The sequence below is a fragment of the Streptomyces sp. NPDC047028 genome (genome assembly GCF_040644095.1).
GTDB lineage: Bacteria > Actinomycetota > Actinomycetes > Streptomycetales > Streptomycetaceae > Streptomyces.
The window spans coordinates 1-112,525 of sequence record NZ_JBEYVS010000020.1 but is presented as its reverse complement, the minus strand read 5'-3'; the positions used below and the strand labels follow the sequence as shown (position 1 = coordinate 112,525).

The following is a 112,525-nucleotide window of genomic DNA, read 5'->3' as shown; positions in this document are numbered from 1 at the left end:
GGGCGCAAGGCGGCGGCGCAGAACCTCGCGGACATCGCCGCGATGGGCGCCGTACCGACCGCGCTGCTGCTCGGCCTGGTCGTCCCGGCCGAGCTCCCGGTCGCCTGGCCGAGCGAGCTGATGGACGGCATCCGCGACGAGTGCCAGGTCGCCGGCGCCTCCGTGGTCGGCGGGGACGTCGTACGCGGCGACACGATCACGGTGTCGATCACCGCGCTCGGCGACCTGCGCAACCAGGAGCCGGTGACCCGGGCGGGCGCCCAGCCCGGCGACGTCGTGGCCGTCACGGGCTGGCTGGGCTGGTCCGCGGCCGGGTACGCGGTGCTCTCCCGCGGGTTCCGCTCCCCGCGCGCCTTCGTCGAGGCCCACCGGCGCCCCGAACCGCCGTACCACGCCGGTCCGGCCGCGGCGGGGCTGGGCGCGACCGCGATGTGCGACGTGAGCGACGGGCTGATCGCCGACCTCGGACACATCGCCGAGGCCAGCAAGGTCCGCATCGACATCCGCTCGGCCGCGATCGACATCCCCTCGCAGATGAACGACATCGGGCAGGCCGTCGGCGTGGACGCGCTGCAGTGGGTGCTGACCGGGGGAGAGGACCACGCGATCGTGGCGACCTTCCCGCCCGACGCCAAGCTCCCGGCCCGCTGGAAGGTCATCGGCGAGGTCCTCAACCCCTCGGCGCTGCCCCAGGTGACGGTCGACGGGGCGCCCTGGACCAGCAAGGGCGGCTGGGACCACTTCGGGGACATCGAGTCATGAGCCTCGCCAGGGTGCTCACGGTCGCCGGCTCGGACTCCGGTGGCGGCGCCGGCATCCAGGCCGACCTGAAGACGATGCTGGCGCTCGGCGTGCACGGCATGAGCGTGATCACCGCCGTGACCGCGCAGAACTCCCTCGGCGTCCGGGGCGCCTGGGAACTGCCGGTGGAGGCGGTACGGGCGCAGTACCGCAGCGTCGTCGACGACATCGGCGTACAGGCCGTGAAGACCGGGATGCTCGCGTCGGCGGAACTCGTCGAGGCGGTCGCCGAGTTGATCTCCGGGACGGACGCGCCGGCGGTCGTGGACCCGGTGGGGGTGTCCAAGCACGGCGACCCGCTGCTGGCGGCCTCCGCGCTGGACTCCGTACGGTCCCGGCTGCTGCCCGCCGCCACCGTCGCCACCCCGAACCTCGACGAGGTGGCCCAGCTGACCGGGGTGCGGGTCGAGTCCGAGGACGATCTGCGGCGGGCCGCGGCGGCCGTGCTGGAGTACGGGCCGCGCTGGGTGTTGATCAAGGGCGGGCACCTGCCCGGGGAGGCCGTGGACCTGCTCACGGACGGCACCGAGGAGCACCTGCTGCGCGCCCCCCGGCACGACAACCGGCACACGCACGGCACAGGCTGCACCCTCGCCTCCGCCATCGCCTCGGGGCTGGCGAAGGGGCTCTCCGTCCCGGAGGCGGTGATCGAGGCCAAGGCGTACGTCACCGGGGCGATCGCGGCCGGGTTCGCGCTGGGCGCGGGCATCGGACCGGTGGACCACGGCTGGCGGTGGCGGAACACGTGAGCCGGGCCGCCGGCGGGCGTGACGTTCGCGGGACGGCTGTTTGAGCACGCAGGCGGCGTGCGCGGGTACGGCAAAAAGCCGGTCCACCAGAGGTGGACCGGCTCTGTGCAGCGGAACCAGCAGTGGCCGCGCGCTCAGCTGAGCGTCAGCGCGAGACCTTGCCGGCCTTGATGCAAGAGGTGCAGGCGTTCACGCGCTTCGGCGTCCCGCCGACCACGGTACGCACACGCTGGATGTTGGGGTTCCAGCGGCGAGACGTACGGCGGTGCGAAAACGAGATGTTGTTGCCGAAGCCCGGCCCCTTGCCGCAGACGTCGCAGTTGGCAGCCACGGGTCACTCCAAAGACTTCAGATGCACTTACGGTTGATCCCGGCAGGCCGGGATCGAGATCCTGAGATCCGAGATCTTGAGTGGCGTTGCCAGGGGGAATGGCCCGATCGGGATCGGGCAACCGGAGCAGCATACAACGACTGCGCCAGTGCAACGAAACTACCATGGCAGCTCAGGGCCTCGCTCCCGGCCCTCCACCGGCGGACCCCCGCCCGGGGTCTACGCTGCGTCCACGTCCGGCCGGCTCAGGGAGGCGCAGGTGGCGCAGGTGCCGCCCACATTCTTCGATGCTCTGGCGGTGCGCACCTGGTGCGGTCTCGCCCTCAAGGCACTGGGGCGGGCGCGCGAGGAGATCGACGCGATCAACGTCTACCCGGTCGCGGACGGCGACACCGGCACGAACCTCTACCTGACCGTGGAGTCCGCGGCGACCGCCGTGGAGGCCGTGTTCGCCGGGTACGAGACCGGGCCCGCCCTGCCGTCGCTGGCGGACGCGATGCGCGCGATGGCCCACGGCGCGCTCATCGGGGCCCGCGGCAACTCCGGGACGATCCTCGCGCAACTGCTGCGCGGGATGGCGCAGGTGCTCGCCGAGGGTGAGGAACCGCACACCGGCGGTACGGGTCTGCGGCTGGCGCTGCGGCAGGCGGCCGACTCCGCCCGGGACGCCGTGGCCCATCCCGTGGAGGGCACCGTGCTGACCGTCGCCTCGGCCGCCGCCGACGCCGCGGCCCTGGACGGCGCCGAGGACGACTGCGGGACGGTCACCCGGGCCGCGCACGACGGCGCGCGGGCGGCCCTGGCGGCGACCCCGGCCCGGCTCTCGGTGCTGCGACGCGCCGGAGTGGTCGACGCCGGGGGACTGGGGCTGGTGGCGGTGCTGGGGGCCCTCGTGGAGGCGGTGACGGGGGAGGCGCCCCCCGACCCGGCTCCGCACGCGCGCGTGGAGGCGAACGCAGTCTCCCAAGAGCCCTCCTTCGATGCCCCGTCCTCGCAGGCCCCGTCCTCCGAGGCCCCGTCCTCCGAGGCCCCGTCCTCGCAGGCCCCGTCCGAGGGCGCCCCCTGTGCCGACGGCCGTGAGGAGGGCGGCCCCGCCTTCGAGGTGATCTACCTCCTGGAGGCCGGCGACGAGGCCGTGGCCCGGTTGCGGCAGCGGCTCGACACGCTCGGCGACTCCCTCGTGGTGGTCGGCGGCGACGGGCTGTGGAACGTCCACGTCCACGTGGACGACGCCGGCGCGGCCGTGGAGGCGGGCGTGGAGGCCGGGCGGCCCTACCGGATCCGGATCACCCACTTCGGGCTCGGTGACCTGCACACCGGTGCCGAACGCCCGCCGCGCGAGCCCGCCCAGCGGGCCGTCGTGGCGGTGGTGCCGGGGGAGGGGCTGGCCGGGCTGTACGCGGAGGCCGGCGCGACGACGGTCCTGGCCCGCCCCGGGGAACCGCCCGCCAGCGGGGAACTGGTGCAGGCGGTACGGCGGGCCCACGCGCGCGAGGTCGTCCTGCTGCCCAACGACGCGGAGTTGCGGCACACCGCCGCGGCGGCGGCCGAGCAGGCCCGCAGGGAAGGTGTCCGCGTCGCGCTGATCCCGACCCGCTCGGCGGTGCAGGGCATCGCCGCGCTCGCCGTGCACGAGCCGGGGCGCCGCTTCGACGAGGACGTCGTCCAGATGACCTCGGCGGCCGGCGCCACCCGGCACGCTGAGGTCACCGTCGCCGAGCACGAGTCCTGGACGTCCGCCGGCATCTGCCAGGCCGGGGACGTCCTGGGACTGATCGACGGGGATGTGGCCGTCATCGGCTCCGACGTCACGGCCACCGCGGAGACGCTCCTGGACCGCATGCTCCGGGCGGGCGGCGAACTGGTCACCCTGGTCACCGCGGACGAGGTCCCGTCGGCCGTCACCGACCGCCTGGAGTCCCACGTCCGCGAGTCGTACCTGGCCGTGGACACCGTGGTCTACCGGGGCGGCCGCCAGGGCGCCCTGCTCCTGATCGGCGTCGAGTAGGAGCGTCCGCGCCACCGGGCATCCGCGCCACCGGGCGTCCGTGCCATTGTCAGTGCCGTGGTGTGCAATGGATCTCGTGCCCGCACTGGAAGAACCCCTGAAGCAGCCACTGAAGTCAGTGCTCGGCCCCGCCACCGCGAAGGTGATGGCCGAGCACCTCGGCCTGCACACCCTCGGTGACCTCCTGCACCACTACCCGCGCAGATACGAGGAGCGCGGGCAGCTCACCCACCTCGCCGACCTCCCCCTGGACGAGCACGTCACGGTGGTCGCCCAGGTCGCCGACGCCCGCCTGCACAGCTTCGCCTCGGCCAAGGCCCCGCGCGGCAAGGGGCAGCGGCTGGAGGTCACCATCACGGACGGCAGCGGCCGGCTCCAACTGGTCTTCTTCGGGCACGGTGTTCACAAGCCCCACAAGGAACTGCTGCCGGGCACCCGCGCGATGTTCGCCGGCAAGGTCTCCGTCTTCAACCGTCGTCTCCAACTCGCGCACCCCGCCTATGAGTTGCTGGGCGGTGAAGGTGACGGAGCGGAGGCGGCCGAGACCTGGGCCGGGGCGCTGATCCCGCTCTACCCCGCGACCGCCAAACTGGAGTCCTGGAAGATCGGCAAGGCCGTCCAGACGGTGCTGCCCAGCGCCCAGGAGGCCACCGACCCCCTGCCGCCCTCCCTCCGGGAGGGCCGCGGCCTGGTCTCCCTCCCCGAGGCCCTGCTCAAGATCCACCGACCGCACACCAAGGCCGACATCGCCGACGCCCGCGCCCGCCTGAAGTGGGACGAGGCCTTCGTCCTCCAGGTCGCCCTGGCCCGCCGCCGGCACGCCGACGCCGGTCTCCCGGCGGTGGCCCGCCGGCCCCGGCCGGACGGCCTGCTCACCGCCTTCGACGACCGCCTGCCCTTCACCCTCACCGAGGGCCAGCGCAAGGTCTCCGCGGAGATCTTCGACGACCTGGCCACCGAACACCCCATGCACCGCCTGCTCCAGGGCGAGGTCGGCTCCGGCAAGACCCTGGTGGCGCTGCGCGCCATGCTCGCCGTGGTCGACGCGGGCGGTCAGGCCGCCATGCTCGCGCCCACCGAGGTGCTCGCCCAGCAGCACCACCGCTCGATCACCGAGATGATGGGCGACCTCGCCGAGGGAGGCATGCTGGGCGGCACCGAGCACGCCACCAAGGTCGTGCTGCTCACCGGCTCCATGGGTGCCGCCGCCCGCCGCCAGGCCCTGCTCGACCTGGTCACCGGCGAGGCAGGCATCGTCATCGGCACCCACGCCCTGATCGAGGACAAGGTGCAGTTCCACGACCTCGGCCTGGTCGTGGTGGACGAGCAGCACCGCTTCGGTGTCGAGCAGCGGGACGCCCTGCGCGGCAAGGGCAAACAGCCCCCGCACCTCCTCGTCATGACGGCCACGCCCATCCCGCGCACGGTCGCCATGACGGTCTTCGGCGACCTGGAGACCTCCGTCCTGGACCAGCTCCCGGCCGGCCGCTCACCCATCGCCAGCCACGTCGTCCCGGCCGCCGACAAGCCCCACTTCCTGGCCCGCGCGTGGGAACGGGTCCGCGAGGAGGCGGAGAACGGACACCAGGCGTACGTCGTCTGCCCCCGCATCGGCGACGAGGAGGACACCAAGAAGCCCTCCGGCAAGTCCCCCGAGGACGAGGCCGAGAAGCGTCCGCCGCTCGCCGTCCTGGACGTGGCCGCCCAACTGGCCGGCGGGCCCCTGAAGGGCCTGAAGGTCGAGGTTCTGCACGGCCGTATGCACCCCGACGACAAGGACGCGGTCATGCGCCGCTTCGCCGCCGGTGAGACGGACGTCCTGGTCGCCACCACGGTCATCGAGGTCGGCGTCAACGTCCCCAACGCCACCGTCATGGTGATCATGGACGCCGACCGCTTCGGCGTCTCCCAGCTCCACCAGCTGCGCGGCCGCGTGGGCCGGGGCTCGGCCCCCGGCCTCTGCCTCCTCGTCACCGAGATGCCCGAGGCCACCCCCGCCCGGCAGCGCCTGACCGCGGTCGCCGCCACCCTCGACGGCTTCGAACTCTCCCGCATCGACCTCGAACAACGCCGCGAGGGCGACGTCCTGGGCCAGGCCCAGTCCGGCGCCCGCACCAGCCTCCGCGTCCTGGCGGTCATCGAGGACGAGGACCTCATCGCCGAGGCGAGGGAGGAGGCGACGGCCGTCGTCACCGCCGACCCGGAGCTGACCAGCCTGCCCGGCCTGCGAACGGCCCTGGACGCCCTCTTGGACGAGGAGAGGGAGCAGTACTTGGAAAAGGGGTGAAGGTGGTCAACCCAGGGGCGCGGGGCCGTGTCCATATGCGGCTGCGCCGCGCGGGCGCGACCAGCGACAATGAACGGAAAGCCACCCACGGAGAAGGACCCCACATGACCCGCGTGATCGCCGGTGCGGCCGGCGGACGTCGCCTGGCAGTCCCGCCAGGAACGGGCACCCGGCCCACCTCAGACCGCGCACGCGAAGCCCTCTTCTCCACCTGGCAGTCCCTCCTGGGCGCCCCCCTGGAAGGGACCTGCGTCCTCGACCTCTACGCCGGCTCGGGCGCCGTAGGCCTGGAAGCCCTCTCCCGCGGCGCGAGCCACACCCTGCTGGTCGAAGCCGACGCCCGGGCGGCGAAAACCGTGCGGGACAACGTGAAGAGCCTCGGCCTCCCCGGCGCCGAAGTACGCACGGGCAAAGCGGAACAAGTCATCAAGGCCCCGCCCCCCGGCGACCCGTACGACCTGGTCTTCCTGGACCCGCCCTACGCCGTCGCGGACAACGATCTTCGCGAGATCCTCCTCACACTCCGATCGGAAGGCTGGCTCACTGAGCAAGCGCTCGTCACCGTGGAGCGCAGCACCAGAGGCGGGGAATTCCGCTGGCCGGACGGCTTCGAGCCGATCCGGTCCCGTCGCTACGGCGAGGGAACGTTTTGGTACGGTCGCGCCGCCTCTACGTGCGAAGACGCACGATGACCGGACCGGAGAGCGAGGGATCACTAGTGCGCCGAGCCGTATGTCCCGGGTCGTTCGACCCGATCACCAACGGACACCTCGACATCATTGCCCGCGCCTCCCGGCTGTACGACGAGGTCTACGTCGCGGTGATGATCAACCAGTCCAAGAAGGGCCTGTTCGAGATCGACGAGCGGATCGACCTGATCCGCCAGGTCACCGCCGACTGCGCCAACGTCCGCGTCGAGGCCTTCCACGGCCTCCTCGTCGACTTCTGCAAGCAGCGCGACATCCCCGCCATCGTCAAGGGCCTGCGCGCCGTCAGCGACTTCGACTACGAACTGCAGATGGCGCAGATGAACAACGGGCTCACCGGTGTCGAAACGCTGTTCGTGCCCACCAACCCCACCTACAGCTTCCTCTCCTCCTCCCTGGTGAAGGAGGTCGCGGCCTGGGGCGGCGACGTCTCCCACCTGGTGCCCCCGGCCGTCTTCGAGGCCCTGTCCCAGCGGATGAAGAAGGACTGAGGTCCTGACAGCCCGTCACCCGGTGTCCGGCGGCCGGTCCGGGGTCGTACAGTCGTCCCGTCCGTCTCCAACCCGGCTGTAGAGAGTGGCGAGCACAGGTGGACGTGCAGAAGAAGCTCGACGAGATCGTCACCGCGGTCTCCAGCGCCCGGGCCATGCCCATGTCGGCCTCGTGCGTGATCAACCGCGCCGAGCTGCTCGCGCTGCTCGAAGAGGTGCGCCAGGCACTGCCCGGCTCCCTCGCCCAGGCACAGGAGCTGATCGGCGGCCGGGAGCAGATGGTCGAGCAGGCCCGCGCCGAGGCGGACCGGATCATCGAGACCGCGCACGCCGAGCGGGGCTCGCTGATCTCCGACACCGAGATCGCCCGCCGCTCGCAGGCCGAGGCCGACCGGATCCTCTCCGAGGCCCGCCAGGAGGCCGAGGAGGTCCGCGCCGAGGCCGATGACTACGTCGACTCCAAGCTCGCCAACTTCGAGGTCGTCCTCACCAAGACGCTCGGCTCGGTCGGCCGCGGCCGCGAGAAGCTCCTCGGCACCGGGCCCGGCCTGGACGAGGACGGCTACGAGGACGAGGACGCGCCCGAGCGCAGCCTGGACCCGCAGACCCTGCGCCAGAACGCCGACCAATACGTCGACACCAAGCTCGGCGCCTTCGAGGCGGTCCTCGCCAAGACCCTGGAGGCGGTCGGCCGCGGCCGGCAGAAGCTGCACGGCCGGATCGCCACCGACGACCTCGGCGCCCTCGCCGACGACACCACGACCTTCCAGCACTCCAGCGACGCCGACTACCTCGCCGACCTGGCCGCCCTCGCGGACACCCCGGCCGAGCCCCCGGCGCAGCACCAGCCGCAGCAGCCCCCACAGCCCCAGCAGCCGCCGCAGCAGCCGTCGTACGACCCGCAGCCGGCGTACGCCGCGTACGAGCAGCAGCAGGACCCGTACGCGGCCTTTCCGCAGCAGCCCGGCTACGGGCAGCAGACGGACCCCTACGGCTACCAGCAGGCCGATCCCTACGCCGTGGCCTACCAGGGCTACGACCAGCAGCAGACCGGCTACGACCCGAACGCGGTGCAGCAGCCCGTCCAGCAGCCCCAGCAGGGCTACGCCCTCGACGAGACCAGCCTCTTCGACACCGGCATGATCAGCGCGGAGCAGCTGCGGGCCTACGAACAGGGGCGCGGCCTCTAGGAGGGCCGGCCTCCGAGGGGGCCGGATTGGGCCGAGAGCGAAAGGTCCAGTATCCTGGCCCTTCGGTCGCGCGTACGTCCGCGACTCGCCGCTGCCCGGAGCACCGACGGGCGGTGTCTCCTTCGAGTTCGAAGACTGAAAGCAGGAATGGCCACCAACGCCCGCCTCGACCACCGCAACCCCCTCGTGATCGACACGCACGAGCTGGGCCGGCGTCCTGGTGCGCTGCAGCGCCTGACCCGCGAGGTCGACGCCCCCCGGGATCTCGGTCTCCAGGGAGTCATCGGAGTGCCGGAGGGCGCCCCGGTGGAACTCGACCTCCGCCTCGAGTCGGTCATGGAAGGGGTGCTCGTCACATGCACCGCCCGTGCACGGGCCGAGGGGGAGTGCGTAAGGTGTCTGGAGCCGGTCGGGCTGGAGCTCGAAGCGGACTTCCAGGAGATGTTCTCGTACCCTGACGCCGACGGCCGGGGCCGCGTGATCGCGGAACCGGGCGACGACGCCGAGGACGACGAGGACAGGCTCTTTGTCGAGGACGGTCTGATCGACCTCGAACCTCTGCTGCGCGATGCGGTGGTGCTCGCACTGCCGATGCAGCCGGTGTGCCGGGAAGACTGCCCGGGTCTGTGCTCCGAGTGCGGAGCGCGGCTCGCGGACGACCCGGACCACCACCACGACGCCGTCGACATCCGTTGGGCGGCTTTGCAGGGACTCGCCGGCACCATGTCGGACGGCGAGAAGGACGAGATGAGCGGCGCCGAACCTGGCGTCGACGAGAAGCAGGAGAAGTAGCCGTGGCTGTTCCGAAGCGGAAGATGTCGCGCAGCAACACGCGCCACCGCCGGTCGCAGTGGAAGGCTGCGGTCCCCACCCTGGTTGCGTGCGAGCGCTGCCACGAGCCCAAGCAGCAGCACATCGCGTGCCCGTCTTGCGGCACCTACAACAAGCGCCAGGTCCTCGAAGTCTGAGCGGGCTGGTGAGAGGCACTGTGTCCAGTCCCAAGAAGGCGGAAGACGCCAAAGCGGCTTCGTCCGCCAAGAAGAAGGACAACCAGGCCTCGTCCCACACGCTTCTGGAAGGGCGGCTCGGCTACCGGCTCGAGTCCGCCCTTCTGGTGCGTGCGCTGACCCACCGTTCCTACGCGTACGAGAACGGCGGTCTGCCGACGAACGAGCGGCTGGAGTTCCTAGGTGACTCCGTCCTCGGTCTCGTCGTCACGGACACGCTGTACCGTATCCACCCCGACCTGCCCGAGGGCCAGCTGGCCAAGCTGCGGGCCGCGGTGGTCAACTCGCGTGCGCTGGCGGAGGTGGGCCGAGGGCTCGACCTGGGCGCCTTCATCCGGCTCGGCCGCGGTGAAGAGGGCACGGGCGGCAGGGACAAGGCGTCCATTCTGGCCGACACCCTGGAAGCGGTGATCGGCGCGGTCTATCTCGACCAGGGTCTCGACGCGGCGTCCGAGCTGGTGCACCGGCTCTTCGACCCGCTGATCGAGAAGTCCTCCAACCTGGGCGCCGGCCTGGACTGGAAGACCTCCCTCCAGGAGCTGACCGCGACCGAGGGGCTCGGCGTGCCCGAGTACCTGGTCACGGAGACCGGCCCCGACCACGAGAAGACCTTCACTGCTGCCGCCCGCGTCGGGGGCGTCTCGTACGGCACCGGCACCGGCCGCAGCAAGAAAGAGGCGGAGCAGCAGGCCGCCGAGTCCGCCTGGCGCTCCATCCGGGCCGCGGCGGACGAGCGATCGAAGACGGCGACGGACGCGAAGGACGCGAAGGACGTTTTCCCGGACGACGCGTCGTCCGCCACCGCCTGACGCGAGCACCCGGCGCGCAGGCGCCCCAGCAGTACCGAGCAGTACAGCAGCGCCCGAGCGCCTGTCCCGAGCCCCCGGCTCCGGGGCGGGCGCTCGGCACGTCCCACGGGGGTACCGATGCCCGAGTTGCCCGAGGTCGAAGTCGTACGACGCGGTCTGGAGCGGTGGGTCGCCCAGCGCACCGTCGCCGACGTCGAGGTGCTGCACCCGCGCGCCGTGCGCCGGCACCTCGCGGGCGCCGACGACTTCGCGCACCGCCTGAAGGGCCGGCACATCGGCCTGCCCAGCCGGCGCGGCAAGTACCTGTGGCTGCCGCTGGAGGAGACGAACCAGTCCGTCCTTGCCCACCTCGGCATGAGCGGCCAGCTGCTGGTCCAGCCGCACGAGTCGGCGGACGAGAAGCACCTGCGCGTGAGGGTGCGGTTCGCCGACGCGTTCGGTACGGAACTCCGGTTCGTCGACCAACGCACCTTCGGCGGACTGTCGTTGCACGACAACACCCCCGACGGCCTGCCCGACGTCATCGCGCACATCGCCCGCGACCCCCTCGACCCGCTGTTCGACGACGACGCCTTCCACCGGGCGCTGCGCCGCAAGCGGACCACCATCAAGCGGGCCCTGCTGGACCAGTCGCTGATCAGCGGCGTCGGCAACATCTACGCGGACGAGGCGCTGTGGCGCGCCCGCCTCCACTACGAGCGGCCCACCGCGACCCTCACCCGTCCGGTGACGACGGAGCTGCTCGGCCACGTCCGGGACGTGATGAACGCGGCCCTCGCCGTCGGCGGCACCAGTTTCGACAGCCTGTACGTCAACGTCAACGGCGAGTCGGGCTACTTCGACCGTTCCCTGGACGCCTACGGGCGTGAGGGCCTGCCCTGCGGGCGCTGCGGGACACCCATGCGCCGGCGGCCCTGGATGAACCGGTCCAGCTACTTCTGCCCGAAGTGTCAGCGGGCTCCGCGCGTGTCGTCGTAACGCTCGCGGGCGGCCAGCACGTCGTCCATCGCGCCCTCCACGCACTGGATGAGCGAGAGCAGCCGGCCGGCGACCTCACGGCCCAGGGGAGTCAGCTCGTAGTCCACGCGGGGCGGGTTGGTCGGCTGTGCCTCGCGGTGCACCAAGCCGTCGCGCTCCAGCGCCTGCAGTGTCTGGGAGAGCATCTTCTCGCTCACCCCGTCGACCCGGCGGCGCAACTCGTTGAAGCGCAGCGACCCCTCGTACAGGGCGCCGAGCGTCAGCCCGCCCCAGCGGCCGGTGACGTGCTCCAGGGTGCCGCGCGAGGGGCAGGCCTTGGCGAACACGTCGTACGCGAGGTCGTCCGTGGGCCGCGTGTCCTGGTCGCTCATCCCTCCAGCCTACGCGAGGGCAGCGCTAACCAAGGGTTAGTGCACAGGCCGGTGCCCCCGCGCCGAAGCCCTGCCCGCCCGCGCAGCGCTCAGTACCCGAAGTCCTGTGTCCACCAGGGGCCGCCCGGGCCGAAGTGGACGCCGACGCCGAGGGTCTTGTAGTCGCAGTTCAGGATGTTGGCGCGGTGGTCCGGGCTGTTCATCCAGGCCTGCATCACCGCCGCCGCGTCCGCCTGGCCGCGGGCTATGTTCTCGCCGCCGAGGTCGGTGATCCCGGCCTTGGCCGCCCGGTCCCACGGCGTGGCGCCGTCCGGGTCCGTGTGGTCGAAGAAGCCCCGCGCGGCCATGTCGTTGCTGAACGACTCGGCCAGATCGGTCAGCGAGGAGTTCGCCGCCAGCGGGCTGCAGCCGACCTTCGCCCGCTCCTCGTTGACCAGCTTCAGCACCTCGGCCTCGGCGGCGGCCTGGGCCGAGACGGTCACCGGCGCCGGCGCCGTGGTCCGCGCGGGCGGCCTGGGCGCCGTACGCGACGGCGTGCTGCTCGGCCGGCCGGCGCTCGGCGTGGCCTTCGGGGTCGTCTTCGGAGCCGTCTTCCGGGAGGGCGCCTTGGAGGGGGCCGGGGAAGCGGAGTGCTTCGACGCGGACTTCGACGGGGACGCGGAGGGGGAAGGAGACGCGGACGGGGACGCCGTGGTCGTCGGGGAGGCCGCCGCGTGCCGGTTCTCGCCGCCGGCCGAGGGGGTGCCGCCCGGGGTGCGTGCGCTGCCGGAGGTGCCGCCCTGCTCGGACGCCGTGTTGCTGGGGGAGTCCGCCGCCTGTATTCGGTCGCCGCCGGTGGTGGTCGTACCGCCGCCGAGCTGGTAGTGCTGCAGGCCGGGCACCACGCCCGTGGCCACCGCGGCCGTGCCCAGGGCCACGGCGGCGGAGACGCCCAGCAACCCCGCGCGCACCGGCCGGCCGGGCCGCTTCCGGCGCCGGTGCTCGTGCGGGGGGCCGCCGGCCGGCGTGAACCCGGACGAGCCCGGCCCCGTGCTGGAGTCCGTGGCGAACAGGTAGGCCGTGCTCCGGGCGTTGGTCTCGGCGTACGCCTCGGGGTTCAGGTACGGCGCGATGCCCCGGGGCGCGCGCTCGCCGGCCCGGGGGCCGTGCGGCTCGGCGCCGCCCGCGGCGGAACCCTGTGTGTGCGTACTCCCCGCGGCGCGGCCGGTGGAGGCGCGCCCGGCGGCCGGGCGTCGGTGGCGGCCCATGTCCCTGCCCTCTTCCTCGTGCTCGCGGTCGACCGGGCCCCCTGGGGTGCGTCACTCCCCCTGGCCGACCGAACTCACTCGATCGAGTGAGTTTCATATGAGATGCATTGGGTGGGGACGGTACCGCATGCCACTCGGGGAGGAAGTGTCCTGAGCGACATCGGCCGGTTAGGTTGCACCCATGAGCGAGGATGTACGGCTGGTCGCCTGGGTGCGGGGACGCGTCCAGGGTGTGGGTTTCCGCTGGTTCACGCGGGCCAAGGCGCTGGAGATCGGCGGCCTGAGTGGTTTTGCTCTCAATTTGGGCGACGGCCGCGTCCAGGTCGTCGCCGAGGGCGCGCGCGAGGGCTGCGACCGACTGCTCGACTGGCTCGAGGGCGGCGACACGCCCGGACACGTGGACGGCGTCACCGAGATCTGGGACACACCGCGCGGGGGCTACGACGGCTTCGCCATCCGCTGAGTCGTTTCTGTAAAGCTCCGCAGGCCACAGCGGGGCGAGCTGCCCCCGGCATGTGCGCGGAGCAGGAACGACCTGGTGGTTGCCAAGAACGGCGTGGCGTGGCAGGCTCCGCAGATACAAGTGATCCACACGCTCCGCGGGCCCTCGCCCGGGTCGCAGCGCCGCCGCTCTTCGGCCGCGCGCGCCGGGTTCGCCCGCCAATACAGGGCGTGATCGTGTTGACCGTCAAACTTTTTGGTGAGACGCTGAAAGCCCCGCGCACCTTAGCTGTTTGGCATGTGGCAACACCAGAGCAACACTCGGATGTGTCAAGCACCACGGGTGCGAATCCCTCACGACCCACACCGCATCGGTCGGTCACTCATTGTGGAGGACCATCCATCATGGCAAAGGCGCTTCTCGGTTACGTCGGCGGCTCCGACCCTCGACTCCTCGCCGAGATGCGACGGCTTCAGCAGCGTGTCCAGGACCTGGAGTCGGAGCTGGTACGAATCCAGGCCGAGAACGACGCGCTCGCGGCTGCCGCCTCTCAGGACAGGATCATGGAGAGCATCGACGCACACCAGGCGGAGCCTGCGCTCACCTGAATCGCTGCATCGCTCCACGACAGCAGTCGCAGCGGCTGGGCTGCCCGTATCAACCGCACAGTTGTCGAGTTGCAAGGGACGCTTCGGCGTCCCTTCCTTCTTTCCCCCCGCGCATCCTTTCACCCTCTTCAACGTCTGATGTGCCCTGCATGTTCAATGGCGAAACCGCGCGGTTGCGAGCGTTCGTGGAGTGAGATAGCGGCGACCGGTAGAGTCCGGCGGCGTGCACCTCAAGGCCCTGACCCTCCGCGGGTTCAAGTCGTTCGCCTCGGCCACCACGCTCCGGTTCGAGCCGGGCATCACGTGCGTCGTCGGCCCGAACGGCTCGGGCAAGTCCAACGTGGTGGACGCGCTCAGCTGGGTCATGGGCGAACAGGGCGCCAAGTCGCTGCGCGGCGGCAAGATGGAGGACGTCATCTTCGCCGGCACCACCGGCCGCCCGCCGCTGGGCCGCGCCGAGGTGTCCCTGACCATCGACAACTCCGACGGGGCGCTGCCCATCGAGTACGCCGAGGTCACCATCACGCGGATCATGTTCCGCAACGGCGGCAGCGAGTACCAGATCAACGGCGACACCTGCCGGCTGCTCGACATCCAGGACCTCCTCTCCGATTCCGGCATCGGCCGCGAGATGCACGTCATCGTCGGCCAGGGGCAGCTCGACTCCGTGCTGCACGCCGACCCCATGGGCCGGCGCGCCTTCATCGAGGAGGCGGCCGGCGTCCTGAAGCACCGCAAGCGCAAGGAGAAGGCGCTGCGCAAACTGGACGCGATGCAGGCCAACCTCGCCCGCGTCCAGGACCTCACCGACGAACTGCGCCGCCAGCTCAAGCCGCTGGGCCGCCAGGCCGCCGTCGCCCGCCGGGCCGCCGTCATCCAGGCCGACCTCCGCGACACCCGCCTGCGCCTGCTCGCCGACGACCTCGTACGGCTCCGGGAGGCATTGCACGGGGAGATCGCCGACGAGGCGGCCCTGAAGGAGCGCAAGGAGGCCGCCGAGCAGGAGCTGCGCAAGGCCGTCCAGCGGGAGACCCGGCTGGAGGAGGAGGTACGGCAGCTCACGCCGCGCCTGCAGCGCGCCCAGCAGACCTGGTACGAGCTGTCCCAGCTGGCCGAACGCGTCCGTGGCACGATCTCCCTGGCCGACGCCCGGGTCAAGAGCGCCACCTCCGCACCCGCCGAGGAGCGGCGCGGCCGCGACCCCGAGGACCTGGAGCGCGAGGCGGCCCGGGTGCGGGAGCAGGAGGCCGAGCTGGAGGCGGCCCTGGAGGCGGCTCAGCACGCCCTGGACGACACGGTCGCGCACCGGGCGGAACTGGAGCGGGAGCTGGCCGTAGAGGAACGACGGCTCAAGGACCTGGCCCGCGCCATCGCTGACCGCAGAGAGGGCCTGGCCCGACTCTCCGGCCAGGTCAACGCGGCCCGCTCCCGCGCCGCCTCCGCCCAGGCCGAGATCGACCGCCTGGCCGCGGCCCGCGACGAGGCCGAGGAACGTGCGGTGCGCGCCCAGCAGGAGTACGAGAGCCTCAAGGCCGAGGTCGACGGCCTGGACGCCGACGACGCCGAGCTCGCCGAACGCCACGAGGCCGCCAAGCGGCAGCTCGCCGAAGCGGAAGCGGTCCTCACCGAGGCCCGCGAGGCGGCCACGACCGCCGAACGCTCCCGCGCCGCCACCCGGGCCCGCCACGAGGCCCTCGCTCTCGGCCTGCGCCGCAAGGACGGCACCGGCCTCCTGCTCGCCGCCCAGGACCGCCTCACCGGCATCCTCGGCCCGGCCGCCGAACTCCTGACCATCACCCCCGGCTACGAGGTGGCCCTGGCCGCCGCCTTCGGCCCAGCAGCCGACGCCCTCGCCATGACCACCCCCACAGCAGCCGCCAACGCCCTCCGCCTCCTCCACAAGGAAGAGGCAGGCCGAGCCACCCTCCTCCTGACGACCCCCTTTGAAACCCCCCCAGCGCAGGCACCCCAAAGGGGCGCGGGGAACTGCGCGACAAGCCCCCACACACCCGCACCGAACCACCCGGCCGAAGTCCCCGAAGGGGGCGCGGGGAACTGCGCGAGCAACCACGTCGAACCCGCACCCCACAACCAGACCGCACCACCCCAAAGGGGCGCGGGGAACTGCGCGACAAGCCACCACGCACCCGCACCCGACAACGACCCCCGAACCCCCCTCCCCGCAGCCACCCTCGTCCAAGCCCCCCCGGACCTCACCCCCACCATCCACCGCCTCCTCCACGACACCGTCATCGTCGACACCCTCGAAGCCGCCGAAGAAACAGTCCGCACCCACCCCCACCTCACCGCAGTGACCGCCGAAGGCGACATCCTCGCCGCCCACTACGCCCACGGCGGCTCCGCAGGCGCCCCCAGCCTCCTGGAGATCCAGGCCTCGGTGGACGAGGCCGCAGCGCAGCTGCAAGAACTGCAGGTCCGCTGCGAACAACTGGCCGAGGCCCAGCGCACCGCGCAGACCCGGAGGAGCACCGCCGCCACCCTCGTAGAGGACCTCGGCGAACGGCGCCGCGCAGCGGACCGCGAGAAGTCCGCCGTAGCCCAGCAGCTCGGCCGTCTCGCAGGCCAGGCCCGCGGAGCCGCCGGCGAGGCGGAACGCTCCGCCGCCGCGGCCTCCCGCGCCCAGGATGCCCTGGAACGGGCCGTACAGGAGGCCGAGGAGCTGGCCGAGCGCCTGGCCGTGGCCGAGGAGATGCCCGTCGAGGAGGAGCCCGACACCGCCGTACGGGACCGTCTCGCCGCCGACGGGGCCAACGCCCGGCAGACGGAGATGGAGGCCCGCCTCCAGGCCCGTACGCACGAGGAGCGCGTGAAGGGCCTGGCCGGCAGGGCCGACTCCCTCGACCGGGCCGCCCGCGCCGAACGCGAGGCACGCGCGCGTGCCGAGCAGCGCCGCGCCCGGCTGCGCCACGAGGCCGCCGTCGCCGAGGCCGTCGCGTCCGGCGCCCGGCAGCTCCTCGCGCACGTCGAGGTCTCCCTCGGCCGCGCCGAGCGGGAGCGTGCCGCGGCCGAGGAGGCGAAGGCCCTGCGCGAGCGGGACCTGGTCACCGCGCGCACCGCCGGCCGCGACCTGAAGGCCGAGCTGGACAAGTTGACGGATTCAGTGCACCGCGGCGAGGTACTCGGCGCCGAGAAGCGGCTGCGCATCGAGCAGCTGGAGACCAGGGCACTGGAGGAGCTGGGTGTCGAACCGGCCGGGCTGGAGGCGGAGTACGGGCCGCACCAGCCTGTGCCGCCCTCGCTCCCCGCCGAGGGAGAACAGCTTCCTGAAGAGCCGGATCACCCCCGCAACCGGCCGAGGCCCTTCGTCCGGGCGGAGCAGGAGAAGCGGCTCAAGGCCGCCGAGCGCGCCTACCAGCAGCTCGGCAAGGTCAACCCGCTCGCCCTGGAGGAGTTCGCGGCCCTGGAGGAGCGGCACAAGTTCCTCAGTGAGCAGCTGGAGGACCTGAAGAAGACCCGCGCCGACCTGCTCCAGGTGGTCAAGGAGGTCGACGAGCGCGTCGAGCAGGTCTTCACCGAGGCCTACCACGACACCGCACGCGAGTTCGAGGGAGTCTTCGGCCGGCTGTTCCCGGGCGGCGAGGGACGGCTCGTGCTGACCGACCCCGGCAACATGCTGACCTCGGGCGTGGACGTGGAGGCCCGCCCGCCGGGGAAGAAGGTCAAGCGGCTCTCCCTGCTCTCCGGCGGCGAGCGCTCGCTGACGGCCGTGGCCCTGCTGGTGTCGATCTTCAAGGCACGCCCCAGCCCGTTCTACGTCATGGACGAGGTCGAGGCGGCCCTGGACGACACCAACCTCCAGCGGCTGATCCGGATCATGCAGGAGCTGCAGGAGGCCTCGCAGCTGATCGTGATCACGCACCAGAAGCGCACGATGGAGGTCGCCGACGCGCTCTACGGCGTCTCCATGCAAGGCGACGGTGTCTCGAAGGTCATCTCGCAGCGCCTCCGCTAGGGCGCCCCTCCCTACAAGATCGAAGCCCGTACAAGAAACACTCTGTGTTCACTTTCTGAACACAGAGGCATGTGTCATCTGACTAAATTCACAGCAGCGGACCTATTGACTTCGAGACTTGAAGGAATAGTCTCTGCAACGTTGCTTTTACCTTCAGGTATGGATCTGACAGGGCTCACCCCCACCCGGCAGCGTTGCCGTGGCCCGAGGAGTTATTCGTGACCAGCACAGCGCAGGCACCCCAGCCAGGAGCCAGGACGGCTCACCCCGAACATCTCGGGCACGTCATCTTCATCGCGGCGGCGGCCGCCATGGGCGGCTTCCTGTTCGGTTACGACAGCTCCGTCATCAACGGCGCCGTCGAGGCCATCCGGGACCGCTACGGCATCGGCTCCGCGGCGCTGGCCCAGGTCATCGCCGTCGCCCTGATCGGCTGCGCCATCGGCGCCGCCACCGCCGGCCGCATAGCCGACCGGATCGGCCGCATCCGCTGCATGCAGATCGCCGCCGTCCTGTTCACGATCAGCGCCGTCGGCTCCGCCCTGCCGTTCGCCCTGTGGGACCTCGCCTTCTGGCGGATCGTCGGCGGCTTCGCCATCGGCATGGCCTCCGTCATCGGCCCCGCCTACATCGCCGAGGTCGCCCCGCCCGCCTACCGCGGCCGCCTCGGCTCCTTCCAGCAGGCCGCGATCGTCGTCGGCATCGCCATCTCCCAGCTGGTCAACTGGGGCATCCTCAACGCCGCCGACGGCAAGCAGCGCGGTCACCTGATGGGCCTGGAGGCCTGGCAGGTCATGCTCGGCGTCATGGTCGTCCCGGCCGTCCTCTACGGCCTGCTGTCCTTCGCGATCCCCGAGTCCCCGCGCTTCCTGATCTCCGTCGGCCGGCGCGACCGGGCCCGCGAGATCCTCGCCGAGGTCGAGGGTGACATCGACTTCGACGCCCGGATCAACGAGATCGAGCACGCCATGAAGCGCGAGGAGAAGTCCAGCTTCCGGGACCTGCTCGGCGGCTCCTTCTTCTTCAAGCCGATCGTCTGGGTCGGCATCGGCCTGTCCGTCTTCCAGCAGTTCGTCGGCATCAACGTCGCCTTCTACTACTCCTCGACGCTGTGGCAGTCCGTCGGCGTGAACCCGTCGGACTCGTTCTTCTACTCCTTCACGACGTCGATCATCAACATCGTCGGCACCGTGATCGCGATGATCTTCGTGGACCGCATCGGCCGCCGGCCGCTCGCCCTCATCGGCTCCGTCGGCATGGCCGTCGGCCTCGCCCTGGAGGCGTGGGCGTTCAGCCACCACCTGGTCGACGGCAAGCTGCCCGCCGCTCAGGGCTGGACCGCCCTGATCGCCGCCCACGTCTTCGTCCTCTTCTTCGCCCTCTCCTGGGGCGTGGTCGTCTGGGTCATGCTCGGCGAGATGTTCCCGAACAAGATCCGCGCCGCCGCGCTGGGCGTGGCCGCCTCCGCGCAGTGGATCGCCAACTGGGCCATCACCGCGAGCTTCCCGTCGCTGGCCGACTGGAACCTCTCCGTGACCTACGTGATCTACGCCGTCTTCGCGGCGCTCTCCATCCCGTTCGTCCTGAGGTTCGTCAGGGAGACGAAGGGCAAGGCCCTGGAAGAAATGGGCTGACCCGCCTCGGGCCCGGCGTCCTGGACACCGCGTCCCGGGCCCGGCCCCCGGACCCGAGGAGAAGGGCCAAGTCCCCGCTGCCCCTCTCCTCGTACCCCGCCGCCGCCCCCGCTCCGGCCACTGCCCGGACCGGGGGCGGCGGTGCGTCTCCGTCCTTCCCGGTGCATCCCGCGGGCCGTCCGGGAGGTCACCCCTCCAGCGCCGGCAGCACCTTCTCGGCGAACAGCCGCAGGCTGCGCCAGCCCTCCTCCAGGGGCATCCCGCCCGCCAGTGGGTGCAGGACCAGGCTGTCCAGGCCCAGCTCCACGCACTGGCCCGGCGTGAGGACGCGGTAGACGCCCTCGGCGCGCAGCTCGTCCACGGTCGTGGCCGCCGACCGCACGGCCGAGCGGATGTCGCCGGACTGCCAGGACGCGTATGTCCGTGCCTCGTGCAGGAAGTGCCGGCCGTACTCGGCCCACGTCCGGTCCGGGTCCTCGCAGAGGTGCAGCAGCGGGGTCTCGGCGGCGGGCATCATGGTCCAGCCCTCGGTGCCGTACGCGGTGAGCTGCTCCTTGTAGTACGCCTCAAGCTCCGGCAGGTGCGCGCTGGGAAAGAAGGGCAGGCCGAGCCGCGCGGCCCGGCGGGCGGCGGCCCTGGACGAACCGCCGACCAGCAGCAGCGGGTGCGGATCGGTGTACGGGCGGGGGGTGAGCCGTACCGTACGGCCCCGGTAGGTGAACTCCTCGCCGGTCCACGCCGTCAGCAGCGTCTCCAGCAGCTCGTCCTGCAGCCGGCCGCGCCGCTTCCAGTCCACGTCGAAGAGGGCGTACTCCTCGGGCCGGTAGCCGATCCCGGCCACCGTCACCAGCCGCCCGCCGCTGAGCAGGTCCAGTACGGCGATCTCCTCGGCCAGCCGCAGCGGGTCGTGCAGCGGGCCGATCACCGCCGACACCGTCACGGCGATCCGGCGGGTCGCCCCGAACACCGCGCCCGCGAAGGCGAACGGCGACGGGAGCCAGTTGTCGGCGACACCGTGGTGCTCCTCGGTCTGCACCGTGCTGACGCCGTGCTCGTCGGCGTACGCGGCCATCTCCAGCGCGGCGCGGTAACGGGCGGCGAGGGAGGCGGGAGTGGCGCCGGGTTCGACGAGGTTGAAGCGTACGACCGTGACGGGCATGAGACGTCCCCCTCCGGTACGGGTCGGTGGAGGGGAACGTTAGCTGACGTGGTGTCAGATGGCCATGGATGATACGGCGGTGGTCCCGGGCTCCGCGGACCCCTCGGCCGACTCGGTGTCCCGCCGCGCGGGGCGCACCACCGCCGGCTTCGGCAGGGCCAGGTACAGCAGGCCCGAGATCACGATCGTCGCGACCCAGCCGAGGCCGTACTCGCCGATCACGTTGTTCTTCGCCAGCGGGCCGGTGAACCAGTCCGAGGTGGTGAACAGCAGGCCGCCCACCAGGCCGATCGCCCAGGAGGCCACCGCGGCGGGGGAGAAGCCGCCCCGGTACCAGTAGGCGCTGCTGCGCGTGGTGTCCGCCATGGCCGCGCCGTCGTACTCGGTCCGGCGCAGCATGTCCGCGCCGAAGACGCCCACCCAGGCGGAGAAGGCGACCGCCAGCAGGGACAGGAAGGCGATGAACGAGCCCATGAAGCTCGTCGCCACCAGCATCAGCACGCCGCCGAAGACCAGCGAGATCACGGCGTTGACCGACACCGCCCAGTGCCGGGGCACCTTGAAGCCGAGGGTCTGCGCCGTGAAGCCCGCCGAGTACATCGACATCGAGTTGATCAGCAGCATGCCGATCAGCGCGATCAGCAGGTACGGCACCGCGATCCAGGTGGGCAGGATCTCGCCGAGGAAGGAGACCGGGTCGGTCGCCGAGGCCAGGTCGGGCGTGGAGACCGCCATCACCGCACCCATGAGGACCATCGGCAGGACGACGATGCCCGCGCCGCCCACCGACGTGCCCACGATCGCCTTCGAGGACGCCGTGCGCGGCAGGTAGCGGGTGAAGTCCGGGGCGGTCGGGATCCAGCTGACGCCGCCCGCCGCGATCATGCCGATCCCGGTGATCACCGCGGCCGTCGAGCCGGCGCCGTGGTCCAGTACCTTCGACCAGTCGGTGTGCACGGCCAGGTACGCCAGCACCAGGACCGAGAACACGCCGAAGACGTACGTCGCGTACTTGTTGCACTTCTGCACGGCCCCGATGCCGAGCCCGGAGATCGCGAAGGTCGCGACGACGAACGCCAGCAGCGTCACCATGTCGAGCACGCTGTTGCCGTGGATGCCGAACACGATGTCCAGGATGGTGAGCACCGCGTAGGCGCCGGTCACCGCGTTGATCGTCTCCCAGCCCCAGCGGGCGACCCAGATCAGCGAACCGGGCAGCAGGTTGCCGCGCTGCCCGAACACCGCCCGGGACAGCGCCATGCCCGGCGCCCCGCCCCGCTTGCCCGCGATCCCGATCAGCCCGACCAGGCCGTACGACACGACGGGCGCGACGGCCGCCACGACGAGCGCCTGCCAGATGTCCAGGTGGTACGCCACGACGAGGCTCGCGCCCATCGTCAGCAGCAGCACGCTGATGTTCGCGCCGACCCAGGTCGGGAACAGCTCGCGGGTCCGGGCGGTGCGCTCGTGGTCGGGCACCTGCTCGATGCCGCGGGTCTCCAGTGCGCCTTCGGACTGGGCGGTCTTGCTCATGGAAGAGGGACCTCGGAAGTGGGGGGAAGGGGACGACGGGACTCTACGCGCGTTGACGGAGTCCCTGCCATTGTACTTTGATCCGACTCCACACCTTAGGTGGCCTTTGTCGCTCGGAGGAAACGACAACGAGCGGCAAGCGGGGCCGCACGGAACCCATGGCCGATACTGGAGCCGTTATGGAAACCATCATCCTTGCTGTAGTCATCGCCGTGGTCGTGCTCGGTGCGCTCGGCGGGCTCGTCATCGGCAGCCGGCGCCGGAAGCCGCTGCCCCCGCCGCCGCCCGCCGCGCCCGACATCACCGCGCCCCCGGCCGAGCCGCACGTCGGCGACGAGGCCGAGACGCCGCGCGACGAACCGCGCCGGACGATCGAGGAGGTGGATCTCCCGGGTGGCCCCGCCCCGGTGGTCGTGGAGGAGCCTCCGTCCGCCGTCGAGGCCCCGGAGATCGAGATCCCGGAGCCCACCGCCGGCCGGCTGGTCCGCCTGCGCACCCGCCTGTCCCGCTCGCAGAACGCGCTCGGCAAGGGACTGCTCACCCTGCTGTCCCGCGAGCACCTCGACGACGACACCTGGGAGGAGATCGAGGACACGCTCCTCACCGCCGACGTCGGCGTGCAGCCCACCCAGGAGCTGGTCGAGGGGCTGCGCGAGCGCGTCAAGGTGCTCGGCACCCGGACCCCGGACGAGCTGCGCGGCCTGCTCCGCGAAGAGCTGCTCAAGCTGGTCGGCACCGACGTGGACCGCACGGTCCGCACCGAGCCCGAGGACCGCAAGCCCGGCATCGTGATGGTCGTCGGCGTCAACGGCACCGGCAAGACCACCACCACCGGCAAGCTCGCCCGCGTCCTGGTGGCCGACGGCCGCACGGTCGTCCTGGGCGCCGCCGACACCTTCCGCGCCGCCGCCGCGGACCAGCTCCAGACCTGGGGCGAGCGCGTCGGCGCCTACACCGTGCGCGGCCCCGAAGCCGGCGACCCCGCCTCCGTCGCCTTCGACGCGGTCAAGGAGGGCAAGGAGATGGGGGTCGACGTCGTCCTCATCGACACCGCCGGCCGCCTGCACACCAAGACCGGCCTCATGGACGAGCTGGGCAAGGTCAAGAGGGTCGTGGAGAAGCAGGCGCCGCTGGACGAGGTGCTGCTCGTCCTCGACGCCACCACCGGCCAGAACGGCCTGGTCCAGGCGCGCGTGTTCGCCGAGGTCGTCGACATCACCGGCATCGTGCTGACCAAGCTGGACGGCACCGCCAAGGGCGGCATCGTCGTCGCGGTCCAGCGCGAGCTGGGCGTGCCGGTCAAGCTGGTCGGACTCGGCGAGGGCGCGGACGACCTGGCGCCGTTCGAGCCGGAGGCGTTCGTGGACGCGCTGATCGGCGAGTGATCCCCGGGGGGGGACCTGGGAATGTTTCGAGGCCCCCGCACCGCGAAGCGCCCGCCCCACGAGGGGCGGGCGCTTCGCCGTCCGTAGGGGGCTGGGTTTCGTCGCGTACGGCCCCGGCCGGGGTGGGCGCTTCGCGGCGTAGGCCCCAGGTGGGTGGGCGCTTCGCGGCGTAGGCCCCAGGTGGGTGGGCGCTTCGGCGCGTATGGCGTCAGTGTGGTGGGTGTTTCGTTCCGCACGGTCTCGGTCTCGGGGCGTGCAGGTGGCTCGGCGCGTGCGGTCCCTGGTGGGGGTGGGTTCTTCGTCGTGTTGTGCGGCCGCGCTCCGGGCGTGACGCTCGCGTCAGTGAGCGGTGTGGGCCGCGGGGTGGGTGGGCGCTTCGTCGTGTGGAGAGCCCGCTCCGGGAACGCCCGTTGGGGCGTTACGCCCGTGCCCCCGACCGGTGGGCCACGTAGGCCAGGGTGCCCAGCAGGAGTCGGGCCGCCGGGGGGCGGGTCGCCGAGTCCAGTGCGGGTGGGCGCAGCCAGCGGACCGGGCCCAGGCCGCCCCGGTCCGAGGGCGGGGCGGTGATGTGGTCGCCCGGCCCGAGCCCGCGCAGGTCCAGCGCGGACGGGTCGTCCCAGCCCATGCGGTACAGCAGCCTGGGGAGTTCGGCGGCGGCGCCGGGGGCGACGAGGAAGTGCGCGCGGCCGTCCGGGGTGGCGGCGACCGGGCCGAGAGGCAGGCCCATGCGCTCCAGCCGGACCAGGGCCCGGCGCCCGGCCGGCTCGGCGACCTCGACGACGTCGAAGGCGCGGCCCACCGGCAGCATGATCGCGGCGCCGGGGAACTCCGCCCAGGCCTTGCTCACCTCGTCGAGCGTCGCGCCGGCCGGCACCGGGGCGGCGAAGCCGAGCGGATGCGCGCCCGGCGCCGTACAGTCGCCGCGCCCGCAGGAGCAGGCGCCCGCGGCGGCACGCGCACCCGGCACCACCTCCCAGCCCCACAGCCCGGTGAACTCGGCGACGGCGGTACTGCACTCCGACGCACGGCCGCGCCGACGCGTGCCGGAGCGGATCTCGCGAATGCCGCCGATCGTGAAGCCCATGCCCCCTCCAACGGGTCCAGCGCGCCGGTGGTTACGACCCGGAGCGGTCCGGAAGCGGAACGTGACGTCTCCGGGCTCCGCCTTCCCCTCGCTCCTGCGGGGCAAGGCGGCGCTTGGAAGCGCGTCGGGTGGTGCACCGGGATCCGTGCGCTCCGTCGTGCACCTCTCCGCCCACTTCCAGCCGTCCTATGTCAAGTGAATCGCGCCCCGCTGGTTGTGAGTTCATTCGAAGGGGTGGCGAATGGTGGCGTTTCCAGGATCGCCATGGCTGGAACGGTGATCGTAGGATTACTGTGAGTGTGCGAGTGGTGGAGGCACATGCGCTTGTGGGTATGCCGGAGGCAACTCGTCAACTCGTTCGAAGGGTGAGAACCGGCGGACGGGAGGCCGTATTTACCGGCATTCTGATAGGGCTTGGCGCACTCGGCGACAAGTGGTCTCAGGGATGGGGGCGTTCCAGTGAGCGGCAACGGCGGTAGTGGGTCGAGCGCTGACAAGCGCCCCAACGAGCTGCTCGGCTCGTGGTTCGTGCGCAGTGGCTGGTCCAAGGGTGAGCTGGCCCGCCAAGTGAACCGCCGGGCACGCCAGTTGGGCGCCAACCACATCTCCACGGACACCTCCCGGGTGCGCCGCTGGCTGGACGGGGAGAATCCGCGCGAGCCGATTCCGAAGATCCTCTCCGAGCTGTTCTCCGAGCGCTTCGGCTGCGTCGTCTCCGTCGAGGACCTCGGCCTGCGCGCCGCGCGGCAGTCACCCTCCGCTTCCGGCGTCGACCTGCCGTGGACCGCCCCCCAAGCCGTCGCCCTGCTCGGCGAGTTCTCCCGCAGCGACCTGATGCTGGCCCGGCGCGGCTTCCTCGGCACGTCGCTCGCCCTGTCCGCCGGGCCCTCCCTCATCGAGCCGATGCAGCGCTGGCTCGTCCCCGGCCCCTCCTCGCCCGCCCCCGCCGAGCCCGAGCCCCTCGTCGAGTCGAGCCGCCCGCACCGCCTGTCCAAGCCCGAGCTGGAACTGCTGGAGTCCACCACGGTGATGTTCCGCCAGTGGGACGCCCAGTGCGGCGGCGGCCTGCGCCGCAAGGCGGTCGTCGGCCAGCTGCACGAGGTCACCGACCTCCTCCAGGAACCCCAGCCCGAGGCCACCAACCGCAAGCTGTTCAAGGTCGCCGCCGAACTCGCCGAACTGGCGGGCTGGATGAGCTACGACGTCGGGCTCCAGCCGACCGCCCAGAAGTACTTCGTCCTCGCGCTGCACGCGGCCAAGGAGGCCGGCGACAAGCCCCTCGGGTCGTACGTGCTGTCCAGCATGAGCCGCCAGATGATCCACCTCGGCCGGCCCGACGACGCCCTGGAGCTGATCCACCTCGCGCAGTACGGCAGCCGCGACTGCGCCGGCCCGCGCACCCAGTCCATGCTGTATGCGATGGAGGCCCGCGCCTACGCCAACATGGGCCAGCCCGGGCGCTGCAAGCGGGCCGTGCGCATGGCCGAGGACACCTTCGCCGAGGCCGACGAGTGGGACGAGCCGGACCCCGACTGGATCCGCTTCTTCTCCGAGGCCGAACTGTTCGCGGAGAACTCGCACTCCTACCGCGACCTCGCCTACGTCGCCGGCCGCAGCCCCGCCTACGCATCCCTGGCCCAGCCGCTGATGGAGCGGGCCGTGGACCTCTTCGCCAAGGACCACGAGCACCAGCGGTCGTACGCACTCAACCTGATCGGCATGGCCACCGTGCACCTGCTGCGCGACCAGCCCGAACACAGCACGGAGTACGCCTCGCGGGCCATGCGGGTCGCCAGGAAGGTCCGCTCCGAGCGCGTGAACACCCGTATCCGGAAGACGGTCGACACGGCCGTCCGCGACTACGGCGACCTCAACGCCGTCACCGACCTCGCCGAGCAGCTCGCCGTCGACCTGCCCGAGTCCGCAGAAGCGGTCTGACCCGCGGGTCCTCCACACCCCGGCCGCGGCCGGTCCTCCCGAACTGCCCGACTCGGCTCCCCCATGCCAGGTCATCGAGAGGCCCCGACCGCGGCCGGTTTCGCTCCTTTTTTGGGCCTGAACCGGCGCCGCTCTCGCGGACCTGGTTGCTCGCCGTCGTGGTTCCTCAATGAGTGGTTGCGGTGTCCGTCGCGGTAGGCGTGTCACCGTGATCACCGGCGTTCCGGTCATCCCGCAGTTCATGAGCGCGTAACACGCCAGCTGCCTTCGTCACCCCGGCGAAACATCGAGGGGCTTCCACCGAAACCGCGCTGCGCCACGCTCATGGCGCATACCCGGTTCCCCCCGCCCCCCGACCGGGACCGCCCAGGCACCGCACGCACGGGGCCGTACCGACGACGAGGAGACGCCGATGGCACCAGCCATCACGCTTGCCGCCGAGGCACCCAGACTGTCCTCCGCGAACACAGGCTTCATGCTCATCTGTTCCGCCCTGGTGCTGCTCATGACCCCGGGACTCGCCTTCTTCTACGGAGGCATGGTCCGCGTCAAGAGCACCCTCAACATGCTCATGATGAGCTTCATCAGCATGGGCATCGTCACCATCCTCTGGGTGCTCTACGGCTTCTCCCTCGCCTTCGGCACGCACAACGGCCTCATCGGCTTCAACGCGGACTGGCTCGGCCTCAGCAACATCGGCCTGACGCAGCTCTGGGACGGCTACACCATCCCGATCTACGTCTTCATGGTCTTCCAGCTGATGTTCGCGATCATCACCCCGGCCCTGATCAGCGGCGCCCTCGCGGACCGCGTGAAGTTCTCCGCCTGGGCCCTGTTCATCGCCCTGTGGGTCACGATCGTCTACGTCCCGGTCGCCCACTGGGTCTGGGGCGCCGACGGCTGGGCCTACAAGCTCGGCGTGATCGACTTCGCCGGCGGTACGGCGGTGCACATCAACGCCGGTGCCGCCGCCCTCGGCGTGATCCTCGTCATCGGCAAGCGCGTCGGCTTCAAGAAGGACCCGATGCGCCCGCACAGCCTCCCGCTGGTCATGCTCGGCGCCGGACTGCTGTGGTTCGGCTGGTTCGGCTTCAACGCCGGCTCCTGGCTCGGCAACGACGACGGCGTCGGCGCGCTGATGTTCGTCAACACCCAGGTCGCCACCGCCGCCGCCATGCTCGCCTGGCTCGCCTACGAGAAGATCCGGCACGGCGCGTTCACCACGCTCGGCGCCGCCTCCGGCGCGGTCGCCGGACTGGTCGCGATCACCCCGTCCGGCGGAGCGGTCTCCCCGCTCGGCGCGATCGCCGTCGGCGCCGTCGCCGGTGTCGTCTGCGCGGCCGCCATCAACCTGAAGTTCCGCCTCGGCTACGACGACTCCCTCGACGTCGTCGGCGTCCACATGGTCGGCGGCATCCTCGGCTCCCTGCTCATCGGCTTCTTCGCCACCGGCAAGGGCCAGTCCACCGCCAAGGGCCTGTTCTACGGCGGCGGCCTGGACCAGTTCTGGAAGCAGTGCGCCGGTGTCTTCGCCGTCCTCGCCTACTCCCTGATCGCCTCCGCCGTCCTCGCCTTCCTCATCGACAGGACCCTCGGCATGCGGGTCACCGAGGACGACGAGGTCTCCGGCATCGACCAGGCCGAACACGCCGAGACCGCCTACGACTTCAGCGGCGCGGGCGGTGGCGTCACCGGCACCCTCGCCGCCGCCTCCGCGGCCCTGGCCGCCACGCACAGCAAGAAGGTGGACGCATGAAGCTCATCACCGCCGTCGTCAAGCCCCACCGGCTCGACGAGATCAAGGAAGCCCTCCAGGCCTTCGGGGTGCACGGCCTGACCGTCACCGAGGCCAGCGGCTACGGCCGGCAGCGGGGCCACACCGAGGTCTACCGCGGTGCCGAGTACACCGTCGACCTCGTCCCCAAGATCCGCATCGAGGTCCTCGCCGAGGACGACGACGCCGAACAGCTGATCGAGGTCGTCGTGAAGGCGGCCCGTACCGGCAAGATCGGAGACGGCAAGGTCTGGTCGCTGCCGGTCGACACGGCCGTACGGGTCCGCACGGGCGAGCGCGGCCCGGACGCGCTCTGACCCGGCCGGCCACGGCAGCACGGCAGAAGGACAGGAGTCACTGGGTGACGGGGACGGATGTGCGAAGCGAAAACGACGACTCGGGACCCGGCGGCTACGCGGCGGCCCGGCTGCGCCTCCTCACCGAGGGGGCGCGGTCCGGGCCGCCGCGCCGCGCCGCCCTCGCCGGGCTGACCGACGACTGGCTCGGCTCACTGTTCACGGCGGCCGCCGGCAGCCCCACCGGCGTCTCCCTCGTCGCCGTCGGCGGCTACGGCCGCGGCGAGCTGTCCCCGCGCAGCGACCTCGACCTCCTGCTGCTGCACGACGGCACCGACCCCGCCGCCGTAGCCGACCTCGCCGACCGCCTCTGGTACCCCGTCTGGGACCTCGGCCTCGCCCTCGACCACTCCGTCCGCACCCCCGCCGAGGCCCGAAAGACCGCCGGAGAGGACGTCAAGGTCCAGCTCGGCCTCCTCGACGCCCGCCACCTCGCCGGCGACCCCGCCCTCACCGCCGCCCTGCGCACCACCGCGCTCGCGGACTGGCGCAACCAGGCCCCGAAACGCCTCCCCGAACTCCAGGAGCTGTGCGCCGAGCGCGCCGAACGCCAGGGAGAACTGCGGTACCTGCTGGAACCCGACCTCAAGGAGGCCCGCGGCGGCCTGCGGGACGCCACCGCCCTGCGCGCCGTCGCCGCCTCCTGGCTCGCCGACGCCCCCCGCGAAGGCCTCGCGGACGCCCGCCGCAGCCTCCTCGACGTGCGGGACGCCCTGCACCTCGCCACCGGCCGCGCCACCGACCGGCTCGCCCTCCAGGAACAGGACCAGGTCGCCACCGAGCTGGACCTGCTCGACGCCGACGCCCTGCTGCGACAGGTCTACGAAGCGGCACGCGTCATCTCCTACGCCGGCGACGTCACCTGGCGTGAGGTGGGCCGCGTGCTGCGCTCCCGCGCCGTACGGCCGCGCCTGCGCGCCCTGCTCAAGGGCGGGGACAAACCGGCCCCCGAGCGCTCGCCGCTGGCCGAAGGAGTCGTCGAACAGGACGGCGAGGTGGTGCTCGCCCGCGCCGCGCGCCCCGAACGCGACCCCGTGCTCCCCCTGCGCGCCGCGGCCGCCGCCGCCCAGTCCGGGCTCCCGCTCTCCCCGCACGCCGTACGGCGCCTGGCCGCCACCGCGCGCCCCCTGCCCACCCCCTGGCCCGCCGAGGCCCGCGAACAACTCGTCACCCTCCTCGGCTCGGGCCGGCCCACGGTCGACGTCTGGGAAGCCCTGGAGGCGGAGGGCCTGGTCAGCAGCCTCCTGCCCGACTGGGAACGAGTGCGCTGCCGCCCCCAGCGCAACGCCGTCCACCTCTGGACGGTCGACCGCCACCTCATCGAAACGGCCGTCCGCGCCTCCGAACTGACCCGCCGCGTCGGCCGCCCCGACCTCCTCCTCGTCGCCGCGCTGCTCCACGACATCGGCAAGGGCTGGCCCGGCGACCACTCCGTGGCCGGCGAGGTCATCGCCCGGGACGTCGCCGTACGCATCGGCTTCGACCGCGCCGACGTCGCGGTGCTGGCCACCCTGGTCCGCCACCACCTGCTCCTCGTCGACACCGCCACCCGCCGCGACCTGGACGACCCCGCCACCGTCCAGTCCGTCGCCGAGGCAGTCGGCACCCAGAGCACCCTGGAACTGCTGCACGCCCTCACCGAGGCCGACGCGCTCGCCACCGGACCGGCCGCCTGGTCCCGCTGGCGCGGCTCCCTCGTCGCCGACCTGGTCCGGCGCGCCGCCGCCGTCCTCGCCGGCGACGCCCCCGACGAGCCCGAGCCCGCCGCCCCCACCGCCGAGCAGGAACGCCTCGCCGTCGAGGCGTTCCGCACCCGCGGCCCCGTCCTCGCCCTGCGCGCCCAGACCCCGCCCGCACCCGAGCCCTCCGGCGACCCCGAGCCGCTCGGCGTCGAACTGCTCATCGCCGTACCCGACCAGCGCGGCGTCCTGCCCGCCGTCGCCGGAGTCCTCGCCGTGCACCGGCTGACCGTTCGTACCGCCGAGCTGCGCACCCTGCGCCTGCCCGGCGCCGTCGACACCGACGGCACCGGCTCGGTCCTCCTCCTCGACTGGCGCGTCGCCGCCGAGTACGGCTCCCTGCCCCAGGCCACCCGGCTCCGCGCCGACCTCGTCCGCGCGCTCGACGGCTCCCTCGACACGGCCGCCCGCCTCGCCGAACGCGACGCGGCCTACCCCCGGCGCCGCGGCTGGACCGCCCCGCCCCCACGCGTGCGCGTCGCCCCGGCCGCCTCCCACCACGCCACGGTGATCGAGGTCCGCGCCCAGGACGCCCCGGGCCTGCTCTTCCGGATCGGCCGCGCCCTGGAGGGCGCCGGCGTACGCGTCCGCAGCGCCCACGTCAGCACCCTGGGCGCCAACGCCGTCGACGCCTTCTACGTCACCGGAACGGAAGGTTCCCCCCTGCCGGCCGAGGAGGCCGCGGCGGTGGCCCGCAAGCTGGAGGAGACCCTGCGGGGATGACCTGGCCCGGCGCACGCGGCGCCGGGATACCCTGGAGGGCGATTCCCACAAGCCATCCCCGACTCCGAGGACCGACGCCGCCGTGTTCGACACTCTCTCCGATCGCCTGTCAGCGACTTTCAAGAACCTGCGCGGCAAGGGGCGCTTGAGCGAGGCCGACATCGACGCCACGGCCCGCGAGATCCGCATCGCGCTCCTCGAGGCGGACGTGGCCCTGCCGGTCGTCCGGGCGTTCATCAAGAACGTCAAGGAGCGGTCCCTCGGCGCCGACGTCTCCAAGGCGCTGAACCCCGCCCAGCAGGTGCTGAAGATCGTCAACGAGGAACTGGTCACCATCCTCGGCGGCGAGACCCGGCGGCTCCGCTTCGCCAAGCAGCCCCCCACCGTGATCATGCTGGCGGGTCTGCAGGGTGCCGGTAAGACCACCCTCGCGGGCAAGCTCGGCCGGTACCTCAAGGAGCAGGGCCATTCGCCCCTGCTGGTCGCCTGCGACCTCCAGCGCCCGAACGCCGTCAACCAGCTCAGCGTCGTCGCCGAGCGCGCCGGCGTCGCCGTCTACGCGCCGGAGCCGGGCAACGGGGTGGGCGACCCGGTCAAGGTCGCCAAGGACTCCATCGAGTTCGCCAAGTCCAAGGTCCACGACATCGTGATCGTGGACACCGCCGGCCGCCTCGGCATCGACGCCGAGATGATGCAGCAGGCCGCGGACATCCGCGACGCCGTCTCCCCGGACGAGATCCTGTTCGTCGTCGACGCGATGATCGGTCAGGACGCGGTCAACACCGCCGAGGCCTTCCGCGACGGCGTGGGCTTCGACGGCGTCGTCCTCTCCAAGCTCGACGGCGACGCCCGCGGCGGTGCCGCCCTGTCGATCCGGCAGATCACCGGCAAGCCGATCATGTTCGCGTCCAACGGCGAGAAGCTGGAGGACTTCGACCAGTTCCACCCGGACCGGATGGCCTCCCGCATCCTCGACATGGGTGACCTGCTCACCCTGATCGAGCAGGCGGAGAAGACCTTCGACCAGGCCGAAGCCCAGAAGATGGCGGAGAAGCTGGCCTCCAAGAAGGGCCAGGACTTCACCCTCGACGACTTCCTGGCCCAGATGGAGCAGGTCCGGAAGATGGGCTCCATCTCCAAGCTGCTCGGCATGCTCCCCGGCATGGGCCAGATCAAGGACCAGATCAACAACCTGGACGAGCGGGACGTCGACCGCACCGCCGCGATCATCAAGTCGATGACCCCGGCCGAGCGCCAGGAGCCGACGATCATCAACGGCTCGCGCCGCGCCCGTATCGCCAAGGGCTCCGGTGTCGAGGTCAGCGCCGTGAAGAACCTGGTCGAGCGGTTCTTCGAGGCCCGCAAGATGATGTCCCGCATGGCGCAGGGCGGCGGCATGCCCGGCATGCCGGGGATCCCCGGTATGGGCGGCGGCCCGGGCCGCTCCAAGAAGCAGCCCAAGAAGGCCAAGGGCAAGCAGCGTTCCGGCAACCCGATGAAGCGCAAGCAGCAGGAGCTGGAGGAGGCCCAGCGCCGCGAGGCCGCGCAGAACGGCAACCCCTTCGGCGGGCTGCCGCAGCAGGGCGGTCAGGACTTCGAGCTGCCGGACGAGTTCAAGAAGTTCATGGGCTGACCGAGATCCCGGCCCCGGCCGTCGTCGCCCGCGTGTCCCCTCAGGGCACGCGGGCGATCAGGTAGCGGAAGACGTTCGGCATCCACACCGTGCCGTCCACGCGACGATACGGATGCAGCGCCTCCGCCAGCTCCTTGTCCACCTGCTTGCGGTCCGTCTCCGCGACCGCCGCGTCGAACAACCCCGTCGACAGCAGCCCCCGTACGGCACTGTCGGCATCGGCGTACCCGAACGGGCAGGCCACCCGCCCCGAGCCGTCCGGCCGCAGCCCGGCCCGCTGGGCGACCTCCTCCAGGTCGTCCCGCCCGGCCGGCCGCCAGCGGCCGGGGCTGCTCAGCGGATCGGCCAGTTTCGCCCCCACCCGCAGCACCGAGGAGGTGGCGCAGCGCTCCGGTGGACCCCAGCCGGCCAGCACCACCGCCGCCCCGCGTCCGGCGAGCGGCACGGCGGCCGCGAGCAGTTCGGTGAGCCCCTCGGCATCCCCCGCGAGACAGCCGATCGGCTCGAAAGCGGTCACCAGGGTGTACGGGGGAGTGTCCGCGCCCCGCGTGTGCGCGGCGACGTCGGCGGGGGAGCCCTCGACGAGCTCAACGGCCGTACGTCCGCCCGCACGCGCGCGTGTACGGCCGCGGGGACCGGGCGGCGCGTCCGGCAGCAGGCGCTCACGGGCGAGGGCGAGGCGCTCGGGGGAGGGGTCGGCACCGGTGACCTCGGCTCCCCTGGCGGCCGCCGTCAGCAGGGCCAGACCGGAACCGCACCGCAGGCCCAGCAGCCGGGTGGCCGGGCCCACGTCGAGACGGTCGTAGACCGCCTGGTGGAGCGGCACCAGCATCCGCTCCTGGATCTCGGACCAGTCACGCGCGCGTGCGTACGGGTTCACGCGCGGCGCGGAACCCGTGGAGGAGGACAGGTGTTCCCGCACGAGCGTAGGTGTCATAGGTAAGCGCCCCAATCCGCCGACAGTCCGGAGCCGGCCCGGACCGGACCGGCGTCGCGTTCGCCGCAGTAACCCGATGGCGTGGCCCCCGTGCCGTGCGCTCGCACCATCCACGTATGCCAGGTAACTCCCGCCTCGCCATGCCGTCCAGGGTCCGAGGGGCCCCGTTTGGGAGCTGTGGGTGTGAGTGGCGGGAATTCACCACCCCCCGGCCCCGCGCGGGCGAGCGGGCCGGGCCGGTGCGGGGCCGCCGGCAGGCACCCGGTAACGTCGCGGTCGTCACCGGCGCTGACGAAGGCAACGGCTCTGCGACGGCAGAGCGGCCGAAACGCCTCTTGCGCAGGCGGGCGGATCCGCGCCCATCGCTGGGGCGTACGTCAGACTACGCACCGGCTTGGTATGAGCTGTGCGGCTTCTCCGCAGATCAGCGCACCCGCCCTCGTCCGGACGCATGAGTGGCAACTGACGGGTACGTGCAAATTATTTGGGATGCCCCGGAATAGGAACACAGGGGCACCCCCGCTCGTTGTCATTACGTGAGCACGACACAGACACCACCTGTTCTCGCCGCAGAGCTGGCACAGGCGTGGGCCGACATTCAGCGGTACCACCCCGAGCTGCCCGACCTTGCCGCGCCAGAGTCCCTGATCGGAGAGTCGTCGTCCGCGTGCGGGCACGAGCTCTCCTTCGAGCGACTGCTTCATGAGGCAGTCCATGGCATCGCGGCCGCCCGTGGGGTCCGCGACACCTCCCGTGCCGGCCGCTACCACAACCGTCGTTTCCTCGCCATCGCCGAGGAGCTGGGCCTGGACCACCCCGAGGAACCGCACCCGAGCAGTGGTTTCTCCCTGGTCACGCTCAACCCCGAGGCGAAGCGGCGCTACCGCCCGACCATGGAGCGGCTGCAGCGCGCGCTGAAGGCCCATGTGGCAGCCACCTCGTCCGACACCTCCCGCACCTTCCGGGGTCCGGCCGCACGGCACGGCTCCTCGGGCGGCGGGGTCCGGGTCAAGGCGGTCTGCGACTGCGGGCGCAACGTCCGCGTGGTCCCCTCCGTCCTCGCCCAGGCCCCCATCGTCTGCGGCGGCTGCGGCAAACCCTTCCGCATCCCAGAACTGGCAGGAGCGGCAGCAGGCTGACGCTACGGCTGCTCGTGGCAGCCGTAGCACCGGCACGCCGCCGCCCCACGCGCCCACCCCCCCCGCCGGCCCGCGGGCAATCGTGCCGCAGGGCGATGGGGGTCCCCCGCTCGAGCGCAGCCGAGAGTGGGGGAGGGTGGGCGCGGCGGCACCCCGTCAGCGCCGGGCAGCGCACCCGACCTACTTCGCCATCACGCCGGGTGCCTCTCCGGCGTGCCCGCAGCACAGCTCACCCACCCGGCCAAAAGCGACCCGCAGGGTATGGCACAATGGCTAGCTGTACTCGACAGCCGCACAGGACCCCTCTCTCCTCCGGCTGACGCGTCCATCGGGCACTCGGGTACCGCAACCCCACGCGGCGTCTCGCCGTGCCCAACCACGTCAAATTCCAGGAGAATCCACTCCCGTGGCAGTCAAGATCAAGCTGAAGCGTCTGGGCAAGATCCGTTCGCCTCACTACCGCATCGTCGTCGCCGACTCCCGTACCCGCCGTGACGGCCGGGCCATCGAGGAGATCGGCAAGTACCACCCGACCTACAACCCGTCGGTCATGGAGGTGGACGCCGAGCGCGTGGCCTACTGGCTGGGTGTCGGCGCGCAGCCGACCGAGCCCGTGCTCGCCATCCTGAAGAAGACCGGCGACTGGCAGAAGTTCAAGGGCGAGCCGGCCCCCGCGCCGCTGCTCGTCGCCGAGCCGAAGGCCACGCGCCCGTCGTTCGAGGCTCTCGGCGGCGAGGACGAGGGCAAGGGTGAGGCGATCACCCAGAAGAAGAAGGCTGAGAAGAAGGACGAGGCCGCGGCCGAGTCCGAGTCGACCGAGGCCTGAGCAGCATGCTCGAAGAGGCGCTTGAGCACCTCGTGAAGGGCATCGTCGACAACCCCGACGATGTGCAGGTCGCCTCGCGCAACCTGCGCCGCGGGCGCGTGCTGGAGGTCCGGGTGCACCCCGACGACCTCGGCAAGGTGATCGGCCGCAACGGCCGTACCGCGCGTGCCCTGCGTACCGTCGTGGGCGCCATCGGCGGTCGCGGCGTCCGTGTCGACCTCGTCGACGTGGACCACGTCCGCTGACGCTTCAAAGCAACCGGCTCGGGCCGGGGAGGGCCACAGGCCGTCCCCGGCCCGCAGTCGTATGAGCGCAGCCGTATGAGCACACTTGAGCAGCCTGCGCAGGACACCGGGCAGCAGACGACAGGAGAATGGGACACGTGCAGCTCGTAGTCGCACGGATCGGCCGCGCCCACGGCATCAAGGGCGAGGTCACCGTCGAGGTACGCACCGACGAGCCGGAACTGCGGCTCGCCCCGGGCGCCGTCCTGGCCACCGACCCGGCCGCCACCGGACCGCTCACCATCGCCACCGGACGCGTCCACAGCGGCCGCCTCCTCCTGCGGTTTGAGGGCGTGAGTGACCGTACGGGCGCCGAGGCCCTCCGTAACACCCTGCTCATCGCCGACGTGGACCCGGACGAGCTGCCCGAGGACGAGGACGAGTACTACGACCACCAGCTCATGGACCTCGACGTGGTCACCGCGGACGGCACCGAGGTCGGCCGGATCACCGAGATCTCGCACCTGCCGTCCCAGGACCTGTTCATCGTGGAGCGCCCCGACGGCAGCGAGGTGATGATCCCCTTCGTCGAGGAGATCGTCACCGAGATCGACCTCGGCGAGCAGAAAGCCGTCATCAACCCGCCGCCCGGCCTGATCGACGACCAGGCAGCCCGCGACGCAGTCGCTGATGGGCACAGCGCCTCCTCCCGGGACGAGGCGTGATGCGGCTCGACGTCGTCACGATCTTCCCCGAGTACCTCGAACCGCTGAACGTCTCCCTCGTCGGCAAGGCACGCGCGCGTGGGCAGCTCAACGTCCACGTGCACGACCTGCGCGGATGGACGTACGACCGGCACAACACGGTCGACGACACCCCGTACGGCGGCGGCCCCGGCATGGTCATGAAGACCGAACCCTGGGGCGACGCCCTGGACACGGTCCTCGCCGACGGCTACGAGACCGGCGCCCAGGCACCCTCCCTGATCGTCCCCACCCCCAGCGGCCGTCCCTTCACCCAGGAACTGGCCGTCGAACTCTCCGAGCGGCCCTGGCTGATCTTCACACCGGCCCGCTACGAGGGCATCGACCGGCGCGTGATGGACGAGTACGCGAGCCGTATGCCCGTCTACGAGGTGTCCATCGGCGACTACGTCCTGGCCGGCGGCGAGGCGGCCGTCCTCGTCGTCACCGAGGCCGTGGCCCGGCTGCTGCCGGGCGTCCTAGGCAACGCCGAGTCCCACCGGGACGACTCCTTCGCGCCCGGAGCGATGGCGAACCTGCTGGAGGGCCCCGTCTACACCAAGCCCCCGCTCTGGCGCGGGCGGGACATCCCGGACGTGCTGCTCAGCGGCCACCACGGCAAGATCGCCCGCTGGCGCCGCGACGAGGCGCTGCGGCGTACGACCGCCAACCGGCCCGACCTGATCGAGCGCTGCGAGCCCGGCGTCTTCGACAAGAAGGACCGCGAGATGCTCTCCATCCTGGGCTGGGCGCCCGACCCGGAGGGGGAGCCGTACGGCCGATTTTGGCGCAGGCCCGAGGCCGTGGAAGAATAGGCCGCTGTTGTGCGTCCGTCCGGCGAGCGCCCCTGCCGCAGGGGGACACGACGCCCGTCCCGACCCGCACGGCAGACCCCTGATACACCTAGTTTCCGTTGATGACCTGTGGCATCAGCGAAGAAAGCAGACGAAATGTCTCACCTGCTCGACACCGTCGACTCCGCGTCGCTGCGCAGCGACGTCCCGGCCTTCCGCCCGGGTGACACCGTCAACGTCCACGTCCGCGTCATCGAGGGCAACCGCTCCCGTGTGCAGCAGTTCAAGGGCGTTGTGATCCGCCGCCAGGGCAGCGGTGTCCGCGAGACCTTCACGGTCCGCAAGGTCTCGTTCTCCGTCGGCGTCGAGCGCACCTTCCCGGTGCACACCCCGATCGTCGAGAAGATCGAGCTGGTCACCCGCGGTGACGTGCGCCGCGCCAAGCTGTACTACCTCCGTGAGCTGCGCGGCAAGGCCGCGAAGATCAAGGAGAAGCGCGAGAACTGATCTCGCGCGCGGGCGTGCACAGCGGGGCCGGATACCATCTGGCCTCGATGGACACCGAAGCGAAGCCGACAGAGCGCGACCGTTCCTCCCAGCCCGGTACTCCGGGCCCGGAGGGGCGGTCGCGTTTCGCGTTGGTGCCGCGGCTCGCCGAGTGGCTGCCCGGCGGCCGGATCACCCTCGGCCTCTTCGCCTGCCTGGCGTTTTTGCTGATCCTCAACTACGTCGTGGTGCAACCGTTCCAGATTCCGAGCGGATCCATGGAACAGGGATTGAGGATCGGGGACCGCGTTCTCGTAAACAAGTTGGCGTACCGTTTCGGTGCCCAGCCGCACCGCGGCGACGTCGTCGTCTTCGACGGCACCGAGTACTTCGGGCACGGCGACTACGTCAAGCGCGTGGTAGGGGTGGGTGGAGACCATGTGGTCTGCTGCGACAAGCAGGGGAGGGTCGAGGTGAACGGCCGGGCGGTCGACGAGACGGCGTTCCTCTATCCCGGGGACAGCCCGTCCGACGTCCCCTTCGACGTCGTCGTGCCCGAAGGGCGCCTGTTCGTCCTCGGTGACCACCGCAGCGACTCCAGCGACTCCCGCGACCACCTCGGCTCCCCCGGCGGCGGCATGATCCCCGTCGGCTCCGTCATCGGCCGCGCCGACTGGATCATCTGGCCCCATGACCACTGGACCCACCTGACCCGCCCCGGCGCCTACGCGCGCGTCCCCGCACCGGAGGGCGCACATGGGTAACCGCGGCAAGCCGCGCGGGGCGCCGAGCACGCCCGCCGAGGACCTGCTGCCCACGGGGGCCCGCCGTACGTCGGCCGCGGCACCCGCCGGCGGCCGTACGCGCGCGGAGCGGCGCAAACTGCAGCGCAAGGTCAAACGCAAGCGCAGACGATCGGTAGTTCGAGAGATCCCCCTTCTGGTGGGTGTCGCTGTCCTCATAGCGCTCGTGCTGAAGACGTTCCTCGTCCAGGCGTTCGTCATCCCCTCGGGCTCCATGGAGCAGACGATCCGGATCGGCGACCGGGTCCTGGTCGACAAGTTCACCCCGTGGTTCGGCTCCGAGCCGCACCGCGGGGACGTCGTCGTCTTCCACGACCCGGGTGGCTGGCTGGAGGGCGAGCAGACGCCCAAGAAGAACGACCCCATCGTCGTCAAGCAGATCAAGGAGGGCCTGACCTTCATCGGCCTGCTGCCCTCCGACAACGAGAAAGACCTGATCAAGCGGGTCATCGGGGTCGGCGGCGACCATGTGAAGTGCTGCGACGCACAGGGCCGGATCACCGTCAACGGCGTACCCCTCGACGAGAAGGACTACCTGTACCCCGGCAACGCGCCCTCCAACACGCCCTTCGACATCACCGTCCCGAAGGGGCGGCTGTGGGTGATGGGGGACCACCGGGGCAACTCTGCGGACTCCCGCGTCCACCAGAACACGAAGTACGGCGGCACCGTATCGTTGCACTCCGTAGTGGGCCGGGCCATGGTCATCGGCTGGCCGGTCGGTCACTGGACGGGTCTGGACGAACCTAAAACCTTCGCAAGCGTTTCCAACTCCGTGTCGGGTGCCACCGCCGCTCCCGCGCTGTCGCATAGGGTTGCTTCCGACGAACAGAACGGATTGACCCGGCTCCCGACCCCTGCGGAACTCCCGCTCGTTATGGGAGTGGTGGGCCTGCGCCGCGTGTGGGGCAGGCAGCGACGCAGAGTGAGGAGTTGGCGTGGGGGATGTGGCGGTTGGCGCACGGTCGGGACACGACGGCGAGGAGCACCGCGGGCACCCCGTGGAGGCGGACGTCCCCGCATCCGAAGGCGCCATGACCTCCGGGAATGACGCGGCGGGCGCCGACGGACCACCGGCGGACGGCCGGCCCCGGAGCAGGGACGAGAACACGGCGCACACGGAGTACACGCTGGACAGGGACCGTACGGACCACACGGACGACACCGAGGACGGGGACGAGGCCGCGGCGGCCCCGAAGAAGCCGCGCAGCTTCTGGAAGGAGCTGCCGATCCTGATCGGCATCGCCCTCGTGCTGGCCCTGCTGATCAAGACGTTCCTGGTACAGGCGTTCTCGATCCCGTCCGCCTCGATGGAGAACACCCTGCAGATCGGCGACCGGGTCCTCGTCGACAAGCTCACCCCGTGGTTCGGTTCGGAGCCCGAGCGCGGCGAGGTCGTCGTGTTCCACGACCCGGACAACTGGCTCGCGGGCGAGCCGACCCCGGCCCCGAACGCGGTGCAGCAGGTTCTCAGCTGGGTCGGACTGATGCCGTCCGCCGACGAGAAGGACCTGATCAAGCGCGTGATCGGCGTCGGCGGCGACACCATCCAGTGCAACGGCACCGGACCCCTCATGGTCAACGGCAAGGCGCTGAACGAGCAGTCGTACGTGTACGCGGGCAACACCCCGTGCTCCGACGACGACACGGGCGGCCGGTTCAAGGTGAAGGTCCCCAAGGGCTACATCTGGGTCATGGGCGACCACCGGCAGAACTCCCGCGACTCGCGGTACAACCAGAACGACAAGCACCACGGCATGGTCCCCGTGAAGGACGTCGTCGGCCGCGCCATCGTCCGTGCCTGGCCGATCAACCGCTGGGGCACCCTCCCGGTCCCCGACACCTTCAGCCAGCCGGGCCTGAGCGACCACTCCTCGGCGGCGCCGCTGCCGGCGGCCCCGGGAGGCGTGGCCGTCGCCCTGGTCGTGCCGGTGGTCGTCTGGCGCAAGCGGCGGCGTCCGGCGAAGCGGAAGCAGGACTGACCGACCCGGTTCCGTCCGGCCGGGCCGGACGGAACCGGGGCTGGGCGGGCACGGTACCGCCGGGTAGGGTGCCGCCCATGGGTGGCGAGAGCACAACACGTACGGCACCGCACGGCGCGGGCACAGGCACGGCACGGCCCGGCGGCAGCCGGACGGGGCAGCGGCTGTCCGGAGTGGCCGTGGCCCTGGGCCTGGTCCTGTTCCTGGGCGGCTTCGGCTGGGCCGCCTTCGCCTACCGGCCGTACACCGTGCCCACCAGTTCCATGACCCCGACCATCGGCGTCGGCGACCGCGTCCTCGCCCAGCGCGTCGACGGCTCCGACATCCGGCGTGGTGACGTGGTCGTCTTCCGGGACAGCGACTGGGTCACCGGCTCGGACGTGGTCAAGCGCGTGGTCGCGGTCGGCGGCGACACCGTCTCCTGCTGCACGGACGGCAAGCTCACCGTCAACGGCAAGCAGATCGAGGAACCGTATCTGCCCAAGGGCAGCCTGGCCGAGACCAAGAAGATCCCGGAGATCAAGGTCCCCGAGGGCCGTCTCTTCCTGCTCGGTGACGAACGCCAGGGCTCCCTGGACTCCACCGCCCACCTCACCGACGCCGCCAAGGGCACCGTGTCCCGCGACGCCGTCACCGCCCGCGTGGACGCGGTCATCTGGCCGATGAAGGGCATGCTCAAGCGCCCAACCGGCTTCGAGGCCCTGGGCACCCTGTCCCAGCCTGGCCCGCTGCGCACCATCGAGGTGATGATCGTCGCCGGGGCGGTCCTGGTCCTCGTGGGCGGCGCCTACGGCCCGATCGCGAACCGCATGGCCCGCTCCCGCACCCGCGCCCGCACGGAGGCCGCCGGTGCCCGCTGAGCCCACGGGGGCGGGCGAGGAGTCGTACGACGGGGCCTGCGAGGACGGGCTGCGCAAGGTGGCCCGGGTGGTCCTGCTCGACCCCGAGGACCGCATCCTCCTGCTGCACGGGCACGAGCCGGACGATCCGGCCGACGACTGGTGGTTCACCCCGGGCGGCGGACTGGAGGGCGCCGAGACGCGCGAGGAGGCCGCGCTGCGGGAACTCGCTGAGGAGACCGGCATCACCGAGGTGGAACTCGGCCCGGTGCTGTGGCGGCGCACCTGTTCCTTCCCGTTCGCGGGCCGCCGCTGGGACCAGGACGAGTGGTACTACGTGGCCCGTACGACCCGGACGGACACCGAGCCGGCGGCGCTGACGGAGCTGGAGCGGCGCAGCGTCTCCGGAGCGCGCTGGTGGACGTGTCAGGAACTGACCCGGACCCATGAGACGGTGTATCCGACCAGACTCGCCGGGCTGCTGCGCACGCTGCTCGACGAGGGTCCCCCGGCCGGACCCGTGACTCTCGACACGGAAATCGTCTGAGGGTCCGTCGGACTGGCGCACAATGGTGGGATCGCACGGCTGAAGGGGAACATGCCATGAGCGCCGAGGACCTCGAGAAGTACGAGACCGAGATGGAGCTGAAGCTCTACCGGGAGTACCGAGATGTCGTCGGTCTGTTCAAATACGTGATCGAGACCGAACGGCGCTTCTATCTCACCAACGACTACGAGATGCAGGTGCACTCGGTCCAGGGCGAGGTTTTCTTCGAGGTGTCCATGGCCGACGCCTGGGTCTGGGACATGTACCGGCCGGCCCGCTTCGTGAAGCAGGTGCGCGTCCTGACGTTCAAGGACGTGAACATCGAGGAGCTGAACAAGAGCGACCTGGAGCTTCCGGGCGGCTGATCCACACGTTCGGGTGACGAGGTTGTCCACAACTCGTGAGTAGTGCACCAAGATCCACTTCTGGGCGGCGGATGCGTGACGGTTGGCGCCGGAGGTGGTGCCGACATGAGCAAGGCACGCAGTGCACTCGGCAAGTACGGCGAGGGGCTGGCCGCCCGGCGGCTGACCGAGGCCGGTATGACGATCCTGGAGCGCAACTGGCGCTGCGGACGGACCGGTGAGATCGACATCGTGGCCCGGGACGGGAACACGCTGGTCGTCTGCGAGGTGAAGACCCGCAGGGGCGGCGGTTTCCAGCACCCGATGGCCGCGGTCACCCCGGAGAAGGCCGAGCGGCTCCTCGCCCTGGCGCACCGCTGGATCCACGCCCAGGGTGGCGCCCCACCGGGCGGCGTCCGCATCGACCTGGTCGGCGTCCTGCTGCCCCGCCGCGGCGCCCCGTCCGTCGAACACGCGCGGGGGGTGGCCTGATGGCATTCGCCCGCACCTGCTCCGTGGCCCTGGTCGGCGTCGAGGGCGTCGTCGTCGAGGTCCAGGCCGACCTCGAACCCGGCGTCGCGGCCTTCACCCTGGTGGGCCTCCCGGACAAAAGCCTGACAGAAAGCAAGGACCGCGTCCGCGCGGCCGTGGTGAACTCGGGCGGCGAGTGGCCGCCGAAGAAGCTCACCGTCGGGCTCAGCCCGGCATCGGTGCCCAAGGCCGGCTCGGGCTTCGATCTGGCCATCGCCTGCGCGGTCCTCGGCGCCGCCGAGCGGATCGACCCGAGGGTCCTCGCCGACATCGTCATGATCGGGGAGCTGGGGCTCGATGGCAGGGTGCGGCCGGTCCGGGGCATCCTGCCCGCTGTCCTGGCCGCGGCCGACGCCGGCTACGAACAAGTGGTCGTACCGGAGTGCGCCGCGGACGAGGCCTCGCTGGTCCCCGGGATCTCCGTGCTCGGCATCCGCAGCCTGCGGCAGCTGATCGCGGTACTGACCGACGAGCCGCTGCCCGACGAACCCGCGGACGAGGAGGGCCGCCCCGATCCGCTGCTGGCCGGCCTGCGCGTGCCGGGCACGAGCGCGGCCACGGGCATGCACAGCAGTGGCGCCACCCAGCACGGCCACGACCACGACCTGGCGGATGTCGTGGGCCAGACCTCGGCGCGTACGGCCGTGGAAGTGGCCGCCGCCGGTGGGCACCACCTCTTCCTGGAGGGGCCTCCGGGCGCCGGGAAGACGATGCTCGCCGAGCGCCTGCCCGCTGTGCTCCCCCTGCTCACGCGTGAGGAGTCGCTGGAGGTCACGGCCGTGCACTCGGTGGCCGGCCTGCTGCCCCCGGGCAAGCCGCTCATCGACATCGCCCCCTACTGCGCTCCCCACCACTCGGCCACCATGCAGTCCCTGGTCGGCGGCGGCCCGGGCATCGCCCGCCCCGGAGCCGTGTCCCTCGCCCACCGGGGTGTCCTCTTCCTCGACGAGGCCCCCGAGTTCCACACCCGCACCCTCGAGGCCCTGCGCCAGCCGCTGGAGTCGGGCCACGTCGTGATCGCGCGCAGCGCGGGCGTGGTGCGGTTCCCGGCCCGGTTCCTGATGGTGCTGGCGGCCAACCCCTGCCCGTGCGGACGCTTCTCGCAGCGGGACTCCCTCTGCGAGTGCCCGCCATCGGCCATCCGCCGCTACCAGGCACGGCTGTCCGGGCCGCTACTGGACCGGGTCGACCTGCGGGTCGAGGTCGACCCGGTCACCCGGGCACAGCTCACGGACCCGGGCGCCCGCGGTGAGTCCACCGCGACCGTGGCCGACCGGGTCGGACAGGCCAGGCAGCGCACGGCGGCACGCCTGACCGGCACGCCGTGGCGCACCAACAGCGAGGTGCCCGGCCGTGAACTGCGCAGCCGGTTCCACGCGGCCGCCGGCGCGATGGAGGACGCGGAACGCAACCTGGAACGCGGGGTGATCACCGCCCGCGGTATCGACCGGGTGCTACGGGTCGCGTGGACGGTCGCCGACCTGGTCGGCCATGACCGGCCCCACGCCACCGACGTCGCCCTCGCGCTGCAACTGCGTACCGGGGTGCCCCGCGGTGTGCCCATGGCCATCGGGGCGCTGACGTGAGCGCGGACGCCCGCGAACCCGACGCCGAGCTGCTCGGGCGGGTGCTTCTGGCTCGGGTCATCGAGCCTGGGGACGAGGTCGGGGGGCGGTGGGTCCGGGAGTTCGGGGTGGGGGAGGTGGTGCGGCGGTTGCGGCAGGGGCGGGACGCCTTGCCCGGGGTGAGCGGGCCGCGGTGGGGCGGGCTCGTGGCGCGGGCCGGCGCGGCGGAACCGGAACGGGACCTGGACGTCGCGCGGGCCGCCGGGGTGCGGTTCCTCCGGCCGGGTGACGCCGAGTGGCCGGGCCAGCTCGACGACCTGGGCGACGGACGGCCGCTCGGACTCTGGGTCCGCGGGACCGCCTCCCTGCGGATGTGGGCCCTTCGATCGGTCGCCGTCGTGGGCGCCCGCGCCTGCACGGAGTACGGCGCCCACGTCGCCGCCGACCTCGCCTCGGGCCTCGCCGAGCGCGGCTGGGTGGTGGTGTCCGGCGGCGCCTACGGCATCGACGGCGCCGCCCACCGCGGAGCGCTCGCGGCCGGCGGCGCCACCGTCGCCGTGCTGGCCTGCGGCGTCGACCGCCCCTACCCCCGCGGCCACGCCGCACTGATCGGCAGGATCGCGGAACAGGGACTGGTCATCGGCGAACTGCCACCCGGCGACCACCCGACCCCGAGCCGCTTCATCCTCCGCAACCGGGTGATCGCCGCGCTTACACGGGGCACCGTCGTCGTGGAGGCGGCCCGCCGCAGCGGCTCGCTGGTGACCGCGCGGGCGTCCCAGCGCCTCGGACGGATCACGATGGGCATCCCCGGCCCGGTCACCAGCGGACTCTCCGCCGGCGTCCACGAACTGCTGCGCGGCGAGGCCGCCCTGGTCACCGACGCCGCGGACGTCGTCGAACTCGTCGGGGAGATGGGAGAGCTGGCCCCGGCCCGGCACGGACCCGTCCTCCCGCGCGACCTGCTGGAACCCGCCGCCCGCGAGGTACTCGCCGCCCTGCCCGGACACCGCGCGGCCCCCGCCGAAGAGATCGCGCGGGGCGCGCGGACGACATGCGACGAGGCGATCGCGAGGTTGTACGAACTCCGAGCACTTGGCTACGTCGAACGACACGGCGACGGCTGGAAGTTGACACGCCAGGCGGTGATCTCGGTCCGGCGCGGCCGCAGCCCGTGCTGACCGAGCGTGTTCGGCCGTCCGGGGGAATCCCCGACCCCCTTGGGTTTTCCCGGAGTTGATGCCTCAACTCGGTGACGCTGAGCGACCTGCGCAGAGCGGTGTCGCGGCCCGTGGAGGCAGTCCGCGCAAGGGTGGTGCCGCACAGTTCGCACACCGCGACTCCTCAGTCACGCTACGCTCACGAAGGCCGTGGCGCAGACCGCGCCAACTCGACATCAGACCGACAGCTCACCCAGACAGCGCACCTCATCCCACCACCCCCCACGACACCGCAGCAGTAGCACTTCACGGCACTTCACAGCAGAACGGCACAAGGCGACGAATGCCCCAGCACACCTCCGGGTCCGACCGGGCGGCGATCCCCCCAGCCGCCCGCGACGGTGGCAGCGTGCGGCCGCCCGCTCCCTCGACGCTCGACGAGTTGTGGCGGTCGTACAAGGCGACGGGGGACGACCGGCTGCGGGAGCAGCTGATCCTGCACTACTCGCCGCTCGTCAAATACGTGGCGGGCCGGGTCAGCGTCGGACTGCCGCCCAACGTCGAGCAGGCCGACTTCGTCTCCTCCGGGGTCTTCGGGCTGATCGACGCGATCGAGAAGTTCGACATCGACCGGGAGATCAAGTTCGAGACGTACGCGATCACCCGGATCCGCGGTGCCATGATCGACGAGTTGCGGGCGCTGGACTGGATCCCGCGATCGGTGCGGCAGAAGGCACGGAACGTCGAGCGGGCGTACGCCACGCTGGAGGCCCGGCTGAGACGGACACCGACCGAGAGCGAGGTCGCCACCGAGCTGGGCATGGACGTCGACGACCTGCACGCCGTGTTCAGCCAGCTGTCCCTGGCGAACGTAGTGGCCCTGGAGGAACTGCTGCACGTCGGCGGTGAGGGCGGGGACCGGCTCAGCCTGATGGACACGCTCGAGGACACCGCCGCGGACAACCCGGTGGAAGTGGCCGAGGACCGGGAACTGCGGCGCTTCCTGGCGCGGGCGATCAACACGCTGCCCGACCGGGAGAAGACCGTGGTCACCCTCTACTACTACGAGGGACTCACACTCGCCGAGATCGGGAACGTGCTGGGGGTCACCGAGAGCAGGGTCAGCCAGATCCACACCAAGTCGGTTCTGCAACTGCGGGCGAAGCTGGCGAGCTTCGGACGCTGAGCGGCGCAGCGCCCGCGGTCGCCGGCCGGCGGTCCGTACAGTGGTCGACGTGCCAAGGATTCGAGCGGCCTCCGTGGCCGAGCACCGGTCGATGCAGCGAGCCGCCCTGCTGGACGCGGCTCGGTCCCTGCTGTCCGAGGGCGGTACGGAGGCGCTGACGTTTCCCGCGCTGGCCGAGCGGACGGGGCTGGCGCGGTCGTCCGTGTACGAGTACTTCCGGTCCCGGGCCGCGGTGGTCGAGGAGCTGTGCGCCGTCGACTTTCCCGTGTGGGCCGCGGAGGTGGCGGCGGCGATGGAGCGGGTGCCGTCGGCCGAGGGTAAGGTCGAGGCGTATGTGCGGCGGCAACTGGCGCTGGTCGGGGACCGGCGGCACCGGGCCGTGGTCGCTATTTCCGCGAGCGAGCTGGACGCCGGGGCGCGGGAGAAGATCCGGGGGGCGCACGGGGGGCTGGTGGCGATGATCGTGTCGGCGCTGGGAAAGATGGGGCAGCGGGAGCCTCGGCTGGCGGCGATGCTGGTGCAGGGCGTTGTCGATGCGGCGGTGCGGCGGATCGAGCTGGGCGTGGAGGATCCCTCAGTCGTGACCGAGGCCGCTGTCGCCATGGCGCTGCGGGGTGCACGGGGCTGAGCGGGGTCGGGCTGCATGCCCGCGGCTACGCGCTGAACACCGGCAGCAGTCTCGAGGGGCCGGTGTTCAGGAGCCAGGTGGGCAGCAGGGTGAGGGGGTTCAGGTAGGTCTCGCCTCGTAGGAGGCCCCAGTGCAGGCATGTCGTAGGGCCGCAGTGGGAGCCGGTGTCTTCCAGGGTCCCGACCACCTCGCCCGCCCCCACCGCGTCCCCCTCCTTCACCGAGGGGGTCACCGGCTCGTACGTCGTGCGCAGGTCCGTCCCCGTGAGGGCCACTGACACCACCCCCCGTCCCCCCACCCGGCCCGCGAAGGACACGCGGCCGGGGGCGACCGCTCGTACGGCGGAGCCAGGAGGCGCGGCCAGGTCGACTCCGCGGTGGCCGGGGCCGTAGACCGTGGCCGGTGGCTCCCAGCCCCGCAGGACCGGCGGCCGGACTCCCACCGGCCAGCCGCGGGCGACGGCCGGAACCGGTGCCCCACGGGCCGGCGGGGGCGACGGCGCAGGCGTGGCCGCCCGGGTCTTGGGAACCAAGGGCGCCGGCGTGCTCGCGCGGGCCGGGGGAGGCGGCAGGGCCACCGTCAGGGCGGGTAGCACGGCAAGGAACAACAGGCAGGTCCAGGGGATTCGGGGCAGTCGTCGCATGCCCGACACCGTCCCGCATTCCGTCGATCACCGCCGTGGCCTGTGGACAACTCCACGGTTGTGGACAGCGGCGTCACCCGCGGCCCCGTCGGTCCCGTACACTTCTTCTGGCGATCCGGGTCACCGGGTCGACTTCGCACGCCCCGGTACGGCACCTGACAAGGAGCCGTATCAGCGCCCCTCGGTCCTTCGCGGCAACGGCGCACCGCGGGCGTCAGGCGCGACGGCCGTCCCGGCTGCCGCGGCACAACCGAGAAATTCAAGGAGATACGGCCATGGCCGTCGTCACGATGCGGGAGCTGCTGGAGAGCGGCGTCCACTTCGGTCACCAGACCCGTCGCTGGAACCCGAAGATGAAGCGCTTCATCTTCACCGAGCGCAACGGCATCTACATCATCGACCTGCTCCAGTCGCTGTCGTACATCGACCGCGCCTACGAGTTCGTCAAGGAGACCGTCGCCCACGGCGGCACGGTCATGTTCGTCGGCACGAAGAAGCAGGCGCAGGAGGCCATCGCCGAGCAGGCCACCCGCGTCGGCATGCCCTTCGTCAACCAGCGCTGGCTGGGCGGCATGCTCACCAACTTCTCGACCGTCTACAAGCGTCTGCAGCGCCTCAAGGAGCTCGAGCAGATCGACTTCGAGGACGTCGCCGCGTCCGGTCTGACCAAGAAGGAGCTTCTCGTGCTCTCGCGCGAGAAGGCCAAGCTGGAGAAGACCCTCGGTGGTATCCGCGAGATGCAGAAGGTGCCCAGCGCCGTCTGGATCGTGGACACCAAGAAGGAGCACATCGCCGTTGGTGAGGCCCGGAAGCTGAACATCCCGGTCGTCGCGATCCTCGACACCAACTGTGACCCCGACGAGGTCGACTACAAGATCCCGGGCAACGACGACGCGATCCGTTCCGTCACCCTGCTCACCCGCGTGATCGCCGACGCGGTCGCCGAGGGCCTCATCTCCCGCTCCCGCGTCGCCACCGGTGACAAGGGCGAGAAGGCCGCCGCCGAGCCGCTCGCCGAGTGGGAGCGCGACCTGCTCGAGGGTGAGAAGAAGGCCGACGAGGCCCCCGCGGCCCCCGCCGCCGAGGCCGAGAAGCCGGCCGAGGCCGCTGCTGAGGCCCCGGCCGCCGAGGCGCCCGCCGCCGAGGCCGAGAAGCCCGCCGAGGCCCCGGCCGCCGAGGGCGAGCAGGCCTGACCGACGGTGCAGACGGCGGGGGCGGTACCGCAATCCACGGCGCCTCCGGCGCGGTGAAGTCCGCCCCCGCCGCTCACCCGTAGGTCGGCACCGGGTCCGCGATTCCGCCACCCATGCGGAGCGCGGACCGTACCGGATCTGAAGATCTCCCAAGACTTCCAGAAAGACTCACTGACTCATGGCGAACTACACCGCCGCCGACGTCAAGAAGCTCCGTGAGCTGACCGGCGCCGGCATGATGGACTGCAAGAAGGCGCTGGACGAGGCCGAGGGCAACGTCGACAAGGCCGTCGAGGAGCTGCGCATCAAGGGCCAGAAGGGCGTCGCCAAGCGCGAGGGCCGCTCCGCCGAGAACGGCGCCGTGGTCTCCATCATCGCCGGCGACAACTCCTCCGGTGTCCTGGTCGAGCTGAAGTGCGAGACGGACTTCGTCGCCAAGGGTGACAAGTTCCAGGCCGTGGCCACCGCCATCGCCGAGCACGTCGCCAAGACCTCCCCGGCCGACCTCGAGGCCCTGCTCGCCTCCGAGATCGAGGCCGGCAAGACCGTCCAGGCGTTCGTGGACGAGGCCAACGCCAACCTCGGCGAGAAGATCGTCCTGGACCGCTTCGCCCAGTACGCCGACGGCTACGTCACCGCGTACATGCACCGCACGATGCCCGACCTGCCCCCGCAGATCGGTGTCCTCGTCGAGTTCGACAAGCCCGACGCCGAGGTCGCCAAGGGCATCGCCCAGCACATCGCCGCGTTCGCGCCGAAGTACCTCTCCAAGGAGGACGTGCCGGCCGAGGTCGTCGAGTCCGAGCGCCGCATCGCCGAGGAGACCACCCGCGCCGAGGGCAAGCCCGAGGCCGCGATCGCCAAGATCGTCGAGGGTCGCGTCAACGGCTTCTTCAAGGACGCCACGCTGCTCGGCCAGCCCTACGCGCTGGACAACAAGAAGTCGGTCCAGAAGGTGCTGGACGAGGCCGGTGTCACCCTGAAGCGCTTCACGCGCATCAAGGTCGGCATCTGAGTCCGTACCGCGATCGACGCGCGACCCGGCGGGAAATCTCGATAGGGTCGACAGCAGTCGTCCGCGCACACCGCCACACCCGGGCGTGCGGCGGACGGCAGCAGATCTGACGAGGAGGCCATTGCCGCGCATGGGAGCGAAAAGCGACCCCAACCGGCAGTGGCCTTCTTCGTATGTGCACCACGTGAAAGAGGCGGGATCTCCATGACCACCAAGGCCCAGAAGAGCGACGACGGCAAAGTACGCGGCCGGTTTCTGCTGAAGCTGTCCGGAGAGGCCTTCTCCGGTGGCGGGGGCCTGGGCGTGGACCCGGACGTGGTACACAAGATCGCCCGCGAGATCGCGGCCGTCGTCCGCGACGGCGCCGAGATCGCGGTCGTCATCGGCGGCGGCAACTTCTTCCGCGGCGCCGAACTCCAGCAGCGCGGCATGGACCGCGCCCGCTCCGACTACATGGGCATGCTCGGCACCGTCATGAACTGCCTCGCCCTCCAGGACTTCCTGGAGAAGGAGGGCATCGACAGCCGGGTGCAGACCGCCATCACCATGGGCCAGGTCGCCGAGCCGTACATCCCGCTGCGCGCCGTGCGCCACCTGGAGAAGGGCCGCGTGGTCATCTTCGGCGCCGGTATGGGCATGCCGTACTTCTCCACCGACACCACCGCCGCCCAGCGCGCCCTGGAGATCGACGCCGAGGCGCTGCTCATGGGCAAGAACGGCGTGGACGGGGTCTACGACTCCGACCCCAAGACCAACCCCGACGCCGTCAAGTTCGACGCCCTCGGCTACGGCGAGGTCATCACCCGGGACCTCAAGGTCGCCGACGCCACCGCCGTCACCCTGTGCCGCGACAACCGGCTGCCGATCCTCGTCTTCGAGCTGCTCGCGGAGGGCAATATCGCCCGGGCGGTCAAGGGTGAGAAGATCGGCACCCTGGTGGGGGACCAGGGCGGCAGGCACTGACCCGTACGCCCCCTTCGCCCGAGGTACGACACCTGTCCGGGGGACGGACGGGACGCACCCAGGCCGGGGGATGGACAATGTCCTGCCGGTCCGGAACCGTGCAGGAAGAAGACGCGACGCAGCCGGCCGCCGCCCCGACCAGGAACCGCAGCCGGGCCTCACTCAAGACACGCAGGAGCAAGTGGTGATCGAAGAGACCCTCCTCGAGGCCGAGGAGAAGATGGAGAAGGCCGTCGTGGTCGCCAAGGAGGACTTCGCCGCGATCCGCACCGGCCGGGCGCACCCCGCGATGTTCAACAAGATCGTGGCCGACTACTACGGTGCCCCGACGCCGATCAACCAGCTGGCCTCGTTCTCCGTGCCGGAGCCGCGCATGGCCGTCGTGACCCCGTTCGACAAGACCGCGCTGCGCAACATCGAGCAGGCGATCCGCGACTCCGACCTGGGCGTCAACCCCAGCAACGACGGCAATATCATCCGGGTGGTGTTCCCCGAGCTGACCGAGGAGCGCCGCCGCGACTACATCAAGGTCGCCAAGGGCAAGGCCGAGGACGCGCGCGTGTCCATCCGCTCCGTGCGCCGAAAGGCCAAGGACGCCTTCGACAAGGCGATCAAGGACGGCGACGTCGGCGAGGACGAGGGCCGTCGCGCGGAGAAGGAGCTCGACGACACCACGCACAAGTACGTCGCCCAGGTGGACGAGCTCCTCAAGCACAAGGAATCGGAGCTGCTCGAAGTCTGATGAGCGACTCTTCCTGGGGGGCGCCGCCACCATCCGGGTACTGGGGGCCCACCGAGCGTGGGCCTGTCCAGGGGGCTGCCCCGGCGGGTCCCGCGTACGATGCGCCCAAGGCGCAGCAGACTCGCCCCATGCCCATCGTTCCCGACGTACCCGCGTATGGCGGAGACCAGGACGACGACCGGGGGGCCGCTCGGCTGAGCGGCCCCTTGTTCCGGGACGAGTTCCGGGACCTTCAGCAAGAGCAGTTCCACCCGTCTCATCCCCCGCAGTCGCTTCAGCCAAGCCGTTCCCTCCCGCCCGAGACGCAGAATCCGGAGCCCATGCCCGACGCCCACCGGCCGGCGCCCGCACCAGCGCCGCAGAAGAAGAGCGCGGGCCGTGACCTGGGCGCGGCCATAGGGGTCGGGGTCGGTCTCGGTGTGGTGATCGTCGCCTCCCTGTTCGTCGTCAAGGCCGTGTTCGTCGGGGTGATCGCGGTCGCCGTCGTCGTGGGCCTGTGGGAGCTGACCAGCAGGCTGCAGGAGCGCAAGGCGATCAAGGCGCCGCTGGTACCGCTCGCGGTCGGCGGCGCCGCGATGGTGATCGCCGGGTACGTGCGGGGGGCCGAGGGCGCCTGGGTCGCCATGGCGCTGACCGCGCTGGCCGTGCTGGTCTGGCGCATGACCGATCCCCCCGAGGGCTACCTGAAGGACGTCACGGCCGGCGTCTTCGCCGCGTTCTACGTGCCGTTCCTCGCCACGTTCGTCGCGCTGCTGCTCACCGCCGACGACGGCCCGTGGCGCGTCCTCACCTTCCTGCTGCTGACGGTGGTCAGCGACACCGGGGCGTACGCCGTCGGCTGGCGCTTCGGCAAGCACAAGCTCGCCCCGCGCATCAGCCCCGGCAAGACCCGCGAGGGCCTGCTGGGCGCGGTGCTGTTCGCGATGGTCGCGGGCGCCCTGTGCATGCAGTTCCTGATCGACGACGGCGCCTGGTGGCAGGGACTGCTCCTCGGCCTCGCGGTCGCGGCCAGCGCCACCCTCGGCGACCTCGGCGAGTCCATGATCAAGCGCGACCTGGGCATCAAGGACATGGGCACCCTCCTCCCGGGCCACGGAGGCATCATGGACCGCCTGGACTCCCTGCTGCCGACGGCCCCGGTGGTGTGGCTGCTGATGGTGATCTTCGTAGGAAGCGCCTGAGGCAGGCGGCCGTGGGGCCGGACCGCGCCGGCGGCGGGACCCACCGGATGCCGAAACGGCGAACCGGCGCGATCGTTCTTCAGTACGCACCGCGAGCACGCTGGAGGACCACACCATGCTGACCACCTCATTCGTACCGGGCGCTCCCAACTGGCTCGACCTCGGCAGCCCGGACACCGACGCGGCGGCCGCCTTCTACGCCGCCGTCTTCGGCTGGGAGTTCCAGTCGGCGGGTCCGGAGGCCGGTGGCTACGGCTTCTTCCGGCAGGACGGCAGGACGGTCGCCGGTCTCGGCCCCCTCACGGAGGAGGGCGCGAGCCCGTCCTGGACGGTGTACTTCCACACGCCGGACGCCGACGCCACCGCCAAGGCCGTGGAACAGGCCGGCGGCAGCGTCCGGGTGCCCCCGGCGGACGTCTTCGACTACGGCCGGATGGCCGCCTTCACCGACCCCGCCGGAGCGGACTTCTCCGTGTGGCAGCCCGGGGAGACCGGGGGCCTGGAGTCCGTCGGCGTCCCGGGCAGCCTCTCCTGGGCGGAGCTTTACACCACCGACGCCGCCGCGGTGAAGGCGTTCTACGGCTCCGTCTTCTCCTGGCAGATGACCGACATGCCGATGAGCCCCGAGCTGACCTACACGGTCCTCACCCCGGCCGGCGCCGGCGCGGAGGCCGCCCACGGCGGCCTGATGCAGCTCCCGCAGGAGAACCTCGACGCCGGATCGACACCGGAGTGGCACCCGTACTTCGAGGTGAGCGACTGCGACGCCACCACCGCCCGAGCCGCCGAAGCCGGCGCCACGGTCATCATCCCGGCCACCAGCGCGGAGGGCATCGGCCGCTTCGCCATGTTCCTCGACCCGTCCGGAGCCCCCTTCGCCGTGATCAAGAGCGCCATGACCTGAGCTCCCCCCCGCCCCGACTCCGGGCCGCAGGTTCACCCGAGTGGATCTGCGACACTGGATGAGTTATGCCGAAGCCCGGAGAACTGGCAGTAGCCGGGCAGCAATAAGCCCCCTACCAGCGCGTTTGGCGCGGATAGGGGGCCTTGTTCGGGCTACTGGGCCGTCTCTGGGCCGTCAGGCTCGCGCGGGGCCGGGAGAAGCACCCGATCCACGGCCTTCCTCGTACGTGCCTGGCTCGACGGCATGAGGTGCGCATACACCCGCAGCGTCAGCCCCGGGTCGGAGTGCCCCAGGTACTCACTCACGGCCTTGATGCTCTCGCCAGCGTCCAGCAGCACCGAGGCGTAGAAGTGCCTCAGCGCGTGCATGCCGTGCTCACGAGCGGACTGGTACTTGCCGTCCGTCCCGGCTTCCGCGATCAAGCCAGCAGCCGCGAGAGCGGGCTTCCACTCTTGGATGTTGAAGTTGCTGCGCCAGACGAGGCCGCTTGCGGTGTTCGTGAACAGGAGACGGGCCGACACCTTCGGGCCGTCCGGCTTCCGCCAGGGCAACGTGATCTCGACCGGCTTGAAGGCGTCCACGTGGGCCCGCAGAGCCTCAGCCACCGACGGCGGCAACGGTACGTCCCGCTCCTTGTTGCACTTTGGAGGAGCGAAAACGGCCTTGCCCCGGATCAGCTTCACCTGCCGGACCACTCGAATGATGCCGCCGTCGAAGTCGAGCGCATCCTCAGCCAGCCCCACGATCTCGCCCTGGCGGAGCCCGCATCCGGCGCCCACGTCCACCATGGGCTGGTAACGCTGGGGGAGTGCGGCACGGACCGCTTGAACCTGGGCAGGCAGCCACGGCACAACACGGCGTTGCTCGGTGGCCGGCGGCCGGACGGACTTCGCGGAGCACGGATTTCGAGGCAACAGCCCGTCGTCTACCGCAGCACTGAGCACGGCCCGCACGTCGCCGTAGATGTTCCGCGCATAGCCGCCGCTCACGGCCGGGTCATTCTCCAGGGCGCTCACCAGACCGCGGATGTGCTCCGGGCGGAACGAGTCCAGCGGCCGAGAGCCGATCAGCCGGAACGCGTGCAGACGCAACCGCTGCTCGACCACAACCAGACTGGCCGGGTCAATGCCGTGTGTCTTGAGCCACTTCTCGGCATAACCCTTGAAGGTGATCCGAGCTGCTCGCGGGTCGATGTACTGGCCGCGCGACATGTCCGACGCAATGTCGGTCAGCCACTGCTCCGCGAGGCGCTTCTGACGGTCCGGGAAGCTCTTGGACTTCTCGGTGCCGTCGGGGCCGATGTACCGGGCCCGGTAACGGAGGCCGGAACCGTGGCGCTCGGATTTGACCTTGTGAGGCTTGCCATCCGGGCCGGTCTCGGTCCGGTACCAGCGATCTTGCACGTGTCCAGCCATCAGGCGGCCTCCCCGAGCTGGGTGTCCACCCAGGCCCGCACGTCGGTGGGGTCGAAGCGGAGGTGCCGGCCGACGCGGAAGCCGCGGGGACCGGTGTGCCTGCGGCGCCACTGGTAGACCGTCTCGACGCTGGGGAGTTCGAACATCTCGACCAGGTCCTCAGGGGTCAGGAACCGGTTCGGCAACTCTGAGGCCATGGTCAGCACTCCCTTTCGTCGTTGAGTTGGTCGCGTAGCGCTTCGCGGGCGGTCTCGCGGTTGAGTTGGAGATCCCGGGCGATGGTGACGGCGAGGGCTGATTCACCCGGCGTGTGGCCGTGTCCGGCGTACTGCCAGTCAGCCAGGACGAGGACGGTGTCCGGCTCGCGGTCCTCCACACCGAGAACGGCGGCTTCCTGGGCGGCCCGGTAATCGGCGCGTTCCTGGCGGAGGGCACCGAGAGTGGTGGAGTAGCGGCGGGACTTGGAGGAGAAGTGGCCGCGGAAGCCGAGCATGTGGGCCCAGGCCCAGAGGCGGCGGTCCGGGTAGAGCGGGTCGAGGTCACGGCATGCGGTGATGAGGCGACGGGCGTGGTCGGGGACGCTGTGCCGGTCGAGTTCGGACAGCTCACCGATGCGGCGGTCAAGGGTGCCGGTGTTCTCGGCGGCCTTGGTGGCGTACTTGGCCACGTAGGAGGCAACGGCCTGTTCGGTGATCTCCGAGCCGTCGCCGAATGCCTTCACGGGGCGGATGTCGAGCTGTCGGCCCCACTGGAAAGTACGGGCGGGCTGGTCTTCGGCGGCCGGGATGCTCACACGGCTGTACGTGTGCACGGCAGCCGCGCGGATTGCGTCCGCTAGCAGGTCAGTCGTGGCCCAGGATGCTGGCGGCGTGCCAGGCCCGTCGGGTCCGTCGAGGCGGATCACGGCGTGGAAGTGGACGGCGCCGCGCTTTTGGAATTCGGCGACCTTGCCGTAAGAGATCCGACAGACGTTCTTCAATTCGCGCTGAGTCAGTCCGGCACGGGCAGCGATCTCGCGACGGAGCCGGTTCGCGAACCGCACCCAGAGCTCCCCGGCGTGGTTGTTGAAGAGGACGGCTCCCGCGTAGTCGTACGTCCCCGGGTCGAGGGCGGTGCCCAGTTCCGTAGCGTCTGGGGCGTGGCCGGTGCCGCAGCGGCAGGCCCCATGGTCGGGCCGGTTGTGGACCGGGCCGAACGAGGGCGCGGTGAGGGTGGCGAAGACGCGGGGGTGGTCGCGGACAGTGGCGGGGATGTCGCGCCGGTCGTCTCCGGCCAGGCCCGCGCGGATCAGGTGGTAGGTGTCGCCCGCGTACGTCCAGGCGCAGGACGGGCAGCGGGAAGCGCGGCGGTTGCCGCAGGCGATGCGGAGGCGTCCGCCCGGCTCATCCTCGGTGGAGTAGTGGTGCAGGGTTTCGCCGGTGGTCTTGTCCTTGTGGAGGACCCAGCCGGTCAGGTGGATGGGGTCGGCGCAGCCGCCGGTACGGCGGATCTGGTCTTCCCAGCGGGCGTAGTCGTCGGCCGAAGCCACCCTCAGCAGGTCGCCGAGGGTGGTCGGGTCGAGCAGCGTGTCAGGCACGGGCACCCTCCCGGACGCGGCGGGCGGGAACGGTGCCCAGGCCGTTGCAGGCCGGGCAGTGCGCGGTGATGGTGCGCAGGTGGCTGCGGGTGTCTCGGCCGCCGAGGGTGACGGCGGCGGAGGCGAAGCCGTCGCAGGCCGGGCAGATGCGGGGTGAGGGAGGGGTGTGCTGGGCCATGATGGGGGTTCCTTTCGATTGCGGTTGGAAGGAACGGCCCCGGGTGGCGGCGTGCTTGGCGGCTTGTGCGCCACCCGGTGGCCGGTCAGCGAGCGGTGCGGGAGCTGCGGCGGCCACGGCCCTTGGCCGCGTACATGGCCGCATCGGCGGCGGCGAGGGCATCGGTCAGGGCGGGGACCGGCAGCTCGGTGATGGGGCAGACGCCGATGGAGGCGGCCAGGGGCAGCGATGCGCCGTTGTAGGGCAGCGGCTGGTGAAGTGCGGTGGTGAGCGCGTCGAGGTCGGCGGCGGCCAGGTCCTCGATGATGGCGACGAACTCGTCTCCGCCGAGGCGTCCGGGGGTGCCGTTGTGTCCGCACCAGGTGCTCAGCCGGTCGGCGGTTGCGATGAGGGCGGCGTCTCCGGCGGCGTGGCCGTGGGTGTCGTTGAGGGTCTTGAAGTGGTCGAGGTCGACCAGGAGGACGGCGGCGGTGGGGTGCCGGCGGATGGTGTGTTCGGCGCGGGCGGTCCATCCGGCGCGGGTGTGCAAGCCGGTGAGCGGGTCGCGGCGGGCGGTGGCGAGGCGGCGGGTGAGGATGCCGCCGTGCACGGCCCAGCCGAGTAACGGCGCGAGGCTCGCGGCGAGCTGCGGGTCCATGGGTTCTCCCTTGCGAAGGCGGTTGGGTTGGCGGATCGGTGTGCCCGGTGGCGGCGGCGTGCTTGGCGGCTTGTGCGTCGCCCCGGTCGACCGTTCAGCGGCGGTGCTGGGAGGAGAGCGAGCGGACGACCAGGGCGCAGACGGCGACGGAGGCCCCGGTGATGGCGACGGCCAGGAGCATGGAGACGAGGACGGCTCCGACGACCAGGACCACGGCGGTGCCGCCGCCGACGAGGGCGAGCGCGGTGCCGGGGGTGAGCTGGATGGTGGGCCGGGACGGTGTCGGGGCGGGCGGCGGCGGGTTCTGTGCGGCCGGGACGATCACGGTCGGCTGGACAGCGGCGGGCGGGGTGACGCGGCCGGTCGGTGTCGGCATGGTCGGGATCTTCGGGCGGAGCATGGGCGTACTCCCTTCGGGGACTGGCTACTTGATGAGGCTGTTGATCGCGGGGGCAAGGACGCTGTCGGCGAGGAGGAAGCCGCCGAGCAGGAGTACGGCGATGAGCCAGGCGGGCGGGCGGATCAGCTTGACGCCGAGGTAGCCGACGACGAGCAGGGCGAACCAGAGCGGGACGTCCATGCGGGTGTCTCCTAGCGGACCTTGCAGCGGTGGGTGCGGGCGGCGAGCTGGGCGGCTGAGGCGCTGGAGAAGTCGGCGGACCAGCCACAGTCGTCGGCGGTGCACACGGCGGCGTGCTTGGTGCGTCCGTTGCGGTCGCGGTGGGTGCCGATCTGCACGGGGCCGATGCTCATCACGGAGTGGAAGTGGTCGCGGGCGGGCATGTCAGTCGGTCTCCTCTCGGTTCGTGGTCGGGTCGGGGAAACTGGCCCGGATGCCGGCGGCGGCGGCCGGGTCGGGCGTGCGCCGTGCGGCTTCCTCGGCGAGCAGGTGGGCGAGGTAGGGCCGGTTGGCGGCGGTCATCTCGCGGGCGGCGTCGAGGTGGTCGGCGGCGGTCAGGTCGGCGGGGTCACGGGTCATCGGTCTGCCTCCCTTGCGGTTCAGGCGAGTTGTGCGGCGATGGCGTCGGCGAGGTGGGGCGGGACGCCGAGGCGGGTGCGGAGGGTGTCGGGGTCGATGGGTGAGCCGGTCCGGGTGCGGTACTCGTCGGCGACCTTGCGGGCGTGGTCGACCAGCACCGCCGGGACGTATGGCGCTGAGAGCGGGGCGGGAAGGGCCGCGGGAATGGCGGGCACGTCTGCCGCCGGGGCGGGTGCGGATTCTGCTTCCGGCTCCGGCTCCGGCTCGGGCTCGGTCACCGGCTCCGGTTCGACGGGGGCCGGGGTCGAGGGAGCTTCCGGGGCCGGGCGAGCGGGTGCCGGCGGGGCGGGTTCGGTGGGGTGGGCGGTGTGGGCGAGGAGGGTGCCGCCGAGGAAGGCGAGGGCGGGCCATCCGGCGATGCCGAGGCGGAGCAGGCCGGGCGGGTCGGCGAGGTCGAGGAATCCGGCGGTGGCGATGTTCGCGCCGAGCGAGGCGACCAGGGCGACGAGGAACCAGCACCAGGCCAGCCGGGACGGCCCCTCGGAGCGGAGGCGTCGCCAGGCGGCGACCAGGAGCAGGTCGACGCTGACCGGGTAGGCCCAGGCTTTCCAGCCGTCCTGTCCGGCAGCGGCGGCGAGGTCGTGGAGGTGGGCGAAGGACAGGGCTCCGGCGATGACGGCCTGGACCAGGACCGCGTCCACGCGCAGGGCGGAGCGGGCCATCAGACCTCCTGGCCGGGGTAGCCGGGCGGCGGCTCGGGCAGCGAGACGGCCAGGGACGAGCTGACGGCCTCCACGAAGTCGAGGTCAGCGCCGTTCGTGTCGGCGTACAGGGCGAGTTGGCCCAGCAGGAGCACGGTGCGGGCGAAGTCCTCGCAGTCGGGGCACATGGCGTGCTCTCCCTTCATGAGGCATGGCGGGGGTAGGGACGTGGCGCGAAGGCGGTCACGCCGACCGTGGAGCGGAAGGGGGTCAGGCGGTGGCGGTGGCTGTCTTGGACAGCGGCACCGGGGCCGAAGCGGGGCCGGACAGCACAGGCCGGAACGGTGCCAGTTCGGGCAGGTCCGGGGTGTGGTCGGCGTACCGGTTGCAGGTGTTCACGGCTTGGCGCAGCGAGGTGTGCGGGGCACGGATGCGGTGCCAGCCGCCGGTCGAGTCACCGGCGATGGCGATCCCGCGCATCTCGGCCGGGATCTGGATGGCGGCCAGGACGGCGTCCGGGGAGATGTCCCCGAAGGCCATGTTCGCCGAGGTCTCGTCATTGACGCGGTGCGCGGTACGGCCGGTGAGCTGGGCCCGGAGCATCGTGATGCCCTTGCCGAGTTCGGAGCCGAAGCGCTGCCCGCAGATCTCCAGATAGATGCCGGCGGCCCGGCCGAGCTGGGCGAGGCGGACCAGCGCGGTGATGATGCGGTCCCGCCGCTTCTCCTCCTCCTTGCTCGCGAACAGCGCCAGCTCCGCCACCTCATCGACCAGGACCACGACCGGCACCGGTCGCAGGTGGTCGGGCAGGTCCCAGATGTCGGCGGCGATCTCCGCGTCCGGCACGGCAGCGGTGATCCGCTGTTCAGCCCGGATGAGCTGATAGACGCCCTCCATCCGGGCCACGAGGGCATCGAGGAGTTCGGCAGCAGTGTCCGGGTTGTCAGCCAGCGCGGAGAACCGGCGGGCCAGCGGGAACAGCTCAACACCTTGCTTGCAGTCGATACCGACGAGGGCGAGGTCCATCGGGGCGAGCCCGGCGACCAGGTTGCGCTGGTAGACGGACTTGCCGGACTCGGTCGCGCCGAGGGTGAGAGCGTGAGGTATCGCCCGGTAGTCGCGGTAGTGGACCGAGCCGTCCTCCCGCAGGGCGACCGGAACCCGCATCGGGCGGGAGTCGACCTTGGCGGGCATGTGCACCCGCTTGAGGACGTCGTACCCGGTCATCCGTACTTCCACGACACCCGAGCGCACCTCACGCGAGGTGACGCCGTACATGGAGAACGAGTGCCGCAGCCGGTCCGAGGCGGCGGCCACATCGAAAGCGTCCTGACCGGGGCGCAGACCCAGCCGGAGGACCAGGCCGGTCCGGGTGGGCCGCAGCCGCAGGATGCGCGGCGGACGGGGTGCCGGCACGGGCCGGTTCGTGGCCCGTGACAGCGCCAGACGCCACCGCGAGGGCGGGACCGTGAGGCCGCAGGCGTCCATGACGGAGGCGTAGCGGACCAGGACCCGCAGGCTCGCGAGGGCGACACCGAAGGTCAGCCAGTACCAGGCGGGACGCCGCCACCGCAGGACACCCGCAGCGGCGACGACCAGCACCACAGCGACCGTGAACCCGGTCATGATCAGGCCGCCTTGGACTTCGCGGCAGCCTCGACCAGCGACGTGACCGCGACCGCGCGGAAGGCGATCCCGTGCCGCTTCTGCCCGTTGAACTCGTTCTCCCACGGCCGGGCGATCAGCCCGGTCAGCGCGACCGGCGTGCCCATCCCCAGCTCACCGGAGATACCCGGCTCCGGCACGGTGATGGAAAGGATCTCCACCTCGTCATTCGCCGCGAACATCACGTCCACCGTCATCAGCTGCGCGCCGGTCTCGGCGTCCATGGCGATCTCACCGGTACGACGGTCCTTGACCTTCGGCTGCGGGTTCTTGGCCACCATCACGGTGGCAGCGGAGGTGTCGACGGGAATCTGACGCATGAGTGCGCTCCTATGAGTCGATCTGCCTGACGTACTTAGTACGTCATCTGTATTCGAGATTGCACCTGTACTACTTGGTGTGTCAAGTGAGTTGCTCGACGGGTGTCTGACGATGTGATGCACTTGGTACGACAACCACGGAGGGGCGATGGCCGACTTCACCGCCGGACGGGCCGCGTACTTGCAGATTGCCGACGAGTTCAAGCGCAAGATCCGAGACGGGGAACTCGCGCCGGGGGACAAGCTGCCCTCAGAGGCGCAGCTGATGACCGAGCACGGGGTGTCGCGCACCGTGGCCCGGCAGGCGATCTCCCGACTCCGCGAGGACGGCTACGCGATCTCTCACCAAGGCAAGGGCAGTTTTGCTGCACTGCCCGGCGAGGGTGCCTCAACGAAGAGGAGCCCGGAGTTCGAGCAGATCACCGAGTACCTGTCGGAGGTACGTCGGGACGTGCGTCGCCTGGCCGAACGGATGGACCAGCTTGAGGACTTGGTGCGGCAGCGGTCCGCAGAGCAGTGACCAGCGCGTCCGCACGGTGAGTCAGGTCGGCTACCTCGTCACCAAGCCCCCTTATCTGGTTGATCAGCTCTAACCGCTCTGCCGGGGTCAGTGCCATCGCGGCCCCCTCGTTGCACTCTCGGTCTGACAGCTCGTCGGGTTGTCAGTAACGCTAGAACCGGTCCGGCTCACCACCCCGGAAAATCTCTCCGGGGTCGCGCGAAGTGACAGGGGGACGCTCTTCCCATGCGAGGAATGACGACGAACCTGACGATCGGTGAGCGAGTCGCTTGGTACCGCCGCCGACGCGGCATCTCACAGGAAGTCCTGGCCGGACTGGTGGGCCGTACGGTCGACTGGCTGAGCAAGGCTGAGAACAACCGGCTGGAGCTAGACAGGCTGTCGGTCATCAAGTCCCTGGCCGATGCGCTGGACGTGAGTCTCGGCGACCTGCTCGCCGAGCCGACTCTGATGGAGTGGACGGCCGACAGCGGGAGCCGGACCGTGCCGGCGCTTCGGTCGGCGCTGATGAACTACCGGCAGCTCACCCCGCTTCTCGGCGTGACCACTGAGGGCGAGCCGACCCCCCTCGACGAGCTCAAGAACAGCGTGGCCGAAGTCTGGGACGCCTACCAAGATTCCCGCTACGGTTTCGCAACCCGACGACTTCCCCTCGTACTGGCCGACGCACTCATCACAGCCCAAGCCCACGGAGGCCGGGATCGCGAGCGCGCGCACGAGCTGATGGCGATGACCTATCAGGGGGCCGCCATGGTGTTGACCAAGGTCGGTGAAACCGACCTTGCCTGGATCGCGGCCGACCGCGGATTGGCTGCGGCCCAGCAGTCCGACAACATGGCCGTGACCGGGTCGCTCTTCCGATCCGTGGCTCACTGCCTCTTGTCCAACGGCCGGTTCGACGCCGCCGTGCAGCTGGTCAGCGACGCAGCCGACTACCTCCGCCCAGCGCTCCGGGACGCCAGTGCGGAATTCCTATCGATCTATGGAACGCTCTTCCTCGCCGGATCGATGGCCGCGGCTCGCGCCGACGACCGTGCCACCACTCGCGCCTTCCTCGACGAGGCGGACCAGGCAGCACAGCGACTCGGGCGGGACGCCAACCACATGTGGACCGCATTCGGACCCACGAACGTCGCCATTCACCGGGTCGCCACGGCGGCGGAGCTAGGGGACATGCAGGTGGCCATGAATCTCGGCCCGGGGATCGAGACCAGCGGACTGCCGATCGAGCGGCGGACACGCCACAACCTTGAAGTGGCCCGAGCCTTCAGCGCGCACAACCGGACCGACGACGCCCTGTCGATGATCCTCGAAGCGGAGCAGTGGGCGCCGGAGCAGGTCCGGAGCCACTATCTCGCTCGTGAGCTGGTCATCACCTGGGTGCGGAACCAGCGCGGCCGACCGAGCCGGACACTGGCGGAGCTTGCCGACCGGCTGCATGTCGTCTGAGGTAGGTACGCTCGGCCACATGGCAGCGAGCGAGCACGAAGCGAAGATGGCGCATCCGCGCATGGCCGCGGGTGCGCTTTTCTTTGACGCCGGCGGGCGGGTCCTCATGGTGCAGCCCACCTACAAGGACTACTGGGATATCCCCGGGGGCTACGTCGAGGTGGGGGAGTCGCCACTCCAGGCTGCGGTCCGTGAGGTGCGGGAGGAGCTGGACATCACCCCTCCGCTGGTTCGCTTGCTGGCCATCGACTGGGCGCCGAGCGACGCCGAGGGCGACAAGGTTCTGTACCTCTTCGACGGTGGCCAGCTCAGCCCGGAGACTCTGGCCGGAGTGACCTTGCAGGCGGAGGAGCTGAAGAGCTTCGCGTTCCTGCCCCCCGACGAGGTGGCTGAGCGGACGATTCCACGCCTGGCCCGACGGATCCTTGCCGCGATCGAGGCCCGATCATCAGGGACCGCCCCGATCTACCTGGAGTATGGGCAGCAGCCGAATGACGTTGCTGCATAGCGGCATGGAGGAGGCCGATACGGCCTGAGCCTGGCGCGGTGGAAGTTTCTCTACGTTCATCAAGGCCCGCGCACGGCGCGGGCGCGCGCCGCCTCTGCGGCGCGGCCTGCCTCCTGTCTGCGCCCCGGCTGGCCGCGCCCGGCGGCGCGCTGCGTGCATGCGGGCAAGGGCGGAACGTCATCCGCGGGCACAAGAAGATGCCTCCGGCGGGGGATCGGCCGACACCGGGATGGAGGGGGCGCCGTCGCCGACTGCGGACCCGTGGTCGCGTGCGTGAGGAGCTCCCATCCCGTCCGCCGTCGACCCAGGCAAAGCCGAGCAGACGCGGCCCATGGCGTCCAGGTCGTTCGTACAGTGGCGCGCTCCACCTGGACGCCATGAACCACGCCTGCTCCACGGTGTGTGGGTCGACGGCGGACGGGATGGGAGCTTGGGTAAGCGGTGGGTTCCTGCCCATCGCTCAATGCTCGGATGGTGACTCCTGCGCCTCATCTGCGAATAGGGAAACCTGTCCACGCATAACCGAAGTTCGAGAAGGGCGCGTATAGTCAGAGATGGGACCTAGTGTTCGTAGCACGGTTGCGTCGTACAGCCAACTGAGATTTCCTTCCTTTTCCAGTCGGCCGCTCACTTGCAACGCCAAGTCTTCCTCGTGTGCTCTGACTGCCTCGTGATATTCCTCTTCATCTGAAAGTCGAACGCGGACCTTTTTCGCCGGTCCAGACGTGAGCGCTTCAATGCCGAAAACGCCGGGGCTTCCAGCCTGTTTTTTGGCGAGTAGGTGTACGCGCCCGATCATTGTCGTGAAACGGGACGAGTCGTCTGAGGCCAGTTTCACAGCCGCTTTATTGAGCGGCACGACGTCCGACCCTCGAAGCTCAAACCTGGAATCTAGCTCATCAGAAGAGGGAATGGCAGGGTCCCACTCCACACTGATATCTGCTCCGTCCGAGTTCTCGGCAATCCCGAGAAGGGCATTTGTCATCTCATATGAAATGCCACGAACCACGCCTGCTTCGAAACCGGAAAGCGAACCACTCGAACGATAATGGTCGAGAGCTTCGATTGTAGCCTGCACTGCACGGACGACGGCGTGACTGACGTCGCGGACACTCGCAAGGCCAAGTTCGGGTAGCGCGATGGACGGCGCTGCCGACGAGGTCGACAGTGGGACGCCAGCGTTAGGGGGAGCATAAGCCGTAATAATGTAGCTGCCGGGTGCGCTTTGCCCCATCAAGATCTGATCAAGGTATCGATGGGCGAAGCGGCCATGCCTATTCACAAAGTGACGGTCGGGACCCATGTAAGATTTGGCGCCAGCCAACAGTGTCCTGCGGGCCGACTCGACAAGACGCTCTCCGCTCCGCCACTCGATGAATCCACTAGGTGCAGACGATTCTTTCCGAAACTTGAATTCGTCAGAGGCTTCAACAATGAGGCGCGGATACAGTGACCGCAACCAAAAATCACGATCCTGTGATAGTTGAAGGAGGGCGAGACGCATGGTCTCTGGGAATTCTGGCGCCTCTTCATCGAGTGGGAGCATGAGGCTGAATTCTGGCCAGTCGTCGCTTACCTTCGGGGGGAGATATCGTGAGTAGATACCTCGCCTACCACCGACACGCTTCCACCCAGCGTCTTCAAGTAGGGCTCCCAATTTTTCTGGATCCACCCGTGCAGGGAGCGTTACGCTCGACATGTCAGTCATTTAGCGGTTCACCCCTGTCGATCTTTTCCAGAATGTTTGCGAGAGCGTTAGCGTCTACTCGATTTCTGGTAGGAACTCGGACGGAAGGCTTCTTGACCGAAGGGTCGGCGTAGACGCCCTCAAGTGATACCCAAAAACAAGATCGCCTAGTCCAGAGACCATCGTGCGTAACTTTGGTCCAGTCCGCCTGTCGCGTCGGCGTAGTCATAACGATCAGGATCGCTTTTGGGTACTTGCGGGGCTTGACCAGGTGATCGAAGTACTGGCGCTTAGTGAACTGGTAGCTGAAGGACTCACGCGACGGGTCAGGAACGATCTGGGTGGTGCACTTGAGTTGAGCGAGCACGGCCGACTCTTCGTCCATGTGATCCCGAGGAGGTCTGATCAACCGAACGTCGTAGCCGTAAACATCGACGGGAACGATCTCAACAGCGAGGCCGGCCGTGGCTGCTACCGACTTGATGTAGCCCTGCTGAAGCTGCTCCATCATCTGCGTGACGTGACGGCTGTCGACGGCTTCGATGTGGCTGGCCCGTGGCTTCCGGCCGTCAGCAGGTTCGATTGCCCTCACCACCAGGCAGCGCCCCTCCCCCTACATGGAAGGACCAGGCTAGATCATGGGAGGGCTTCGTACGTCAGCTTGCCTGAGAGTCATGCATCGAACCGTACTGCCAGACACTGACATCGGGCATGTGACTTGTGACCGCCGCCACGCGGGTGGGCCACATAAAGCCCCCGGCTGGGCCGTCCCTGGGCCGTCCGAGGCCGCTCAATGGCGACCGCTGACGACCACCACCGACAGTCGTAGCAGGCGACAGCCCCAGGTCACCCGAGTGGATCTGCGACACTGGTAGCACCATGCCCAAGCCCGGAGAACTTACTTTTGTCGCGCCGCGCGGAGCCAAGAAGCCGCCGCGGCATCTCGCCGATCTCTCGCCCGCCGAGCGCAAGGACGCGGTGGCGGAGGCCGGGGAGAAGCCGTTTCGTGCCAAGCAGCTCTCGCAGCACTACTTCGCGCGGTACGCGCACGACCCCGAGCAGTGGACGGACATCCCGGCCGGGTCCCGGGAGCGGCTGCGCGAGGCGCTGTTCCCGGAGCTGATGAGCGTCGTACGGCATCTGTCCACCGACGAGGGGACGACGCGCAAGACGCTGTGGCGGCTGTTCGACGGCACGCTCGTCGAGTCCGTGCTGATGCGCTACCCGGACCGGGTGACGATGTGCATCAGCTCGCAGGCGGGCTGTGGGATGAACTGCCCGTTCTGCGCCACCGGCCAGGCGGGCCTGGACCGGAACCTGTCCACCGCCGAGATCGTGCACCAGATCGTGGACGGCATGCGGGCGCTCAGGGACGGTGACGTGCCCGGCGGTCCCGCGCGGCTGTCCAACATCGTCTTCATGGGCATGGGCGAGCCCCTCGCCAACTACAAGCGGGTCGTCGGCGCGATCCGGGCGCTCACCGACCCCGCGCCGGACGGGCTCGGCCTGTCGCAGCGCGGGATCACCGTGTCGACCGTCGGCCTGGTCCCGGCTATCCACCGGTTCGCCGACGAGGGCCTGAAGTGCCGGCTCGCGATCTCCCTGCACGCCCCCGACGACGAGCTGCGCGACACCCTCGTCCCGGTGAACACGCGGTGGAAGGTCCGGGAGGTGCTGGACGCCGGGTTCGAGTACGTCGAGAAGTCCGGGCGCCGGCTGTCCATCGAGTACGCCCTCATCCGGGACATCAACGACCAGGCCTGGCGGGGTGACCGGCTCGGCCGGCTGCTGAGGGGCAAGCCCGTGCACGTCAACCTGATCCCGCTGAACCCGACGCCGGGCTCCAAGTGGACCGCGTCCCGGCCGGAGGACGAGAAGGCGTTCGTCGAGGCGATCGCCGCCCATGGTGTACCCGTCACTGTCCGGGACACCCGGGGACAGGAGATCGACGGGGCCTGTGGCCAGCTCGCGGCGACCGAGCGATAATCTGGCCACGGCAATCCGGCCACGCACCGTGTGGCCGTCTCATACATCTGCATATTCCGACAGGGGAGCGCCACAGCGCTGAGAGTGCGGCGGACAGGGCCGCAGACCCTCTGAACCTTGCCCAGGTCATTCTGGGTAGGAAGTTCGGTCATCACTCAAGCTGTTGCGCCCCGCCCGGGTCCCTCACGGAGCCCGGGCGGGGCCGCGTCTCTTCCTGGCCAACCCCAGGAGGACATCCAGTGCACCACAAGACCCTCGTGGCCGCGGCGGCCGGCCTCGGCCTGATCAGCCTGTCCGCGCTGACCGGCTGCGGCTCCGACGACAAGGCGTCGGCCGCCGACTCCAAGACCGTCACCCTCGTCAGCCACGACTCGTGGGCCGTCTCCAAGAACGTGCTGAGGGACTTCGAGAAGCAGTCCGGGTACAAGGTCCGCGTCCTGAAGGACGGCGACGCCGGCCAGGCCGTCAACAAGGCGATCCTGACCAAGGACAACCCGCAGGGCGACGTCTTCTTCGGCGTCGACAACACCCTGCTCTCCCGCGCCCTCGACAACGGCCTGTTCCAGCCGTACACCGCCAAGGGCCTCGACACCGTCGGCGCCGCCTACCAGCTCGACGCCGACAAGCACCGGGTCACCCCGATCGACTACGGCGACATCTGCGTCAACTACGACAAGGCCTACTTCAGCAAGCACAAGCTGGCCCCGCCGCAGACCTTCGCCGACCTGGCCAAGCCCGCGTACAAGAACCTCCTCGTCACCGAGAACGCCGCCACCTCCTCGCCCGGCCTCGGCTTCCTGCTCGGCAGTGCCGCCCAGTTCGGCGACCAGGGCTGGCAGGACTACTGGAAGAAGCTCGAGGCCAACGGCGTCAAGGTCGTCGACGGCTGGGAGCAGGCCTACGACCAGGAGTTCTCCGGCTCCTCCGGCGGCAAGAAGGCCGGCGGGGACCGCCCGCTGGTCGTGTCGTACGCCTCCTCCCCGCCCGCCGAGGTGATCTACGCCAAGAAGCGGCCCAGCACCGCCCCCACCGGCGTCGCCACCGGCACCTGCTTCCGGCAGATCGAGTTCGCCGGACTGCTCAGCAACGCCGGGAACACCAAGGGCGGCCAGGCGTTCATCGACTTCCTGCTCACCAAGGAGTTCCAGCAGGACATGCCGCTGAACATGTTCGTCTACCCGGTGGTCAAGGGCGCCCGGGTCCCGGCCGACTTCACCAAGTACGGCCCCGCCGCGAAGCACCCCGAGACCATGCCCCCCGCCAAGATCGCCGCCAACCGCGACCAGTGGGTCAAGTCGTGGACGTCGCTCGTACTGAAGTAGCCCCCCGCACGGGGCGCACCCGGCGTGCACGCGGGAGCGCGGCGCGGCTGGGCCTGATGGCCCTGCCCGTCGCGTTCTTCGCGCTGTTCTTCGCCTGGCCCGTCGCCGCGATCGTCGCGCGCGGCCTCAGGGTCGACGGCGTCTGGCGGTTCGGGCGGATCACCGATGTCCTCACCCAGCCCGACATCCGGCACGTGCTGTGGTTCACCACCTGGCAGGCGCTCGCCTCCACCGCCCTCACCCTGCTGGCCGCCCTGCCCGCCGCCTACGTCTTCGCCCGCCTCGACTTCCCAGGCAAACAGGTGCTGCGGGCGGTCGTCACCGTCCCGTTCGTGCTGCCCACCGTCGTCGTCGGCACCGCCTTCCTGGCCCTCGTCGGCCGCGGCGGACTGCTCGACGACCTGTGGGGCGTACGGCTGGACACCACCGTGTGGGCGATCCTGCTGGCGCACGTCTTCTTCAACTACGCCGTCGTCGTCCGCACCGTCGGCGGACTGTGGGCCCAGCTCGACCCCCGGCAGGAGGAGGCCGCCCGCATGCTCGGCGCCTCCCCCCTCGCCGCCTGGCGGAAGGTCACCCTGCCCGCCCTCGGGCCCGCCGTGGCCGCCGCCGCGCTGATGGTGTTCCTGTTCACCTTCACCTCCTTCGGCATCGTGCAGATCCTCGGCGGCCCCACCTTCGCCACCCTCGAAGTGGAGATCTACCGGCAGACCTCCGAGGTCTTCGACCTGTCCACGGCCGCCGTCCTCACCCTCGTCCAGTTCGCCGCCGTCGGCGCCGTCCTCGCCGTGCACGCCTGGACCGTACGGCGGCGGGAGACCGCGCTGCGCCTGGTCGACCCGAAGGTGACCGCCCGCCGGCCGCGCGGCACCGGCCAGTGGGCGCTGCTCACCGGCGTCCTCGCCACCATCGCCCTGCTCCTCGTGCTGCCGCTCGCCGTCCTCGTCCAGCGCTCCCTGGACGCGCCCGGACTCGGCTACTACCGGCAGCTGACGAACACCGACGGCGGCACCTTCCTCGTCGCGCCCCTCCAGGCCGTGTGGACCTCCCTGCAGTACGCCGTCGCCGCCACCGCCATCGCCGTGGTGATCGGCGCTCTCGCCGCCGCCGCGCTGGCCCGCCGGGACGCCGGGCGGCTGGTGCGCGGATTCGACGCGCTGCTCATGCTGCCGCTCGGGGTGTCCGCCGTGACCGTCGGCTTCGGCTTCCTGATCGCCCTGGACAAACCGCCGCTGGACCTGCGCCAGTCCTGGATCCTGGTGCCGCTCGCCCAGGCGCTGGTCGGCGCCCCCTTCGTCGTACGGACCATGCTGCCCGTGCTGCGCGCGGTCGACGGGCGGCTGCGGGAGGCCGCCGCCGTGCTCGGCGCCTCGCCGTGGCGGGTGTGGCGCGAGGTCGACCTGCCGATGGTGCGGCGGGCGCTGCTGGTCGCCGCCGGGTTCGCGTTCGCCGTGTCCCTCGGCGAGTTCGGGGCGACCGTGTTCATCGCGCGGCCCGGCAACCCGACGCTCCCGGTCGCCGTGGCCCGCCTGCTGAGCCGGCCCGGCGACCTCAACTACGGGCAGGCGATGGCGCTGTCCACGATTCTCATGGTGGTGTGCGCTGCGGCTCTGCTGATCCTGGAGCGGCTGCGCGTCGACCGGACGGGGGAGTTCTGATGCCGCGGGGCACCACTGAAGGGGACCATTCGATGCTGCTGAGCCTCGACGCCGCGACCGTGCGCTTCGGCGGGCGGCCCGTGCTCGACGCGGTCGGTCTCGACGTCGCCGAGCACGAGGTGGTGTGCGTGCTCGGACCCAGCGGCAGCGGCAAGTCCACGCTGCTGAGGGCGGTGGCCGGGCTGCAGCCCCTGGACTCCGGGCGGGTGCTGCTCGACGGCCGCGACCAGCGGGGCGTGCCCGCGCACCGGCGCGGCGTCGGACTGATGTTCCAGGACCATCAGTTGTTCCCGCAGCGGGACGTGGCCGGGAACGTGGCGTTCGGGCTGCGCATGCACGGCCTGGCGAAGGGCCGGCAGGGCGACGGCGTACGGGAGTTGCTGGACCTGGTGGGGCTGCCCGGTGCCGAACGGCGGGCCGTGGCCGGGCTGTCCGGCGGCGAGCAGCAGCGTGTCGCCCTCGCCCGGGCCCTCGCGCCCCGGCCCCGGCTGCTGATGCTCGACGAGCCGCTGGGCCAGCTCGACCGTTCCCTGAGGGAGCGCCTCGTGGTCGAACTACGGCAGTTGTTCCGTCGGTTGGGCACCACCGTGCTCGCCGTGACCCACGACCAGGGTGAGGCGTTCGCCCTGGCCGACCGGGTGGTGGTGATGCGGGACGGCAGGATCGCCCAGTCGGGGACGCCGCTGGAGGTCTGGCAGCGGCCGGCGGACGAGTTCGTCGCCCGCTTCCTCGGCTTCGACAACGTGGTCCCCGCGACCGTGACCGAGTCGGCCGCCGACACCCCGTGGGGCAAGCTGCCCGTCCCCGAGGGCTCCCCGCAGGGCGCCCGCTCCCTGCTGGTCCGCCCCGCCGGGGTACGGCTCGTGCCGGCCGAAGCGGGCCTGCCCTGCACGGTCACCGCCCGCACCTTCAAGGGCACCCACGTGACCCTCCACCTCCAGCCCCAGGACGGCCCCCGCCTGGAGGCGGCCTGCCCGCTCCGCGACGCCCCCGAGGTCGGCGCCGAGACCGGCGCGGAGTTCGACGTGGCCGAAATCGTGGTGCTCGGCTGATCACCGCCCCCCTAGGGTGGGCGCATGACTTTGCTCGCTCATGACCGGTACTGCGACGAAATCGCCCACCAGGTAGACCAGTTGAGGGCCCTGGTGACCTCCGGCACCGATCTGTCCGCCACCGTGCCGACCTGCCCCGACTGGTCGCTGGAGAAGCTCGTACGGCACATGGGCGGGGCCCTGCGCTGGTCGGCCGCGCTGGTACGGACCCGCGCGCAGGAGAACATCCCCTGGGACGAGGTCCCGCTGGGCCGGGGCCCCGAGGAGCGCGGCGACGCCGCAGCCCTGGACGCGTGGCTGGCCGAGTGCGGTGAGCTGGTCGTGGGCGCGCTGCGCGAGGCCGGCCCCGACGCCAAGGTGTGGTCCTGGACCGGCCCGGCCACCAGCGGCTTCTGGGCCCGCCGGATGACCTGTGAGATCACCGTGCACCGCGCCGACGCCACGCTGACCGCCCGGGCGCCGTACGACGTCGCGCCCGAGGTGGCCGCCGACGCGCTCGACGAGTGGCTCGAACTGGCCGTCTGGCTCCAGCGGTACCGGGGCCACGAGGACGCCTTCCGGCTGGACGGCCCCGCCCGCTCCATCCACCTCCACGCGACCGACGCCGACTCGTCCCTGAACGCCGAGTGGTTGCTGGAGTACGGCCCCGACGGGGTTCAGTGGCGGCGCGGCCACGAGAAGGCGACGGTCGCCCTGCGCGGCCCGCTCACCTCGGTGCTGCTGGCCTTCTACCGGCGGCTGCCGCTGGACGCACCCGGCCTGGAGGTGGTCGGCGAGCGCGCGGCCCTGGAGTTCTGGCTGTCCCGGGCCACCTTCGGCTGAGGCGGGCGCCGGGCCCGCGCGTACGGCTACGGCCGTACGCCGGGCCCGCGCGTACGGCTACGGCCGTGGCCCGTCACCCGGGGACACGGGGACGGGCCACGGCCGTAGCGAGGTACGAAACCGGTTGTCGTCAGCGGCCGTTGCCGGCGCTGCGGCGGCGCAGGCCGAAGAAGACCGCGATACCGCCGAGGACGACCAGGGCGCCCGCGATCCCGGCGATCAGACCGGTGTTGGAGTTCGCTCCGGTCTCGGCCAGGTTGGAGTCACCGGCCGCCGGGGAGGGCGCGTTGTCCGACGGGACCGCCGGGGCGCTGCTCTCCGACGTGGACGGGGTCGGGGTGTCGGACTCGGCGGGGGTGGACTTGGACGGCTTCGGGCTCGGGCCGGTGCCGGCGGACGTGCTGGGGCTGGGGGACGGGCTCTCGGGGGCACAGGCGTTCGACGGCAGGGTCAGCGCCGGATTGATGTCCTGGTTGACGGAACCCGCCTGGACGTGGATGCGGTACGTCGCGGTCGGCTGCCAGTTCTCCGCGAAGGTGACGACGGTGCCCTTGGCGGTGCCCTTCACCTTGGTCTTCTCGTCGATCTGCTTCTCCACGCCGCCCTTGTTCGTCCGGAACAGGGTGATGGTGGCCGGGGTGGCGGACCGGTCCTTGTCGGTGACGAGGATGACGCCCTTGGCGCCATCGCACTTGGCCTCGGCGGAGAACTCACTGATGTCGCACCCGAATGCGTGACCGGCGGCGCCCAGCGCCAGCGCGGCCGAAGCGGAGGCGACACCCAGGATGCGCACGGAACGGTGTGCGCTACGGCGAGTCATGGACACGTTTGTCCTTTACATGTGCACAAGTGAGGGGGGTCATGGGGGAGTTGGGACGACGGATGAGGTGAGCCCCGGCGCCCCCAAGTGGCTCACAGGTCTATAAGCGGTCCATCAGACCTGTCAATGCATATGCCGCCGACCGCCGTTGGCTTTGCCCGCTGTTTAACCGCGCAGACGTTTCAACGCCTCCGGAGCCTGCTCGATCCGGTCAACCAGGGCGATACGGGACTCCATCGCCCGCTCCCGCGCCAGCGCCGTCAGCAGCGGCCAGGTCGGCAACTCCCGTGTCCAGTGCTCCTCGTTCACGAGCACCATCGGCGTCGGCTCGCCCCGCGACTCGTAGTAGTTCGGCGTCGCGTTGTCGAAGATCTCCTGTACGGTCCCGGCGGCGCCCGGCAGGAACACCACGCCGGCGTTCGAGCGGGCCAGCAGGCCGTCCTCGCGGGTGGCGTTGGCGAAGTACTTGGCGATGTGCGTGGCGAAGGCGTTCGGCGGCTCGTGGCCGTAGAACCACGTCGGGATGCCGACCGACGCCCCTCCGTCCGGCCAGCGTTCGCGCACCTCGAAGGCGGCCCGGGCCCAGTCGGACACCGACGGCCGGAACGAGGGGGTTTTGGCGAGGAGCAGGAGGGCGTCGTCGAGCATGCCGTCGTCGAAGGGGGCTGCGTAGGCGCCGAGGTTCGCGGCCTCCATCGCGCCGGGGCCGCCGCCGGTGGCGACCGTGAAGCCGGCCCGGGCCAGCTCGCGGCCGAGCCGGGCGGCTCCGGCGTACGCGGCCGTGCCGCGCGCCATGGCGTGGCCGCCCATGACGCCCACCACCCGGGCGCCGACGAGGAGTTCGTCGAGGGCGTCGGAGACGGCGTCGTCGTGGATGGCACGCAGCATCGAGGCGAAGACGTCACCGTCGGCCTCGGTCTGCTGGAACCAGGCGTAGGCCCGGGCGTCCGGGGTCGCCTCGTAGCCGCCGTCGAGCGAGGCGAACAGCTCGTCGGGGGTGTAGGGCAGTGCCCGGTACGGGTCGAACGGCAGTCCCGGGACCGGCGGGAAGACCAGGGCGCCGGCCGATCTGATGTGCGCGGCCGCCTCCGGGGCCATCGGACAGCCGAGGAAGACGGCGCCGGTGGCGTCGAGCCTCAGCAGGGCGGCCGTGCGGTCCGTCAGGTCGACCGCCTGGAGGCGGTACCGGGCGAGGGAGCCGTGCGCGGAGACGACCTCGTCGAACTCGGCGAGTGACTCGATCTCGCGGTCGTGGGCGGCGCGGTGCGGCTGCGACGGCGAGTCCGTCTGTGGCTGGGCGGGTGTCGGATGCACCCGCCCATGCTGGCACAGGCGTTCGGCCGGGGAGGGCTCAGGTCCTGTCGGCGGGAGGGAATGTGGCGACAGGGCCTAGCCCTGGATCGCCGCCGGGTCCATCCAGACGACCTCCCAGGTGTGGCCGTCGAGGTCGTCGAAGGCGCGGCCGTACATGAAGCCGTGGTCCTGGGTGTGGCCGGTGGGCGAACCGCCCGCCGCGATCGCCCGGTCCACCAACTGGTCGACCTGGTCGCGGCTCTCGGCGCTCAGGCAGACGAGCACCTCGCTGGTCTTCGTCGCGTCGGCGATCTCCTTGTCGGTGAAGGTGGCGTAGAACGGCTTGGTGAGCAGCATGGCCATGATGGTGTCGCTGATGACGACCGAGGCCGCCTTCTCGTCGCTGAACTGCGGGTTGATCGAGTAGCCCAGCTCCGTGAAGAACTTCTTGGACGCGTCGAGGTCGTTCACGGGCAGGTTCACGAAGATCATCTGCTGGTACATGGTCTCTCCCTCGGGTGGTGCTCGCTCTCGCAGGGGTAGACACCGGGCCGCCGGGAAACTCATCGGCGGCGGGGGGCTCTTTCCTGGACGGTGGGGGTACGGGCCTCAGCGGGACAGCGGGAGTGCTGCCAGGTCGGCGATCGCGAGCGTGAGCGGGCCGAAGACGGTCAGCAGGACGGCGGCACGGAGGGCGGCGGCGCCGCGCAGCATCGTCGCCGGGGCGCCGAGGCGGAGCAGGGCGGCGGTGGTGTCGGCGCGGAGCCGACGGGCCTCCACGGCGGCGGTGAGCAGGGTCGCGACCGTGCAGCCGATGACCACCAGGGCGCCGAGGGTGCTCAGCGGGCCGAAGGAGGGGGCGGGGCCGTCGTACAGGGCGGTCATCGCGTACGACGCGGCGCCGACGGAGCACAGGACGCCGAGGGGGCGGCCGACGCGGGTGGCTTCCGCCATCAGGACGCGGCCGGCCAGCAGGCGGAGGGCGCCGGGGCGGACGGCCTGGAGCAGACGGCCGCAGAGGTGGGTGAGGCCGGGGGCGGCGAGGACGAGGCCCAGGGCGGTGAGCAGCCAGCCGATGAGTACGGCTACGGCTTCGGTGGGGAGGGTGGTGAGGGCGGGGAGGTGGGCAGGGTGGCCGGCGTACGCCTGCACGGTGAGGCCGGCGGCGAGGGTGGCGACGCCCCACGGGAGCCCTGCCGGGGGGTTGGCCGGAGTGACGCCCCCGGGTGCTGGGAGGTCGGCCTCTGCCACGGTGACGCCACCCGGCGTCGAGGGGTCGGTCTCTGTCCCGGTGACGCCGCCCGGCGTCACATCGTTGCCGTCCGCGCCCACGCTCCCCCACGCTCGGCTTCCCTCGCGCGGGGGGACCCCCATCGCCCCAGCGGCACGACTGCCCCCGGCTTCACGACGTGGCTCGGCGCCGCCTTCGGCCCGCGCGTCCTCGGCGCGTGCGTCCTCGGGGTTCGAGGGCGTCGGACCGGCCGGCTTGCGTGGGAATCGGGTGCCGAAGCGGGCGTAGGTTCCGAAGGTTTCCGGGGCGGCGGCGCGGCCGTAGGCGCCGAAGCGGCCGTAGGGGCGGCGTGGGCCGGGGTGGGGGCGGGGGTCGCGGGGGCGGAGGGCGAGGGCCACCGTGGCCGAGGCGGTGACCGGGATCGTGGCGAGGAGGGTGAGCGCGGCCGGGACCGGGAGGGGGGTCCCGGCGGCCAGGAACTGGGCGGCGGAGCCGTCGAAGGGCATGCCGGTGAGGTCGCCGCGCAGGTGCAGGAAGAAGAGGAGCGCGACGAGCGAGCCCAGGGTGCAGGACAGGGCCGTCGTCAGGGCCGAGATCGCCATCAGGCGGGCCGGGCCGAGGCCGACCGCCGAGAGGCCGGGGCGGGGCGTGGTCGCGGGGTCGGTGCGGGCTACCGCGAGCGCGAAGTACACGGTCGCGGCCAGCGGCAGCACGCACCAGACGAGCCGCAGCGAGGCGGCCCCCGGCGTCTGGGGATGGCTCATCGCGTAGCCGAGCGAGGCCAGCAGCAGGAAGCCGGTGCCGGCCGAGGCCAGTGAGACCAGCAGGCGGCGGATCTGGACGGCGGGCCGGCCCGCGCGGGTCAGACGGAGAGCGAGCACGTGGCCCGGCCCTCCGCCTCGGACGGGTCGGGCAGGTGCACGGTCCGCACGCGTCGCCCGTCGAGCAGCCCCACCGTACGGTCGGCGAGCGCGGCGGTCTCGGCGTCGTGCGTGGCGAGGACCACCGTGATGCCGTGCGAGCGGGCGGCCGTGGTGAGCGTCCGCAGGACGTGCGCGCGGTCGGAGCGGTGCAGCGGCGCCGTCGGCTCGTCGGCGAACAGGACCGTGGGGGCCGGGGCGAGCGCGCGGGCGATGGAGACGCGCTGGCGTTCGGCGTGCTGGAGCTCGTGCGGGCGCCTGCGGGAGGTGGCACCGACGTCCAGGCGCTCCAGCCACTCCAGCGCGGTCACCTTGGCCCGGCGGCGGTTCGTGCCGCGCAGCATCAGGGGCAGGGCGGTGTTCTCCCAGACGTTCAGCTCGGGGACGAGGAACGGCGCCGGGTCGATCCAGCCGAACCGCTCCCGGCGCAGCCGTTCCCGGCGGACCGGCCCCATGGTGTGCAGGGGCACGCTGTTGAACCAGACCTCGCCGCCGCGTACCGGCACCAGCCCGGACAGGCAGCGCAGCAGCGTCGTCTTGCCGCTGCCGCGCGGTCCGGCGACGGCGAGGATCTCACCGTCGCGGACACCGAGCGACACCCCGGTCAGGCCGGGGGAGCCGTCGGGGTGCCTGAAGTGCAGGGAGCGTGCCCACAGCACGTCGTTGTCCGGCGGAGCCTCCATGGGCGTACACCTCGGTTCTGATCCGTTTTTCCGTATCCGATCCCCCATTGGGCGGAACGAAGGCTGGGCCGATCGGTCACTGGAACGCTAAGGAGCCGTGACCAGGAGGCCGGACAGCACACGGCCCCGGGCCGCCGTTCTCACTCGAACGGTGGACACCGGGGCCGGTGTTGATCAGCTGATCAGATGAATGAGCCCAGAGGTGTGCCCGAGCGCGGACTCAGAGCTTGGTCCATGCCTCGGTCAGCGTGGCGCGCAGGATCTGCTCGATCTCGTCGAAGGTCTCCTGGTTGGAGATCAGCGGCGGGGCGAGCTGGATGACCGGGTCGCCGCGGTCGTCGGCGCGGCAGTACAGGCCGTTGTCGTAGAGCGCCTTGGAGAGGAAGCCGTACAGGACGCGCTCGGTCTCCTCGTCGTTGAAGGACTCCTTGGTCGTCTTGTCCTTCACCAGCTCGATGCCGTAGAAGAAGCCGTTGCCGCGGACGTCGCCGACGATCGGCAGGTCGTGCAGCTTCTGCAGCGTCGACAGGAAGGCGCCCTCGTTGTCCAGCACGTGCTGGTTGAGGCCCTCGCGCTCGAACAGGTCGAGGTTGGCCACGCCGACGGCCGCGGAGACCGGGTGGCCGCCGAACGTGTAGCCGTGCAGGAACGTGTTGTCGCCCTTGTAGAACGGCTCGGCCAGGCGGTCGGAGACGATGCAGGCGCCGATCGGGGAGTAGCCCGAGGTCATGCCCTTGGCGCAGGTGATCATGTCCGGGACGTAGCCGAACTTGTCGCAGGCGAACATCGTGCCGAGGCGGCCGAAGGCGCAGATGACCTCGTCGGAGACGAGCAGCACGTCGTACTGGTCGCAGATCTCGCGCACCCGCTGGAAGTACCCGGGCGGCGGCGGGAAGCAGCCGCCGGCGTTCTGCACGGGCTCCAGGAAGACGGCCGCGACCGTCTCCGGGCCCTCGAAGAGGATCTGCTGCTCGATCTGGTCGGCGGCCCAGCGGCCGAAGGCCTCGGGGTCGTCACCGTGGATCGGGGCGCGGTAGATGTTGGTGTTGGGCACCTTGTGCGCGCCCGGCACGAGCGGCTCGAAGGGGGCCTTCAGGCTCGGCAGGCCGGTGATGGACAGGGCGCCCTGCGGGGTGCCGTGATAGGCGACCGCGCGGGAGATGACCTTGTACTTGGTGGGCTTGCCGGTCAGCTTGAAGTACTGCTTGGCCAGCTTCCAGGCGGTCTCGACGGCCTCGCCGCCGCCGGTGGTGAAGAAGACCTTGTTCAGGTCGCCCGGGGCGTAGTTCGCGAGGCGCTCGGCCAGCTCTACGGCCTTGGGGTGGGCGTAGGACCAGACCGGGAAGAAGGCCAGCTCCTGGGCCTGCTTGAAGGCGGTCTCGGCGAGCTCCGTGCGGCCGTGACCGGCCTGGACCACGAAGAGGCCGGCGAGACCGTCGAGGTAGCGCTTGCCCTGGTCGTCGTAGATGTAGGTGCCCTCGCCCCGGACGATCGTCGGGACGGGGGACTTCTCGTACGAGGACATGCGGGTGAAGTGCATCCACAGGTGGTCGTACGCGGTGCGGCTGAGGTCCTTCTGGCTCACGGTTATCGGGTTCCCCACATGTAGGTCTGCTTCTTGAGCTTGAGGTAGACGAAGCTCTCGGTGGAGCGCACGCCGGGCAGCGCCCGGATGCGTTTGTTGATGACGTCCAGCAGGTGGTCGTCGTCCTCGCAGACGATCTCGGCGAGGATGTCGAACGAGCCCGCGGCCATCACCACGTACTCGACTTCCGACATGGCGGTCAGCGCGTCCGCGATCGACTCGACATCACCCTCGACGTTGATCCCGACCATCGCCTGCCGGCGGAAACCCACGGTGAGCGGGTCCGTGACGGCGACGATCTGCATCACGCCCTGGTCCAGGAGCTTCTGCACCCGCTGGCGCACGGCCGCCTCGGAGAGGCCCACGGCCTTCCCGATCGCGGCGTACGGCCGGCGGCCGTCCTCCTGGAGCTGCTGGATGATGGCGAGGGAGACGGCGTCCAGCTGGGGACTGCTGCCGTTCCTGGACTCGCGGGACGAGTCCCTCTGGTCTGCGCTTCGACTGGCCACGACCTCACTGTGCACGACGTCTCGACAGTTTCGCAAGGCCGTAGCGATGAAATTCGTTGTGAATCAGCGCCAAGCTTGCGGATTTCGCAGAACTGATACGGGTGGGGGTGTTGAAAACGTCGGTATGGCGACTAGGGTGGGTGTCTCAGTGAATGGACACCCTGCACCACACCTTCAGGAGGGCCGGCAGTGACTACCGAGCTGCGTCGTCTGCGCAACTACATCGACGGTGAGTTCCGGGACGCCGCCGACGGACGGACCACCGAGGTGGTCAACCCCGCGACCGGCGAGGCGTACGCGACCGCGCCGCTGTCCGGGCAGGCGGACGTGGACGCCGCCATGGCCGCCGCCGCCGCGGCCTTCCCCGGCTGGCGGGACACCACCCCGGCCGAGCGGCAGAAGGCCCTGCTGAAGATCGCGGACGCCTTCGAGGAGCGCGCCGAGGAGCTGATCGCGGCCGAGGTGGAGAACACGGGCAAGCCGATCGGGCTGACCCGCTCCGAGGAGATCCCGCCGATGGTCGACCAGATCCGCTTCTTCGCGGGTGCGGCCCGGATGCTGGAGGGGCGCAGTGCCGGCGAGTACATGGACGGCCTGACCTCCATCGTCCGCCGCGAGCCGGTCGGCGTCTGCGCGCAGGTCGCCCCGTGGAACTACCCGATGATGATGGCCGTGTGGAAGTTCGCCCCGGCGATCGCCGCCGGCAACGCGGTCGTCCTCAAGCCGTCGGACACCACCCCGGCCTCCACCGTCCTGATCGCCGACATCATCGGCTCGATCCTGCCCAAGGGCGTCTTCAACGTCGTCTGCGGCGACCGCGACACCGGCCGCCTGATGGTCGAGCACTCCGTGCCCGCGATGGCGTCGATCACCGGCTCCGTCCGCGCCGGCATGTCGGTCGCCGAGTCCGCCTCCAAGGACCTCAAGCGGGTTCACCTGGAGCTGGGCGGCAAGGCGCCGGTCGTCGTCTTCGAGGACACCGACATCGCCAAGGCCGTCGAGGACATCTCCGTCGCCGGCTTCTTCAACGCCGGCCAGGACTGCACGGCCGCCACCCGCGTCCTCGTCCAGGAGTCCATCCACGACGAGTTCGTCGCCGCGCTCGCCAAGGCCGCCGCCGAGACGAAGACCGGCCAGCCGGACGACGAGGACGTGCTCTTCGGCCCGCTGAACAACCCCAACCAGCTCAAGCAGGTCGCCGGCTTCATCGAGCGCCTCCCCGCGCACGCCAAGGTCGAGGCGGGCGGTCAGCAGGTCGGCGACAAGGGCTACTTCTACGCCCCGACCGTCGTCTCCGGCCTGAAGCAGGACGACGAGATCGTCCAGCGCGAGGTCTTCGGGCCGGTCATCACGGTCCAGTCCTTCTCCGACGAGGACCAGGCCGTCGAGTGGGCCAACGGCGTGGACTACGCGCTGGCCTCCTCGGTGTGGACCAAGGACCACGGGCGCGCGATGCGGATGTCCAAGAAGCTGGACTTCGGGTGCGTGTGGATCAACACGCACATTCCGCTGGTCGCGGAGATGCCGCACGGTGGGTTCAAGAAGTCGGGGTACGGCAAGGATCTGTCGGGGTACGGGTTCGAGGACTACACGCGGATCAAGCACGTGATGACTTCGCTGGACAGCTGAGTTCGGCTGCGTTTCGGGTGCGGGTGCGCTGTGGCTTGTCGCGCCCACGCGGCGGAGCCGCAAATCGATACAGCCCCGCGCCCCTGGGTAACTCGGCGCTGCCGGCGTGACATGTGCGGCCCCGGACGGTTCACCTCCCGTCCGGGGCCGCCGTGTTGCCGCCCGGCGTCTGATCGACAAGGTGTCTCGGACCGCCCGGTCTGCTTGACGCAGCGTCGATTGTTCGTGGTCGGCCGGGGCGACATGCTGCCCGTGTGGCCCAGACAACTGCTCGTACGACTTCCCTGTCCCGTCGTTCCCTGCTGCGTGCCCTCGGTGGTGGTGCCGTGCTCGGTGGGCTCGCCGGGTGTGGCGTGCCCGCCGCCTATGTGAAACCCGGTGACCGGGGGGTGGCCGACGAGTCGACCGCCGACCAGAAGCTGAACTGGGCCAACTGGCCGTTGTACATCGACACCGACGACGACAACCCGAACAAGCGGCCCACGCTGGAGGCGTTCGAGCGGCGTACCGGGATCTCCGTCGACTACTCGGAGGAGATCAACGACAACGACGAGTTCTTCGGCAAGATCAGCCCCGCGCTGATGAACCACCAGTCCACCGGCCGCGATCTCATCGTCATCAGCGACTGGATGTGCGCGCGGTTCGTCCGGCTCGGCTGGGTCCAGGAGATGGACCGGGACCGGCAGCCGAACGTGCGTAAGTACCTCGACCCGCTGCTGCGTTCGCCCGCCTTCGACCCGGGCCGGAAGTTCACGGTGCCCTGGCAGTCGGGCATCACGGGGATCGCGTACGACCGCCGCAGGCTGGGCCGGGAGATCCGGCACGTGAAGGACCTGTGGGCCGGGGACCTCAAGGGCCGGGTGACCCTCCTGTCCGGCCTGGACGAGGCGTTCGCGCTGCTGATGCAGGGCAACGGCGTGGACATCACCCGGTGGACGGCGGAGGACTTCCACACCGTCTGCGACCAGGTGGAGCGCGAGGTGCACCGGGGCCAGATACGCCGCTTCACCGGAAACGACTACACCAAGGACCTGGTCAGCGGCGATGTCCTGGCCTGCCAGGCGTACTCCGGTGACGTCATCCAGCTCCAGGCCGACAACCCCGACATCCGCTTCCTCGTCCCCGAGGAGGGCGCCGAGCTGTGGTCGGACTCCCTGATGATCCCCAACCGCGCCCGCCACAAGAGCAACGCCGAACGCCTCGTCGACTACTACTACGACCCCGAGGTCGCCGCCGAACTCGCCGCCTGGGTCAACTACGTCTGCCCCGTCCCGGCAGCCCGGGAGGTCCTGGCCGCCTCCAAGGACAAGGACACCGCCGCCCTGGCCCGCAACCCCCTCATCTTCCCGGACGACACGATGCGCCGACGCCTGGCGATCGCCCGGGACATCACCTCCACCGAGCGCGTGGAGTTCGCCAAGCGCTGGAACAAGATCGTCGGCCTGTGACGGCCCGGGCACCGGCTCTCCTCACCGGTACGCAGCGACCGCCACGACGTACAGGCCCAGCACGCCGCCCATCGCGCCGCCGCAGGCGAGGACGGCCGTGACGGTGCCGGCGCCGGCACGCACGGGGCGCTCGCCGGCCTGTGCGGGGAGCCTGACGGGCGGCGGCTGCGGCGCTACGGCCTGGACGGCGACGGGCGGCCGGAGCAGGCGGAGTTCGGCTGGGCCCGGCTCGGACCCGATCGCCGCGCATCCGATCGCCACGAACCCTAGTTTTGAACATGTTCAAATCGAGGCGTACGCTTCCCCCATGAGCGACAGAGCCGCCCTGCTCAAGGGCATTCGCGTCTGGTTGGTCCTGTTCGTCGTGTGCCTCGTGCTCAGCGGGGCCACCGCCTTTCCGCTGGTCCACGAACTGCGCTGGACGGACGGCGCGTTGCGGGCGCTGTCCGTCCAGGAGTGGCTGCCGGGGCTGACGGCCTGGATCGATCGCGTGCGAGACGGGCTCGATGCGGTCGACGCCCGGTACCCGTTCGTGCTGTACGGCACCGACTGGCTGGCCTTCGCCCACCTCGTCATCGCGGTCGCGTTCTACGGCCCCTACCGCGACCCCGTCCGCAACATCTGGGTCGTCGAGTTCGGCATGATCGCCTGCGCCGGCATCATCCCGCTCGCGCTCGTCTGCGGCCCGGTCCGCGGCATCCCGTTCTGGTGGACCCTGATCGACATGTCGTTCGGCGTGTTCGGGGTCGTCCCGCTGTATGTCGTACGGAAGAAGATCAAGCGGCTGGAGAGCCTCGGCGCACCGGTGGCCGTGGCCCGCTGACGGTCAGCCGCCCCTGGTGCGCAGGGTATCCAGGACGTCGACCCGGTTCGTGGTGATCGAGTCGACGCCCAGGGCGAGGAGCCGGCGCATGGCCCGGCGGGTGTCCGGGGTCCAGGCCGAGAGCAGGTAGCCGTCACGGTGGACGCGGGCCGCCAGGTCCCGGTCGAGCAGGGAGAAGCGGTAGTTGAGCCAGCGCGGGCGCACCGCGTCGAGCAGGGCGGGCCGGGGCGGGGCCAGCGTCGTCCAGGTCAGGGCGATCTCCGCGGACGGGTCTACGGCGCGGACGGCGAGCATGGCCTCGGCACCCGCGCAGTAGTACACGCGGTCCTCGGCGCCCGTCTGCCGGACCACGTCCACGATCCGCTCCACCGTGCGGCGCCGCACCGGCCCCGGCAGGTCCAGCATCACCCGGCTGCCGTCCGTCGCGGCCAGCGCCTGCTCCAGGGTGGGCACCCGGCCCGCCGTGAGTCCCCGTACCTCCTCGGCCGACAGCGCGAGCAGCGGCCGGTCGTGCTCCCACAGCCTCCGCAGCGACTCGTCGTGCAGCAGCACGGGGACGCCGTCGCGGGTGAGCCGTACGTCGACCTCGACCGCGTCCGCGCCGCGGTCGAGCGCGGAACGCAGGGAGTCGAGGGTGTTCTCGCGGAAGCGGTAGGGGTCGCCGCGGTGGGCCACGGCGGTCACGGTCTGCATGGCCCCCATTGTGGCCGCCCGTCCGTAGCCGCCCGCCCGTGTCCGCCTGCCCACATCCGCCCGGTCTCAGGAGGCCGGCCAGGCTGTCGTGTAGGCGTCGATCTCCGCCGTGATCCTCGCCTTGCCCGCCGCGTCCAGGAAGGACGCCTCGACCGCGTTCTTCGCGAGGTCGGCGAGGCCGCGCTCGTCGAGGTCGAGGAGGCGGGCGGCGACCGCGTACTCGTTGTTCAGGTCGGTACCGAACATCGGCGGGTCGTCGGAGTTGACGGTCACCAGCACCCCGGCCGCGGCGAACTCCTTCAGCGGGTGCTCGTCGAGGGTGCGGACCGCGCGGGTGGCGATGTTGGAGGTCGGGCAGACCTCCAGGGCGATCCGGTGCTCGGCCAGGTGCGCGAGGAGCTTAGGGTCCCGCGCGGAGCTGGTGCCGTGCCCGATGCGCTCCGCGCGCAGCTCGGTCAGGGCGTCCCAGACGGTCTCCGGACCGGTGGTCTCGCCGGCGTGCGGCACCGAGTGCAGGCCGGCGGCGATGGCCCGGTCGAAGTACGGCTTGAACTGCGGCCGGGGCACGCCGATCTCGGGACCGCCGAGCCCGAACGACACCAGCCCCTCCGGGCGGATCCGGTCGTCGGTGGCCAGCCGGGCCGTCTCCTCGGCGGACTCCAGGCCGGCCTCGCCGGGGATGTCGAAGCACCAGCGCAGCACCGTCCCGAACTCGGCCTCGGCCGCCTTGCGCGCGTCCTCGATCGCGGCCATGAAGCCCAGCTCGTCGATGCCCCGCCGGGTGGAGGAGAACGGGGTCACGGTCAGCTCGGCGTACCGGACCTGCTGCCGGGCCAGGTCGCGGGCGATCTCGTAGGTGAGCAGCCGGACGTCCTCCGGGGTGCGGATGAGGTCGACGACCGACAGGTACACCTCGATGAAGTGCGCGAAGTCGGTGAAGGTGAAGTAGTCGACCAGCGCCTCGGGGTCGGTGGGCACCTTGGAGTCGGGGTGCCGGGCGGCCAGCTCGGAGACGATGCGGGGGGAGGCGGAGCCGACGTGGTGCACGTGCAGTTCGGCCTTGGGCAGCCCGGCGATGAAGGCGTGCGGATCGCCTGCGGCGGCCTCGCCGGTAGCGGTCTCGTCAGTGGTGCCGGTGGTGTCGGTCAAGGTTCCTCCCCGGAACGGCGCCCGCGGAACGACGTCCGTGCTCCGGGCGCGGGTGATCGGCTGATCGATGACTCGGAGTCATCGTAGGCGGTGGCCCGCAGGCCGGTCGTCCCGCTCAAGGTCCGTGCGGGCGGTGGTCGCCGCCCGGCCGTCAGGCCGCGGAGCGGAGGCTTTACCATGTCGTGGCGATCGAACGAGGGGGATGGGCCACGTGACGGACCAGACGCAGCCGGATGCGGGCGGGGGAGCGGGCTTCGACCCGTGGGCGGCGCCCGAGAGCGGGCCGTCGCTGGAGAAGAAGCCGCAGCAGCAGCCGCCGGCCCAGCCGCCCGCGCAGTCGCCGTCCCTCCACGACTCGGCGACCATGACGTCCCTGCCCGCCAGTGGCTTCGGCGCCCCCGGCACCGGCCCGTCCGCCGCGCCCCCGGCCCAGGGCTGGGCACAGCCCGCCACGCCGCCGGTGGCCCCGGGCGCCGCCGTACCGCCCCCGCCCTACGGCGGTCCCGGCGCGGCAGGCCCGGCCGGCCCCGCCCCGCATGCACCCGGCGGCTACGGCTACCCCGCCTACCCCGGGTATCCGCAGCAGGGCTACGGCTGGCCCGGAATGCCGATGGCCCCGCAGAACGGCATGGGCACCGCGGCGATGGTGCTGGGCATCCTGGCCGTCGGCCTGTTCTGTCTGTACGGCGTGCCCTCCCTCGTCCTCGGTGTCATCGCCATCGTCCTCGGTGTCAAGGGCAAGAGGCGGGTGGCCCGCGGTGAGGCGAACAACCGCGGCCAGGCCCAGGCGGGCTTCGTCCTGGGCATCATCGGGATCGTCCTCGGCATCGCCCTGATCATCTTCTGGGTGTGCGTCTTCGTGTTCGCCTACGACCACAGGAACGACGATCCCGACCCGGCCCCCGAGCCGTACTACAACTCCGCGCCCCTCCTGCCGGCACCCGTCCACCCCGAGGTCTGACGAGCAGCGGCTCCGGGGGAGCGGTCTCAGCCCTCCCGCAGCCGCTCCCGCGCCTCCATCAGCGCGAACCCCAGCAGATTCGAGCCCCGCCAGCGCGCGGGGTCCGACGCCGCGTCGTCGGAGGCCGCCAGACCGATGCCCCACACCCGGTCCACCGGGCTCGCCTCCACCAGCACCCTCCCCCAGCCTTCGGCCGGGGGGACCCCCATCTCGCTTCGCTCGCCCGTGCCCAGCAGGAACGCCCGCAGAGCGTCGTCCGCCCCGAACTTGTGCACACTGCCCTCGGCCACGATCCGGAAGCGCTCCCGCTCCCATATCGCCTCGTCGAAGCCCCGGACCAGCCGCCCCGCCTTCTTCGCCTGTGCCGGATGCCCCGCCGCCAGCACGCGCCGCTCCGCCTCGGCGTCGCCGAACAGTCGCGCCTTCTCCGCCATCATCCAGTGCTCCGCCGTCGCGTACCGCACCCCCGCGACCTCGAACGGCGCCGGCCACCACTGACTCAGACAGCTCGCGCCGATCCGGCCGTCCGGCAGCGGCCGGTGCCCCCAGAAGTGCAGGTACTTCACCCGAGCCCCGGCGCGGACCTCCCTGACCAGGGCCTCCACGCAGTCGATCTTCCCCATGCACGCGAGTCTGGCACGGACCACTGACACTCCGTCCGCCCTTTTGCCTCGTCACTCGACACCTGGTCGACAGATTCCGTCGCGTAACCAAAAGGCAACAACGGAATCACTTGTTGGAGTGCCACTCCTCTGTCAGGATCGGCACTCAATTCGAGCTGGAGCTACGCCACCCACCCCCGGCAGGGGCGTACGGCGGAGGAGAGCGACATGCACACACCGGGTACCGCCACCCCGGAACGGTTCCCCGCCCGGGAGCGCTTCGCGGAGGGCGCGCAGTTCATCGGCGGCCGTCCGGCGCACGGCACGTCCGGCCGCACGCACACCGTGGTCGACCCGGCCACCGGCGAGGACGTGTACACGTACGAACTGGCCGGTGCCGACGACGTGGACGCGGCCGTCGCCGCAGCCCGCGCCGCCTTCCCCGAGTGGGCCGGCGCGACCCCCGGCGAGCGCTCCGACGCCCTGCACCGGTTCGCCGCCGTCCTCGCCGACGGCGCCGAGGACCTCGCCCGCGCCGAGTCCCTGCAGAGCGGCAAGCCGCTGAAGCTCAGCCGCGAGTTCGACGTGCCGGGGACCATCGACAACACCGCCTTCTTCGCGGGCGCGGCACGGCACCTCCAGGGGCAGTCCGCCGGTGAGTACTCCGGCGACCACACGTCGTACGTCCGCCGTGAGCCCATCGGTGTCGTCGGCTCCATCGCGCCCTGGAACTACCCGCTCCAGATGGCGGCCTGGAAGATCCTCCCGGCGATCGCCGCCGGCAACACCATCGTGCTGAAGCCGGCCGAGCTGACGCCCCTCACCTCGCTGCTGTTCGCGCAGGCCGCCACGGTCGCCGGCATCCCCGACGGCGTGATCAACATCGTCTCCGGCACCGGCAAGGAGGCCGGTGAGCGGCTCGTCGGCCACCCGGACGTGGCCATGACCTCCTTCACCGGATCCACCGGGGTCGGCAAGCGGGTCGCCGAGATCGCCACGGCCACCGTCAAGCGCCTCCACCTGGAGCTGGGCGGCAAGGCACCCTTCGTGGTGTTCGACGACGCCGACCTGGAGGCGGCCGTGCACGGCGCGGTCGCGGGCGCGCTCATCAACACCGGACAGGACTGCACCGCCGCCACGCGCGCGTACGTGCAGCGGCCGCTCTACGAGGCGTTCGTGGAACAGACCGCCGCCCTGATGGAGACGGTCCGGCTCGGCGACCCCTTCGCCCCCGGCACCGACCTCGGCCCGCTCGTCTCGCACGCTCACCGGGACCGGGTCGCCGGTTTCGTCGACCGGGCGCGTGCCTACGCGCGCGTGGTGACCGGAGGCGAGGCCCCGGAGGGCGACCTGAAGGACGGCGCCTACTATCGGCCCACCCTGATCGCCGACGCCGCGCAGGACAGCGAGATCGTCCAGTCCGAGATCTTCGGTCCCGTGCTGGCCGTCCTGCCCTTCGACGGCGACGATGAGGGGATCCGGCTGGCCGACGACACCCCGTACGGCCTCGCCGCCTCCGCGTGGACCGGCAGCGTCTACCGCGCGAACCGCGCCACCCGCGAGATCAAGGCGGGCTGCGTGTGGATCAACGACCACATCCCGATCATCAGCGAGATGCCGCACGGCGGCTACCGGGCCTCCGGGTTCGGCAAGGACATGTCGGCGTACTCATTCGAGGAGTACACGCAGGTCAAGCACGTAATGTTCGACAACACGGCGGTGGCGCGCAAGGACTGGCACCGCACGATCTTCGGGGACCGATAAGCCGATCCGGCCACCGACCAGGCCGACCTTCCCGAAAGGGCACCACGCGCATGGAGCAGTACGAGCCCGACCGCCTGGCCCCCGCCCAGGCAGCCGCCCTACGGCGCGGTCTCCGCACCGGACGGGCCTCCCTCACCCGCCGTTCGCTGCTGCGCGCCTCCGCCGGCACCGCGCTCGCGGCGGGCGGACTCGGGACGCTGAGCGCCTGCGGGATCCCCGCGGCGGGCAAGACGCAAGGCGGCACGTCGTCCGAGGACCACTCGGCCAAGGAGAAGGTCGTGGACTTCTCCAACTGGCCCGAGTACATCGACGTCGACGACAGCGGCAAGCACCACCCCACGCTGGAGGCGTTCACCAAGCGGACCGGCGTCCAGGTCAAGTACACCGAGGACATCAACGACAACAACGAGTTCTTCGGCAAGATCAAGCCGCAGCTCGCCGCCGGCCAGGACACCGGCCGAGACCTGATCGTCCTCACCGACTGGCTCGCCGCGCGCGTGATCCGGCTCGGGTGGGTCCAGAGACTGGACCCGTCCAACCTGCCGCACGCCTTCGCCAACCTCGCCGAGCAGTTCCGCAGCCCGGACTGGGACCCCGGACGCGCCTACTCCTACCCCTGGCAGGGCGTCTCCACGGTCATCGCGTTCAACAAGAAGGCGCTCGACGGCGTCGAGGTGAAGTCGATCTCCGACCTGCTGGACAACCCGAAGCTCAAGGGCCGGGTCGGCTTCCTCTCCGAGATGCGCGACAGCATCGGCATGACCCTGCTCGACATGGGCAAGGACCCGGCGAAGCTCACCGCCGACGACTACGACGCGGCGACCGCCCGGCTGCAGAAGGCCGTCGACAAGGGTCAGATCCGCCGCTTCACCGGCAACGACTACACGTCCGACCTCGCCAAGGGCGACCTGGCGGCCTGTGTCGCCTGGGGCGGCGACATCGTCCAGCTCAAGGCCGACAACCCCAACGTCGACTACGTCATCCCGGCCGCCGGCTACATGACGTCCACCGACAACCTGATGATCCCCAACAGGGCGCGCCACAAGACGAACGCCGAGCGGCTGATCGACTTCTACTACGAACCCCAGCAGGCCGCCGCCCTGGCCGCGTACGTCAACTACGTGTCTCCGGTGGAGGGCGTGAAGCCCTACCTGGCGAAGATCGACAAGGATGCGGCGAACAACCCGCTGATCATCCCGGACAAGACCACGGCCGCCCGATCCCACTCCTTCCGCGCGCTCAGCGAGAAGGAAGAGGCGGCCTACGAAGAGAAGTTCGCGAAGCTCACAGGGGCGTGACGACGATGAAGACGACGACTGACGCCGGCGGCGACGTCCGCCTCTCCGGCATCTCGAAGACCTACGGCTCCTTCACCGCCGTACACCCGCTCGACCTGACCGTGCCGCAGGGCTCGTTCTTCGCCCTGCTCGGCGCGTCCGGCTGCGGCAAGACCACCACCCTGCGCATGATCGCCGGCCTGGAGGAACCTTCCTCCGGCACCGTGCACCTCGGCGACCAGGACGTCACGCACCTGCCGCCGTACAAACGGCCCGTCAACACGGTGTTCCAGTCCTACGCCCTCTTCCCGCACCTCGACATCTTCGAGAACGTCGCCTTCGGCCTGCGCCGTCGCGGCATCAGGAGCGTGAAGAAGCAGGTCGAGGAGATGCTGGAGCTGGTCCAGCTCGGCGAGCAGGCCCGCAAGAAGCCGCACCAGCTCTCCGGCGGCCAGCAGCAGCGCGTCGCGGTCGCCCGTGCGCTGATCAACCACCCCAAGGTGCTCCTCCTCGACGAGCCCCTCGGCGCCCTCGACCTGAAGCTCCGCCGCCAGATGCAGCTGGAGCTCAAGCGCATCCAGACCGAGGTCGGCATCACCTTCGTGCACGTCACGCACGACCAGGAGGAGGCCATGACCATGGCCGACACGGTCGCCGTGATGAACGCGGGCCGTGTCGAGCAGCTGGGCTCGCCCACCGACCTGTACGAGAACCCGGACACCACGTTCGTCGCGAACTTCCTCGGCACCTCCAACCTCATCGAGGCCGAGGTCGACACCCGCAGCGGCGAGGACATCGTGCTGAAGGCGGGCGGCGGCAAGCTGGTGCTGCCCGGGGCCCGCTGTTCCGCGCCCGCCGCGACCGGCGGCAAGGTCCTGGTCGGCATCCGCCCGGAGAAGATCGCGCTCACCCACGCCGACGACGCCGGTGAGATCCCCGAGGGCCGCAACCGGGTCACCGGCCGGATCGCCGACGCCAGCTTCATCGGCGTCTCCACCCAATACGTCATCGACAGCCCCGTCTGCGACGAACTCGCCGTCTACGTCCAGAACGTCGAGCGGGACGGGCGCCTCGTGCCCGGCGCCGAGGTCGTCCTGCACTGGAGCCCCGCCCACACCTTCGGTCTGGACGCCGCGCAGGACATCGACGCGGGCACCGAGGAAGAGGCGGCCGCCTGATGTCGACCCTCACCGAGGCGCCACCGCCCCTCGCGCCCGCCGAGACCGAGCAGAAGCAACCGCGCAAACGCGGCCGGTTCACGCCGTACTGGCTGCTGCTGCCGGGCATCCTGTGGCTGGTCGTCTTCTTCGCGCTGCCGATGATCTACCAGGCGTCCACCTCCGTCCAACAGGGCTCCCTGGAGGACGGCTACAAGATCACCTGGCACTTCGTCACCTACTGGGACGCCCTCGCCGAGTACTGGCCGCAGTTCCTGCGCTCCGTGCTCTACGCGGCCTCCGCCACCGTGCTGTGCCTGCTGCTCGGCTACCCGCTGGCGTACCTGATCGCCTTCCGCGCGGGCCGCTGGCGCAACCTGATCATGATCCTGGTGATCGCGCCGTTCTTCACGAGCTTCCTGATCCGCACGCTCGCCTGGAAGACGATCCTCGCCGACAACAGCCCGGTCGTGCACACCCTGAACTCGCTGCACATCCTGGACCTCACCAACTGGCTCGGCTGGACGGCCGGCGACCGCGTCCTCGCCACACCACTCGCCGTGGTGTGCGGACTGACGTACAACTTCCTGCCGTTCATGATCCTTCCGCTGTACACCTCGCTGGAACGGATCGACGGGCGGCTGCACGAGGCGGCCGGCGACCTGTACGCCAAGCCGTGGACCACGTTCCGCAAGGTGACCTTCCCGCTGTCGATGCCCGGCGTGGTCTCCGGCACTCTGCTCACCTTCATCCCGGCGGCCGGTGACTACGTCAACGCCGAACTCCTCGGCTCCACCGACACCCGGATGATCGGCAACGTCATCCAGACCCAGTTCCTGCGGATCCTCGACTATCCGACGGCCGCCGCGCTCTCCTTCATCCTCATGGCCGCGATCCTGCTCATGGTCACGGTCTACATCCGCCGGTCAGGGACGGAGGACCTGGTCTGATGCCCGTCGTCACCTGGCTCAAGCGCCGTCTCGTCGTCATCGCGGGACTCCTGACGCTCGCCTACCTGCTGCTGCCCAACGTCGTCGTCACCGTGTTCTCCTTCAACAAGCCGAAGGGGCGGTTCAACTACGACTGGCAGCACTTCTCCACGGACGCCTGGCAGGACCCGTGCGGCGTCGCGGGCCTGTGCGGCTCGCTGTCCATCAGCCTGCAGATCGCCGTGTGGGCCACCATCGGCGCCACCGTCCTCGGTACGATGATCGCCTTCGCGCTCGTCCGGTACCGGTTCCGCGCGCGGGGCGCCATCAACTCGCTGATCTTCCTGCCGATGGCGATGCCCGAGGTCGTCATGGCCGCCTCGTTGCTCACCCTGTTCCTCAACATGGGCGCGCAGCTCGGCTTCTGGACGATCCTGATCGCCCACATCATGTTCTGCCTCAGCTTCGTCGTCACCGCCGTCAAGGCGCGCGTGATGTCGATGGACCCCCGACTGGAGGAGGCCGCCCGCGACCTCTACGCCGGTCCGGTGCAGACCTTCCTGCGGGTCACCCTGCCCATCGCGGCACCCGGCATCGCCGCGGGCGCGCTGCTGTCCTTCGCGCTCTCCTTCGACGACTTCATCATCACCAACTTCAACGCCGGCTCGACCGTCACCTTCCCCATGTTCGTGTGGGGTTCGGCGCAGCGCGGCACACCCGTGCAGATCAACGTCATCGGTACGGCCATGTTCCTCGTCGCCGTCCTGTTCGTGCTGACGTCGATGCTCGTCACCAACCGACGCAACCGGCAGAAGGCGTAACGCCTTCCGCCTTCTCGCACACACCCTTCGTAGGGAGTTGAAATCATGGCCCCGAGCGCCATGAGTCGTGGCACAGACACCCCGATCGCGGCACTGTCCGAGGCCCGGCCGGTCCCGTACTGGCTGGACGACCCCGGCCGCCCCCGCCCGGAGCCGGCCCTCACCGGCGCCCAGACCTGCGACCTGCTGGTCGTCGGCGGCGGCTACAGCGGACTGTGGACCGCGCTGAACGCCAAGGAGCGCGATCCCGGGCGGGACGTGGTCCTGCTGGAGGGCCGCGAGGTGGGCTGGGCCGCCTCCGGCCGCAACGGCGGCTTCTGCGCCGCCTCCCTCACCCACGGCCTGGCCAACGGCCTGGCCCGCTGGCCCGACGAGATCCACACCCTTCAGAAGCTGGGCCGGCGCAATCTGGACGAGATCGAGGCGGCCGTCGCCCGGCACGGCATCGACTGCGACTTCGAGCGCACCGGCGAGATCGACGTCGCCACCGAGCCGTACCAGGCGGCCGAACTGCGCGACTGGCACCGGGAACTGAAGGACAAGGGCCTCGCCGATGGCGTCGAGTTCCTGGACGCCGACGCCGTGCGCGAGCAGGTCGACTCGCCCACCTTCCAGGCCGGCCTGTGGGATCGCCGGGGCGTGGCCATGCTGCACCCGGCCAAGCTCGCCTGGGGCCTGAAGCGGGCCTGCCTGGACCTCGGGGTGCGCGTGTACGAGCACACGCCCGCCCTCGACTTGAAGAGTTACGGCGCCGGGACGGCCGTACGCACGCCGTACGGCTCCGTGCGCGCCCGCCGCGTCGCGCTCGGGACGAACATCTTCCCGAACCTGATCCGGCGCGTGCGCTCGTACACCGTCCCGGTCTACGACTACGCGCTGATGACCGAGCCACTCAGCGCCGAACAGCTGGCCGCCGTCGGCTGGCAGAACCGCCAGGGACTCGGCGACTCGGCCAACCAGTTCCACTACTTCCGGCTGTCCGCCGACAACCGCATCCTGTGGGGCGGCTACGACGCCATCCACCACTACGGCGGCCGGGTGCGCGCCGAGTACGACGACCGCCCGGAGACCTACGCCAAGCTGGCGGGGCACTTCTTCACCTGCTTCCCGCAGCTGGAGGGCGTCCGCTTCACCCACGCCTGGGGCGGCGCGATCGACACCTGCTCCCGCTTCTCGGCGTTCTTCGGCACCGCCCACCAGGGCCGCGTGGCCTACGCGGCCGGCTACACGGGGCTCGGCGTGGGCGCCACCCGGTTCGGCGCCGACGTGATGCTGGACCTGCTGGACGGGGAGCGCACCGAGCGGACCGCGCTGGAGATGGTCCGCAGGAAGCCGCTGCCCTTCCCGCCCGAGCCGTTCGCCTGGACCGGGATCGCCCTCACCAAGTGGTCCCTGGCCCGCGCGGACGCTCACGACGGGCGGCGCAACCTCTGGCTGCGGGCCATGGACCGGCTGGGGCTCGGCTTCGACAGCTGACGGTCCCCGCCTCCCGTGTGCCCCGGTTCACTCCATCGAGGGACCGGAACCCGCGTAATGCCGCCCCCGGACCTCCCTCTCCCTCGTGACGCGCCGCGTCCACGACGATGAGGGAGGTCCACTGATGACAGGGGCGAAGACCGCCGTCGAATGGCTGGTGTCGGTCGCACAGGATCCCGTCGCCTGCCGCTGGGAATGGGAGCGCAACCCCCTGGGGGTCGCGCTGCTCCCGGCCGGCCGGGCCTGGGACGTGCTGATCCTGCCCGGCGACCTCGGCTATCCCACCCTCGACGTGCTCACCCGGGTCCTCGACCAACCAGGGCCCGTGCTCGTCGACTTCGGGGACAACCGGGTCGGCTTCTTCGTGCCGCCGGGCACCGCCACCCGCTGGCTCGGCACCGGCATCCGCACCGCCGGGTCCGGCACCTGGATCGTGGTGCCGTATCCCGGCCGCGCCACCCGGGCCGTGCGCTGGCTCGTGCCGCCGGACGGCTCGGGCACGCTCACCGATCCGGCGCTGCTGGAACTGGCGATGCACGAGGCGGCGGCCCGGCTGGCAAGTGACCGCGATCAGCACGGATAACGCCGGGAAACCTTGACACGAGGATTGGTCTGGACCAAATTGAGGGCGCTCCGCTCCTCCAACTCCCCCTTGCCCGGAGGCACCTGTGGATCGCACCAGACCCTTGGTCACCTTCCTCGCGGCCACGGCACTCGCCGTGTCCGGCATCACCGCGCTCTCGTCGGCCGCCCGTGCGGCCGACGCCGACCTCGCGAAGAACGGCGGCTTCGAGTCCGGCCTGAGCAACTGGACCTGCTCCGCCGGCACGACCGTCACCTCACCCGTGCACAGCGGCAGCGCTGCGCTGCGGGCGACCCCGGCCGGCAGCGACAACGCCCAGTGCGCGCAGACCGTGACCGTCCAGCCCGACTCGCCGTACACGCTGTCCGGTTACGTCCGCGGCTCCTACGTCTACCTGGGGGCGAGCGGCACCGGCACCACCGACGTCTCCACCTGGACCCAGTCCGCCCCCGACTGGCAGAAGCTCACCACGACCTTCCGGACCGGCCCCGCCACCACCAAGGTCACCATCTACACCCACGGCTGGTACGGCACCGGCGCCTACTACGCCGACGACATCACCCTGACCGGCCCCGGCGGCGGCACCGAACAGCCGCCCGCCGCGCCGACCGGACTGACCGCGTCCTCGGTCACCGCCTCCTCCGTCGCGCTGTCCTGGTCGGCGGTGCCCGGCGCCACCGGCTACACCGTCTACCGCGACGGGACCAAGGCACAGACCGTGAGCGGCACCTCGGCGACCATCGGCGGACTCACCGCCTCGACGGCGTACAGCTTCCAGGTCACCGCGGGCAACGACGCCGGCGAGTCCGCGAAGTCGGCCGCCGTCGCCGCCACGACCACCTCCGGCGGCGGGGGCGGAGACGGCGGCGGCTCGACCGGCCTTCCCACCCACGCCCTCGTCGGCTACCTCCACTCCAGCTTCGCCAACGGCTCCGGCTACACCCGCATGGCCGACGTGCCCGACAGCTGGGACGTCATCGACCTCGCCTTCGGCGAGCCGACCTCCCCGACCTCCGGCGACATACGGTTCAACCGCTGCCCGGTCACCGAGTGCCCGAACGTGGAGAGCGACGCCGACTTCAAGGCCGCCATCAAGGCCAAGCAGGCCGCCGGCAAGAAGGTGCTGATCTCCATCGGCGGCCAGAACGGCCAGGTTCAGCTGACCACGACCGCCGCCCGCGACACCTTCGTCTCCTCCGTCTCGAAGATCATCGACCAGTACGGCCTCGACGGCCTCGACGTCGACTTCGAGGGCCACTCGCTGTCCCTGAACACCGACGACACCGACTTCAAGCACCCCACCACGCCGGTCATCGTCAACCTGATCTCGGCGCTGAAGACCCTCAAGGCCAAGTACGGCGACAAGTTCGTCCTGACGATGGCCCCCGAGACCTTCTTCGTGCAGAACGGCTACCAGTTCTACGGCACCGGCAAGTGGGGCGGCCAGGACCCGCGCTGCGGGGCCTACCTCCCGGTCATCTACGCCCTGCGCGACGACCTCACCCTGCTGCACGTCCAGGACTACAACTCCGGCCCGATCATGGGCCTGGACAACCAGTACCACTCCATGGGCGGCGCCGACTTCCACATCGCCATGACGGACATGCTGCTCACCGGCTTCCCGGTGGCCGGCGACCAGAACAACGTCTTCCCGCCGCTGCGCCCCGACCAGGTCGCCATCGGCATGCCGGCGTCCACCAACGCGGGCAACGGCTACGTCTCCCCGGCCGAGGTCACCAAGACCCTGGACTGCCTGACGAAGAAGACGAACTGCGGCTCGTACGCGACCCACGGGACCTGGCCGGCCCTGCGGGGTCTGATGACGTGGTCGGTGAACTGGGACCGGTACTCGAACTGGGAGTTCGAGAAGACCTTCGACGCGTACTTCGGCTGAGGCACCAGCTCGACAGCACGGACAGGGTGGTCAGCAGCACGGTGCACAGGCACCAGCTGGCCACCACGTCCAGCGGCCAGTGGTACCCGTGCCGGACCAGGCCGTACGACACCCCGAGCACCAGGGCCGCGCAGACGCCGACGGCCGTCCGGCGGGCGGCGGGGGAGCGGAGCAGGGGGAGCAGCAGGAGCGTCGCGGAGCCGTACGCGATAGCCGCCGTCGCCGTATGACCGGACGGGAAGTAGCCGGTGCCCGGCGGCACCACGGGGGTGCCCGGCCGGGCGGTCCAGTCCTTCAGCGGGACGACGATCGCCGGGAGCAGCGCCATCAGGGCGACGGCGGCCACCGGCGGCAGCCACCACAGGTCCGTACCACTGGCACGGCCCCGCCAGGCCGCGTAGCCGGCGGCCAGCAGCAGCACCGGCACCGCGACCTGCACGTCGCCGAGGTCGGCGAGGATCTCCGAGAAGCCGTCCGGGCGGACCAGGACCCGGCTCAGCCGCGCGTCCTCGCGCAGCAGCGGGCCGTGCGCGAGGACCTGCCAGGTGATCAGGGCGAAGAGGAGCGCCGGGACGCCCTGGAGGGCGAGGAAGACGGCGTAGGAGCGGCGGGCTGAGGTCGGCACCCGCCCAGCTTCGCAGGTCCGGCGGAGAAGGAGGCCGTACGGCCGGCCGGGAGAGGAAGGAGGTCGGCCGCCCCGGAACAGGGGGGGTGGTTCCGGGGCGGCCGTCCGGATCGGAACGTCGCGCGCCCCGGGGGGTTTGGGGCGGCGACCGTCCGATCGGTGAGGAGATCCCGGAGCCGTCAGGCCCCGGTTGTGTGCGCGAGGGCACGACCAGGTCGAAGCTGGGGAGGCCCCGGCCCGATGCCGCCCGCAGTCCCCTGCGGGCGGGGTGTATCTCTCAACGATGAAGAACCTACGGCAGCCGGTGGCGCTTGGGCAGACGGAATCGCGTCCCGCCATCCACCTCGCACACCTTCTTCACACGGCCTGCCGCAGCGTCCCTCAGCGGTGCGGAGGGCGTGTTGCGAAACTCCCGTCGTTCGCCCGGAGGGCGGGCGCGCGGCAGACGGGAGTTTCGCAGCACGCCCGGGGTGCTCAGATGCGCGCGAACGCCTGCTCGATGATGTCGAGGCCCTCGTTCAGCAGGTCCTCACCGATGACCAGCGGGGGCAGGAAACGCAGCACGTTGCCGTAGGTGCCACAGGTCAGGACCAGCAGGCCCTCGGCGTGGCAGGCCTTGGCCAGCGCGGCGGTCGCCTCCGGGTTCGGCTCCTTGGTGGCGCGGTCCTTGACCAGTTCGATCGCGATCATGGCGCCGCGGCCGCGGACGTCACCGATCACGTCGAACTTCTCGGCCATGGCGGCGAGGCGGGACTTCATGACCGCCTCGATGTTCTTCGCCTTGGCGTTGAGGTCCAGCTCCTTCATGGTCTCGATGGCGCCCAGCGCACCGGCGCAGGCCACCGGGTTGCCGCCGTAGGTGCCGCCCAGGCCGCCCGCGTGCGCGGCGTCCATGATCTCGGCACGGCCGGTCACGGCGGCCAGCGGCAGACCGCCGGCGATGCCCTTGGCCGTCGTGATCAGGTCCGGGACGATGCCCTCGTCCTCGCACGCGAACCACTGGCCGGTGCGGCAGAAACCGGACTGGATCTCGTCGGCGACGAACACGATGCCGTTGTCGCCCGCGAACTTCACGATCTCCGGCAGGAAGCCCTTGGCCGGCTCGATGAAGCCGCCCTCACCGAGCACCGGCTCGATGATGATCGCGGCCACGTTCTCCGGGCCGACCTGCTTGGTGATCTGGTCGATGGCCTGCTTGGCGGCCTCCGGGCCCGCGTTATCCGGGCCGGTCGGCCAGCGGTAGCCGTAGGCCACCGGGACGCGGTACACCTCGGGCGCGAACGGACCGAAGCCGTGCTTGTACGGCATGTTCTTCGCGGTCAGGGCCATCGTGAGGTTCGTACGGCCGTGGTAGCCGTGGTCGAACACGACGACCGCCTGGCGCTTGGTGTAGGCGCGGGCGATCTTGACGGCGTTCTCGACGGCCTCCGCGCCGCTGTTGAACAGCGCCGACTTCTTCGCGTGGTCGCCCGGGGTCAGCTCGGCGAGCGCCTCGGCGACCTCCACGTAGCCCTCGTACGGGGTGACCATGAAGCAGGTGTGGGTGAAGTCGGCGAGCTGGGCGCTCGCGCGGCGGACGACGGCCTCGGCGGACGCGCCGACGCTGGTCACGGCGATGCCGGAGCCGAAGTCGATCAGGCGGTTGCCGTCGACGTCCTCGATGATCCCGCCGCCCGCGCGCGTGGTGAACACGGGCAGCACGGAGCCCACGCCCTGCGCGACCGCGGCGGTACGGCGGGCCTGCAGCTCCTGCGACTTCGGGCCGGGGATGGCGGTGACGACGCGGCGCTCCTGCGGAAGTGCGGTCATGCGGGGCTCCTGGGGTATTGCGGGACACTTTCGTTCTTTTCTCGCAGGCTAGGACCACGACCGGACAGTGGGCATGCTCCATGTGGGCGTTGTCGGCGGGGCCCGTTGTCCGTGGTGGACATAGCAGCCCGAGGGGAGGTACGCCCGGTCGGCCCGACCTCTCGGCCGCGTAAGCGGTGAACTCGCCCTGTCGGGGCGTTAGATTGGCTCGCTGACGGTGGACGGAACGGCAGGTCAGGGGGCACAGCAGATGGACAGCGACGGGACCCGGGACCCGCGCGGCACGCACGCGCATCCGGTGCCACGCCCTGCGGCACCGGCGGAGGGCTCCACGCCGCCCGCGGCCGGCTCCGGGCCGCCCGCCCGGAGTTCCGCCGTACCGCCCATGCCCGCGGCCCCGCCCGGCGCCCCGCCGAGGCCCGACGGGTCGGCGTACCTGACCTGGCTGCGCGCCCCGCGCCCGGAGGCGGCGCCCGGCGTCTGGCGGTTCGGGCACCGGCCCCGCCCCGCCGAGGAACCCGAGCGGATCCCGGCCCGGCAACTGCTCAGCGGCGCGCTGATCGCGTTCCTGGTGGGCTGGCTGGTCTGGTCCCTGCTGTGGAACGGCTACCTCGGCGGCTGGTGGGTGCTGCCCCTGGAACTGTTCACGCCGGACTCCTGGCGGCAGAGCAACGACCGCGTCGGCAACGCGATCCTCTGGTACGGCTACTACACGGTCATCGCCCTCGCCATCATGCTGGTCGTCGGCCGCCTCGGCCGCTGGGGCGAGGTCTGGCGCCGCTACGGCCCGCCCGCCTGGACCCAAGGGCAGCCCGAAAACATCCCCCCGCCCGCCCCCGAGCAGGACCCCGCCGAGTGGCCGCAGCTGCGCCGGGCCGGCGCCCCGGAGGCCGCCGAACGGCTCGCCACCGAGGCCAGGGCCGGCCTCCTCCGGGACGTCGACCACGCCCGGATCAGCCGCGCCTGGCAGGGCGTACGGTCCGGCCGGCACAGCCTCTCGGCCTTCACAAGTGCCGTACTCACCGACGGCGCCGCCGCCTGCGCCCACCCCTCCGGCGATCGCGACCTGCCCGCCCGGCACGCCCGGCACGACCTGCTCACCGGCCAGGTACGGCTCGGCACCGCCGCCGACGACCCCCGCAACCCCTACGGCTACCGCGGTGCCGGACTCGCCCTCGACCCCGACCTGCTCGGCACGTCCCTGGTCGCCGTCGGCCCGGCCGGCTCCGGCAAGACCGGCACCCTGGTCCGGCCGCTCGCCGAGTCGCTGTGCCTGCACGCCCTCGCCGGGCGCGCCGCCGTCGTCGTGGTCGGCGCCGCCGGCGCGGGGCTCGGCCCGGCCGAGTCCTTCGACGTCGTCGTCCGCATCGGGCATCCCGAGTCCGTCTACGACCTCGACCTCTACGGCGGCACCACCGACCCCGACGAGGCCGCCGCCATACTCGCCGAGGCCCTCGTCGGCGACCTCACCGACCCGCACCCCGGCGGCGACAGCCGCCGCTCCACCACCGTCCTCGCCCAGCTCCTCGGACCGTTCCGCGCCGTCCACGACCGCTTCCCGTCCGTCCCCGAACTGCGCCAGCTCCTCGACGGCACCCCCGGCCCGCTGGCCGCCCTGCGCAAGGCGCTCACCGACACCGGGCAGGAGTCGCTGCTGCGCGAACTCGACGCACGCGAACGGCAGATGGCCCACCCCGGGGACGTCGGCACGGTCCTCGCCGACCGGATCGCCCTGCTCGACCGGCCCGCCTTCGCCTCCTTCTTCGACACCTCGGGACAGTCGCGGCCGTTCTCCCTGAAGGCGCTCGACCACCCGGTCCGCGTCCGCATCGACCTGCCGCAGCGCGGCCACGCCGACGCCTCCCGGATCCTCGCCCGCCTCGTCCTCGCCCAGTTCACGGCGAGCGTCGCGGCCCGCGAGGACCGGTCCCTGTTCGCCTGCCTGCTGCTCGACGACGCCACCGGCGCCGTCACCCCGGAGGCCGTGCGCGGCATCCAGCGGCTGCGGTCCGCCGGCGCCGGCGCCGTGCTCACCCTGCGCACCCTGGACGACGTACCCCGGCCGCTGCGCGGGCCGCTGCTCGGCGCGACCGGCTGCCGGATGGCCCTGTCGGGGCTCACCCCCTGGGACGGGCAGGACTTCGCCGAGGTCTGGGGCAAGGAGTGGACCGAGACCCGCGACGTCACCGACCGGCAGATCATCGCCGAGACCCCGGCAGGCAAGGCCGTGCACATGCTGCGCCGGGTCATCACCGGCCAGGCGCCGACCGCCCGCGCCGTCACCGTCCGGCAGGTCGAACGCGAACGCTGGTCCGCCTCCGAGCTGGCGCACGGGGTGCCGCCGGGCCACGCGGTGCTGTCCCTGACGACCGTGCGCGGCGAGCACGCGCCCCCGGTGCTGGTGGACCTGCGGGGCTGAGATCCGTTGCCGGCGGGGAGTGGCGGACGCCGGACCGCGGCGTCCGGGTCTGGCGCGGGCTGCGGGGATCGACGGATCGTACGGTGCGGCAGAATCGGCCTAGGCTGTTCATACGCGACGGCCAAAATCCGGAACGTCGTTCTCCGAAACTCCTTGAAGGCCCCATGCCCCCGACGCTCGCCTCGCTCGTCCACCACACCGCGCTCAAGCTGACCGTGCGCGCGGGGGAGGACCGCCTCGACGTGCCCGTCCGCTGGGCCCACGTCAGCGAGCTGGCCGACCCCGTCCCCTACATGGAGGGCGGGGAGCTGCTGCTGATCACCGCCCTCAAGCTGGACGCGGAGGACCCGGTGGCGATGCGCCGCTACGTGAAGCGGCTGGCCGGGGCCGGTGTGGTCGGGCTCGGCTTCGCGATAGGCGTCAACTACGACGACATCCCCGCCGCACTCGTCGACGCCGCCGCCGAGGAGGGGCTGCCGCTGCTGGAGGTGCCCCGGCGCACCCCGTTCCTCGCGATCAGCAAGGCGGTGTCCGCCGCCATCGCCGCCGACCAGTACCGGGCGGTCACGGCGGGCTTCGCCGCGCAGCGCGAACTGACCAAGCAGGCCCTCACCGCCGGCCCCGAGGGTTGCCTCGCCGCGCTCGCCGGCCAGGTCGACGGGTGGGCGGCCCTCTACGACGCGTCCGGCGCCGTCGTCGCCACCGCGCCCGAATGGGCGGGCCGCAGGGCGGCGCGGCTGACACCGGAGGTGGAACGGCTCCGGGACCGCCCGGCACCCGCCTCCTCGGTGGTCGGCGGGCCCGAACACGAGGACCGGATCGAACTGCACTCCCTCGGCACCGGCCGCCGGCCGCGCGCGGCCCTCGCCGTCGGTACGGCCGCCACCCTCGGCACCGCCGAGCGCTACGCCGTGCACTCCGCCATCGCCCTGCTCACCCTCACCACCGAACGCTCCCGCTCGCTGCACGCGGCCGAGCAGCGGATCGGGGCGGCGGTGCTGCGCATGCTGCTCGCCGGACAGCCCGACCACGCCCGGGCCGTCGCCGGCGACCTGTACGGCGGGCTGCTCGACGCCCCGTTCCGGATGATCGTCGCCGAACAGCCGGCGGGCGGGGACCCCCTCGGGGCCCTCACCGAAGCGGTCGAGTCGGCGGCCGCCCGCTCCGGCGAGGCCGTCCTCGTCGTCCCGGAGGGGGAGCGGCTGGTGGTGCTCGCGGCCGACGGCGGTGCGGCCGTGGCCGCCTGCTCCGTGCACGCCGCCGCGCTGGAGTCGGCGCGGGCCGTGCCCGAACCGGCGGGCGACGAGGACGAACTGGTCGTCGGTCTGTCGGCTCCCGTCGGCACCGTCGCCGCTGCCGCCGCCTACAAGCAGGCCGAGCAGGCGCTGTCCGTGGCCCGGCGGCGCGGCCGGGTCCTGGTCGAGCACGAGCAGGTCGCGGCCGGTTCGGTACTGCCACTGCTGGCCGACGACGCGGTACGGGCCTTCGCCGACGGCCTGCTGCGCGCCCTCCACGAGCACGACGCCACCGGCCGCGGCGACCTGGTCGCCTCCCTCCGCGCCTGGCTCTCCCGCCACGGCCAGTGGGACGCGGCCGCCGCCGACCTCGGCGTCCACCGCCACACCCTCCGCTACCGCATGCGCCGCGTCGAGGAGATCCTCGGCCGCTCCCTGGACGACCCCGACGCCCGAATGGAACTCTGGCTGGCCCTGAAGGCGACGTCCTCCAGCCCGCCCGGCGACTGAGGGCGAGACGCCGTCGGCGGGGGCTGAGGACCGCTGGCCGGCGCGGGTCCGTCGTGGCCGGTCGCGCAGTTCCCCGCGCCCCTGGGGAGTCGCAGTTCCGGTCGCCGCATGACCGACCGGGCCGCAGCCCCGCCAGGGGCGCGGGGAACTGCGCGATCAGCCCCAGCGTGCCCGCACCCGGCAACGGCGCCCGCCGCCCGAAGGCCGACCGCAGGTCACCCCACCCCGCCAAACCGGCGTATCCACCCCCCGTACCCGTACACCCCGGACAAGCGACCCCGCCGCCCCCCACCCCTACCGTGGACCACGAACCGATCGCACACCTCTCACGCGGAAGGGCCGGGACTCGACAATGACTTCCACCCACGCCTTCTGGCTCGCCGGCCGCCAGGCCACCGGCGAGGCCACCTTCGACGTCACCTCCCCGTGGGACGGCCGCCTCGTCGGCACGGTCAGCGTCCCGACCGACGCCCAGGTCGAAGAGGCTGTCGCCGCCGCCCACGCCGTCCGCGAGGACTTCGCCGCCACCCCGGCCCACGTGCGCGCCGCCGCCCTCGACCACGTCAGCAAGCGCATCGCCGAGCGCGCCGAGGAACTGGCCCAGCTGATCTCCGCCGAGAACGGCAAGCCGATCAAGTGGGCCCGTGGCGAGGTCGGCCGCGCGGTCTCCGTGTTCCGGTTCGCCGCCGAGGAGGCCCGCCGGTTCAACGGCGGCGAGGCCCAGCGGCTCGACACCGACGCCGGCGGCCAGGGCCGGCTCGCCCTCACCCGCCGCTTCCCCAAGGGCGTCGTCCTCGGCATCGCGCCCTTCAACTTCCCGCTGAACCTGTGCGCCCACAAGATCGCCCCCGCGATCGCGGCCGGCGTGCCGATCATCCTCAAGCCGGCCCCGGCCACCCCGCTGTCCGGCCTGATCCTCGGCGATCTGCTCGCCGAGACCGAGGGCCTGCCGGCCGGCTCGTGGTCGATCCTGCCGGTGACCAACGACAAGATGCCCGCCCTGGTCCAGGACGAGCGCCTGCCGGTCATCTCCTTCACCGGCTCCGAGAAGGTCGGCTACGCGATCATGGACTCGGTGCCGCGCAAGCACTGCACCCTGGAGCTGGGCGGCAACGGCGCGGCCGTCGTCCTCGCCGACTACGCGAGCGACGCCGACCTGGACTGGGCCGCTCAGCGCATCGCGACCTTCTCCAACTACCAGGGCGGCCAGTCCTGCATCTCCGTGCAGCGGGTCATCGCCGACGCCTCGGTGTACGACCGCCTGCTGCCGCGCATCGTCGCCGCCGTCGAGGCCCAGGGCACCGGTGACCCCGCCGACGACGCGACCGACGTCGGCCCGCTGGTCAGCGAGGACGCCGCGAAGCGGGTGGAGTCCTGGGTGGACGAGGCCGTCGCCGCGGGCGCCGAGCTGCTCACCGGGGGCAAGCGCGACGGCGCCGCCTACGCGCCGACCGTCCTGACCGGCGTACCGGCGGACACGACCCTGTCCTGCGAGGAGGTCTTCGGACCCGTCCTCTCCGTGCAGAAGGTGACCGGAGAGGCCGAGGCGTTCGCCGCGGTCAACGACTCCAAGTACGGCCTGCAGGCGGGCGTGTTCACCCACGACGTGCAGTCGGCCTTCCGCGCCCACCGCGCCCTGGAGGTCGGCGGCGTAGTCGTCGGTGACGTCCCGTCCTACCGCGCCGACCAGATGCCGTACGGCGGCGCCAAGCAGTCCGGCGTGGGCCGCGAGGGCGTGAAGTTCGCGATGGACGACTACACATACGAGCGCGTGCTGGTCCTCACCGGTCTCGCGCTCTGACCTGCCACGGACAGGTCGGAGAACCGGACGGCCGCAGCCCACTGTGCGGGGGCTGCGGCCGTCCGCCGTTCGCACGCCTGTCCCCGCCCGCTTTTCCCGTCGCTTTCCTGTTCCCCGGTAAAGGATTCGGCATCGGCGGTTCAAGATCCCTACTCCGGGTCTTGTCCTGTCCATGACTCACCCGATGTGATGCGCCTGACCACCACGTCCGGATGAGGACGTCCCGGTATCACTCAGGGGAACACATGCAGATAGCCCGTCCCGGGCGCGGCGTCGCGGCGTCCGCCGCCACCGTCGCGCTCGTCGCCGCCGCACTGGCGGTCACCTCCCAGGCCGGCGCCACCAGCGCCGCGCCCTCCGCCGTGCCGCACACCTTCGCGGCCCCGGCCGTCGCGGGGCACGCCCTGGTCCGGGGCGCGACCAGCCCGCTGCCCATCGGCCAGTGCCAGTCCAAGTGGCACATCAACTGCTACAACCCGCTGCAGTACCGCACCGCCTACCACCTGAACCCGCTGTACAAGAAGGGCATCACCGGCAAGGGCCGGACGATCGTCATCGTCGACTCCTTCGGGTCCCCGACCGTCCAGCACGACCTGGACGTCTACAGCAAGCAGTTCGGGCTGCCCCGCACCAAGGTCAAGGTCGTCAAGTGGGGCCATGTGCCCAAGTTCGACCCCAAGAACTCGGACATGACCGGCTGGGCCGGCGAGACCAGCCTCGACGTCGAGATGGCGCACGCCGTCGCGCCGGGCGCGAAGATCGTCCTGGTGGAGACCGCGGTCGCGGAGACCGAGGGCACCACAGGCCTGCCCGAGATGATGTCCGCCGAGAAGCACCTGATCGACCACGGCGTCGGCGACGTCATCAGCCAGAGCTTCGGCGCCACCGAGAACACCTTCCCCGGTTTCGCCCGGGGCGACTTCACCAGCATCAAGAAGCTGCGGTACGCCTTCGAGGACGCCCGGCGCAAGCACGTGACCGTGCTCGCCTCCTCCGGTGACGGCGGCGCCACGGACAGCACCGCGGACGGCAAGGGCTACTACAAGAAGCGCGTCAACTCCTGGCCCTCCTCCGACCCGCTGGTCACCTCCATCGGCGGCACCCAGCTCCACCTGAACGACAAGGGCGAGCGCGTCAAGCCGGACAGCGTCTACAACGACTACGGCGCGGGCGGCGGCGGCCAGTCCCACGTCTTCACCCGCCCCTCGTACCAGAACGGCGTGAAGAAGACCGTGGGCAGCCGCCGAGGCACCCCGGACATCTCCATGGCCGCCGCGGTCAACGGCGGCGCCTGGGTGTACTCCAGCTACGACCCGACCTCCGTCGGCTGGGACGTCTCCGGCGGCACCAGCGAGGCCGCCCCGCTCTTCTCGGGCATCATCGCGCTCGCCGACCAGGCCGCCGGCCACCGCGTGGGCGACATCCACGAGGCCCTCTACAAGCTCCTCAAGCACAAGGACCGGGGCATCGTCGACGTCAACGACGGCACGGACAACAGCTATGAGGGCGTCAAGGGCTACAAGGCCGTCAACGGCTACGACATGGCGACCGGCGTCGGCACGCTCGACGCCCTCCGCTTCGTCCCGGCCCTGGCGAAGGCCGCCCGCCACGGCTGACACCCGGGCCACGGCCTGACAGCGCCACACCCAGCGTCACACGAGGGACCCGGCACCGCGGCTTTCCGGTGCCGGGTCCCTCGCGGTCCCGAGGGACCCAGGGCCTGTCCGGCGGATCATGCCGCAGACGCGGGGCTCGCCGGTGCTGAGTAGGTCCCGCCGATTTCCTGCGACCTGATCCGCCGGACAGGCCCTAATCGGCCGATCGGACGCGCGAGGGGTGGTGAGGCCCCGCCGATTCGGGTACCAACGATCCAGTAGCAACCGGTCGGTAGCGACCGGTACCCATCGTCCCTCTTCGCGGCGAGGTGAGCCTCATGTCCGCCCCCACCACCCAACGCACCACCGTCACCGAACGCGAGGCACGCCAGGTGGCGGAGGCCGCCCGGGAACAGGACTGGCGCAAGCCCAGCTTCGCCAAGGAACTGTTCCTCGGACGCTTCCGGCTCGACCTCATCCACCCCCACCCCCTCCCGGACGACGAGGCCGTACGGCGCGGCGAGGAGTTCCTCGCACGGCTGCGCGACTTCTGCGAGAGCACGGTCGACCCCGCCCGCATCGAGCGCGAGGCCCGCATCCCCGACGAGGTCGTCGCGGGCCTGAAGGACCTCGGCGCCCTCGGCATGAAGATCGACCCCAAGTACGGCGGTCTCGGCCTCACCCAGCTCTACTACAACAAGGCCCTCGCCCTCGTCGGCTCCGTCAGCCCCGCCGTCGGCGCGCTGCTCTCCGCACACCAGTCCATCGGTGTGCCCCAGCCGCTCAAGATGTTCGGCACCCAGGAGCAGAAGGACGCCTTCCTGCCCCGCTGCGCCCGCACCGACATCTCCGCCTTCCTGCTCACCGAGCCGGACGTCGGCTCCGACCCGGCCCGCCTCGCCACCACGGCCGTACCGGAGGGCGACGACTACGTCCTCGACGGGGTGAAACTGTGGACCACCAACGGGGTGGTCGCCGACCTGCTCGTCGTCATGGCGCGCGTGCCGAAGTCCGAGGGGCACAAGGGCGGCATCACCGCCTTCGTCGTCGAGGCCACGTCCGAGGGCATCACCGTCGAGAACCGCAACGCCTTCATGGGCCTGCGCGGCATCGAGAACGGCGTCACCCGCTTCCACCAGGTGCGGGTCCCCGCCGCGAACCGCATCGGCCCCGAGGGTGCCGGCCTGAAGATCGCCCTCACCACCCTGAACACCGGACGCCTCTCCCTGCCCGCGATGTGCGCGGGCGCCGGCAAGTGGTGCCTGAAGATCGCCCGCCAGTGGGCCGCCGAACGCGAGCAGTGGGGCAAGCCGGTCGCGCTGCACGAGGCCGTCGGCGCCAAGATCTCCTTCATCGCCGCGACCACCTTCGCCCTGGAGGCCGTCCTCGACCTGTCGTCCCAGATGGCCGACGAGGACCGCAACGACATCCGCATCGAGGCCGCCCTGGCCAAGCTGTACGGCTCCGAGATGGCCTGGCTGATGGCCGACGAACTCGTCCAGATCCGCGGCGGCCGCGGCTACGAGACCGCCGAGTCGCTCCGCGCGCGCGGCGAACGCGGGGTGCCCGCCGAACAGATCCTGCGCGACCTGCGCATCAACCGGATCTTCGAGGGCTCCACCGAGATCATGCACCTGCTCATCGCCCGCGAGGCCGTCGACGCCCACCTCTCCGTCGCCGGCGACCTCATCGACCCCGACAAGTCCCTGTCCGACAAGGCGAAGGCGGGTGCCGGAGCCGGCGTCTTCTACGCCAAGTGGCTGCCGAAACTCGTCGCCGGACCAGGCCAGCTCCCCACGGCCTACGGCGAGTTCAAACGCGAGGTCGACCTCTCCGGCCACCTCCGCTACGTCGAGCGGCACGCCCGCAAACTCGCCCGGTCCACCTTCTACGCCATGTCCCGCTGGCAGGGCCGGATGGAGACCAAGCAGGGCTTCCTCGGCCGGATCGTCGACATCGGCGCCGAACTGTTCGCGATGAGCGCCGCCTGCGTACGCGCCGAACGGCTGCGCGCCGAGGGCGACCACGGCCGCGAGGCCTACCAACTCGCCGACGCCTTCTGCCGCCAGGCCCGCATCCGCGTCGAGGAACTCTTCAACCGGCTGTGGACCAACACCGACGACCTGGACCGCACGGTGGTCAAGGGCGTCCTCGGCGGTGCCTACGAGTGGCTGGAGGAAGGGATCATCGACCCCTCGACGGACGGCGCGTGGATCGCCGACGCCACCCCGGGCCCGAGCGAGCGGGAGAACGTACGGCGGCCGTTCGCCGGCTGACGCCGTACGCACGTCCGGACATTCCTCACATCAGGCCGTGAAAGCCGCCGACGCGCCCGCTCGGGGGACGCGCTGCCCGCGCGGGCGCCGGCAGCGGCCACAATGGGGGGATGAGCGACAGCCCAGCCCCACTCGCGGACCCGCACCTCGTCTTCGATCCCGGCGCCGGCGACGGCCCCAGGGACGTGGTGATCCTCGGCTCCACCGGGTCCATCGGCACCCAGGCCATCGACCTCGTACGGCGCCACCCGGACCGGTTCCGGGTCACCGCGCTCTCCGCCAACGGCGGACGCGTCGCCCTCCTCGCCGAGCAGGCCCACACCCTCAAGGTGCGGACCGTCGCCGTGGCCCGCGAGGACGTCGTACCGGCCCTGCGCGAGGCGCTCACCGCCCACTACGGCGCAGAGCCGCTCCCGGAGATCCTCGCCGGACCCGACGCGGCCACCCTGCTGGCGGGCTCCGACTGCCACACCGTGCTCAACGGCATCACCGGCTCCATCGGCCTCGCGCCCACCCTCGCCGCCCTGGAGGCGGGCCGCACCCTCGCGCTCGCCAACAAGGAGTCGCTCATCGTCGGCGGTCCCCTGGTGAAGGCGCTCGCCAAGCCCGGTCAGATCATCCCGGTCGACTCCGAGCACGCCGCGCTGTTCCAGGCCCTCGCCGCCGGTACCCGCGCGGACGTCCGCAAGCTCGTCGTCACCGCCTCCGGCGGCCCCTTCCGCGGCCGTACCAAGGCCGAGCTGGGAGACGTCACCGTCGAGGACGCCCTCGCCCACCCCACCTGGGCGATGGGCCCGGTGATCACCATCAACTCCGCGACCCTGGTCAACAAGGGACTGGAAGTCATCGAGGCACACCTCCTCTACGACATTCCCTTCGACCGCATTGAGGTGGTCGTGCACCCGCAGTCGTATGTTCATTCGATGGTCGAGTTCACCGACGGATCCACGATCGCCCAGGCGACGCCGCCCGACATGCGCGGGCCCATCGCCGTCGGCCTGGGCTGGCCCGAGCGCGTCCCGGACGCCGCGCCGGCCTTCGACTGGAGCAAGGCCGCCACGTGGGAGTTCTTCCCGCTGGACGACGAGGCGTTCCCCTCGGTGAACCTCGCCCGGCACGTGGGGCGGCTCGCGGGCACCGCCCCGGCGGTGTTCAATGCCGCCAACGAGGAGTGCGTCGAGGCTTTCCGCAGCGGCGCCCTGCCCTTCAACGGCATCATGGAGACCGTCACCCGGGTGGTGGAGGAACACGGCACCCCCGTCGCGGGAACTTCACTCACCGTGTCGGACGTCCTCGAAGCGGAGACCTGGGCGCGGGCCCGGGCCCGTGAACTGACCGGCCAGACGGAGACCGCGGAGGCGCGTGCATGACGACCTTGATGTTCATCCTCGGCATAGTGGTCTTCGCGGTCGGCCTGCTCGTCTCGATCGCGTGGCACGAGCTGGGGCACCTGTCCACGGCCAAGCTCTTCGGCATCCGCGTCCCGCAGTACATGGTCGGCTTCGGCCCGACCATCTGGTCGCGCACCAAGGGCGACACCGAGTACGGCATCAAGGCGGTCCCGCTCGGCGGCTACATCCGCATGATCGGCATGTTCCCGCCCGACGACGCCGGCCGGGTCTCCGCCCGCTCCACCTCGCCCTGGCGCGGCATGATCGAGGACGCCCGCTCGGCCGCCTTCGAGGAGCTGAAGGAGGGCGACGAGACGCGCATGTTCTACACGCGCAAGCCGTGGAAGCGCGTCATCGTCATGTTCGCCGGCCCCTTCATGAACCTCATCCTGGCCGTCGGCCTGTTCCTCACCGTGCTGATGGGCTTCGGCATCCAGCAGCAGACGACCACGGTCTCCTCGGTCTCGCCCTGCGTCATCGCTCAGAGCCAGAACCGAGACACCTGCAAGAAGTCCGACCCGGCCTCCCCGGCCCAGGCCGCCGGACTGAAGGCGGGCGACCGAATCGTCTCCTTCGACGGCAAGTCCACCAAGAACTGGGACAAGCTGTCGGACCTCATCCGGGACAGCGCCGGGAGGAACGTCGCGATCGTCGTCGAACGGGGAGGCCAGGAGCAGACCCTGCACGCGAAGATCGCCACGAACCAGGTCGCCGAGAAGGACTCCAGCGGCACCTACGTCCCGGGCAAGTACGTCAAGGCCGGCTTCCTCGGCTTCAGCTCCGCGACCGGCGTCGAACGGCAGAGCTTCGGCGAGTCGGTGACCTGGATGGACGACCGCGTCGGTGACGCCGTCGACTCCCTCCTCTCGCTGCCCGGCAAGATCCCGGCCCTGTGGGACGCGGCCTTCGGCGACGGCCCGCGCGAGCCGGACTCCCCGATGGGCATCGTCGGCGCCGCCCGCGTCACCGGCGAGATCGCCACCCTGAACATCCCGGCCTCCCAGCAGCTCGCGATGTTCGTCTTCGTCCTCGCCGGCTTCAACCTCTCCCTGTTCCTCTTCAACATGCTCCCCCTCCTCCCGCTCGACGGCGGCCACATCGCCGGCGCCCTGTGGGAGTCGCTGCGCCGCAACCTGGCCCGGGTGCTGCGCCGCCCGGACCCCGGCCCGTTCGACGTGGCGAAGCTGATGCCGGTGGCGTACGTGGTCGCGGGGATCTTCGTCTGCTTCACCCTCCTCGTCCTCGTGGCGGACGTCGTCAACCCGGTCAAGATCTCTTAGCCGGCACCCTCTGGCGGGCACCTGTCGGCAGCACCTCTTTCGGCGGCTCGGAACGGCTGGTTCCGGGCCGCCATCCATTGGGTGGGTTTGCCGGGCGGAATGTGCCGACGGCCCGGGCGGTGACGTAATCTCGGAGGCTGGAGCCCGCCGTTCACGGGACCGGACCTTGATCCACGACTTGGGGTTGCACAGCAGATGACTGCGATTTCTCTCGGCATGCCGTCCGTTCCGACCAAGCTCGCCGAGCGCCGCAAGAGCCGGCAGATCCAGGTCGGATCCGTGGCGGTCGGCGGGGACGCGCCGGTGTCGGTGCAGTCGATGACGACGACGCGGACGTCGGACGTGGGTGCGACGTTGCAGCAGATCGCGGAGCTGACGGCGTCGGGCTGCCAGATCGTGCGGGTGGCGTGTCCGACGCAGGACGACGCGGACGTGCTGGCGACGATCGCCCGCAAGTCGCAGATCCCGGTGATCGCGGACATCCATTTCCAGCCGAAGTACGTGTTCGCGGCGATCGAGGCCGGCTGCGC

At 71.1% G+C, this 112,525-nt stretch carries 107 protein-coding genes, 1 pseudogene and 1 riboswitch (1 of these 109 cut by a window edge); of the genes and pseudogenes, 72 read left to right on the top strand and 36 right to left on the bottom strand.

Annotated features, from left to right (window positions below; translation table 11 throughout):
* Together ABZ854_RS19555 and thiD are read left to right on the top strand one after the other, a co-directional pair.
* Nucleotides 1–762 carry the 3' portion of a thiamine-phosphate kinase gene (locus ABZ854_RS19555; protein WP_361212186.1) on the top strand. The gene continues 204 nt to the left of window position 1, outside the view, so 762 of the gene's 966 nt are visible here — the last part of the coding sequence; its start codon lies beyond the left edge, outside the window; the stop codon is at nt 760–762.
* A complete protein-coding gene (gene thiD, locus ABZ854_RS19550; RefSeq protein ID WP_361212183.1) occupies nt 759–1,550 on the top strand; it encodes a bifunctional hydroxymethylpyrimidine kinase/phosphomethylpyrimidine kinase in 792 nt (263 codons plus the stop codon). The genes ABZ854_RS19555 and thiD overlap by 4 nt, the downstream gene beginning before the upstream one ends.
* Before the next feature lie 145 nt (nt 1,551–1,695).
* Here thiD and rpmB read toward each other — a convergent pair whose 3' ends face one another.
* Nucleotides 1,696–1,881, bottom strand: a complete 186-nt coding sequence (rpmB, locus tag ABZ854_RS19545; RefSeq protein ID WP_009190838.1) for a 50S ribosomal protein L28 — start codon at nt 1,879–1,881, stop codon at nt 1,696–1,698.
* A gap of 259 nt (nt 1,882–2,140) precedes the next feature.
* Between rpmB and ABZ854_RS19540 the strand changes: the two genes are divergently transcribed.
* The 9 genes from ABZ854_RS19540 (at nt 2,141) to mutM (ending at nt 11,358) form a co-directional block, all read left to right on the top strand.
* A complete protein-coding gene (locus tag ABZ854_RS19540) occupies nt 2,141–3,889 on the top strand; it encodes a DAK2 domain-containing protein (RefSeq protein WP_361212179.1) in 1,749 nt (582 codons plus the stop codon).
* Between the two features lie 67 nt (nt 3,890–3,956).
* The gene (gene recG, locus ABZ854_RS19535) at nt 3,957–6,176 is read left to right on the top strand and encodes an ATP-dependent DNA helicase RecG (protein ID WP_361212176.1); all 2,220 of its coding nucleotides are present in this window, start codon (nt 3,957–3,959) and stop codon (nt 6,174–6,176) included.
* Between the two features lie 104 nt (nt 6,177–6,280).
* Complete coding sequence (rsmD, locus tag ABZ854_RS19530) at nt 6,281–6,868, top strand: 16S rRNA (guanine(966)-N(2))-methyltransferase RsmD (RefSeq protein WP_361212174.1); 588 nt, start codon at nt 6,281–6,283, stop codon at nt 6,866–6,868.
* Between the two features lie 26 nt (nt 6,869–6,894).
* Nucleotides 6,895–7,374: a pantetheine-phosphate adenylyltransferase gene (coaD, locus tag ABZ854_RS19525; RefSeq protein ID WP_361212171.1), complete on the top strand. Its 480-nt coding sequence runs from the start codon at nt 6,895–6,897 to the stop codon at nt 7,372–7,374.
* Nucleotides 7,375–7,472: 98 nt separating this feature from the next.
* The gene (locus ABZ854_RS19520; protein WP_361212168.1) at nt 7,473–8,564 is read left to right on the top strand and encodes an ATP synthase F0 subunit B; all 1,092 of its coding nucleotides are present in this window, start codon (nt 7,473–7,475) and stop codon (nt 8,562–8,564) included.
* Nucleotides 8,565–8,711: 147 nt separating this feature from the next.
* Nucleotides 8,712–9,356, top strand: coding sequence for a YceD family protein (locus ABZ854_RS19515; protein WP_361212165.1), 645 nt, complete (start codon nt 8,712–8,714; stop codon nt 9,354–9,356).
* A gap of 2 nt (nt 9,357–9,358) precedes the next feature.
* Complete coding sequence (gene rpmF, locus ABZ854_RS19510) at nt 9,359–9,532, top strand: 50S ribosomal protein L32 (RefSeq protein WP_003951102.1); 174 nt, start codon at nt 9,359–9,361, stop codon at nt 9,530–9,532.
* 8 nt (nt 9,533–9,540) lie between these two features.
* A complete protein-coding gene (gene rnc / locus ABZ854_RS19505) occupies nt 9,541–10,380 on the top strand; it encodes a ribonuclease III (protein ID WP_361212162.1) in 840 nt (279 codons plus the stop codon).
* Between the two features lie 117 nt (nt 10,381–10,497).
* Nucleotides 10,498–11,358 (top strand): bifunctional DNA-formamidopyrimidine glycosylase/DNA-(apurinic or apyrimidinic site) lyase, encoded by an 861-nt coding sequence (gene mutM / locus ABZ854_RS19500; RefSeq protein ID WP_361212159.1) that lies wholly within the window; start codon nt 10,498–10,500, stop codon nt 11,356–11,358.
* Here mutM and ABZ854_RS19495 read toward each other — a convergent pair.
* Together ABZ854_RS19495 and ABZ854_RS19490 are read right to left on the bottom strand one after the other, a co-directional pair.
* Nucleotides 11,331–11,729, bottom strand: a complete 399-nt coding sequence (locus tag ABZ854_RS19495) for a helix-turn-helix domain-containing protein (protein WP_361212157.1) — start codon at nt 11,727–11,729, stop codon at nt 11,331–11,333. The two genes, mutM and ABZ854_RS19495, sit on opposite strands and share 28 nt — an antisense overlap.
* An 89-nt stretch (nt 11,730–11,818) precedes the next feature.
* Nucleotides 11,819–12,976, bottom strand: coding sequence for a CAP domain-containing protein (locus tag ABZ854_RS19490; protein ID WP_361212154.1), 1,158 nt, complete (start codon nt 12,974–12,976; stop codon nt 11,819–11,821).
* Between the two features lie 181 nt (nt 12,977–13,157).
* Between ABZ854_RS19490 and ABZ854_RS19485 the strand changes: the two genes are divergently transcribed.
* From ABZ854_RS19485 to ABZ854_RS19470, 4 genes are all read left to right on the top strand, one after another.
* On the top strand, nt 13,158–13,439 hold the full coding sequence (locus tag ABZ854_RS19485; RefSeq protein ID WP_129306325.1) for an acylphosphatase: 282 nt from the start codon (nt 13,158–13,160) through the stop codon (nt 13,437–13,439).
* 383 nt (nt 13,440–13,822) lie between these two features.
* On the top strand, nt 13,823–14,026 hold the full coding sequence (locus ABZ854_RS19480; protein WP_018544743.1) for a hypothetical protein: 204 nt from the start codon (nt 13,823–13,825) through the stop codon (nt 14,024–14,026).
* 223 nt (nt 14,027–14,249) lie between these two features.
* The gene (locus tag ABZ854_RS19475; protein ID WP_361212151.1) at nt 14,250–17,999 is read left to right on the top strand and encodes an AAA family ATPase; all 3,750 of its coding nucleotides are present in this window, start codon (nt 14,250–14,252) and stop codon (nt 17,997–17,999) included.
* 218 nt (nt 18,000–18,217) lie between these two features.
* Entirely contained in the window at nt 18,218–19,633 is a 1,416-nt protein-coding gene (locus tag ABZ854_RS19470) for a sugar porter family MFS transporter (RefSeq protein WP_361212148.1), read from the top strand.
* Nucleotides 19,634–19,820: 187 nt separating this feature from the next.
* Here the strand turns inward: ABZ854_RS19470 and ABZ854_RS19465 are convergent, their stop codons facing one another.
* Nucleotides 19,821–20,792: an LLM class flavin-dependent oxidoreductase gene (locus ABZ854_RS19465; protein WP_361212145.1), complete on the bottom strand. Its 972-nt coding sequence runs from the start codon at nt 20,790–20,792 to the stop codon at nt 19,821–19,823.
* A gap of 54 nt (nt 20,793–20,846) precedes the next feature.
* Nucleotides 20,847–22,325, bottom strand: a complete 1,479-nt coding sequence (locus ABZ854_RS19460) for a cytosine permease (protein ID WP_361212142.1) — start codon at nt 22,323–22,325, stop codon at nt 20,847–20,849.
* A gap of 179 nt (nt 22,326–22,504) precedes the next feature.
* On the opposite strand from ABZ854_RS19460, the gene ftsY reads away from it, so the two are divergent.
* Complete coding sequence (gene ftsY, locus ABZ854_RS19455) at nt 22,505–23,710, top strand: signal recognition particle-docking protein FtsY (RefSeq protein ID WP_361212139.1); 1,206 nt, start codon at nt 22,505–22,507, stop codon at nt 23,708–23,710.
* Between the two features lie 418 nt (nt 23,711–24,128).
* Here ftsY and ABZ854_RS19450 read toward each other — a convergent pair whose 3' ends face one another.
* The gene (locus ABZ854_RS19450; protein WP_361212136.1) at nt 24,129–24,794 is read right to left on the bottom strand and encodes a bifunctional DNA primase/polymerase; all 666 of its coding nucleotides are present in this window, start codon (nt 24,792–24,794) and stop codon (nt 24,129–24,131) included.
* A 459-nt stretch (nt 24,795–25,253) separates the two neighbouring features.
* Between ABZ854_RS19450 and ABZ854_RS19445 the strand changes: the two genes are divergently transcribed.
* The 5 genes from ABZ854_RS19445 to ffh all read left to right on the top strand — a co-directional run bounded on the left by ABZ854_RS19445 (nt 25,254) and on the right by ffh (nt 32,957).
* On the top strand, nt 25,254–26,732 hold the full coding sequence (locus ABZ854_RS19445) for a hypothetical protein (protein WP_361212133.1): 1,479 nt from the start codon (nt 25,254–25,256) through the stop codon (nt 26,730–26,732).
* 412 nt (nt 26,733–27,144) lie between these two features.
* Entirely contained in the window at nt 27,145–28,488 is a 1,344-nt protein-coding gene (locus ABZ854_RS19440) for an ammonium transporter (RefSeq protein ID WP_361212130.1), read from the top strand.
* The gene (locus ABZ854_RS19435; RefSeq protein ID WP_086730248.1) at nt 28,485–28,823 is read left to right on the top strand and encodes a P-II family nitrogen regulator; all 339 of its coding nucleotides are present in this window, start codon (nt 28,485–28,487) and stop codon (nt 28,821–28,823) included. Before ABZ854_RS19440 ends, ABZ854_RS19435 begins: the two co-directional genes overlap by 4 nt.
* A 44-nt stretch (nt 28,824–28,867) precedes the next feature.
* Nucleotides 28,868–31,324 (top strand): [protein-PII] uridylyltransferase, encoded by a 2,457-nt coding sequence (locus tag ABZ854_RS19430; protein ID WP_361212127.1) that lies wholly within the window; start codon nt 28,868–28,870, stop codon nt 31,322–31,324.
* A gap of 82 nt (nt 31,325–31,406) precedes the next feature.
* A complete protein-coding gene (ffh, locus tag ABZ854_RS19425; RefSeq protein ID WP_361212124.1) occupies nt 31,407–32,957 on the top strand; it encodes a signal recognition particle protein in 1,551 nt (516 codons plus the stop codon).
* 40 nt (nt 32,958–32,997) lie between these two features.
* Here the strand turns inward: ffh and ABZ854_RS19420 are convergent, their stop codons facing one another.
* Nucleotides 32,998–33,894: an SAM-dependent methyltransferase gene (locus ABZ854_RS19420; RefSeq protein ID WP_361212121.1), complete on the bottom strand. Its 897-nt coding sequence runs from the start codon at nt 33,892–33,894 to the stop codon at nt 32,998–33,000.
* 536 nt (nt 33,895–34,430) lie between these two features.
* Here ABZ854_RS19420 and ABZ854_RS19415 point away from each other — a divergent pair.
* The 17 genes from ABZ854_RS19415 (at nt 34,431) to ABZ854_RS19335 (ending at nt 47,691) form a co-directional block, all read left to right on the top strand.
* Nucleotides 34,431–35,033 (top strand): hypothetical protein, encoded by a 603-nt coding sequence (locus tag ABZ854_RS19415; RefSeq protein WP_361212118.1) that lies wholly within the window; start codon nt 34,431–34,433, stop codon nt 35,031–35,033.
* A 406-nt stretch (nt 35,034–35,439) separates the two neighbouring features.
* The gene (gene rpsP / locus ABZ854_RS19410; protein WP_129306312.1) at nt 35,440–35,859 is read left to right on the top strand and encodes a 30S ribosomal protein S16; all 420 of its coding nucleotides are present in this window, start codon (nt 35,440–35,442) and stop codon (nt 35,857–35,859) included.
* 5 nt (nt 35,860–35,864) lie between these two features.
* Complete coding sequence (locus ABZ854_RS19405) at nt 35,865–36,104, top strand: RNA-binding protein (protein ID WP_003973401.1); 240 nt, start codon at nt 35,865–35,867, stop codon at nt 36,102–36,104.
* 137 nt (nt 36,105–36,241) lie between these two features.
* The gene (gene rimM / locus ABZ854_RS19400; RefSeq protein ID WP_361212115.1) at nt 36,242–36,808 is read left to right on the top strand and encodes a ribosome maturation factor RimM; all 567 of its coding nucleotides are present in this window, start codon (nt 36,242–36,244) and stop codon (nt 36,806–36,808) included.
* Nucleotides 36,808–37,641: a tRNA (guanosine(37)-N1)-methyltransferase TrmD gene (gene trmD, locus ABZ854_RS19395; RefSeq protein ID WP_361212112.1), complete on the top strand. Its 834-nt coding sequence runs from the start codon at nt 36,808–36,810 to the stop codon at nt 37,639–37,641. Before rimM ends, trmD begins: the two co-directional genes overlap by 1 nt.
* Before the next feature lie 135 nt (nt 37,642–37,776).
* A complete protein-coding gene (gene rplS / locus ABZ854_RS19390; protein ID WP_046727833.1) occupies nt 37,777–38,127 on the top strand; it encodes a 50S ribosomal protein L19 in 351 nt (116 codons plus the stop codon).
* A gap of 47 nt (nt 38,128–38,174) precedes the next feature.
* The gene (lepB, locus tag ABZ854_RS19385; protein WP_361212109.1) at nt 38,175–38,870 is read left to right on the top strand and encodes a signal peptidase I; all 696 of its coding nucleotides are present in this window, start codon (nt 38,175–38,177) and stop codon (nt 38,868–38,870) included.
* Nucleotides 38,863–39,960: a signal peptidase I gene (gene lepB, locus ABZ854_RS19380; protein ID WP_361212106.1), complete on the top strand. Its 1,098-nt coding sequence runs from the start codon at nt 38,863–38,865 to the stop codon at nt 39,958–39,960. Before lepB (ABZ854_RS19385) ends, lepB (ABZ854_RS19380) begins: the two co-directional genes overlap by 8 nt.
* Nucleotides 39,848–40,891 (top strand): signal peptidase I, encoded by a 1,044-nt coding sequence (gene lepB / locus ABZ854_RS19375; RefSeq protein ID WP_361212103.1) that lies wholly within the window; start codon nt 39,848–39,850, stop codon nt 40,889–40,891. Before lepB (ABZ854_RS19380) ends, lepB (ABZ854_RS19375) begins: the two co-directional genes overlap by 113 nt.
* Before the next feature lie 77 nt (nt 40,892–40,968).
* Nucleotides 40,969–41,751 (top strand): signal peptidase I, encoded by a 783-nt coding sequence (gene lepB, locus ABZ854_RS19370; RefSeq protein ID WP_361212101.1) that lies wholly within the window; start codon nt 40,969–40,971, stop codon nt 41,749–41,751.
* Complete coding sequence (locus ABZ854_RS19365) at nt 41,741–42,277, top strand: NUDIX hydrolase (RefSeq protein WP_361212098.1); 537 nt, start codon at nt 41,741–41,743, stop codon at nt 42,275–42,277. The genes lepB (ABZ854_RS19370) and ABZ854_RS19365 overlap by 11 nt, the downstream gene beginning before the upstream one ends.
* A 56-nt stretch (nt 42,278–42,333) precedes the next feature.
* A complete protein-coding gene (locus ABZ854_RS19360; protein ID WP_003965949.1) occupies nt 42,334–42,642 on the top strand; it encodes a DUF2469 domain-containing protein in 309 nt (102 codons plus the stop codon).
* Between the two features lie 105 nt (nt 42,643–42,747).
* A complete protein-coding gene (locus ABZ854_RS19355) occupies nt 42,748–43,113 on the top strand; it encodes a YraN family protein (protein ID WP_361212095.1) in 366 nt (121 codons plus the stop codon).
* Nucleotides 43,113–44,738 carry a YifB family Mg chelatase-like AAA ATPase gene (locus tag ABZ854_RS19350; protein WP_361212092.1) on the top strand — a complete coding sequence of 542 codons (1,626 nt, stop codon included), beginning with the start codon at nt 43,113–43,115 and terminating at the stop codon, nt 44,736–44,738. Before ABZ854_RS19355 ends, ABZ854_RS19350 begins: the two co-directional genes overlap by 1 nt.
* A complete protein-coding gene (gene dprA / locus ABZ854_RS19345; RefSeq protein WP_361212089.1) occupies nt 44,735–45,898 on the top strand; it encodes a DNA-processing protein DprA in 1,164 nt (387 codons plus the stop codon). Before ABZ854_RS19350 ends, dprA begins: the two co-directional genes overlap by 4 nt.
* Before the next feature lie 322 nt (nt 45,899–46,220).
* Nucleotides 46,221–47,063, top strand: coding sequence for an RNA polymerase sigma factor WhiG (whiG, locus tag ABZ854_RS19340; protein WP_361212086.1), 843 nt, complete (start codon nt 46,221–46,223; stop codon nt 47,061–47,063).
* Between the two features lie 73 nt (nt 47,064–47,136).
* Nucleotides 47,137–47,691 carry a helix-turn-helix domain-containing protein gene (locus ABZ854_RS19335; protein WP_361212254.1) on the top strand — a complete coding sequence of 185 codons (555 nt, stop codon included), beginning with the start codon at nt 47,137–47,139 and terminating at the stop codon, nt 47,689–47,691.
* Nucleotides 47,692–47,716: 25 nt separating this feature from the next.
* Here ABZ854_RS19335 and ABZ854_RS19330 read toward each other — a convergent pair whose 3' ends face one another.
* A complete protein-coding gene (locus ABZ854_RS19330) occupies nt 47,717–48,334 on the bottom strand; it encodes a M23 family metallopeptidase (protein ID WP_361212083.1) in 618 nt (205 codons plus the stop codon).
* 275 nt (nt 48,335–48,609) lie between these two features.
* Here ABZ854_RS19330 and rpsB point away from each other — a divergent pair, with 275 nt between their 5' ends.
* The 6 genes from rpsB (at nt 48,610) to ABZ854_RS19300 (ending at nt 54,332) form a co-directional block, all read left to right on the top strand.
* Nucleotides 48,610–49,527, top strand: a complete 918-nt coding sequence (gene rpsB, locus ABZ854_RS19325; protein ID WP_361212080.1) for a 30S ribosomal protein S2 — start codon at nt 48,610–48,612, stop codon at nt 49,525–49,527.
* Between the two features lie 178 nt (nt 49,528–49,705).
* Complete coding sequence (gene tsf / locus ABZ854_RS19320) at nt 49,706–50,542, top strand: translation elongation factor Ts (protein WP_361212077.1); 837 nt, start codon at nt 49,706–49,708, stop codon at nt 50,540–50,542.
* A 204-nt stretch (nt 50,543–50,746) separates the two neighbouring features.
* Nucleotides 50,747–51,505, top strand: a complete 759-nt coding sequence (gene pyrH / locus ABZ854_RS19315; RefSeq protein ID WP_361212075.1) for a UMP kinase — start codon at nt 50,747–50,749, stop codon at nt 51,503–51,505.
* Between the two features lie 184 nt (nt 51,506–51,689).
* A complete protein-coding gene (gene frr, locus ABZ854_RS19310) occupies nt 51,690–52,247 on the top strand; it encodes a ribosome recycling factor (RefSeq protein ID WP_361212072.1) in 558 nt (185 codons plus the stop codon).
* Complete coding sequence (locus ABZ854_RS19305; protein WP_361212069.1) at nt 52,247–53,428, top strand: phosphatidate cytidylyltransferase; 1,182 nt, start codon at nt 52,247–52,249, stop codon at nt 53,426–53,428. The genes frr and ABZ854_RS19305 overlap by 1 nt, the downstream gene beginning before the upstream one ends.
* Nucleotides 53,429–53,543: 115 nt before the next feature.
* A complete protein-coding gene (locus ABZ854_RS19300) occupies nt 53,544–54,332 on the top strand; it encodes a VOC family protein (RefSeq protein ID WP_361212067.1) in 789 nt (262 codons plus the stop codon).
* Nucleotides 54,333–54,484: 152 nt separating this feature from the next.
* On the opposite strand, the gene ABZ854_RS19295 is transcribed toward ABZ854_RS19300, so the two are convergent.
* The 13 genes from ABZ854_RS19295 to ABZ854_RS19235 all read right to left on the bottom strand — a co-directional run bounded on the left by ABZ854_RS19295 (nt 54,485) and on the right by ABZ854_RS19235 (nt 61,803).
* Nucleotides 54,485–55,747, bottom strand: a complete 1,263-nt coding sequence (locus tag ABZ854_RS19295; RefSeq protein WP_361212064.1) for a site-specific integrase — start codon at nt 55,745–55,747, stop codon at nt 54,485–54,487.
* Nucleotides 55,747–55,944, bottom strand: a complete 198-nt coding sequence (locus ABZ854_RS19290) for a helix-turn-helix domain-containing protein (protein ID WP_361212061.1) — start codon at nt 55,942–55,944, stop codon at nt 55,747–55,749. Before ABZ854_RS19290 ends, ABZ854_RS19295 begins: the two co-directional genes overlap by 1 nt.
* A 2-nt stretch (nt 55,945–55,946) precedes the next feature.
* On the bottom strand, nt 55,947–57,323 hold the full coding sequence (repSA, locus tag ABZ854_RS19285; protein WP_361212058.1) for a replication initiator protein RepSA: 1,377 nt from the start codon (nt 57,321–57,323) through the stop codon (nt 55,947–55,949).
* Nucleotides 57,316–57,501, bottom strand: coding sequence for a hypothetical protein (locus ABZ854_RS19280; protein ID WP_361212056.1), 186 nt, complete (start codon nt 57,499–57,501; stop codon nt 57,316–57,318). The genes repSA and ABZ854_RS19280 overlap by 8 nt, the downstream gene beginning before the upstream one ends.
* Before the next feature lie 85 nt (nt 57,502–57,586).
* Nucleotides 57,587–58,138, bottom strand: coding sequence for a GGDEF domain-containing protein (locus tag ABZ854_RS19275; RefSeq protein ID WP_361212053.1), 552 nt, complete (start codon nt 58,136–58,138; stop codon nt 57,587–57,589).
* A gap of 94 nt (nt 58,139–58,232) precedes the next feature.
* Nucleotides 58,233–58,538, bottom strand: coding sequence for a SpdD-like protein (locus ABZ854_RS19270; protein WP_361212050.1), 306 nt, complete (start codon nt 58,536–58,538; stop codon nt 58,233–58,235).
* A 24-nt stretch (nt 58,539–58,562) separates the two neighbouring features.
* The gene (locus ABZ854_RS19265; protein ID WP_361212047.1) at nt 58,563–58,718 is read right to left on the bottom strand and encodes a hypothetical protein; all 156 of its coding nucleotides are present in this window, start codon (nt 58,716–58,718) and stop codon (nt 58,563–58,565) included.
* 11 nt (nt 58,719–58,729) lie between these two features.
* Nucleotides 58,730–58,921, bottom strand: a complete 192-nt coding sequence (locus ABZ854_RS19260) for a mobile element transfer protein (RefSeq protein ID WP_361212045.1) — start codon at nt 58,919–58,921, stop codon at nt 58,730–58,732.
* A gap of 1 nt (nt 58,922) precedes the next feature.
* Entirely contained in the window at nt 58,923–59,117 is a 195-nt protein-coding gene (locus tag ABZ854_RS19255) for a hypothetical protein (protein ID WP_361212042.1), read from the bottom strand.
* A 20-nt stretch (nt 59,118–59,137) separates the two neighbouring features.
* Complete coding sequence (locus tag ABZ854_RS19250) at nt 59,138–59,839, bottom strand: DUF2637 domain-containing protein (protein WP_361212040.1); 702 nt, start codon at nt 59,837–59,839, stop codon at nt 59,138–59,140.
* The gene (locus ABZ854_RS19245; protein ID WP_361212037.1) at nt 59,839–60,006 is read right to left on the bottom strand and encodes a hypothetical protein; all 168 of its coding nucleotides are present in this window, start codon (nt 60,004–60,006) and stop codon (nt 59,839–59,841) included. Before ABZ854_RS19245 ends, ABZ854_RS19250 begins: the two co-directional genes overlap by 1 nt.
* Nucleotides 60,007–60,088: 82 nt before the next feature.
* Nucleotides 60,089–61,444 carry an FtsK/SpoIIIE domain-containing protein gene (locus ABZ854_RS19240; protein ID WP_361212034.1) on the bottom strand — a complete coding sequence of 452 codons (1,356 nt, stop codon included), beginning with the start codon at nt 61,442–61,444 and terminating at the stop codon, nt 60,089–60,091.
* A 2-nt stretch (nt 61,445–61,446) separates the two neighbouring features.
* The gene (locus ABZ854_RS19235) at nt 61,447–61,803 is read right to left on the bottom strand and encodes a hypothetical protein (RefSeq protein ID WP_361212031.1); all 357 of its coding nucleotides are present in this window, start codon (nt 61,801–61,803) and stop codon (nt 61,447–61,449) included.
* Between the two features lie 148 nt (nt 61,804–61,951).
* On the opposite strand from ABZ854_RS19235, the gene ABZ854_RS19230 reads away from it, so the two are divergent.
* The 3 genes from ABZ854_RS19230 (at nt 61,952) to ABZ854_RS19220 (ending at nt 64,280) form a co-directional block, all read left to right on the top strand.
* Nucleotides 61,952–62,323, top strand: a complete 372-nt coding sequence (locus ABZ854_RS19230) for a winged helix-turn-helix domain-containing protein (RefSeq protein ID WP_361212028.1) — start codon at nt 61,952–61,954, stop codon at nt 62,321–62,323.
* 234 nt (nt 62,324–62,557) lie between these two features.
* Complete coding sequence (locus tag ABZ854_RS19225; protein ID WP_361212026.1) at nt 62,558–63,772, top strand: helix-turn-helix domain-containing protein; 1,215 nt, start codon at nt 62,558–62,560, stop codon at nt 63,770–63,772.
* A gap of 19 nt (nt 63,773–63,791) precedes the next feature.
* On the top strand, nt 63,792–64,280 hold the full coding sequence (locus ABZ854_RS19220) for an NUDIX hydrolase (protein ID WP_361212023.1): 489 nt from the start codon (nt 63,792–63,794) through the stop codon (nt 64,278–64,280).
* 460 nt (nt 64,281–64,740) lie between these two features.
* Here the strand turns inward: ABZ854_RS19220 and ABZ854_RS19215 are convergent, their stop codons facing one another.
* Both ABZ854_RS19215 and ABZ854_RS19210 read right to left on the bottom strand, forming a co-directional pair.
* Nucleotides 64,741–65,826, bottom strand: coding sequence for a hypothetical protein (locus ABZ854_RS19215; RefSeq protein WP_361212020.1), 1,086 nt, complete (start codon nt 65,824–65,826; stop codon nt 64,741–64,743).
* A gap of 154 nt (nt 65,827–65,980) precedes the next feature.
* A complete protein-coding gene (locus ABZ854_RS19210; protein WP_361212017.1) occupies nt 65,981–66,562 on the bottom strand; it encodes a DUF4365 domain-containing protein in 582 nt (193 codons plus the stop codon).
* Between the two features lie 284 nt (nt 66,563–66,846).
* On the opposite strand from ABZ854_RS19210, the gene rlmN reads away from it, so the two are divergent.
* The 5 genes from rlmN to ABZ854_RS19185 all read left to right on the top strand — a co-directional run bounded on the left by rlmN (nt 66,847) and on the right by ABZ854_RS19185 (nt 72,807).
* The gene (gene rlmN, locus ABZ854_RS19205; protein ID WP_361212014.1) at nt 66,847–67,953 is read left to right on the top strand and encodes a 23S rRNA (adenine(2503)-C(2))-methyltransferase RlmN; all 1,107 of its coding nucleotides are present in this window, start codon (nt 66,847–66,849) and stop codon (nt 67,951–67,953) included.
* A 51-nt stretch (nt 67,954–68,004) separates the two neighbouring features.
* Nucleotides 68,005–68,113: riboswitch (TPP riboswitch) on the top strand.
* A gap of 79 nt (nt 68,114–68,192) precedes the next feature.
* Entirely contained in the window at nt 68,193–69,275 is a 1,083-nt protein-coding gene (locus ABZ854_RS19200; protein WP_361212011.1) for a thiamine ABC transporter substrate-binding protein, read from the top strand.
* Between the two features lie 56 nt (nt 69,276–69,331).
* On the top strand, nt 69,332–70,933 hold the full coding sequence (locus ABZ854_RS19195; RefSeq protein ID WP_361212008.1) for an iron ABC transporter permease: 1,602 nt from the start codon (nt 69,332–69,334) through the stop codon (nt 70,931–70,933).
* A gap of 32 nt (nt 70,934–70,965) precedes the next feature.
* Complete coding sequence (locus ABZ854_RS19190) at nt 70,966–71,985, top strand: ABC transporter ATP-binding protein (protein ID WP_361212005.1); 1,020 nt, start codon at nt 70,966–70,968, stop codon at nt 71,983–71,985.
* Between the two features lie 24 nt (nt 71,986–72,009).
* Nucleotides 72,010–72,807, top strand: coding sequence for a maleylpyruvate isomerase N-terminal domain-containing protein (locus ABZ854_RS19185; protein WP_361212002.1), 798 nt, complete (start codon nt 72,010–72,012; stop codon nt 72,805–72,807).
* A gap of 130 nt (nt 72,808–72,937) precedes the next feature.
* Here the strand turns inward: ABZ854_RS19185 and ABZ854_RS19180 are convergent, their stop codons facing one another.
* The 7 genes from ABZ854_RS19180 to ABZ854_RS19150 form a co-directional block, all read right to left on the bottom strand.
* Complete coding sequence (locus ABZ854_RS19180; RefSeq protein WP_361211999.1) at nt 72,938–73,633, bottom strand: LAETG motif-containing sortase-dependent surface protein; 696 nt, start codon at nt 73,631–73,633, stop codon at nt 72,938–72,940.
* Nucleotides 73,634–73,792: 159 nt separating this feature from the next.
* Entirely contained in the window at nt 73,793–74,941 is a 1,149-nt protein-coding gene (locus ABZ854_RS19175; protein ID WP_361211998.1) for an LOG family protein, read from the bottom strand.
* A gap of 75 nt (nt 74,942–75,016) precedes the next feature.
* Nucleotides 75,017–75,424, bottom strand: a complete 408-nt coding sequence (locus ABZ854_RS19170; RefSeq protein WP_361211995.1) for a VOC family protein — start codon at nt 75,422–75,424, stop codon at nt 75,017–75,019.
* 105 nt (nt 75,425–75,529) lie between these two features.
* A complete protein-coding gene (locus ABZ854_RS19165) occupies nt 75,530–77,032 on the bottom strand; it encodes a hypothetical protein (protein ID WP_361211992.1) in 1,503 nt (500 codons plus the stop codon).
* Nucleotides 77,014–77,754, bottom strand: coding sequence for an ATP-binding cassette domain-containing protein (locus ABZ854_RS19160; RefSeq protein ID WP_361211989.1), 741 nt, complete (start codon nt 77,752–77,754; stop codon nt 77,014–77,016). Before ABZ854_RS19160 ends, ABZ854_RS19165 begins: the two co-directional genes overlap by 19 nt.
* A gap of 220 nt (nt 77,755–77,974) precedes the next feature.
* Entirely contained in the window at nt 77,975–79,357 is a 1,383-nt protein-coding gene (locus ABZ854_RS19155; RefSeq protein ID WP_361211986.1) for an aspartate aminotransferase family protein, read from the bottom strand.
* A complete protein-coding gene (locus tag ABZ854_RS19150; RefSeq protein ID WP_129306286.1) occupies nt 79,342–79,863 on the bottom strand; it encodes an Lrp/AsnC family transcriptional regulator in 522 nt (173 codons plus the stop codon). Before ABZ854_RS19150 ends, ABZ854_RS19155 begins: the two co-directional genes overlap by 16 nt.
* 174 nt (nt 79,864–80,037) lie before the next feature.
* Here ABZ854_RS19150 and ABZ854_RS19145 point away from each other — a divergent pair, with 174 nt between their 5' ends.
* On the top strand, nt 80,038–81,477 hold the full coding sequence (locus ABZ854_RS19145; RefSeq protein WP_361211982.1) for a gamma-aminobutyraldehyde dehydrogenase: 1,440 nt from the start codon (nt 80,038–80,040) through the stop codon (nt 81,475–81,477).
* A gap of 254 nt (nt 81,478–81,731) precedes the next feature.
* The gene (locus ABZ854_RS19140; RefSeq protein ID WP_361211979.1) at nt 81,732–82,925 is read left to right on the top strand and encodes a spermidine/putrescine ABC transporter substrate-binding protein; all 1,194 of its coding nucleotides are present in this window, start codon (nt 81,732–81,734) and stop codon (nt 82,923–82,925) included.
* Between the two features lie 21 nt (nt 82,926–82,946).
* On the opposite strand, the gene ABZ854_RS19135 is transcribed toward ABZ854_RS19140, so the two are convergent.
* The gene (locus tag ABZ854_RS19135; protein ID WP_361211976.1) at nt 82,947–83,186 is read right to left on the bottom strand and encodes a hypothetical protein; all 240 of its coding nucleotides are present in this window, start codon (nt 83,184–83,186) and stop codon (nt 82,947–82,949) included.
* 46 nt (nt 83,187–83,232) lie between these two features.
* Here ABZ854_RS19135 and ABZ854_RS19130 point away from each other — a divergent pair, with 46 nt between their 5' ends.
* The gene (locus ABZ854_RS19130) at nt 83,233–83,748 is read left to right on the top strand and encodes a hypothetical protein (RefSeq protein WP_361211974.1); all 516 of its coding nucleotides are present in this window, start codon (nt 83,233–83,235) and stop codon (nt 83,746–83,748) included.
* A gap of 3 nt (nt 83,749–83,751) precedes the next feature.
* Here ABZ854_RS19130 and ABZ854_RS19125 read toward each other — a convergent pair whose 3' ends face one another.
* Both ABZ854_RS19125 and ABZ854_RS19120 read right to left on the bottom strand, forming a co-directional pair.
* Entirely contained in the window at nt 83,752–84,441 is a 690-nt protein-coding gene (locus ABZ854_RS19125; RefSeq protein ID WP_361211971.1) for a glycerophosphodiester phosphodiesterase, read from the bottom strand.
* A 66-nt stretch (nt 84,442–84,507) separates the two neighbouring features.
* Nucleotides 84,508–85,518, bottom strand: a complete 1,011-nt coding sequence (locus tag ABZ854_RS19120; protein WP_361212251.1) for an adenosine deaminase — start codon at nt 85,516–85,518, stop codon at nt 84,508–84,510.
* A 274-nt stretch (nt 85,519–85,792) separates the two neighbouring features.
* On the opposite strand from ABZ854_RS19120, the gene ABZ854_RS19115 reads away from it, so the two are divergent.
* Entirely contained in the window at nt 85,793–86,551 is a 759-nt protein-coding gene (locus ABZ854_RS19115; RefSeq protein ID WP_361211968.1) for a DUF4190 domain-containing protein, read from the top strand.
* A gap of 26 nt (nt 86,552–86,577) precedes the next feature.
* Here ABZ854_RS19115 and ABZ854_RS19110 read toward each other — a convergent pair whose 3' ends face one another.
* Nucleotides 86,578–87,174: an NADAR family protein gene (locus ABZ854_RS19110; protein WP_361211966.1), complete on the bottom strand. Its 597-nt coding sequence runs from the start codon at nt 87,172–87,174 to the stop codon at nt 86,578–86,580.
* A gap of 207 nt (nt 87,175–87,381) precedes the next feature.
* Between ABZ854_RS19110 and ABZ854_RS19105 the strand changes: the two genes are divergently transcribed.
* From ABZ854_RS19105 to ABZ854_RS19070, 8 genes are all read left to right on the top strand, one after another.
* The gene (locus ABZ854_RS19105) at nt 87,382–88,917 is read left to right on the top strand and encodes a gamma-aminobutyraldehyde dehydrogenase (protein ID WP_361211963.1); all 1,536 of its coding nucleotides are present in this window, start codon (nt 87,382–87,384) and stop codon (nt 88,915–88,917) included.
* A gap of 50 nt (nt 88,918–88,967) precedes the next feature.
* Entirely contained in the window at nt 88,968–90,215 is a 1,248-nt protein-coding gene (locus ABZ854_RS19100; RefSeq protein WP_361211960.1) for a spermidine/putrescine ABC transporter substrate-binding protein, read from the top strand.
* Between the two features lie 5 nt (nt 90,216–90,220).
* Nucleotides 90,221–91,372, top strand: a complete 1,152-nt coding sequence (locus tag ABZ854_RS19095; RefSeq protein WP_361211957.1) for an ABC transporter ATP-binding protein — start codon at nt 90,221–90,223, stop codon at nt 91,370–91,372.
* Nucleotides 91,372–92,301, top strand: a complete 930-nt coding sequence (locus tag ABZ854_RS19090; RefSeq protein WP_361211954.1) for an ABC transporter permease — start codon at nt 91,372–91,374, stop codon at nt 92,299–92,301. The genes ABZ854_RS19095 and ABZ854_RS19090 overlap by 1 nt, the downstream gene beginning before the upstream one ends.
* Entirely contained in the window at nt 92,301–93,101 is an 801-nt protein-coding gene (locus ABZ854_RS19085) for an ABC transporter permease (RefSeq protein WP_361211951.1), read from the top strand. The genes ABZ854_RS19090 and ABZ854_RS19085 overlap by 1 nt, the downstream gene beginning before the upstream one ends.
* 45 nt (nt 93,102–93,146) lie before the next feature.
* On the top strand, nt 93,147–94,577 hold the full coding sequence (locus ABZ854_RS19080; protein ID WP_361211948.1) for an FAD-dependent oxidoreductase: 1,431 nt from the start codon (nt 93,147–93,149) through the stop codon (nt 94,575–94,577).
* Nucleotides 94,578–94,701: 124 nt separating this feature from the next.
* Nucleotides 94,702–95,160: a hypothetical protein gene (locus ABZ854_RS19075; protein WP_361211945.1), complete on the top strand. Its 459-nt coding sequence runs from the start codon at nt 94,702–94,704 to the stop codon at nt 95,158–95,160.
* An 85-nt stretch (nt 95,161–95,245) separates the two neighbouring features.
* The gene (locus ABZ854_RS19070; RefSeq protein WP_361211943.1) at nt 95,246–97,054 is read left to right on the top strand and encodes a glycoside hydrolase family 18 protein; all 1,809 of its coding nucleotides are present in this window, start codon (nt 95,246–95,248) and stop codon (nt 97,052–97,054) included.
* 79 nt (nt 97,055–97,133) lie between these two features.
* Here the strand turns inward: ABZ854_RS19070 and ABZ854_RS19065 are convergent.
* Both ABZ854_RS19065 and gabT read right to left on the bottom strand, forming a co-directional pair.
* A pseudogene (locus ABZ854_RS19065) lies at nt 97,134–97,382 on the bottom strand (hypothetical protein); the annotation flags it as partial.
* Nucleotides 97,383–98,153: 771 nt separating this feature from the next.
* Nucleotides 98,154–99,488: a 4-aminobutyrate--2-oxoglutarate transaminase gene (gene gabT, locus ABZ854_RS19060; protein ID WP_361211940.1), complete on the bottom strand. Its 1,335-nt coding sequence runs from the start codon at nt 99,486–99,488 to the stop codon at nt 98,154–98,156.
* Nucleotides 99,489–99,738: 250 nt separating this feature from the next.
* Between gabT and ABZ854_RS19055 the strand changes: the two genes are divergently transcribed.
* The 8 genes from ABZ854_RS19055 to ABZ854_RS19020 form a co-directional block, all read left to right on the top strand.
* The gene (locus ABZ854_RS19055) at nt 99,739–101,907 is read left to right on the top strand and encodes an ATP-binding protein (protein WP_361211937.1); all 2,169 of its coding nucleotides are present in this window, start codon (nt 99,739–99,741) and stop codon (nt 101,905–101,907) included.
* 164 nt (nt 101,908–102,071) lie between these two features.
* A complete protein-coding gene (locus ABZ854_RS19050) occupies nt 102,072–103,652 on the top strand; it encodes a PucR family transcriptional regulator (RefSeq protein WP_361211935.1) in 1,581 nt (526 codons plus the stop codon).
* 352 nt (nt 103,653–104,004) lie between these two features.
* The gene (locus ABZ854_RS19045) at nt 104,005–105,453 is read left to right on the top strand and encodes an aldehyde dehydrogenase family protein (RefSeq protein WP_361211932.1); all 1,449 of its coding nucleotides are present in this window, start codon (nt 104,005–104,007) and stop codon (nt 105,451–105,453) included.
* Nucleotides 105,454–105,698: 245 nt separating this feature from the next.
* Complete coding sequence (locus ABZ854_RS19040) at nt 105,699–107,069, top strand: S53 family peptidase (RefSeq protein ID WP_361211929.1); 1,371 nt, start codon at nt 105,699–105,701, stop codon at nt 107,067–107,069.
* A gap of 317 nt (nt 107,070–107,386) precedes the next feature.
* The gene (locus tag ABZ854_RS19035; RefSeq protein WP_361211926.1) at nt 107,387–109,324 is read left to right on the top strand and encodes an acyl-CoA dehydrogenase family protein; all 1,938 of its coding nucleotides are present in this window, start codon (nt 107,387–107,389) and stop codon (nt 109,322–109,324) included.
* A 110-nt stretch (nt 109,325–109,434) separates the two neighbouring features.
* Nucleotides 109,435–110,694, top strand: a complete 1,260-nt coding sequence (gene dxr / locus ABZ854_RS19030) for a 1-deoxy-D-xylulose-5-phosphate reductoisomerase (protein ID WP_361211923.1) — start codon at nt 109,435–109,437, stop codon at nt 110,692–110,694.
* A complete protein-coding gene (locus ABZ854_RS19025) occupies nt 110,691–111,995 on the top strand; it encodes a site-2 protease family protein (protein WP_361211920.1) in 1,305 nt (434 codons plus the stop codon). The genes dxr and ABZ854_RS19025 overlap by 4 nt, the downstream gene beginning before the upstream one ends.
* 195 nt (nt 111,996–112,190) lie before the next feature.
* Nucleotides 112,191–112,525, top strand: a 335-nt coding sequence (locus ABZ854_RS19020) for a flavodoxin-dependent (E)-4-hydroxy-3-methylbut-2-enyl-diphosphate synthase (protein WP_361211917.1), incomplete at its 3' end; no start/stop codon positions are given.

What these genes read in the sequence shown, in the direction of transcription:
- thiD (WP_361212183.1), top strand. Translation starts at nt 759, where the DNA reads ATGAGCCTCGCCAGGGTGCTCACGGTCGCCGGCTCGGACTCCGGTGGC.
- recG (WP_361212176.1), top strand. Translation starts at nt 3,957, where the DNA reads ATGGATCTCGTGCCCGCACTGGAAGAACCCCTGAAGCAGCCACTGAAG.
- rsmD (WP_361212174.1), top strand. Translation starts at nt 6,281, where the DNA reads ATGACCCGCGTGATCGCCGGTGCGGCCGGCGGACGTCGCCTGGCAGTC.
- ABZ854_RS19515 (WP_361212165.1), top strand. Translation starts at nt 8,712, where the DNA reads ATGGCCACCAACGCCCGCCTCGACCACCGCAACCCCCTCGTGATCGAC.
- mutM (WP_361212159.1), top strand. Translation starts at nt 10,498, where the DNA reads ATGCCCGAGTTGCCCGAGGTCGAAGTCGTACGACGCGGTCTGGAGCGG.
- ABZ854_RS19495 (WP_361212157.1), bottom strand. Translation starts at nt 11,729, where the DNA reads ATGAGCGACCAGGACACGCGGCCCACGGACGACCTCGCGTACGACGTG.
- ABZ854_RS19490 (WP_361212154.1), bottom strand. Translation starts at nt 12,976, where the DNA reads ATGGGCCGCCACCGACGCCCGGCCGCCGGGCGCGCCTCCACCGGCCGC.
- ABZ854_RS19485 (WP_129306325.1), top strand. Translation starts at nt 13,158, where the DNA reads ATGAGCGAGGATGTACGGCTGGTCGCCTGGGTGCGGGGACGCGTCCAG.
- ABZ854_RS19480 (WP_018544743.1), top strand. Translation starts at nt 13,823, where the DNA reads ATGGCAAAGGCGCTTCTCGGTTACGTCGGCGGCTCCGACCCTCGACTC.
- ABZ854_RS19465 (WP_361212145.1), bottom strand. Translation starts at nt 20,792, where the DNA reads ATGCCCGTCACGGTCGTACGCTTCAACCTCGTCGAACCCGGCGCCACT.
- ABZ854_RS19460 (WP_361212142.1), bottom strand. Translation starts at nt 22,325, where the DNA reads ATGAGCAAGACCGCCCAGTCCGAAGGCGCACTGGAGACCCGCGGCATC.
- ftsY (WP_361212139.1), top strand. Translation starts at nt 22,505, where the DNA reads ATGGAAACCATCATCCTTGCTGTAGTCATCGCCGTGGTCGTGCTCGGT.
- ABZ854_RS19450 (WP_361212136.1), bottom strand. Translation starts at nt 24,794, where the DNA reads ATGGGCTTCACGATCGGCGGCATTCGCGAGATCCGCTCCGGCACGCGT.
- ABZ854_RS19440 (WP_361212130.1), top strand. Translation starts at nt 27,145, where the DNA reads ATGGCACCAGCCATCACGCTTGCCGCCGAGGCACCCAGACTGTCCTCC.
- ABZ854_RS19435 (WP_086730248.1), top strand. Translation starts at nt 28,485, where the DNA reads ATGAAGCTCATCACCGCCGTCGTCAAGCCCCACCGGCTCGACGAGATC.
- ABZ854_RS19420 (WP_361212121.1), bottom strand. Translation starts at nt 33,894, where the DNA reads ATGACACCTACGCTCGTGCGGGAACACCTGTCCTCCTCCACGGGTTCC.
- ABZ854_RS19405 (WP_003973401.1), top strand. Translation starts at nt 35,865, where the DNA reads ATGCTCGAAGAGGCGCTTGAGCACCTCGTGAAGGGCATCGTCGACAAC.
- trmD (WP_361212112.1), top strand. Translation starts at nt 36,808, where the DNA reads ATGCGGCTCGACGTCGTCACGATCTTCCCCGAGTACCTCGAACCGCTG.
- rplS (WP_046727833.1), top strand. Translation starts at nt 37,777, where the DNA reads ATGTCTCACCTGCTCGACACCGTCGACTCCGCGTCGCTGCGCAGCGAC.
- lepB (WP_361212109.1), top strand. Translation starts at nt 38,175, where the DNA reads ATGGACACCGAAGCGAAGCCGACAGAGCGCGACCGTTCCTCCCAGCCC.
- lepB (WP_361212106.1), top strand. Translation starts at nt 38,863, where the DNA reads ATGGGTAACCGCGGCAAGCCGCGCGGGGCGCCGAGCACGCCCGCCGAG.
- lepB (WP_361212101.1), top strand. Translation starts at nt 40,969, where the DNA reads ATGGGTGGCGAGAGCACAACACGTACGGCACCGCACGGCGCGGGCACA.
- ABZ854_RS19360 (WP_003965949.1), top strand. Translation starts at nt 42,334, where the DNA reads ATGAGCGCCGAGGACCTCGAGAAGTACGAGACCGAGATGGAGCTGAAG.
- ABZ854_RS19355 (WP_361212095.1), top strand. Translation starts at nt 42,748, where the DNA reads ATGAGCAAGGCACGCAGTGCACTCGGCAAGTACGGCGAGGGGCTGGCC.
- ABZ854_RS19350 (WP_361212092.1), top strand. Translation starts at nt 43,113, where the DNA reads ATGGCATTCGCCCGCACCTGCTCCGTGGCCCTGGTCGGCGTCGAGGGC.
- whiG (WP_361212086.1), top strand. Translation starts at nt 46,221, where the DNA reads ATGCCCCAGCACACCTCCGGGTCCGACCGGGCGGCGATCCCCCCAGCC.
- ABZ854_RS19330 (WP_361212083.1), bottom strand. Translation starts at nt 48,334, where the DNA reads ATGCGACGACTGCCCCGAATCCCCTGGACCTGCCTGTTGTTCCTTGCC.
- rpsB (WP_361212080.1), top strand. Translation starts at nt 48,610, where the DNA reads ATGGCCGTCGTCACGATGCGGGAGCTGCTGGAGAGCGGCGTCCACTTC.
- tsf (WP_361212077.1), top strand. Translation starts at nt 49,706, where the DNA reads ATGGCGAACTACACCGCCGCCGACGTCAAGAAGCTCCGTGAGCTGACC.
- pyrH (WP_361212075.1), top strand. Translation starts at nt 50,747, where the DNA reads ATGACCACCAAGGCCCAGAAGAGCGACGACGGCAAAGTACGCGGCCGG.
- ABZ854_RS19305 (WP_361212069.1), top strand. Translation starts at nt 52,247, where the DNA reads ATGAGCGACTCTTCCTGGGGGGCGCCGCCACCATCCGGGTACTGGGGG.
- ABZ854_RS19300 (WP_361212067.1), top strand. Translation starts at nt 53,544, where the DNA reads ATGCTGACCACCTCATTCGTACCGGGCGCTCCCAACTGGCTCGACCTC.
- ABZ854_RS19295 (WP_361212064.1), bottom strand. Translation starts at nt 55,747, where the DNA reads ATGGCTGGACACGTGCAAGATCGCTGGTACCGGACCGAGACCGGCCCG.
- ABZ854_RS19290 (WP_361212061.1), bottom strand. Translation starts at nt 55,944, where the DNA reads ATGGCCTCAGAGTTGCCGAACCGGTTCCTGACCCCTGAGGACCTGGTC.
- ABZ854_RS19280 (WP_361212056.1), bottom strand. Translation starts at nt 57,501, where the DNA reads ATGGCCCAGCACACCCCTCCCTCACCCCGCATCTGCCCGGCCTGCGAC.
- ABZ854_RS19275 (WP_361212053.1), bottom strand. Translation starts at nt 58,138, where the DNA reads ATGGACCCGCAGCTCGCCGCGAGCCTCGCGCCGTTACTCGGCTGGGCC.
- ABZ854_RS19270 (WP_361212050.1), bottom strand. Translation starts at nt 58,538, where the DNA reads ATGCTCCGCCCGAAGATCCCGACCATGCCGACACCGACCGGCCGCGTC.
- ABZ854_RS19265 (WP_361212047.1), bottom strand. Translation starts at nt 58,718, where the DNA reads ATGGACGTCCCGCTCTGGTTCGCCCTGCTCGTCGTCGGCTACCTCGGC.
- ABZ854_RS19260 (WP_361212045.1), bottom strand. Translation starts at nt 58,921, where the DNA reads ATGCCCGCCCGCGACCACTTCCACTCCGTGATGAGCATCGGCCCCGTG.
- ABZ854_RS19255 (WP_361212042.1), bottom strand. Translation starts at nt 59,117, where the DNA reads ATGACCCGTGACCCCGCCGACCTGACCGCCGCCGACCACCTCGACGCC.
- ABZ854_RS19250 (WP_361212040.1), bottom strand. Translation starts at nt 59,839, where the DNA reads ATGGCCCGCTCCGCCCTGCGCGTGGACGCGGTCCTGGTCCAGGCCGTC.
- ABZ854_RS19245 (WP_361212037.1), bottom strand. Translation starts at nt 60,006, where the DNA reads ATGTGCCCCGACTGCGAGGACTTCGCCCGCACCGTGCTCCTGCTGGGC.
- ABZ854_RS19240 (WP_361212034.1), bottom strand. Translation starts at nt 61,444, where the DNA reads ATGACCGGGTTCACGGTCGCTGTGGTGCTGGTCGTCGCCGCTGCGGGT.
- ABZ854_RS19235 (WP_361212031.1), bottom strand. Translation starts at nt 61,803, where the DNA reads ATGCGTCAGATTCCCGTCGACACCTCCGCTGCCACCGTGATGGTGGCC.
- ABZ854_RS19230 (WP_361212028.1), top strand. Translation starts at nt 61,952, where the DNA reads ATGGCCGACTTCACCGCCGGACGGGCCGCGTACTTGCAGATTGCCGAC.
- ABZ854_RS19225 (WP_361212026.1), top strand. Translation starts at nt 62,558, where the DNA reads ATGACGACGAACCTGACGATCGGTGAGCGAGTCGCTTGGTACCGCCGC.
- ABZ854_RS19220 (WP_361212023.1), top strand. Translation starts at nt 63,792, where the DNA reads ATGGCAGCGAGCGAGCACGAAGCGAAGATGGCGCATCCGCGCATGGCC.
- ABZ854_RS19215 (WP_361212020.1), bottom strand. Translation starts at nt 65,826, where the DNA reads ATGCTCCCACTCGATGAAGAGGCGCCAGAATTCCCAGAGACCATGCGT.
- rlmN (WP_361212014.1), top strand. Translation starts at nt 66,847, where the DNA reads ATGCCCAAGCCCGGAGAACTTACTTTTGTCGCGCCGCGCGGAGCCAAG.
- ABZ854_RS19195 (WP_361212008.1), top strand. Translation starts at nt 69,332, where the DNA reads ATGGCCCTGCCCGTCGCGTTCTTCGCGCTGTTCTTCGCCTGGCCCGTC.
- ABZ854_RS19190 (WP_361212005.1), top strand. Translation starts at nt 70,966, where the DNA reads ATGCTGCTGAGCCTCGACGCCGCGACCGTGCGCTTCGGCGGGCGGCCC.
- ABZ854_RS19185 (WP_361212002.1), top strand. Translation starts at nt 72,010, where the DNA reads ATGACTTTGCTCGCTCATGACCGGTACTGCGACGAAATCGCCCACCAG.
- ABZ854_RS19170 (WP_361211995.1), bottom strand. Translation starts at nt 75,424, where the DNA reads ATGTACCAGCAGATGATCTTCGTGAACCTGCCCGTGAACGACCTCGAC.
- ABZ854_RS19160 (WP_361211989.1), bottom strand. Translation starts at nt 77,754, where the DNA reads ATGGAGGCTCCGCCGGACAACGACGTGCTGTGGGCACGCTCCCTGCAC.
- ABZ854_RS19130 (WP_361211974.1), top strand. Translation starts at nt 83,233, where the DNA reads ATGAGCGACAGAGCCGCCCTGCTCAAGGGCATTCGCGTCTGGTTGGTC.
- ABZ854_RS19125 (WP_361211971.1), bottom strand. Translation starts at nt 84,441, where the DNA reads ATGCAGACCGTGACCGCCGTGGCCCACCGCGGCGACCCCTACCGCTTC.
- ABZ854_RS19115 (WP_361211968.1), top strand. Translation starts at nt 85,793, where the DNA reads ATGGGCCACGTGACGGACCAGACGCAGCCGGATGCGGGCGGGGGAGCG.
- ABZ854_RS19110 (WP_361211966.1), bottom strand. Translation starts at nt 87,174, where the DNA reads ATGGGGAAGATCGACTGCGTGGAGGCCCTGGTCAGGGAGGTCCGCGCC.
- ABZ854_RS19105 (WP_361211963.1), top strand. Translation starts at nt 87,382, where the DNA reads ATGCACACACCGGGTACCGCCACCCCGGAACGGTTCCCCGCCCGGGAG.
- ABZ854_RS19100 (WP_361211960.1), top strand. Translation starts at nt 88,968, where the DNA reads ATGGAGCAGTACGAGCCCGACCGCCTGGCCCCCGCCCAGGCAGCCGCC.
- ABZ854_RS19095 (WP_361211957.1), top strand. Translation starts at nt 90,221, where the DNA reads ATGAAGACGACGACTGACGCCGGCGGCGACGTCCGCCTCTCCGGCATC.
- ABZ854_RS19090 (WP_361211954.1), top strand. Translation starts at nt 91,372, where the DNA reads ATGTCGACCCTCACCGAGGCGCCACCGCCCCTCGCGCCCGCCGAGACC.
- ABZ854_RS19085 (WP_361211951.1), top strand. Translation starts at nt 92,301, where the DNA reads ATGCCCGTCGTCACCTGGCTCAAGCGCCGTCTCGTCGTCATCGCGGGA.
- ABZ854_RS19080 (WP_361211948.1), top strand. Translation starts at nt 93,147, where the DNA reads ATGGCCCCGAGCGCCATGAGTCGTGGCACAGACACCCCGATCGCGGCA.
- ABZ854_RS19075 (WP_361211945.1), top strand. Translation starts at nt 94,702, where the DNA reads ATGACAGGGGCGAAGACCGCCGTCGAATGGCTGGTGTCGGTCGCACAG.
- gabT (WP_361211940.1), bottom strand. Translation starts at nt 99,488, where the DNA reads ATGACCGCACTTCCGCAGGAGCGCCGCGTCGTCACCGCCATCCCCGGC.
- ABZ854_RS19055 (WP_361211937.1), top strand. Translation starts at nt 99,739, where the DNA reads ATGGACAGCGACGGGACCCGGGACCCGCGCGGCACGCACGCGCATCCG.
- ABZ854_RS19050 (WP_361211935.1), top strand. Translation starts at nt 102,072, where the DNA reads ATGCCCCCGACGCTCGCCTCGCTCGTCCACCACACCGCGCTCAAGCTG.
- ABZ854_RS19045 (WP_361211932.1), top strand. Translation starts at nt 104,005, where the DNA reads ATGACTTCCACCCACGCCTTCTGGCTCGCCGGCCGCCAGGCCACCGGC.
- ABZ854_RS19040 (WP_361211929.1), top strand. Translation starts at nt 105,699, where the DNA reads ATGCAGATAGCCCGTCCCGGGCGCGGCGTCGCGGCGTCCGCCGCCACC.
- ABZ854_RS19035 (WP_361211926.1), top strand. Translation starts at nt 107,387, where the DNA reads ATGTCCGCCCCCACCACCCAACGCACCACCGTCACCGAACGCGAGGCA.
- dxr (WP_361211923.1), top strand. Translation starts at nt 109,435, where the DNA reads ATGAGCGACAGCCCAGCCCCACTCGCGGACCCGCACCTCGTCTTCGAT.
- ABZ854_RS19025 (WP_361211920.1), top strand. Translation starts at nt 110,691, where the DNA reads ATGACGACCTTGATGTTCATCCTCGGCATAGTGGTCTTCGCGGTCGGC.